Below are 115343 nucleotides of genomic sequence, written 5' to 3'. Positions count from 1 at the left end.
GCTTAACGACGCAGCCTAAAGCCGAGCGCTGCCTAAAGCACGCCCTGCTCGCGCGCCGAAGCGACAGCGGACGTACGGGAGCGCACCCCCAACTTGTCATAGATGTGCACTAGGTGAGACTTCACCGTCGCCTCAGACAACATCAGCTCCTGACCGATCTCGCGGTTCGACGCGCCACCTGCAACTAATTGCAGAACCTCTAACTCGCGCGGAGTAAGAGAAGAGCGCGGCGCCTTGTCACGCATCTCCAACCGCTCCTGAACTATCGGGCTCATCGCTTGATCGCCTCGTGCAGCTGAACGCACCGCCGCCTGTAGCTGCTCCGGCGGGGCATCCTTCAACAAGTACCCCACCGCGCCAGCCTCGATCGCGCCGAGAATATCTGCGTCGGTGTCGTAGTTGGTGACCACCAACACCTTCGGCGGATTATCCATCGTGGCGCGGATTTCTGCTGTCGCCTCAGCACCGGTGGTCACACGGGTACCCTCCACACCGGCACCGAAGCGCAGGTCCATCAGAATCACATCGATACCGCCAGCCTGGGCGGTAGCAATGGCACCTTCAGCGGTGGCTACTTCACCAACGACCATGATGTCGTCAGCTTCTTCGAGCACGGCACGAAGACCAAGCCGCACGATTTCATGGTCGTCGGCAAGCAAAACACGGATCATTTATCTTCCTCCATCTTTCGGTTGATCCTACCTGGTTCCGTGTTAATAGTTGTTATCGGGAGGGCTACCGAGAGCGCAGTGGGACCACCCGGGGCCGATTCCACCACCAATTCCCCACCAAGTTCCTCAGCTCTGCGGTGCATCGCCGCAAGACCAACGTGCCCCAACCCGGCCGGCTGGCTTTGTACCTTGTCCGCATCAAAACCTTTGCCGTTATCCACCACATCAAGGCGGACCTCATTGGTACCGAATGTGAGCGTGATGCGCGCTCGGGAGGCACCGGAATGTTTCACCACATTCCCGGTAGCGCCCTGCGCGATCCGCAGTAAACCCGCCTCCACCCGCATCGGTAGCTCCACTTCCTCACCGTGGGACTCCACCGTGATATCAACATCGCCAGTTGTGCTGAAACTGTCCGCAACACGCTGCAACGCCTCGATCAAGGAGTGATCATTCAAACTCGCCGGGGCTAAAGCAGCGATCATCGCGCGTGTCTCCGCTAGGTTGTCGGCAGCGGACTTTCGGGCGGTTTCCATGCGCATGAGTGGCGCCGCCAACTCCTCGTCGGAAAGCGCCGTATTTTTCAGGTCGCGCTCGGCGGCATGCAGCAGCATCTGGATGCTGGATAAGCCTTGGGCCACTGTGTCATGAATCTCGTGTGCTAAGCGCTGCCGTTCCTGCGCCACGCCAGCGGCTCGCTCGGTGTCAGCTAATTGCTGCCGGGTGCTCACCAGCTCCTCAATCAGGGCTTCGCGTTCCGCGCTAATGCGTGAAATCGTGCGGAACGAGTAATGGATGGCAAAGACAACACCCGCTGAGACCGCTGGGCCCATCACACCCCCCAGCGTCAGCCCGTGCGGGACCTGCACGAGGATAGACACCGCTAAAGCGAATATCACCGAGGTGACGCCACGCCAATCATCCATCACCCGCAGGTACATGAAAAACAGGATGAACACCCAGTACATTGCCACCGGTGAGACAAATAGTTCGACGATCCATACGCCTGTCATGCCAAAGAGCCACAGAATCTGTGCCCATTCCGGCCATCGGCGCCGGTAGTGCGCGCCGTAGAAATACATGAAGCCGAAGACGAATGTCATCACCAGGTGGATCGCGGCCCGGTCCAGGGGATATCCCACCGCGGCGAGCACAGCCACCAAAAGCAGCGTGACGGTGAGTGCATGGATCCCCGTGTCGAAAGCCCTGCGGTTGGACGAGTCGATAGCTGACCGTTCAATAGTTACTAAGGTGGAGCTCATGACTGTGAGCCTACCTAGCCTGAACCGTACCCTTTTGATTGCCTGCGTTAGTTTCGCCACGTTAACTGGCTGTTCTTCGCTTAACGACGAGACCCCTCCCGCAGCCACGCCCGCAACGTCGACAAGCGCGTCCCAGACCCCACCAGAAATGGCACGTAACGACGCCGCACTTCCTGCTGACACCGCAATTGAGCCTGCCGGTGACCGCACCTCATGGGAGAACTGCCCTTACCTTGATGATGAATGGGTGGCGCAGACTAATGGGCAGAAGGTGACTGGTGTCGCGCTCGATCCGCGGTTCGAGATTCCGGCGTGCGTGTACTGGTCGTACCCAGAGGAGCCACAACTGACTGTGCTGGTGCGCCACATGCCCACTGAGCAGGATGCTATCGCGGTAGTTGATCACTACGCGCCGGTGGATGTGACTAATCCCGCCGAACTGCCCGGCGGATGGATGGGTGGCCGGGCAGGCCAAGGAGTGGTTCCTGAACAGCCTGGTGCCGTGTTCGCCGTGTCCAAGGATGACTATGCCGTGGTAGTGACCACGAACCAGGACCAATCCGTCAAAGCGGAGACGGTGGCCCAGGAAGTGATCAGCAACCTAGGCCTCTAAGGCCACTAGACCTTACGCACTGTTTTTATACTGCCACGTCCGTATATGGCATGAGTGTGGAGACCCACGGGAAGACGACATCCATCAGCAGCCAAAAAACTCCTGCCAGGATGATAAGCGTGATCAGTAGCTTCACCGGCCACGGTCCGGGCAGCGCACGCCAGAATGCCTGATACATGGTGGTTATCCCCTCTCTACCGTTCTATACCGTTCTATACCGTCTCGTCGAAAGCAGCAGGCCGGCCCGCTGATTTATCCATCGCGTCGGTCTGCATTGCGTGCACGATCATGCGCTCCGCGTTTGAAAACTGGGGGTGACAGGTAGTGAACGTGATCACGGACTCTAGGGACTGCCCCACCTCACCATCAGAATGAACACCGGGCACGGGCTCCAGCACGGAAACGTTCCCAGGCAGGGTGATGTGGCGGCCCTCAACGTGCGCGTAATCGCCGTGGGCCACCCGCTGCACCTGCTCCGGCACCAGACAGCCCGATGCCTCAGCCTCGCGTGAGGCAGGGTCATCGCTAAGTGGCAGTACCCGGTAGGTCAACCACTGGGTAGCGGTTTCTACCACGATCGCGTCGCAGACCTCTAACTGGCCTAAATCATTAAACGGCGCGCCTTTTCCCACACGGTGGCCAGCAACTGCGAAGTTACCGGCCTCGCCCGGCATCTGCGTGTCCTCATAGTGACCCGGGCCAGCATAGAGGGCCTCGTCGCTAGTTCCTTCAATGATGGCAAAAGCGTAATCTGACCCGAACGCAGGGATATACATCTGGGCAAATGCTTCACCCAGCTCCGGGGTGTGGTGTACCCGCGGGTTGGTGCGCTGTTGCTGCCAACGCTGATCCAGGTTGGCGGCGGCGTCGTCTTGCAACTTGCCGGCCTCGACATTGGTCCAGAATGCCTCGTAAAAAGCGAAGAGCAACAGTACCACACCCAAGGTCACCAGCAACTCGCCTGTCACCTGGGTTGGAGTCGTGCGGTGGGGGCGTGCGTCGGTACGAGTAGAACTCATGGCTTAACATTAACTCACGGGCCAGACACGTCCCCCCGTCCCCCGCCATTATCCCTGCCACCAAGGAGGCGCACACTAATCATGCTTGAGGCTTTTGTCTTCCCTGTCTCCGCGATCATGAGCCTGTGGCATTGGTTGATGGCGGACGTGTTCTCCCTCGACAACTCCACGGCATGGGTGATTTCCATCATCTTGCTGGTGGTCACAGTGCGCAGCTTGATCGCGCCTTTTACCTGGTCCCTCTATAAATCTGGCCGAATGAGCATGCTGATGCGCCCCGAAAAGGCAGAGATCAATGCGAAGTATGCGGAACAAACCTCCGCAGAGGCGATCGAGGCCGAAAAGAAAGAGACCGCGGCCCTGCATAAGAAATACGGCTTCCACCCGTTGGCAGGCTGCGTGCCACCCTTGATTCAGATCCCCGCAATTCTTGGTCTGTACCGGCTGCTGCTGTGGCTTTCGCGCCCGAACTTGGAGCACTCCAACACCATCGGTTTGCTCGACGCCGAAGATATCGCCTCGTTCCGCAGCGCCGAATTCTTCGGAGCCCCGCTACCCGCATTCTTCACCATGCCGGACGAGGCTCTCGCAGCACTTGGTACGACATCTGACGAGGTGCGCAGCGTGATCATTCCGCTGCTCATCTTGGCGATCATCTTCACCACATCCAACCTGTGGATCAGCGTGGCACGTGGCTACACCGTTCTCGTGTGGAGTTCCAGAGTCTCGCGTGGGATGATGAAGATGTCCGTTGTCCTGGCCAGTATCATGCCGTTTTTCATCCTCCTGCTTGGTCTTTCCGGTGCCCTGCCCGTGGCGCTGCTGATGTACTGGGTGGGCAACAACCTGTGGACAGCCACCCAAACGGTTCTCTTCTGGGTTCTGCTAGTGCGCCGTTACCCGCTCGATGACGTACACCGTGAGTTCAACGACAACCAACGCGCCACCGTCAAACAAGAGCTCGCCGACAAGAAATCAGTCAAGCGCGATCGGCGTGCCCGCAAACGTCGGGCGTTGCGTCATCCGTCCACCATCGGGCAGGTACGCCGGGAGCTTGCCGACGAAAAACAGGCGGCTCGCCAAGCGAAGAAGGACGACAAGGAGCGTCGAAAAGCGTTAAGGCAGCAACGCTCGCGCGCGCAACTGGAGGCGCGGAAGCGACAAAAGCTTGCAGAGCGAGAGAAGCGGCAGGAGCAAAAAGTGGAAGAGACCTAGATGGAGTAGTCCGCCGGCGGGGCGCTCAACATCTGTTTTGCCAGGTCGCGTCCAGTCTCAATCGGTGCGGTAGAGCGCACAAACCGCGCACCGGAAAGACCGCCGTCGAGGAAGATCAACAGTTGGTCAGCTTGAGTGCCAGACGGGTATCCGTTCTTCTTTGTCAGCAGGTCTGTCATCGTTTGGTGCATCCACCGGCGGTTATCCAGACAGGCCTGCACGATACCTTCTTCCGAATCCGTTTCCGGTCGCGGGTATTCGGTGGCCGCGTTGAGAAAGTGAGAGCCGCGGAAATCCTTGCCAGGTTCTTCCTCAATAGCGATGTCGAAGAACGCGAGGATTTTATCGTCTGTCTCTTTCATGTTCGCTGTCCGCTCGTTCCACTTCTCGCGGTACTTGCGATCGAGGTTCTGGATATACGCGATGACCAGGTTGTCCTTGGAACCGAACAGGGAGTACAGCGATGCTTTGGCCACGTCAGCTTCGCGCAGGATGCGGTCGATGCCGATGACTCGAATGCCTTCTGTGGAGAAAAGGTGGGTGGCGGATTCGAGGAGTCGCTGCCTCGGGCTGGGGCGGTTACGGCGCTTCGCTGCAGACTTGCTCATGGGTGTCCTTTCTCCGACTAGACCTCACCCATCAATATAGACAAACCGGTTGGTTCATTCCAATGGGTGAACCAGATCAAGTGACTATGCTGCACATTTTTCGGGCTTCAATAGTTTAGAGCGGCAAGGAAAAGTGGCCCCGAGAAATTCGCATTCTTCGGGGCCACTGTCTACTTGTGTTTAGTTATTACTTTTTTGCACCGTTCTTGGTGAACAGGTTGATGATCCACAGCAAGATCACCGCACCCAAAGTTGCCACAATCAGGCTCCAGACCCAGTTCGCGTTCGGATCAGAACCAAATTGGCGAACGATAAAGCCACCGATAACAGCACCGACGATACCAACAACGATGTTAGCTACCATGCCCATTTGTGCGTTACGGCCCATAATCATAGAAGCGATCCACCCTGCAAGGCCACCGATGATGAGCCAAAAGATAATAGTCCACATAATAATTTTTCCTTTTCGTAATTGAACCACGCCGTCCAGCCTGGGGCTGATCTGCACGCGGTGTTGTCATAACCTATTCCATTATGCCGATGAATTCTCCGTCGTTTGATAACAAATCTACAACTTTTCATAAATCTTAATTTATGCGCAGTTCATCTGGGTGTTTTGAAGCAAAAAATCTCGCCTCCTCACAGAGGGGGCGAGACTCAGGCTGAAGGAATTAATTCTCTGGGCGGACAACCATCATCGGGCATGGCGCCGATTGCAGCAGCGCGCGTGAGGTCGAACCAAGGAGCATCCCCTTGAAACCGCCACGACCGTGAGAACCGGTCACCAACTGCTGCGCACCCTCAGCCTGCTCAACCAGCGTGCGAACCGGACGGTCACGAGAAATAATCTTTTTCACTTGCACGTCTGGGTACTTTTCGGTTAGCGGGGCAAGGCGCTCGGTGAGCATCTCGGTCTGCTCACGCTCCACCAGCTCCCACTGCTCTTGCGCAGCAGCAAGCCCCGCCATGGATGCCTGGACCTGCATATCCATCCAGGTATGCACAGCCAGCAATTCCGCAGCACGGGCATCCGCCTCAGCGAACGCAACTTCGGTTGCACGCTGGGAGACATCAGAGCCATCCACGCCAACGACAACTGGGCCATACTTGGTGGTCTCGTCAACAAGGTTATCCTCGCGCACCACAACAACCGGGCATTCTGCGTGGGAGACAACAGCTGCGGACACGGAACCAAGAACCATGCCGGACAGTCCACCGAGACCACGGGAACCCATCACGATCATGGTGACGTCCTTGGACATCTCGAGGAGCATGTCAATCGGGGACCCCTCGGCGATCGTGTGGCCGATCTTAATGTCCGGCGCTACCTCGTGTGCGATATCGCGAGCTGCCTCAATTTTTTCGAGAGTCTCACGCTGTAGGTCGTCGAAAAGCTCCTGTGGTGGGACCATGCCCTCCGCGTACAGGAACTGGGGCATGGTGTAGCTCGACGCGAGACGAAGCGGGATTCCGCGTTTCATCGCAGTGTTCGCCGCCCAGCGAACGGCGTTTTTGGAGGCGTCGGAGCCATCAACAGCTACAACGACAATATCTTCCTGGGTCATCACGATCGCCCTTTCATGTGGCTGGTTTGTTGTACATCTCCAGTGTACAACGTCATGACCCCCAAGTCAGCTGGTTAGTACCAGTTATGCCGGGATCTCAACTGGGGTCGCGGCCTCCGCGTTTGACGGGTAAAAAACGTCGTAAAGCGCCGTGAAAACCTTGAGGAGGATCGCGCCGATACCGTCGGAGGAGAATGCAACTGCGGACTCAATGATTGCGTCAAGATTCATGCCGAATAAGTTAGTACACACGATGAGTAGAAAAAAGACTCGGGCGTTAGGTCCGCTACCCCCACGCGACGGCCTAGGCGCCTCCCGCGTCCGCGTGCCGACGAACACATCCGTCACTGCTGTGACATTTGTGACTGAAGTGATAAATTCTCAGCGTTATCGGCATCCAGAGGACGATGAAGAAGCGATTCTTAAGCGCTTCGCGGAAGGCGAAGTAGTGTTAAGAAACGGCACAGCGCTTACCCCCGAAAGTATATTGACAGAGGGAACAGACGTTTTCTTCTACCGCCGCCCGGCACCTGAGCGCCCCGTCCCTTATGAGATTGAAACCGTCTTTGAAGACGATGACATCCTCGTTGTAAACAAACCACCGTTTCTGGCCACGATGCCGCGTGCAGCTCACATCACTGAGACCGCGACAGTACGTCTGCGACGCGCGACGGGAAACGAGGAGCTCACACCCGCTCACCGTCTTGACCGTATGACCAGTGGGTTATTGCTGTTTACCAAACGCCGGGAGCTCCGCGGACCGTATCAGGAGCTGTTTGCGCGTCGTGAAGTCCATAAACTCTACGAAGCCATCGCTGAGTTCCGACAGTTTGACACACCCGCCCTTTGGGAGCACCACATCCACAAGGAGCATGGGATAAATGAGGCTCAGATCATAAGCGGAACACCCAATTCAGTGACTCATCTTCTCAGCGTTGAGAAAGTAGATACTGCTCGGTTTTCCGACTACAATGTGGAGACTCCGCTGGCTCGTTATACCCTCGAACCCGTCACAGGGAAGACACATCAGCTTCGCATCCAGATGAAGGTTGCTGGCGTGCCAATTCTAGGCGATCCCATTTACCATACTCGCGCCCCTTACCGGGCCATAAGCTTTCTGAAACCGATGCTTCTCCGGTCAATTGAGTTGTCATTTACAGATCCACTTTCTGGCATGGCCAGGAGGTTTAAAACAACAAGATTCTAGCTCTTCTAAGTCTAAGATTGTGCGTTAAGGGCGTTAAGGGGCGACCAGAACTCAACGAAATTGGCTACCTTTCCTCACAGTTGAATTCAGAATCTTTCTCTCTACTCTCCCGATCGTTGTTTATGTAGTTATATTTAGAGCCAAAACAACGGGGGTGAGAATTTATTGGACGTGGAAACTTTTCCACCTTCGCGGTATCGTATGACGTGGAAAGCGCCCGTGAGGAACCTCAAAGGCCATGAGCGGTCACATTAGCTGCCCGCCGATTCGACTGGACATGGCAAAATCATAGGCGCCTCCTTTCTCTACTCACCTTTCGAAAGGATTTGGTTATGCACATGAAGAGCATCGCCCGTCGCCGCGGTACAACTATCGCAGCGGCCGCTCTCTCAGTGGCACTTGTCGCGCCCATGGTCCAGCCGGTCGTCACACCGCAAACTCTGGCGAAAGCGCAAGCGATCACTAACAACAAACCCGCTGATGCGAATTGGACCGCTCCAGCAGGAACCATTGATGCTGATGGCATCAAGAACGGCTACGTCCAAAATGCAAGTGCCCTAGACACTTCAAAGCATATTATTTCCGGCGCAGTCGGAATTATGGAGACCACTGCACCCGGGTCTCTTTACGGGAAAGGGGGGCTCAACGGAGTCACAGTGCTCATGCAGTGGCGAGACAAGGACGGTTCAATCTCACCGGTGTACGCAGCCCAGTCGCAAGGACACGGTACGCAACGTTTCGGTACCGGTTCCTTTGTGTTTGACCTGCGCGAACCATGGGTCGATGTCAATGGCAAAGAGCACCTATTCGACTCCACCGGCACGGGCTCAGACCAACAGGCCTACCGCCTGTGGGTGGCAGACTCGGATATGGTTAACCCTGAAACCGGCAACCGTCTCCACTGCACCCGTCAGGTCAGCGGCCTGGTTCCTGGTTCATGGACCGGTGTTGCACCGGGATCTGGCCACTACCCTGCGGATGCCTCAGGGGCTACCCAGGTAGCGGGCCGTAATATCGCCTACACTGGTGTTTTTCTAACTGAGCAGGCCCCACCTGCGGCTAAGAAGTCATACATGGCGGCTCCCGAAATTACTCTTGATGAACAGGGGCCGATCTCTAACCCTGCGGTAACGTTGCGTGAGAAAAATACAGTGTCTGGCCGTGTATGGCTTGAATCCACTCAAGGTGACCGCGTCGTTGGTCCAGTGGGAGAGAATCGCTACGATAAGCATCTGAAAGATTACAACGTTTATCTCTCCATCCTGACTGAAGACGCTCGGATCAAGGCACAGGAAATTGAGGAGCAGTATCCTGAAAACGAGCGTGCCGGTAAAACCAAGGAGATGCTCGAAAACGAGCGTGCCAATGGCAGGGAGCCGATCGAGAAGACTTTCGCAGCAAAGACTGACGAAGATGGTCGTTATTCCATCCGTACCGATGGCTTGTTCAACAATGACTCTTACTTCTACATGTGGGTAGAAAACGAAGAGGGCGAAGTTGTCAGCGGCTATTCCGCTAATCCCACCCCTGTATTCCAGCGTTGGACGGAAAACAGAGGCGAAAACCCTGGCATTATAACCGGCTACAACCCATCTCCAGCCAATCTGTACAACAGGAACTTTGCGGTAATTCCTTACACGGTTATCCAGTTGGACATTACCAACTATGATTCGTATGAGAACCCTGCACCGCTGGACGCTGTTGCAGAACTCGAGGTCACGGGTGCCCTTCCGCCATTTGAAGGAAATAAGATCATCTGGCGTAATGAGACCACCGATAAAATCGTCAAGGAGTGCGATGTTACCACGCTTGCCGACGCCAATGCGTGCACCTTCGACACCACCACCGATGACAAGCGGGAACCGGGAACGGTATACTCCGCGACGCTTCATTCTGGTCTCGGCGACTTCCTAGCTTCGGACACTTTCACCATTGTTGACGCGATGAACCTCAACAATGAGCCATCCTACGATCCAGCTACCACCAGCCCTGGTGCGGAAGTTGAAGTCCCGCAAAAGGTTTCTGACCTTCCGGATGGAACCAAGTTTGAGCCCCAAGCACCAAAGAATGATGCTGGCGAGCCTCAGAACGGTTGGACCGTAGCGGAAACTCCGTCTACCGAAGATAACCCTGGCTCTCTTACTGTCACTCCACCAGCGGACACTCAACCAGGCGATTACACCATCCCTGTGCTGGTTACCTACCCGGATGGTTCAAAGGAAACCATCGATGCAAAGGTCACTGTTACTCCTAAGCAGGCTGACCAATTTGCGCCATCCTACGAGAACAAGCTCATCGTACCGGGCACACCTGCAGAATCCGCCCCGAAGTTTAAGAACGACAAAGGCGAGGATGTCACTGTTCCTGAAGGCGCGAAATTTGAAATCCCTGGTGATTATCAAGCGCCGCAAGGCTATGACGTTAAGATTGATCCAGACACCGGCGTTGTCACTGTAACCGCACCGGAGAAACTGGACAAGGACACCGCCGAAGAGCTTAAAGTCCCAGTCAAGGTCACCTATAAGGATGGCTCGGTAGATGATGCTATCGCCCCATTCCAGCTTGACACCGACGGTGATGGAACACCGGACGTGACCGATGAGGATGACGATAACGACGGCTACACAGATATCGTTGAGAACGAGGCCGGAACTAACCCGAAGGATCCAAGCGATAAACCTTCACTAGCTGGCCAGCACGACCCAGTCGGCCAGGACATCAACACCAACGTTGGCGTAGTCCCGAACTCCGACAAGGGCATCCAAAACCTTGGAGAGCTACCAAAGGGAACCACGACCAAATGGGAAACTGAACCAAAGGTCGACGAACCAGGCACCGTCCCGGCAACCATCGTGGTGACCTACCCAGACGGCTCCAAGGACACCGTCAACATCAAAGTCAAAGTCACCGACCCATCAACCGATGCGGACAAGCACGACCCAGTCGGCCAGGACATCAACACCAACGTTGGCGTAGTCCCGAACTCCGACAAGGGCATCCAAAACCTTGGAGAGCTACCAGAAGGCACTACCACTGAGTGGGAGACTGAGCCGAAGGTTGAGGAGCCGGGTACTGTGCCAGCCACCATCGTGGTGACCTACCCAGACGGCTCCAAGGACACCGTCAACATCAAAGTCAAAGTCACCGACCCATCAACCGATGCGGACAAGCACGACCCAGTCGGCCAGGACATCAACACCAACGTTGGCGTAGTCCCGAACTCCGACAAGGGCATTCAAAACCTTGGAGAGCTACCAAAGGGAACCACGACCAAATGGGAAACTGAACCAAAGGTCGACGAACCAGGCACCGTCCCGGCAACCATCGTGGTGACCTACCCAGACGGCTCCAAGGACACCGTCAACATCAAAGTCAAAGTCACCGACCCATCAACCGATGCGGACAAGCACGACCCAGTCGGCCAGGACATCAACACCAACGTTGGCGTAGTCCCGAACTCCGACAAGGGCATTCAAAACCTTGGAGAGCTACCAGAAGGCACTACCACTGAGTGGGAGACTGAGCCGAAGGTCGACGAACCAGGCACCGTCCCGGCAACCATCGTCGTGACCTACCCAGACGGCTCCAAGGACACCGTCAAGGTCAAGGTCAACGTCACCGACCCATCAACCGATGCGTCCAAGTTCGAACCGGAGTACCGCCCTACGGATGTTCCTGTTGGAGAATCTCGTCCTTCCAACAATCCATTCGAAGGGACCGACGCTCCTGTAGCGAATGTAACCTTGGGCGATACCTCCAAGGCGACTAACTGGACCTTCACGCCTGATACCACCTCTGGGGTCATCACGGCGCAGGCTCCTACACTTGAACAGCTGGCAGCCCAATACAATGGTCTGTTCCCGTCAGGTTCCCCACAGACAATCGTTGGGGTTGGTTCGGCGCTAACCAACGTTATCAAGCCTGCTGTACCAGTTGTGATTACATACCAAGATGGGTCGCAAGATGCGGCAACTGCGGTGTTTAACCTCCTAGGCAAAGACGGCAAGTCTATCCTTGATCCGAACGGCGACTTCGATGGTGATGGCTCCACGAACGGTGAAGAAATCACTGGTGGTTCTAATCCGTTCGATCCAAATTCTACGCCTTCCAAGGATGCTCCGGATTGGAATAATGGCACCGTAAAGCCAGGCGGAACAGTGAACCTGCCAAATGTTGGCGGGAAAGTCCAAGAAGGCACCACCGTTACTGTCGAAGGGCCAGGTAAGGGCAAGCTAAACCCGAATGGTTCAATCACCGTGGAAGCAAACAAGGATGCTAAGCCTGGTGACAAGATTAAGGTGACTGTCAAGGACAAGGATGGCAAGGCGATCGACGAGGTCGCAGTCACTGTTGAGGCACCATCAGATCACGGGTCTTCCGATATCGATACGGGCAGGTGTGTTGCTACCGCTCTTGGGTTCGGTTTGCCGCTGTTGGCGCTGGTCCCGATCGGACTAGCATCCCAGTTGAGCATTCCTGGCCTGTCCCCACTGGTTGGACAGGTGAATGCAAGGATTCAGGAAATTAACACCCAGCTGCAGGCGCAGGTTGGTGTTTTGGATCCCAAGCTGGCTGCTTTTGTCGCTGACATTAACGCTGCACTCGGAAGCGTTGCTCCTCAAGCAGGTAAGATCGCTTCCGGTATAGCAATCGTTGCCGCAGGTCTCCTGGTTGGCTCCGTGATTTACGATGCTTGTTCTCCAGAGGATTCCTCCACATCTTCTTCAGTGCTAGGTTCCTCAGGTAATAAAGCAACATCGTCACAGGACGACAAGTAGTAGAGCTAAGGCAATGCTTTCGGAGCTTCTCTGAGCTAGGCTAGCCTCACTGCAGTATCAAAAGACCCTGTCACATTGAACGTTATCAGTGTTCAATGCGACAGGGTTTCTGCTTGAAAAAATACTTCTTGATCGTTTAGCAGCTCTTGCGTTTTTAGAGTGCATGGACATTTGCGACGATACCGCCAGAGTGGATGAGACGGAGCACAAATGCAGTGAACCCAAGGTTTTTAAAACCAGGGAGATCCCGCGAAAGTGATCTAGCCCGAGTTTTTGATGGTGGTTGAAAGTATCGGAGTGTGAACATAGGAAGGGTGCTTCTACCTGCCAGAATCTTGTTAATAACGACCAAAACAAGAGTAAGGAAAGATGGACCTACACGATGAAGACTACCGCAGTTACTGTTGAGCAACTCACCAAGAAGAATGTGTGCTCCCATACCGGTACCATGATGCCAGCGTTGGTAGCCATCAAAGCTGGTATCGCCAACGATATCGATCAGGCGTTTCCCGGTTTAACACAGCGACGGACACATACCCCGGTTCGAGTCGTGGCAGCACTCGCGACCACCCTGGCGTTCGGGGGAGACGACTTAAGCGATATTGTATCGGTCTGGGTTTGTGAGAGGGCATGATAAAGCCTAAGGAGGATTTATCATAGCTACCAGTGCCTACGACCAAGAAACCCGGGACCGGGCTGTAAGAAGGTACTTCACCGCGTTGGAGAAAGGTGCCTGATCCAAGGCCGCAGCCCTGCGTGATGTTGCAGGTAAAACAGGGATCAAGGAAACCACTCTGCGTAACTGGGCACGCAAAGCCGAGAGTGCCAATCAAGCGGCAGTAGAGCTTAGTGATGCTGAGAAAGATGCGGAATTAGAGAAGCTACGGCGCGAAAATAAGCAGCTGAAAGACGCCAACGAGATCTTGAAGTTAGCGTTGTTTGCGGCTTAGGTTGGAAAGTGTATTTCTGGGGGTTGGAAAGGGGCAGGGCGTGTGGCGTGGGGCGGGGGTGTTTTTCTAGTAGTTGACGGGTGCCTCGGTGTGTAAGGGGTACCCGCGTTACTAGAAAGGAGTCCGTTGCAATGGTGACGGATTATCGGGCGATTATGCTCGCAGTGTTGCGTGGGCATAGTTATGCCACGATTCAGCAGAGTTATCAGTGCTCATCGAAAACTGTGCGGTTGGCTAAGGCGGTTGTGCATGACCATGGCTTGACTGAGGTAGATATCTACGGTCTAGATCGTCAGCAGTTGGCGGAATTGTTTCCTGACCGGCGCTACGATCGCGACGAGTCGTATGCCGATATTGATATCGAGGCGTTGATTCGACGCAAGCGGATTTTCGGGGCGAAGAATCCTGGCAGGAAGTTCAAGGTCAAGGTTGAACACGAACGTTACCAGCGGGAGTGTGTGGCACAGGGGCTCAAGCCTTACTCGTATAAGCAATTTGCCGCGCGGGTTGCAGATTTCATTGATGACAAGAAATTGTCGTGGCCGATGACTCATGATCCGGGTCATAAGATGTTTGTAGACTGGTCAGGCGATAAAATGTGGGTTGGACAGCCAGGCGATAGTGATGCATTTCAGGTGTCGGTGTTTGTTGCGACGTTGCCGCACTCTGGGATGGTGTTCGCCAAGTGCTACGCCGATGAACGCACCGCTAACTGGATTGCAGCTCATGTTGGCCTGTGATGGTGTCAGATGGTTTGTGTGTGGGATACCGATCCTGCATGAGGAGATGAACCACAATGACGACTATGACGCGACGTGATCCAGAGGATAAAGCTCGGATTGATGCTATTGAGGAGAAACTGCTTGCCAATCCTGAGGTAGCTAAAATCATCAAGGAGCTTGCAACCTCTACTACGGATGCCAATGAACTGGTCAGGGGCATGCTGCAAGCCTCGCTATCGGCAGCATTGCAGGCGGAAATGGATGTCCACCTCGGCTATCAGTCTGGTGACAGGGCAGCCAAAAACGCTGCTCGGGCTGATAACCACCGCAATGGCAGCTATCCAAAGACCGTGGATTCTAACTATGGGCCTGTCACCATTGATGTGCCCCGTGATCGGCAGGGGACGTTTGTTCCGACGATGGTGCCTAAAGGAGTACGTCGCCTGACCGATGTCGATGACATGATCGTTAGTTTGTATGCCGGTGGGATGACCATCCGTGATATCCAACACCACCTAGCCACAGCCTTGAAGATCGATGTGTCGCATGAGACGATCTCTGCGGTTACTGATGCAGTGCTCGACGAAGTACTGCAGTGGCAAAGCCGCCAGCTAGATGAGTTCTACCCCGTGGTGTTCCTCGATGCACTGCGTATCAAAGTCCGTGATGGTGGGCGAGTGGTCAACAAGTCTGCTTATCTGGCTATCGGGGTGGATATGGACGGTATTAAGCACATCCTGGGTATTTGGATTGCCAAAGAAGAAGGAGCCTCGTTCTGGGCACAGGTCTGTTCCCACCTGGCTAACCGGGGTGTTAAAGACGTTTTCATCGTGTGCTGTGATGGGTTGAAAGGCCTGCCAGAAGCAGTCGAAGCGACCTGGCCGAACTCGATGGTTCAAACCTGTATCGTCCACCTGATCAGGGCAGCCAACCGGTGGGTTGCGTACGGGGACCGTAAAGCAGTATCAGCGGCTTTAAAGCAGATCTACACCGCTGCTGATGAGGACCAGGCAGCGCAAGCGTTAGAACACTTTGCTGCAACTGAGCTGGGGCAGAAATATCCGCAATCAGTGAAAGTGTGGCGCGATGCGTGGGATCGGTTTATACCGTTTCTACAGTTCCCGCCAGCAGCGAGGAAGGTGATCTACACGACGAATTCGATTGAATCGTTTAACAATCAACTACGTAAAGCCACCCGTAATAGGGTGCAGTTCACTAACGATGAATCCGCAGTCAAGACGCTGTGGTTGATGATCTGCAATATCGAAGATCGCCGTGCCGCCAAACGAGCCAAAGAAGGCAAAAAGGTTGCTGCCACAGCCGGACGCCTCATAGAAGGTGCACGCGTGGCAGGGTGGAAACAAGCCATCAACCAAATGTCCGTAGCCTACCCCGACCGCTTCCAAAACTACCTATAAAATCAACCCCACACACAAACAACTTGACACCCTCATGCCTGTGACTACTTCGGTGGGGTACCTGCGTTGTTTATCCCGGATAATGCATCAACAGCATCGTTTCGTCCGCGTAAAGACGATCCTGCTCGGGATATCTGTACCCCTTATCGACAGTTCGGTGATTACTATGGTGCTGGTATTTTGCCGACCAAGCCAGGTAAGCCCACCCATAAAGGGCATGTGGAAAAACATGTGGACATCATCCAGGATTGGTTGGGGCAGTACTTGGCGCCCTATGTCTTTGACACTCTTGATGACCTCAACGCCGCTGTGGCTGAGCAGGTCGACTGGATTAATCATCACAAGACGCCCTATCGCGGGGTTGATGGGCTGACTCGTTACCAGGAGTTTTGTGACTATGAGCAGCAGGCGTTGAAACCGCTGCCTGCTTTTGCTTATGAGTCGGTTCAGTGGCGGTGGGCAACACCACGGCCAAATTGTCATTTCCAAGTCGACAAACGTTTCTATTCCATCCCGTCAGTCTGGGTTGGCAGTCGGCTGCGTATTGGGCTGGGGCAAGACAGCGTTAAAGTCTATGACCCTGATGGTGTGGAGTTGATCTATGTGCATCAACGTAGCTACAAACGCCCTGGTAGTTACACCAGCATCGAGGAGCATCAGCCTGATAGCGCCATGACAGACGGAAAACTGTGGACACGCAGTCGCTACGAAACATGGTCACGCAATATTGGTCCCGCAACCTACAAAGCGATCACTGTGATGATTGAACGGGAACAATTCCCTACCCAAGCGTTTTTAAGCTGTGAAAACACCCTTCATTTGGCATCACGATATTCACGACAACAGCTCGAAGATGCCTGCGCCTTTGTCATAGGCAGCAAACAATTCATCAGCTACTCCAGCATCAAACGCGCGATCAGCGCTACGAGCAGACAGTCGAATCGCCCATCCACATCATCATCACCCAACGCCCCTCGCTCTGAAGTAATACCGACGGTGACCTCATTCGATCAGGCCGCACTCAGAGGATTTGATTCCTTCAACATCCCCACCCCAACCCGAAAGGACAGCAAATAAATGAACCAACCCACCTATAGTCCACAGATCATGGACGATGACGAAATGATGCGCTTGTTCAAGAAGTTTCACATCGTCACCGCTGGTACCCGAGCACTGGAGCTGATTAACGACCCAGTCTACGACGACATGACCTTCCGCGACATCCTCGTTGAAATGCTGCGTGCCCAAGAAGCAGGCTATATCCAGCGAACCAGCCAAAAACGGCTCAAAGCCGCCCGCCTCGTCAACCCAATGGCCACCATGGCTAACTTGACTGCAACCCCACCGAAAGACATCAGCCCACAACGGCTAGCACGACTGAAAGCAACAGAATGGATCACCGGGCCTGAACCGAAAAACCTGGTCATCATCGGACCGACAGGCAGCGGTAAAAGCTTTCTCGTCCAAGCCATCGCCCATAACGCGTGTATGCGCCTACTGACCGTACGCTATTGGCGCTTGGCCGAGCTTGCTGGAGAAATCGATCAACTCAACCAGGATGTATCAGCCACGAACGAACTGGTCAAGGAGATAACCAAGTACCACCTTGTCATCTTTGATGATTTCTTCACCACGGAAATCTCACCACACGCAACCCGCGTGCTCTTTGAAATCATGGAAGCACGCGACCTTCCAAGCAACCGCTATTGTCTCACAGCTCGGTGCCGCAGACTGGGGCAAAATGATGCCCAACAAAGTCACCGCAGAATCCCTCATCAACCGGATTCTGCACCCATCAATGACCGTGGTACTCAACAGCGAAGAAAATCTACGCCAAACCCACCAACCACGAAAAGACCTATAGTCTTCCACACGTCCCCGCGCAACTCAACGTGCGGGGACTACCCCCAGACCCACACTTTCCAAACCCCAGAATCACGCTTTCCAATCAACAGAAAAACACTTTCCAACAACCGCTGCGCACAAGCGTCAGCTTTTTTCGCCGAGGCTTCAGTGTGAGCGCAAGTTGAAGTGATCGTGGAATTCCTCCACCATCACTCGGCACTTGTAGTCCACCCGGGCGGATGAGACAGGTGCTTCAAGAGCATGAATACAGCATTTCTCCTGCCACGTATTACCGCTACCAGCAGCGTGGATTCGGCCCCACACAGGCAGAACTAGAGGATGCGTATGCTGCCCATCGCCTGTACAAGCTGTGGGTAGACAACAAGCGTGTCTACGGCAAGCTCAAACTCTGGGAAGAAGCCAAACGTCAAGGCTGGATCATCGGCCGTGACCAGGTCCGTCGTCTGATGAACATTCTTGGCATCACAGGAGTCTCAAGGCGTAAGACAATACGCACCACCATCAGTAATCCTGCTGCCGAAAGGATTGCTGACCGCATCAAACGCGCGTGGAAAGAAGCGACACATCCAGATCAGTGGTGGGTCGCTGACTTTACCTATATGCCCACCGCGTGTAGTTTCTCGTATGTCGCCTTTGTTGAGGACGTCTACACCCGCGAATTGTTGGCGTTTGTGGTCGATGATCGCCCCGACCGCTGGCTTGTAATCCGGGCACTCAAGCAGGCTGTAGCTCACCGTCGGCGCCAGGATCCGACCTTTGATACCGCTGGGGTGATCCACCACTGAAGATGCTGGTTCCCAGTACACCAGCAACGACCTAAAAGACCTGCTCGAAGACTACGAGATGAAAGGATCTATCGGAACTGTGGGAGAAGACTGAAGACAACGGGCTGATGGAATCAGCCACCGGACTGTACAAAACTGAAGTTATCGATTTTGGCAACACCCGGTGGCTTAATAGCCGCCACGTCGAGGACGTGACCGCCGAGTGGTTCCATTGGTACAATCACCGGCGGTTGCATTCCTCGATCGGCTATCTACCGCCCGTCGAGTACTACGACAACTACAACAACCTACACGCAGCCCCCATGGCCGTCTAACCCGCCACTCTCAAAAACCCAGGCCGATTCAACTGCTTGTTAGAAGATCGCAGCCACACCGAAAGCGTCCTAACGAAAGTATGAATTCGTTTGCAAAAGGTATCGCCACCCGCAAAATGAATGACCTGGTAGCAATCCTAAGATGAATAAAACACCCGGTGTGCGCCTGCCCTCTTTTGGTGAGGGTTGGCACACTCCGGGTGCTTTGTAATTTATTGCTATATCTAGTTTTTAGGTCGGCGGTGTCTTACTCTCCCACATCCTCCCGGATGCAGTACCATCAGCGCGGGCGGGCTTAGCTTCCGGGTTCGGAATGGGACCGGGCGTTTCCCCACCGCTATCTACCACCGACACACCATAAAGGGCATCCCACACCAGTACTCCCCACCCAAACAGTAAAGGAGGATAGTGTATATGTGTCGATCAGGATCACCTCAACACAGTGACCAGTAGACCAATATTGACTTATAAATGACTCACACACATGTATGTGTGCTGTGTCAGACACTGCATAGTAGACGCAAGCACCACAATGATGCTTTTTGTGTTTCGCTTCAACCACCCAACAACACTCTATGTCATATCCCTGGGTGTTTGAGTGTTTTTCTTATCGGTATATTAGTACCAGTCACCTCCAGTAGTTACCTACCTTCCAGGTCTGGCCTATCAACCCCATCATCTCTAGGGAACCTCAACAGAAACCTCATCTTAAAACAGGCTTCCCGCTTAGATGCTTTCAGCGGTTATCCCTCCCGTACGTAGCCAACCAGCCATGCTCCTGGCGGAACAACTGGCACACCAGAGGTACGTCCGTCCCGGTCCTCTCGTACTAGGGACAGCCTTCTTCAAGTTTCAACGCGCGCGGCGGATAGAGACCGAACTGTCTCACGACGTTCTGAACCCAGCTCGCGTGCCGCTTTAATGGGCGAACAGCCCAACCCTTGGGACCTACTCCAGCCCCAGGATGCGACGAGCCGACATCGAGGTGCCAAACCATCCCGTCGATATGAACTCTTGGGGAAGATCAGCCTGTTATCCCCGGGGTACCTTTTATCCGTTGAGCGACACCACATCCACAAGTAGGTGCCGGATCACTAGTCCCGACTTTCGTCCCTGCTCGAGAAGTCCCTCTCACAGTCAAGCTCCCTTGTGCACTTACACTCACCACCTGATTACCAACCAAGCTGAGGAAACCTTTGGGCGCCTCCGTTACTCTTTAGGAGGCAACCGCCCCAGTTAAACTACCCACCAGGCACTGTCCCCAACCCAGATCATGGGCCAAGGTTAGACATCCAATACGACCAGAGTGGTATTTCAACAACGACTCCACAACCACTAGCGTGACTGCATCAACGTCTCCCACCTATCCTACACAAACCGCATCGAACACCAATACCAAGCTATAGTGAAGGTCCCGGGGTCTTTTCGTCCTGCCGCGCGAAACGAGCATCTTTACTCGTACTGCAATTTCACCGGGCCTGTGGTTGAGACAGCAGGGAAGTCGTTACGCCATTCGTGCAGGTCGGAACTTACCCGACAAGGAATTTCGCTACCTTAGGATGGTTATAGTTACCACCGCCGTTTACTGGGGCTTAAATTCTCCGCTTCGGCAAACAAATGCCTAACGGGTCCTCTTAACCTTCCAGCACCGGGCAGGCGTCAGTCCGTATACATCAACTTAACCGTCTTCGCACAGACCTATGTTTTTGATAAACAGTCGCTTCCCTCTATTCTCTGCGACCACAACCAGCAACCACCACGCACAGCAGCAGCACCAGCCATGGTCCCCCTTCTCCCGAAGTTACGGGGGCAATTTGCCGAATTCCTTAACCACAGTTCACCCGACCGCCTCAGTATTCTCTACCTGACCACCTGTGTCGGTTTCGGGTACGGGCCGTACACACACATCGCTAGAGGCTTTTCTCGACAGCACAGGATCACCACCATCACCCCACAACAGGGCTACGCATCACGCCTCACACAAAAAAGGGACCGCATTTCACAAATCCCCGTGCCACACGCTTACACCACCATCCAACAGATGGCGCGGCTACCTCACTGTGTTACCCCATCACTGAACTACTACAGATCAGGCCCCACGCACGCACACACAACCATCATCAAAAAACAACAGCCACATGATTATGGGTGGTTAGTATCACTGCCTCGCCCTTGGTCGCACATATACGGGTACGGGAATATCAACCCGTTCACCATCGACTACGCCTGTCGGCCTCGCCTTAGGACCCGACTCACCCTGGGAAGACGAACTTAACCCAGGAACCCTTAGTCATCCAGCGGTAAGGATTCTCACCTCACACTCGTTACTCATGCCTGCATTCTCACTCGCACACAGTCCACAACCCCTCACGGAACCGCTTCACACCATGCACGACGCTCCCCTACCCAAACACACACAAAAAATGCGTGCCTGCCGCGGCTTCGGCGGTGTACTTAAGCCCCACTACATTATCGGCGCAGAACCACTCGACCAGTGAGCTATTACGCACTCTTTCAAGGATGGCTGCTTCTAAGCCAACCTCCTGGCTGTCATCGCGACCCCACATCCTTTTCCACTTAGCACACCCTTAGGGGCCTTAACCGGCGATCTGGGCTGTTTCCCTCTCGACTATGAAGCTTATCCCCCACAGTCTCACTGCCATGCAACACTTCACCAGCATTCGGAGTTTGGCTGACATTGCTAAGATAATAGTCCCGCTCAACCAACCAGTAGCTCTACCTCCGGCAAGCTCACACAACGCTGCACCTAAATGCATTTCGGGGAGAACCAGCTATCACGGAGTTTGATTAGCCTTTCACCCCTACCCACAACTCATCCCCTCAGTTTTCAACCTAAGTGGGTTCGCGCCTCCACAACCTCTTACAGCTGCTTCACACTGGCCATGGGTAGATCACCCCGCTTCGGGTCCAAGACATGCCACTACACACACAATTAGTATTCGCTTTCGCTACGACTACCCCACACGGGTTAACCTCGCGACATGCCGCTGACTCGCAGGCTCATTCTTCAAAAGGCACGCCATCACACACAACATGCTCTGACGGATTGACAACACACAGTTTCAGGAACTCTTTCACTCCCCTCCCGGGGTACTTTTCACCATTCCCTCACGGTACTATCCACTATCGGTCACACTAAGTATTCAGGCTTACCGGGTGGTCCCGGCAGATTCACAACAGATTCCACGAGCCCGCTGCTACTCGGGACAACAACACACGCACGCAACCACAGCTTCACGTACAGGACTCTCACCTTCTCCGGTCGACCATCCCAGGCCAGTTCCACTACCACAATCACACACGCGCCGAAATGGCAGTTCCGACAAGTCGCATCCCACAACCCCGCACACGCAACCCCTGCCAGGTATCACACGCATACAGTTTAGCCATCATCCACGTTCGCTCGCCACTACTAGCAGAATCATTATTATTTTCTCTTCCTACGGGTACTAAGATGTTTCACTTCCCCGCGTCACCCCCACACAGACTATCAATTCATCTGCGGGTAGCACCACACAACTGGCACCAGGTTACCCCATTCGGACATCCTCGGATCAACGCTTAGTTGGCAACTCCCCGAGGCATAACGCAGCCTCACACGTCCTTCATCGGCTTAGCATGCCAAGGCATCCACTATGTGCCTACAACAAAAAACACAACACACAAAACACAAAAAGAATAAAGATACTCGCGTCCACTATACAGTTCTCACACAACACACCCACCACAACAACCAACCCCAACACAAAGGATCAGCCACCACAGCAAGCCACGAAACAACACACGTTGCCCCAGACACCCAACAGCATGCCAACACACCCCACAACAACAGTCATGGCAAATCGTTCATATGCACAGCATCCACCCCAGGCACCAAGCAGAACACACAATCCCGCCGGCATGCATCCACCCGGATTCACACAGTGGCAGCACCACACACGGGCACTCAACCACCAACAGTCACCAACCAGTGACCAAAAAACACAAAACTCCATAGAAAGGAGGTGATCCAGCCGCACCTTCCGGTACGGCTACCTTGTTACGACTTCGTCCCAATCGCCGATCCCACCTTCGACAGCTCCCTCACAAAGATAGGCCACTGGCTTCGGGTGTTACCAACTTTCATGACGTGACGGGCGGTGTGTACAAGGCCCGGGAACGTATTCACCGCAGCAATGCTGATCTGCGATTACTAGCGACTCCGACTTCATGGGGTCGAGTTGCAGACCCCAATCCGAACTACGACCGGCTTTACACGATTAGCTCCACCTCACGATATCGCCACGCGCTGTACCGACCATTGTAGCATGTGTGAAGCCCTGGACATAAGGGGCATGATGATTTGACGTCATCCCCACCTTCCTCCGAGTTAACCCCGGCAGTCTCTCATGAGTCCCCAACCAAATGCTGGCAACATAAGACAAGGGTTGCGCTCGTTGCGGGACTTAACCCAACATCTCACGACACGAGCTGACGACAACCATGCACCACCTGTACACCAGCCACAAAAGGGAAACCATGTCTCCATGGCAATCCAGTGTATGTCAAGCCCAGGTAAGGTTCTTCGCGTTGCATCGAATTAATCCACATGCTCCGCCGCTTGTGCGGGCCCCCGTCAATTCCTTTGAGTTTTAGCCTTGCGGCCGTACTCCCCAGGCGGGGCGCTTAATGCGTTAGCTACGGCACAAAACCCGTGGAAGGATCTCACACCTAGCGCCCACCGTTTACAGCATGGACTACCAGGGTATCTAATCCTGTTCGCTACCCATGCTTTCGCTCCTCAGCGTCAGTCACTGCCCAGTAACCTGCCTTCGCCATCGGTGTTCCTCCTGATATCTGCGCATTTCACCGCTACACCAGGAATTCCAGTTACCCCTACAGCACTCAAGTTATGCCCGTATCGCCTGCACTCCCGAAGTTAAGCCCCGGACTTCCACAGACGACGCGACAAACCACCTACGAGCCCTTTACGCCCAGTAATTCCGGACAACGCTCGCACCCTACGTATTACCGCGGCTGCTGGCACGTAGTTAGCCGGTGCTTCTTCTCTAGGTACCGTCACACACGCTTCGTCCCTAGCGAAAGGAGTTTACAACCCGAAGGCCTTCATCCCCCACGCGGCGTCGCTGCATCAGGCTTCCGCCCATTGTGCAAAATTCCCCACTGCTGCCTCCCGTAGGAGTCTGGGCCGTATCTCAGTCCCAATGTGGCCGTACACCCTCTCAGGCCGGCTACCCATCACCGCCTTGGTAGGCCATTACCCCACCAACAAACTAATAGGCCGCAAGCTCATCCCATACCAGCACAAAACCTTTCCACACACCCACAAAAGATACGTGAATATCCGGTATTAGACCCAGTTTCCCAAGCTTATCCCGAAGTACAGGGCAGATCACCCACGTGTTACTCACCCGTTCGCCACTCGAGCACCCTAGCAAGCTAGAGCCTTTCCGTTCGACTTGCATGTGTTAAGCACGCCGCCAGCGTTCATCCTGAGCCAGGATCAAACTCTCCACAAAAACAATTCCAAAAGAAATCATCGAAATCATTCAGGCCGTGAAAAGCCCAACCCAACCAAAAACAAACAACCAGCAAAAAACCACTCGTTGTCCACAAAAAAAGAATTACAAAAAACACACCAACCCCCAACCCAACAAAGGGCACAAAAAAGGGGGTCAGCACAAAAAATAAACAAACCACAAAACGGTTCATCTACCAATCGAATGCACATCAACATGCACACTTGCTTCCTGCACCGAAAAAACAAACCACCACAAACCTACGGACAATCCATGGCGACCGGCACACACCCACGCAATTCGCTACGCTCATCACGACACACAAGAACAAACCCACACGCCACAACAAACAACAAACCACGCAAGCACCACAAGGCACACACCAACACACAAACAAAAAGTACATTGGCACACTATCGAGTTCTCACACAACACACGCACACCCAACAACCACGTTAACCACACGTTAACCCAGCATCAGGCAGCCCGTCCCACACTAGTAACCAACCCAACACAAGTCAAATCAGCCACACAACATGAAACAAAAAATTAACATCAACGATAATTTCCCTCACCACCAACACACTTCACACGAAGCAGGGCGCTGTCGGTCACGCTGACACCAACAAACCTACACACACCCCACCACAAACACCAAACCACCAGGCCACACCACAAAACCACAACCAACAATCTCACAACCAATCGTCGTCAAGCGATGCTCCCCTACGCTTAGGCCGAAGGCTGTCGCTAACGATAGCTACGTGCAAACCACACACGATGATCAACCCCAACGCTGCAAGCACGAAGTATGAAGGCCACGACAGCCCAACGGTCTGTTCGATTGGGTGCGGGGTGATTTCAAGTGCAAAAGGAATCACCATCACGTAGCTCAGAAAGTTTGCGGCGGTGGCCCAGCCCACACTGTGGATTGTCACGGGGATCATCGTTCCAGTCCCGGCGAGCAGCAGGAACACCAGCAAAAACTCCCAAGATGCGGGGCTGATCAAACCGGCCAGCACCACTACGAGCACAAAGGTTGACAACGTGGCAGTAAGAATATGCGTCGACCAACGCTTGCGCGGCAAACCCAATGCCAACCAATTGTGCAGCGCCGGTGAGCCAGTGCCACCCAGCGCCGCACACCCAATGATGCACGCGCCAAGCACACCAATTAGAAGTGGTTCGGCCCACACAGCCTCTGTGTGTAGGGGCAGGAATCGCAGGGAGGCCCCAAGCACAAGTCCCATGGGGATGGCGGCACTGAGCATCGGAACCCAGATCATGCGCGAGGCTGGCGGGCCGAACGGAACAGTCCACCGAATCCGCCAGGACGTAGACACGCGTTCACGGGTCGGGTTGGCCCGGCGCACATCGTTGACAAAGAGGGCCAGGATCAGAGCAAATGTTGCCGCGCCGAGCCAGTTCCGATGCCCCAACAGGATGATGATCGCCGGCAGGATCAGGGCCCAGGAGTGCGATCGCAGCGCGTTACGACGAGCACGTGCGCTATTCACACCAAACGCGCGATGAGCGTGGGACTTATTATCAAAACTCCTGGCCATGGACAGATACAACACCACTGCACTGACCAGCGTTACCGTCGAACTATCGGCCCGGTTGGCTATCCACTGGATCACTAGAAGCAGTCCAATGACCACGACGGCCACTGTTGGCAGGAACGAATTCGATGGCGTCCACCAATGATCGTCCTGATACGTGGGCTTATTCATCACGAGCTTATTCATCATGACTCCTCCAGGAGGGCAACGATCACGTCGTCGAGCTCCGCAATCTGTGTGCGAACCGATGGTGCCAAGCCGAAAGCGATTTCGCGGGGCACAAGGGCACGAGTAGTACCCGATTCTTTGCGCCGGGCTAACATTCCCGGCAGTTCAGGGAGGTTGGGGGCGGTGGCGATCACGTACCCGTCTGCAAGGTTATCTACCTGGTAGTGCTGGTCGATCGCGCCAGTACGGCCCAGGATGGCGAAACTATCCAGCACCTTCGATGATTCCTCAATGTGGTGGGTGGCTAGCAAGAATGTGCGGTCTCCAGTAGCTGCGGCCTCCAGCAGGTGGTGGTAGAACACCTGACGGTTATGCACATCAAGGCCCACGTAGGGTTCGTCGAGAAGCGTCAGTTCTGACCCCGCGGCCAGGCCGATCACGATGCCGATCATGGAGCGCTCGCCGCGCGAGAGATCTTTATACTGGGTGCTCAGGCGGTTGCTAAAGCCGAACTCTGTCAGCAGAGTGTTGGCGTAGGCGCGGCCCCACCGCGGGTAGCGCGACCCGGCGGCAGAAAGCAGATCGCTGATGGTCCAAAAGCCGGGGTAGGGCACGTCAATACCAGCGTAGACAACACGGTCCATCACGCTGGCGCGGTCAAACGGTGTCTCACCAAAGACGGTGAGCTCGCCACTTGAGGGTTTGATCTGGCCAGCAATCAGCCCAAGGAGTGTGGACTTGCCCACACCGTTGCGTCCGAGCAGACCGTGGATCCCACCGTGGGGGATTTTCAGGTCCAGCCCACGCAGCACGCTGTTGTCGCCAAAGTGTTTTGCCAGGTTATGCGCGTGAATGATCATGGTGCGTTAACTCCTAGTTTGTTTGGTTTGTTTGGTTTATTCCTCGATAGTCACCTGCGGACGTTTGCAAAGAGGTACGTTCCGTCAGCGTGCGCCAGAACTGGAACGCGGCTACCACAAACAACACTGCGGCGAAGATCAGGGCAAACCAGAAGAAGGTGCGCGGTGAGTTCCCATCGGCGATCATTCCGCGCAGCAAAGTCCACGCCACAATGGACGTGAAGAAGACAATAGCGCTTGACGACGCCCCACTCGCCACGCTGGCCAGCGCGATAGCGACTGTCACGGGAATGGTCGCCCAGGTAAACCCGCTGATCCGCGCGAAATCAACACCCGCTGGGACGGCTCCCGCCAAGGAGAGTATGCCCAGCACCACCACCGCTGTGGCGGCGAAGAGCATCGCGCCCACCAGGGATGCCACAACAATGTTGCACACCCAATCTCTGCGACTGCGCCCAAAGGCTTTCCAAGCCCCCGCCGCCTGAGCCAGCATGTATGCAAACCAAAACCAGAAAACAAACACGACGACGGAGTTCAACGTTGTGCTCAGCCACTCCCATGGAGCAATCCCGGAAACCAGTTGGGCGGCCACGTTGAACAGGCCGAAAACCACTGAACCGGTAAGCACCCTGCGCCACAGCGTGACCCACCCGAAACCACCGGATCTTGCAAGCGTCACGCCAGCTGCATCAGCTCCGGGAAAACTCCGCTCAGCCTGCGGATCCACCACCAACACTGCGAAGACACCGGTAACCACCGCGGACGCCACACCGATCAGTGCCGAGTTGGGCGGAAACCACCACAGGACGAGCACACTGACCAGCGCTACTACAGGAACAACGCTTAACGCCGCATGGGCGTACGCACGCTTGCGGCCCATTCCGAAGGCTCGATACATCCCAGTGTCCGGCAGCAAGGAATTCGAAACAGAAAACACCACTAGAAATGGCGCGAATATCGCCAACAGCAACGATTGGACAAAAGAGGCGCTGAGCAAGAAAAAGATCGAAAAACACTGGAGAAAACGCAGGCTCAAGGATCCGACACTTCCTTGCCTGAACTGCAGCTTCCACAGCTGCCACGACGATGCTAAGTACGTCATTTAACTCGCCTCCAGCATGGCATCAATGATCTGGTCAAGGTCGGCGTTTTCCAGGCGGGCACCAGGGAGGTTGGCGGCTTCCGCCCGGGGAATCAGGGCGCGGTCTAGCTCAGGGGATCGTCGTAAAGCAAGCGCCCCAGGGACCTCGTCCAAGTCGGGCGCGGACGCCAAGACGTATTCATCGGCGATGTCAGCTACGTGCACATGCCGGGCGACCTTCCCGTCACGGCCCAGGATGATGAAAGAATCGAGTACCTTCGCCGACTCGTGGATGTGATGCGTGGCCATCATGAAGGTGCGGCCAGAGTTGCTCATCTCGAGTAAGTGCTGGTAGAACACGCGCCTATTGTGAGTGTCCAGGCCCACATAGGGTTCGTCGAGAAGCGTCAAAGGTGCGCCCGAGGCCAAGCCGACGATGATTCCCATCATGGCTTTCTGCCCGCGCGACAGCGCCGAATACTTAGTATCCAGCATGCCTTCTAGCGCGAAATCGCCCACGAGGCGGTTGGCGCCCTGCTCATCCCACCGCGGGTAGCGTAGGGCGGCTGCCTGCAGAATTGCTTGGCCGCTCCAGGCTGCCGGATAAGGCGTATCGACGCCTGCCAGCACCACCTCATCCATCAGGTCGGCATTATCGAAAGGGGCGTACCCCATAACCTCGGCTGTGCCACCGTCGGCCTTGATCTGGCCGGCCAGGATGCCCAACAGTGTGGATTTGCCCACACCGTTGCGCCCCAGCAGACCGTGGATCCCACCTTGTTCCAGGTGGAACGTCACACCGGTCAAAACATCTTTGTTCTTATAGCTTTTCGTCAGGTCGGTCGTGGTGATCATCGGTACATTCCTCGACTTTCTGCAACTCGATCGATCAGGTCATAGAGGGTCTCGCGGGTGTATCCCAGCCGGACGGCTTCGTCGACAAGCGGTGCTAAATATTGGGCTGCAAAGTCCAGTTTTCGCTTATCGACGATCACCTCTCGGGCATGCTCTGTGACAAACATTCCAAGGCCACGCCGTTTTTCCAGCACGCCTTCGTCGACAAGCAAATTCAGTCCCTTGCGCGCGGTGGCCGGATTAATGTCATGAAAAGCGGCCAACGCATTGGTCGATGGGGCTTGCTGGCCGGGATGCAGGTTTCCATCGACAATCGAATCCTCGATCAGCGTGGCAATCTGCCGGAACAGCGGCTCGGCGGTGTTGTCCACTTTCAACACCTCCACTCAGTTAGTTGGTTAGTTAGTGGTGTAACTAACTATATAAGCCGTGGAACTAAAGATCAAGGTTAACCGTTGAGTAGAGTAAAGATTTCTTCCAATCTGGCTGCATTTGGCCTCACTTTGTCGACGCAGACACCCTGTGTCAGGCAGACTGGAGGGCGTAAACGAATATTTAGAACGAAAAGATACGGAATTTAGGAGCCATGCTTGAACGCACAATTGTCTTTGTGGACACGTCTTACCTGCTCGCAAGCTTTTACAACTCATGGGAAACAGGAGCGCGATCACAACTAGAACTTGATTTACCCGAGGTGGTCAACAACCTGGACCAAATGATCACCCACCAACTACACCAACCCATCCACCGCCAATACTGGTACGACGGCATCCCCGAATCCGGTCCCCACCGCTACCAGCGCGCCCTGCGCACCTGCGACGGTGTACAACTGCGCACCGGCCAGCTGATTGAATGGGGCGAGCGACGCACCCAGAAGGGTGTGGATACCCGTCTAGTCACCGATATCGTGGTCAACGCGATGCGCAGGCAGTTCACCGACTTCGTCTTAGTCTCCGGTGATGCCGACATGATCCCAGGCGTAGAAGAAGCCACCAACAATGGGGTCCGCGTCCATCTGTACGGATTTGGGTGGGATTCCATGAGCTCGGCACTACGTCACGTGTGCGACTCGGTGACCATTCTGGATCCGCGCGAGGACTTCGCCGACGCTATGCAGCTGCAGGTCCTCGAGGGACCTCTGCCACCAACCATCCGTGAACGCCCCATCGACGATGCCGAGCCTATCGGCCAAGTCCAGGGCATGACCGAGATCCCGGCACCAGCAGACAACTCGGTTGCCCCAGCGCCTGCTTCTTCAGAATCTACTCCTTCTGAATCTGTTTCTTCTGAGACCAGGAGCAGCCCAACTGAAGGGACAACAGCTGCAGGGATTGAAGCGAAGCCACCTGTTGAAGCCGGCGACATACCCGCGACGGAACCAGCGGTGACCAGCGAGGACGATGAACCGTCTGAGGTTGAAGCTGAGCTGGCGAAGCAGCCAACGCCCGGCCCAACTCCGGGCGACCTATCGGAAGGAAGGAAACCTACACCGAAGCCGTCGATGATGGCGCCGCGCCGCAAACTCCGATCCCGCTACGTGCCACTACCCGAAGAGGTGTGGACGTCCGCCGGGTTCCAAACCCCATTTGACGTGGGGCAACAGTATGCGACGTGGTGGTATGACAACGCAGCCTCCGGCGAACAACGCGACAAAGCCCACACCCTTTCCGGTGGTGGCCTTCCGCCAGAGATCGACAGGCCACTCTTGCAATTCGCCTGCGAAACATTGCACGAATATACCCTCAGTGAATCCCAGCGCGTGAACCTGCGCGACGGTTTCCACTCCGGTATTCGTGGCGTGCTGATCAACATGCGACGCGGGGAATAAGTTTTTCTCGACAGCACACAACGGCCTCCCTGCCCTGGGCAAGGAGGCTGTTTTATCGTGGGGTGACGGAAAACCAGATTACTTGGTGCCGTCAGTATCCGTTGCAGGATCCGTTGTGGTACCAGAAGTCAGCTCTCCAGCGCTTTTCATTGACGCACGAATCTCATCAAGCTTCGCGGCTGCCTTCATGTCGGTTCCGGTCGCAGTGATCTCCGCTATCCGGTCATTCACCGTATTACCCATCAGCTCTTGCTGCCCCAACGCATCCGCGTAACGACGCTCAATCTTGTCGCGCACACCATCAAGGGTAGGAACTGAATCATCAGAGTTGAACTGGCCAATCGTATCCATCGCCTCAACAGTTTTCTCCTGCATTTCGGCCTGATCAGCCTGCGCCATCAGCTTATCCACCTCGGCCAACTGCCCCTGCAGCCGTGCCTCAGACTCCTTCTGCTGCTGCTCCGCCTGCGCCGCTGCCTGTTCTGCCGCCGCATATAGCTGCTTAGTGTTTTCCAGCTCCTGCTCTATAGACACTAGCTGTGAAGCAAAAACTTCAGCGGAGTTATTGAACTGCGCAGCCTTTTCAGTGTCGCCTGCGGCTGCAGCCTCATCCGCAGCCTGCAAAGCAGTGCGAGTCTTTTGTTGGTGGTCCGCCTGAGACTTCTGGAGGCGATCCAGCTGCATTTCCAGCTGCTTTTTATTTCCGATGACACTCGCTGCCTGCTGGGCAATCTGTTGATGCTGCTCTTTCGCGGCGTTGACAGCCTGCTGAATCTGCACCTTTGGATCAGCGTTCTCGTCGATCTTCTGATCGAAAGATGCCATCAAGTACTTCCAGCCCTTGCTCAACGGGTTCTTAGCCATGAGCGTTCATCACTCCTACTAATTTAAGGTTCACAGTTAATGGCATTCAGTTTACGGTTTTCCACCCATTCTCGCCGTAAACCGCAGCCCCCACATGATCGTCGCTAAGCAACCACACCCGATGAAGACACCGGACATGCCAAAATCCACCCCCTAAGCGGGGGTGGATTATGCAGAAAGATGCGGGCATTACTGCTGCCGATTCTGCTCCTCCACTTGGCGGCGGACGTCATCCATGTCAAGGGCCTTAACCTGGCCGATGAGATCATCGAACGCCTTTGGCGGCAGCGCGCCGGCCTCGCGATAAACGAGGATGCCGTCGCGAAACGCCATCAAAGTTGGGATGGCCTGAACCTGAAGAGCTGCGGCAAGCTGCTGGTTTTCCTCTGTATCCACTTTCGCGAAGGTGACGTCGGGATGCGCCTCCGAGGCCTTCTCAAAAGTTGGCGCGAACTGCTTGCATGGCCCGCACCAGTCAGCCCACGGGTCGACGAAGACTATGCCGTCCTGAGTCACGGTCTGCTCGAAGTTTTCTTCGTTTAAATCAATCGTTGCCATTTTGTCTCCCTAATTTTGTAGTCTTTACTTATAGGCCCCAACGATACCTGGAGCCAAGATATTCCCGCACCGTTAATTTTCAAGGAGTGATCGCAGTGACCAAAAATTACAGTGTGGAAGGGCTTGAAACATCCGCAGATGCAGAAAAGCTTGAGGCCGAGATCGCCCAGATCCCCGGATTTCAAGGAGTGGACATCGAGGTGGAAACCGGCCATATAACAGTGGACGGGCATGCGATCTCCGACGAACACGTCCGCGACGCCGTTGAAGCCGCAGGGTTTTCACTTCTCGAGGAATAACGCCGTGAACCTCACGTACACTATGTGACATGTCCACTACCGTAGCGGGAGTAGAAATCATCACCGCCCGTGAGGTTCCTCTCGGCGGGCCACGCGCCATGACCGTGTACCGCACCCGCACACCGGGCTTCAGACCGTGTCCTGGCTTTTCGCGGGCAACATCACACACCACGATTCCGGTGACAATCACGCAGTTGTTCTGCCCGGCGAGGTCAATCTCATGACAGCCGGTGCCGGCATTTGCCACTCTGAGGTGTCCACTCAGTCCACCACCGTGCTGCATGGCGTGCAGCTGTGGACCGTTCTGCCGGACTCGGCCCGCCACGGCCAGCGCCACTTCGACCACTACGCCCCCGAGTTTGTCGAACTCGACGGCGCCCGCGCGCTAGTTTTCATGGGTTCACTATTTGGGCAGACCTCGCCGATCCCTACCTTTACTCCGCTGGTCGGCGCAGAAATCAGGCTTCAGCCCGGCGCGACGGTACACATCGATGTGGATCCAACCTTTGAACACGGGTTGCTTGTCGACGAGGGCCCCGTAGAGCTGGAAGGTGTGACAGTCAATCGTCGTGAGCTTGCTTACACAGGTGTTGGTGAAACACAGCTGACGCTGCACAATCCAGGTGACGCGTCGGCACGCGTAATTTTCATCGGCGGCGAACCGTTTGCCGAAGATATTGTGATGTGGTGGAACTTCATCGGCCGCACCCATGACGAGGTGGCCCAGTACCGTCGTGAGTGGGAGGAGCACAGTGAGCGCTTCGGCGAAACACATGGCTATATCTCCCACGATCCCGACGGATTGGCCCGCCTACCTGCGCCAACTTTCCCGAACTCGCGGCTTAGGCCACGTGTGAATCCTGAACCCGTCGCCCGCCCAGAAATGAGGATTGAATCATGAATGAGTCAAAAAATGTCCCCGATCTAGTCGAGGTCTTCCCTGAAATCTTCAAAGCCCAGGGCAAGGTGATCGGACAATTGCTCCGCACTTTTGAAGAGGTGGAACTGCCAGGAGGACTCGTCGAATTAGTGAACGTCCGCGTTAGCCAGTTAAACGGCTGTGCCCTCTGCTTGGTCACACACGCCTCCGGCGCGCGTGACGCTGGTGTTGAGCAGGCCAAACTTGACGTTTTGGCGGCGTGGCGTGAGCAACCCGGATACTTTGCTAAGGAGGAATGCGCAGCCCTTGAGCTGGCAGAAGAAATTACTCTTTTACCTCACGGTAACCGCCATTTGGACGCCGCGCGCAAGGCTAGGGAGGTCTTCACTGAAGAGCAACTTGCTGCGCTGGAGTGGGCGATCATCCTGATAAATACCTACAACCGCATCTCGATCATGTCAGGACATCAGCAAGGGTAGCGCCTCGGCGTGGCCGTCGCCCCGGTCCGGCCATTTGTGTCGGTCCGGCCGTTTTCGTCGTCATCCCGCCATTGACGCTTACCCCCTAGGGGTATAAAGTCAGGTTCATCTACTCTGACGAAAGGATTTATCATGGCTGTGAAGAACTACACCGTCGAAGGCATGACCTGCGGACACTGCGAAGCTAGCGTGAAGGAAGAGGTCGGCGAAATCAGCGGAGTTACTGCTGTTACTGCTGATCACACCACCGGCGCTGTTTCCGTCACCGGCGAGAACTTCACCGACGATCAGGTCGCAGCTGCCGTTGAGGAAGCAGGCTACGCCCTGAAGTAGCGCGCGGAAACGGGAAGGAAGAAACCCGATGAACAACCCCGAAACCACCGACGCGCCGATAACAGCACCAGTCACCCTGGCGCAGATCGATCTCGGCGTTACTGGCATGACGTGCACCTCGTGCTCGAACCGTGTGCAACGCAAGTTGAACAAGGTTGACGGAGTGGATGCCTCGGTGAACTTCTCCACCGAAACGGCTACCATTAAGTACGATCCCGCTAAGGTTGACAAAACCCACCTCATTGATGTGGTGAAAGGTGCTGGTTACGACGCATTTACGCTTGCCGACGATAACTCCGACGCAGCAGTGGCCGGGAACGACGAGGGCGGAAGTACTGGTGCCGGAAGCACAGTGAGCGGCAGCCCATCGTCGTTAAGTGCACAGGACCGGATTGACAGCGCACGTAACGACGAAGCCGACCGCCTAAAATCGAAGCTGATCTCCTCGGCGATTCTTACTGTGCCGATCATGCTGATCTCCATGATTCCGGCACTGCAGTTCACCTACTGGCAGTGGGCGGTGCTTGTGATGACCACGCTGGTGTATGTCAACGGCGGCGAGCCGTTTCACCGCGCAACCTGGGCAAACCTGAAGCACGGTGCAACAACCATGGATACTTTGATCACGCTGGGTACTTCGGCGGCGTATTGGTGGAGTATTTACGCGTTGTTCTTCGGTAACGCGGGTGTAACGGGCATGACCATGGAGATGAGCTTGCTGCCGTCGGATACCAGCATGGATGAGATCTACTTGGAAACCACCGCAGTGGTGATTACTTTCCTGTTGCTGGGACGTTGGTTTGAGACGAAAGCGAAGGGGCATTCGTCGGAAGCCCTGCGTGACTTGTTGAACATGGGTGCCAAGGACGCTGCAGTGATCCGCGATGGCGCTGAGGTACGCGTCCCGATTGCGCAGCTGCAGGTAGGCGATCGGTTTATCGTGCGCCCGGGTGAGAAGATCGCCACCGATGGGCACGTGGTCGACGGCAGCTCTGCTGTCGACGAGTCCATGCTCACCGGCGAGTCCGTACCCGTGGAGGTCACGGCCGATGACACCGTCACCGGTGCCACCTTGAATACCTCGGGCCGGCTCATCGTGGAGGCTACGCGTGTTGGCGCCGAGACTACGTTGAGCCAGATGGCCAAGCTGGTGTCAGACGCGCAGGCCGGTAAGGCCCCGGTGGAGCGACTCGTAGACCGCATCTCAGCGATCTTCGTCCCAGTCGTGATTATCATCGCGATCCTCACGCTGATCGGCCACTTGCTGGTGGGCCACGAACTGGCCCACGCGTTCACCGCCGCTGTCGCAGTGCTGATCATCGCCTGCCCATGTGCTCTCGGCTTGGCAACGCCGACCGCTATTCTGGTGGGCACCGGCCGCGGCGCCCAAATGGGCCTATTGATTAAAGGACCCGAAATCCTTGAATCTACCCGTCAGGCAGACACCATCGTGCTGGACAAGACCGGCACCGTCACCTCCGGTGAGATGAACGTAACCCACATCGCCGCCGCAGAAGGCTGCACAAACGAAGAAGTATTGGCTCTTGCTGCCACCATCGAGGCAGGCTCCGAACACCCGATAGCACAGGCGATCGTGCGTGCGTCTCAGTCAACTCGTTCCTCGATGGAACCGGCGGAGGAACTGACGGCGACCAGTTTCCAGAACGAGCCAGGTGTTGGAGTATCCGGCATGGTCGGCGAGGACCGCATCGTGGTTGGCCGCCCCGCTGCGCCACTCGGTAAACTGCAGCAGGCCTTTGATCAGGCACAACAGGCGGGTGGCACGCCAGTCGTCGTGACGCGTAACGACGAGGCGATCGGCACCATCACCGTACGTGACACCATCAAAGACACCTCCGCAGAGGCAGTCCACCACTTTCAGGAGCTAGGGCTGACCCCCTACCTTCTGACCGGCGATAACCGGGGCGCTGCCGAAGCCGTCGCGGCGGAGGTCGGTGTGGCGGCCCAGAATGTGATCGCTGAGGTCATACCGGAAGATAAGGTCAACGTTGTGCGCCGTCTCCAGGGCGAAGGCAAACACGTGGCCATGGTCGGTGATGGGGTCAATGATGCAGCTGCCTTGGCCACCGCCGATCTTGGCCTTGCGATGGGTGCCGGAACCGACGTAGCCATCGAAGCTTCAGACATCACCCTGATGAACAATGACCTGCGCAGCGCCGTTGATGCCATCCGCCTTTCCCGGAAAACCCTCGGCACAATCAAAGGCAACTTGTTCTGGGCATTCGCCTACAATGTGGTGCTTATCCCGGTAGCAGCGTTGGGCTTGCTCAACCCGATGCTCGCCGGTATCGCGATGGCGTTTAGCTCCGTATTTGTGGTGAGCAATTCGCTGCGCCTGCGCAGATTCAGGTCCTCATACTGAACGCCTGTCTTAGACACGTCCTGGACCTCACGGCCTTGGGTTCGGCCAGGATGCCGTCGATCAGGGAACTGTGTGGATGTGGAAACTTGTTGCTTTGAAGCACGTTTTATGAGTGCCGGGCCCTATAGTGTGAGGCGTGACTACCACAAAAGAACAGGGCCTGGCCAACGAACAGGGCCTGACGCGCGCTGAACGGCTTGACCGCCTGCCCGTCACCCCTAAGCACCGGAAGCTGCTGGTCGGCTCCGGAATTGGCTGGGCACTCGACGCGATGGACGTGGGGCTGGTCTCTTTCGTGATCGCAGCCCTTGCCATCCATTGGGACCTTGATAAAACCACCACGAGCTGGATTGCCTCAGTTGGTTTTATTGGCATGGCGATTGGTGCAAGTCTGGGCGGATTACTTGCAGACAAGATCGGGCGCCGCCAAGTTTTTGCCCTAACACTGCTGGTCTACGGCCTGGCCACTGGCGCCTCGGCCTTGGCCGTCTCTGTGGCGGTGCTGCTGGTGTTCCGCTTTCTTACCGGCTTAGGTTTGGGAGCTGAACTTCCCGTGGCCTCTACGTTGGTTAGCGAGTTTGCCCCGCGCAAAGTGCGCGGCCGCATGGTGGTGTGGCTTGAAGCATTCTGGGCGGTTGGCTGGATTCTGGCGGCGGTGATCGGCACTTTCGTAGTCGCAGAAGGCGAAAATGGGTGGCGCTGGGGCCTTGCCCTGGGCGCCGTCCCCGCCCTGTATGCGCTTTATGTGCGCATGAAGATGCCAGAATCCGTGCGCTTTTTGGAGCAGAAGGGGCGTTACGACGAGGCCGAGGAAGTGGTGCGCTCCTTTGAAAAGGACGTGGATCCGGCCTACTATGACCCGCTCACCACTGCCCAAACAGAAGAACACCTCACCGGCGGCATGTGGGGCCGCGACATGAGGAAACGCACGCTGGCTTTGTGGATCGTGTGGTTCGGGGTATCGCTCGCCTACTACGGAGCCTTCACCTGGATTCCCTCCTTGCTGGTAGACCAGGGTTTCACCCTGGTGCGCTCCTTTACATTCACCTTGATAATTACCCTGGCGCAGCTCCCGGGATATGCGATGGCAGGTTGGTTGATTGAGGTGTGGGGCCGGCGCGTGACACTGTCCGTGTTCCTCGTAGGTTCCGCTGTCAGCGCAGGGCTGTACGGGTTGGCCACCGCGGAATGGCAGATCATCGCGGCCGGTTGTCTGCTCTCCTTTTTCAATTTGGGTGCGTGGGGAGCGCTTTACGCGATTGGCCCGGAGCTCTACCCCACCGCCATCCGCGCCACCGGTACAGGGGCAGCAGCAGCTTTTGGCCGCATCGGCTCGATCTTGGCACCGTTGATCGTTCCGCCGCTTTTGGCTTTTGGTAATCAAGCGGCTGTGTTTGCGGTGTTCGCCTCCGCTTTTATGATCGCAGCGGTAGCCGCCTTTACCCTGCCAGAACAGCGCGGCAAGATGCTAGATTAGTCGCGGGGCGGATGATTGTTCCCGCCCCGCGACTAATTGTGTGTAAGTTTTCAGCGCATAAATTGCGTGAAAAGACTCTTCAACTTCGAGAAAAATCCCTGGTCCTGCGTGGCTTGGGAAAGCTCGTCGATCGAACGTGGCATGTTGAGCAACATGGTGGACGCGTCGGTGCGGGCAACCATGATGGAGTTATCAAGACGTGCCACAGTCGCCGCGCAGGCTGGGTATGCATTGTCAATGGATCGGCTGGTCACGACTGGCTCCTTTCTGTTTGCCCTCACTTTAGGGTGATTTCCGCAGCTTGTCACCGTTGGTAAGCCAAACCTAACTCAATCGCGAAATTGATAGGTCCCTCTGGTCTGGTCTTTTCAGGGCTTTCATACGTGCACCGATCACACAAGGGGGTACGCTTGTGATGTGCGACACTACCCCCGTGACGGCGCAGCCGGTTTCTCCTCCGCCGTGACGGCGCAGCCGTCACCCGTGCGCCATATTCACAAAGCGGGAGTAGTGCAGCTGGTGGGCGACTGAGATCGTGTCGATCGGGCCCCCACGGTGCTTAGCGACGATAATGTCTGCTTCGCCGGCACGCTCATCGTCACGGTCTTGGGAGTCTGGGCGGTAGAGAAGGAACACCATATCGGCGTCTTGCTCGAGTGAGCCAGACTCTCGTAAGTCAGCCAACTGCGGTTTCTTATCGGTGCGAGCTTCGGGGCCACGGTTCAGCTGGGAGATCGCGATCACGGGAACCTCAAGTTCTTTGGCCAGAAGTTTCATCTGGCGGGAGAACTCGGAGACCTCTTGCTGGCGCGACTCCACCTTCCTACCGGAACTCATCAGCTGCAGGTAGTCCAGCACCACTAGGTCAAGGCCATGTTGCTGCTTCAAGCGACGCGCCTTGGAGCGGATTTCCATCATGGTCAAGTTCGGGGAATCGTCGATGAAGATCGGGGCCTCCTGGATTTCTTCCAGGCGGTTGGTCAACTTTACCCAGTCGCTTTCCTCCATGGTGCCGGCGCGCATACTTGACAGCTTGATCTCTGTCTCAGCACTCAGCAAGCGCATGACAATCTCGGTGGCAGACATTTCCAGCGAGAAAATCGCCGAGGTTTTCCCGCTGTGGATCGAACACGAGCGCATGAAATCCAACGCGAGTGTGGACTTGCCTACACCTGGACGCGCCGCGATAATCACCATCTGCCCGGCATGCAGCCCGTTGGTGAGGCGGTCAAGGTCCACGAAACCCGTCGGCACGCCCTGCTCCAAACCACCGCCACGCTCAATCTTTGCCAACTCATCAACAGTGGGCTTAAGCAGCTCCGATAAGGATTGGTAGTCCTCCGTGGTCCGATTCTGAGCCACTTTAAACACTTCCTGTTGGGCCATGTCCACCACGGCCTCAACCTCCATCCCCTCAGTGCCGTCATAGCCCATTTGCACCACGCGTGTACCAGCATTAACAAGCTGGCGCAGCACTGACTTCTCCGCCACAATCTCCGCGTAGTAGCGTGCGTTCGCCGCTGTAGGCACCTCCGAAATCAGAGTGTGCAGGTAGGGGGCTCCACCAACACGCTCCAGCTCATTTAACCGATCTAACCGCCCCGCCACAATCACCGGATCGATCTCGCTGCCCGAAGCGTACAGGTCCATGATTGCCTGGTAGATCAGCTGGTGCGCCGGAAAGTAGAAGTCCTCAGCACTCAGTTCCTCGATGACATCCAACACAGTGTTGGGGCTGAGCAGCATTGAGCCCAGCACGCCCATCTCCGCCTGCCGGTCATGCGGCGGTTGACGGTATTCGTGCATGCCTTCGTCTTGGCGGTTGAAGTTCGCTTTTCGACGATAACTGCGACTCTCACCGCGGTTGTCCTGGGTGTCCGGCTGTGGCACAAAGCCTTCGTCGTCGAAGCTTGCTACGCCCTCACTGGAAGCCATGGTGTCCCCTTCCTCCTGTCGCCCAATTCTCGCCGATGTCTCGCACTGCATCTTACCCGGCGGCCACGACACGTCGCCGCTGTATCCGCACCCCTGAAACGTACCGCATCCTCACTTATCCACAGGCCTCTGTGGATAACTTGTGGATAACTCCGCTACCAGATGGTGTGATGGCCCAATTACCGCCTCCAGCAATTTGGGCAGCGCTACACTCAGCCACATGTTCATCACCAGAGTGCGCCTCGACTCCCTCGACGGGCTGCCCGCGTGGGTACAGGCGCTACCCGCAGTGCGCTCGCTTTACCACGAACCCTTGCCACTGAGCGCGGTTACCATCGTGACCGGCGACAACGGTGCAGGAAAATCCACTCTCATGGAGGCACTTGCCGTCGCCATGCGCGTCAACGTAGAAGGTGGATCACGCCACGCCCGCTTCTCCCTTGCCCACGAGAAACACGAGTTGGGGCGGGCGCTCGTCGTCACGCGAGAACGGAACCCCAAAGACGTCTTCTTCGTCCGCGGCGAAACCTTCCTTCACCTGGGCCTTTACTACGCTTCGCTGGGTGGGCCGTTCGCGGAACTGCCCGATCTCAGCCACGGCCAAGGCCTAATGGAGGTGTACCGCGAGCGTCTCGACGACGGCCTCGTACTTCTCGACGAACCCGAAGACGGGCTGTCCGTCTTCCGACAACTGGAACTACTGGGACTGCTGTGGCATGTGGTACGGCGCGGCGGGCAAGTTGTGATGGCAACGCACTCCCCCGTGCTGATGTCCATACCAGGGGCAACACTGCTGGAGGTAGGTGCGCACGGCGTAGTACCTGTGGACTTCGATGAGGTAGAAGCCGTACGCGCGTGGCAAGAATTTATCGCCGACCCGCGCGGCACCACCAGATACCTGCTGGCGGACTAGTGTTTATCCGCGAATTATTGTCTGTTGGCCGCGCAGAGGGCTGGCTTTCGGATGTGCCCGGGGTGCAGGCATTACAGGCCACCGGCTCCTTAGGACTATCCGCACCGCTGACCGTGCTGACCGGCGACAACGGCGTGGGAAAATCAACGTTGTTAGAGGCGATCGCCGCAGGCTACGGCTTTCCGCGCGCAGGTGGGCCGGTAGGGGTAAGTGCTGGTGGCCTAGGCGGTGGCAGTCACTCCTTACTTCCTTATATCTCACTGGTGCTGGGGGAGCGCCGCAAAGTGGGTTACTTCCTGCGCGCCGAAACTCACTTCGCACTAGGCAAGAAGTTCGGTGCGGACGGACCCGGATTCGAACACATGCACCGGAAATCACACGGCGAATCCGTCATTGACCTGCTATCAACATTCCCCGCCGACGGTTTGTACCTGCTCGACGAACCGGAGTCCGGCCTCTCCCCCGTCCGCCAGATGGCCGCCGTGGGGATGCTAGGCCGTCTACTGCTCGGGGGCTCCAGCGCTGGCGCCGGTCTTGACGCTGGCACTGGCGCTGGTGCCCAGATTGTCATGGTCACCCACTCAGCAATCATGTTATCGCTGGCCACAGCGGTTCCAGGGGCTCGGATCGTAGAAATCACCGCCGACGGACAGTTTAATACTGGGCTCGAACTCGAGGACACTATCGCATTCCGGGCCATGGATGACTTCCTCGCCGATCCCACCGAGATCGCCCGCTATATGTGCGAGGTCACCAGCCACGAGTAGAGGCAACCTGTCACCGAACCACACCCGAAACCACACCCGAACCAGCTCACAATCGCTGAGAAAGTTTTACAAGAGAACAATTAGCAGCAGCGGTCGTCGATACGCTAACCTTCCGCCTCGCCGAACTAGACAAACGCAAAGCCCACGCAGCACGAGCGTACCCACACCCCACACAAAATCACATGAAGAATCAGGGCTAGGCCCCAAGATGATGACGGGATTGGCATTCACTCCGTCTGGGCGTAGGTATTCATGCTCGGTTGGTCTATTGGCAAACGCTGGAAGCTGCAGAGCATTCCAGTGTTTGGCACTCGGCTTTTTCGATCACTCCATGACGCAAGGAGTTTCACCCGCAAGCACATGGGCTGCTGTGTCACAGCACCACAGCTACCGGTTGATGCTGTCAAGTATCCAAGACGCCTTAAACGCTACCGACTAGGGCGAGAATTACGGTGCCACTAACAAGAAAGTTCAAGGTGGCGTGAGCGATAAATGGGGCCCAGAGGTTGTCGTGGAAGGCCCGTAACAACCCCAGGCCTATTCCTAAGGCGAGATAGTAAGGCAAAAGTGGTGGCGCGAGGTGCATGATAGCGAACACTAGAGAGCTCACAAGGATTACCAGGGACAGGTGCCACCCGCGATTGCGCAAGGATTGATAAAGCACGCCTCGCAGCAGAACTTCCTCCCACAAAGGGACCAAGAGTGTGATCAGCAGTAAAACCATCGCCCACATGGCGGGGTGAAAGAAGTCGGGGCCAATATTGGCTAGCCACCCATCAGAATTTGGGGCATCGTCGGGTGATTCCGCCCTGCCGGTTAGCACAAAGAAACCCATGTTGATTAGTGCTATAGACACTAGCAATACTGGTATTTGCCACAGCAGGTGCAGTAGCCGTGGGGTGGGTCGGCGCAGTCCAAGCTGCTGCCAACTTATCCTGCGTCGTCTCAACCACCAAGCCTGCACCCCCAATACCATCAGGCCGTGGACAGTAAGCAGAAGTATCACCAAGGAAAGCGCGGTGTGTTTATCTGCACCCGCCCGTACTGCGCCGAGGGCAATAATAAAAACGAGGAGACCACCGAGGATGGCTACACTAAAGATGAAGAGGGCGTCGCTAAGCGTGAGTGGTCTTAAATTACCAGCCACTGTGTGCCGACCGGGAGTAGAGGTTTCGTGGGTTTCCTTAGTCATGATTTACTACGTCCTCTGTTGCTGAACTACGAAGTTATGATCGTCTGATTTACATACCCGCAGGTATCGTTCCCATCGTGGTTCCGATAGCCACAATGCTATCCAGTCACTATCAGACACTGAGTATGGTCGCCTTAAAATAGCCTGCAATGTCAGGACCCCAGCGAGAATATCTGGCCGGACTTTTCCGCCAGGCAGCACTCCACCGGGGCTTCGCAGACTAACTTAACATAACAACGTCATACCTGCCTACGGCCCGAATTTATCGTCGTGCTTTTGGTGGTGGTTGGTGTGGGGTGGGATGTTAGGAGCTTTCGCAGAGGTGAGACGTAAAGAGATGGACCGCGAAAAATATATCCGCAACCTAGGGTACTGGGCGCTTCGGTTCACTCCGCATGAGATTCGGACGCAACGGCACATGGTGATCGAAAGGATCCGGGAAGTATTGCGGAATACCAGAAAGTAGGCAGCCCCCGGCCGCGCTCAGCATAGTGACTGGATAGAACACGAGAAAGTCGATAGATTTTTCGGTGACCCCTGGCAGTTTCACTGAGGGTGGAAGGGCAACAGCCCAGCCTAAAACCCACACGACGAAAAGGCGTGGCCCCGCACTCCTCACAAGTGCGGGGCCACGCCTAATAATGCTGTTGTCATGTGATCCGTTCAAGCCCGGAGGCTGCACGCCGGCCTCACCCGGTGGCAGCTGGGACCTGTGGATCGTCGATAAGCGAAAAGCCGAAACTTATGCGCTTTCGACCGCGAAGTTCACCTTGGCCTCCACGTCGTCGTGGAGTTTGACAATGACCTGGTGATTACCGGTCTTGCGCACGTGACCCTTTGGCAGGTCGATGATGCGCTTGTCAAGAGCTGGGCCGCCAGCCGCCTTAATCGCGTCTGCGATGTCGCCAGCTTTGACGGAGCCGAACAGCTTGCCAGACTCCGAGGTACGCACCTTGACGGTCACACCAGTGAGCTCGTCGAGCTGAGTGCGCAGCTCCTTAGCGTGGTCCAGGTCGCGCACTGCGCGCTCTTCCTGGGCACGTTTGATGCCTTCGATCTGCTTCTCTGCACCGCGGGTGGCAACGATAGCCAGGCCGCGTGGAAGCAGGTAGTTACGTCCGTAGCCGTCCTTGACCTCGACAATGTCGCCGGGTGCGCCAAGGTTTTCAACGGCAGCGGTGAGGATCAGCTTCATGATCCGTTACCTTCCTTCAGTTGAATATTGTGATCGTTTAGAACGGAGGCTCATCATCCATACCACCGCCGAATCCACCGGCTGGAGGTGCGGAATTCCACGGATCATTTGCGGGCTGCTGCACCTGCTGGCCACCAGACTGCTGTCCACCAGACTGCTGGGACTGCTGAGAGCCATGCTGCGGTGCCTGCTGGCCGAAGCCACCCTGGTTGTTCTGGCCGGGCTGCTGCCCACCAAAACCACCCTGCGACTGCTGCTGGCCACCTCCACGGTTGCCTCCGCCCCAGTTCCCGCCAGAGCCACCCTCACGTGGGTTGCGGTTTACGGTTGCGGAAGCCCAACGAAGGGATGGGCCAACTTCATCGACATCGACTTCAAAGACGGTGCGCTTTTCGCCATCGCGGTTGGTAAAAGAACGCTGGCGGAGACGCCCGGTGACAATCACGCGCATGCCCTTGGACATGGATTCAGCGACATTTTCCGCGGCTTGGCGCCACACGCTGCAGTCCAGGAACATGGCTTCGCCGTCTTCCCACTGGCCCGAGTCGCGATTGTACTGACGCGGGGTGGATGCGACGGTGAAGTTTGCTACGGCTGCACCCGATGGGGTGAAGCGCAGCTCCGGGTCGGCGGTTAGGTTGCCGACAAGTGTGATGGGGGTATCTCCCTGTGCCATGTTCTTTGCCTTCCTTACAAGTGTTCCGTGTTCAGATGAGCTTTCTTACTGGCTTGTGTACCAGATTTCGCTCTTACTTGTCGGTTCGCAGAACCTTGGTACGCATGACGTTGTCGCTTAGGTTAACAACGCGGTCAAACTCGGAAACGGTGTCGGCCTCGCACTCGAGGTTAACAACAACGTAGATTCCTTCTTCCTTCTTGTTGATCGGGTAGGCAAGACGACGCTTACCCCACACATCAACGTTTTCCACTGTGCCATTATCCTTGCGGACGCGCTCTAGATACTTATCTAGGGACGGGGCGACAGTGCGCTCATCTTGTTGCGGATCAAGAATGATCATGACTTCATAGTGACGCACGGACCTCATCACCTCCTATGGTCTTGTATTGGTTTCGGCCATCACCTCTTGTGGCGATAGCAGGAGGGTTCGTTGCGTCAAGCAACCTCCCCAGCGTACCCCATGGGTCAAGCACGAAAAAATTGCCCCGAGCTTGGTTTTGGCTTCGGTGTGCTCACACTATCCGGTGGCCCCTTCTGGAACGGCAACGAGTACGGCCAGACCGACCGGAATCACTGTCATGAAGAGGAAAGCTAAGATGCCAAGGATCACCGGGACTTGCCACGGCTTTTTCTTCATTACTGAGTAGAAGGTGGCACCGAAGAGTGCGAAGGAGATGAAGATTGAGATGATTCCGAGGATTGTGGTGAGGTTGAGCATTCCAGTTCCTCTTTTCCCCACACATTAGGTGTGGTTAGCAGCGGGTCGTGGCCACCATGCGCGACTGCGACTTTATCAGTACAACGGTTAAACATTTGGAGGATGACAACAACGATCATCGCCACGATAAAACCGTCGCGCACCACCACCACGATATTGAGAACCTCTCCTGGCAAGCCCTTATTATCCACGCCTAACATGTGCCACATCAAGATCGGCCAGACGAGCATATCGACAGTCATCCAGCTCAGCAGCAAACGCCAGTGCGGGATTGCTAGCACTGCAGGAACGACGAGCCACAGCGAGTACTGGGGGCTCCACACCTTATTCACCAGAAGAAAGCACGCCACAATGAGGAAAAGCAGTTCAGCAATTCTGGGAGTCCGTGACGCCTTCAGCCCCAACACCAAAATTGCTACACAGGCGACAACGAAGAGCATCAGCGTCACAGCATTAAGTATTTCTGGGGTGCCGTCACCGTTGTCGAATCCGCTCCACCCCGTTGCGCGGGAAACCACGGCGTAGATGGTGGTCCACTCCCACGAGCGCTCAGAATTTAAGCGGGTAAATTCCGCCCACGCCTGCGGGTAGGCCAGCATCACAGGGATGTTGATCACCATCCACGTAGCCACCGCAGACAACAGCATCGTGCCAAATTGGAGAAAGGACCGCTTCCGGATCGCCACCACCAAGTAGGCCCCCAAGAGGAACAGCGGCCACAGTTTGAAAGCGGTTCCAGCGCCGATCATGACACCCGCCCAGATGAAGCGCTTGTTGCGAGCCAACAGCAACGCTGCTGCAACAAACATGATCGAGGGAATATCCCAGTTTGTAAACGCGTGCACTATCACCAGCGGGGATGCAGCCACCAAGATGGTGTCCCAGATCCGGTTACCCGCCAGCTCCACAACGATGCGGATAGTACACACCCACATAATCGACAGCACGAACGCGGTGAGGTAAAAATACCAGCCAGCATCCGGCAAGAACCCGTCGACAAGCCCATAGGTAGACCGGGCAATCCAGCCCATTAAACCTTGGAAGAGCCCAGCGAGAACCGGGTACTCCATGTAGCGGGTGGTCTCGCCCTCCACCCAGGAATAGTCGTAGACGAACCCGGGCTGGTTAAGGCCACGGCCCACGTACAGCGGTGTGATGTCGTTATAACAAAACGAGGTGTATTGGCGATTGCCTGCCCAGTTGAGAACCACGGTGCCGTCGTCGGAACGCGCGCCTCCGGCACAATTCGCCTTTGACAACAGGCCGAACGACAGGAACACCCACGCGACTGCGATCAACACGCGCAGGGGAGTCCACCAGCGGGCGCGCCCAATTGTGGCGAACCTGCCCATCGGCCCGCCGAGCCTTTCCACTACCCCTGCGGCCAGAGGCTCGGTGTGAGCGGGCTGGACGCGCTGGCTTGGGTGGGGCTTCGTCTGTGTGGAGGCACCGGACTGCGCAGTTGTGGTGGTCACGACGATCACAATCCGATGTCAATGCCATCTAGAATCTCCGCGATGTCCGGAACCGGTATGGGAGCGGGATCTGGAGCCGGAGCAGGCGCGGATTCTGGGGCCGGTGCAGGTTCTGGAGCCGGTGCCTGTGCGGGATCAGGGGCAGGCTCGGGTGCTGGAGCCAGCTCTACGCTGGAGCCAGCCCCACCGTCAGCGGTTCCGGTGCCCGAGGAGGTGCCTGAACCGGAGCCATAGCCGGAACTATAACCCGAGGCATATCCGCCACCGGTGTAACCAGCACCATTAACTCCCCAGAAAATCGGGTCAGCCCGCGGGAATTGGACGACTTCCTGGCCTTGTAGGGAGGTATCGAGCACCTGCTTCCAAATATCGGTGGCGGCGCCGGAGCCGTACATATTGCCACCCCACTGGTTGAAGATGGCCGAGGTGTTGTCGGCGGTACCCACCCACACCGCAGCGGTCAGCTGCGGCGTTGTGCCGACCATCCAGGTGTCTTTGTTGGTGCCGGTATCGCCCAGCTGGGAGGTACCTGTCTTCGACGCGGACGGGCGGCCGCCTGCCAGAGAACCGTAGGAATACGCAGCCACAGGTTCCATCGCGTTAATGGTGGCGTCTGCCACCTGGGCGGACACGCGACGCTCAGAGTATTCGGAATCGAACTGGTAGAGCACTTCGCCATCGATGGTTTCCACACGCTCCACGAAGTGGGTCGGGTGCCACACGCCATGGTTAGCCAAAGTGGCAACAGCGGTGGCCATATCGAGGGCGCGCGACTGGTACTGGCCCAAAATGATTCCCTCATACGGCTGTTTGCCGTTCTCAGTCAACGTCTTCGGGATACCCGGAAGAGAACGCGCCATGCCCAGCGCGTGGGCCATGTCGGCGGTGTCTTGCGTGGTATTCGCAAGGTCATTCTGAAGGCGGATAAATGAGGTGTTGTGCGAGTGCTTCAAGGCTTCCGCGATCGTCGTATAGCCCGCAGAACCACCGTCCCAATTCTCCACAACGATATTGCTGCCGGGAAGCTTCACCGCCGAAGAATCGTAGGTGGCAGACAGCGGGATACCTTGCTGCAACGCAGCGGCCAGACCGAAAATCTTAAAGGTAGAACCCGTCTGCAGCGCCGCATCTGCATAGTCCCAGCCTGCCGCGTCGTCGCCACCGTAGTAGCCCCGTACCGCACCGGTTCCCGGCTCAACGACAACCACAGCAGCGCGCGCATCGTCTTGCAGGGGCGCAAGGTTTTGGTGCGCCGCGTCCAGTGCTGCCTGCTGCACCTTCGTGTCAATGGTGGTGGTGATCTGTAGGCCACGGTTGGTCACGTCCTGCTCAGAGATTCCGATCAGTTCGAGTTCCTTGATCACCTGGTTTTTGATCATGCCATTAGCGCCAGTCGCCTCTGTGTAGGCGGAGTACTCGGCGGGGTTGCGGGTTTCTGGGAATTGGGCTGCCTGGCGTGCTGCTGGATCCACCACCTCCATCTCTACTAGGCCATCCATGACATAGTTCCAGCGAGCCTCAGCCCCTTCGCGGTTGGTCCACGGGTCAAGTTGGCTGGGCAGCTGGATCACCCCGGCCAGCAGCGCTCCTTCTTCCACAGTCAGCTCAGAGGCTGGCTTGGCAAAGTACGCGTGAGCTGCGGCCTCGACACCGTAGGCGTTGCGTCCGAAGTACACGGTGTTCAAATATGCGGCAAGGATGTCTTCCTTTTCCCACTGGTTGGTCATCTTCACCGAATAGACCAACTCACGGGCCTTACGCACATACGAGTGCTCATTGCCTACCAGCGCATTCTTCACGTACTGCTGCGTGATGGTGGAGCCGCCGCCGGCAGAATCATCACCGGTTAGCTGGCCCATGACAGCGCGGGCGAAACCTGTAATGGAAAAACCCTGGTTAGTCCAGAATTCGCGGTCTTCGGCGGCCAGCACAGCATTTTGGACGTGCTCTGGAATTTCTTCCAGGGGAATCTGTTCCCGGTTTCCCTCAGGAGGCACGATACGCGCCAACTCGGTTGTTGAGTCGGAGGCGTAGATCGAAGAGATCTGGGCAGCCTGGAGTTCCTGTGGCTCAGGCACATCAACTTTGACGTAGGCAACGGCGAACGCGCCGAGGGGGAGAGCGATCATCAGGGCCATAATCACAGCCAGGATCGCTAGCACCGCGTTGCGTGTGTTGTTCTTGCGGCCCTTCTTGCCCTTCGATTTTGAGCGTACGGAACTGCCCTTTGCAGGCGACGATCCTGCGCGGGTTGAGTTCTTCGCGCGTGAGGGCTGTTGGCCCCCAGAGTTGCTGGTGTAACCACCGTTTTCAGCGTTATTAGCCACGTCGCTTGTCCTACCGGTACTTATCAATTTGCCATTACTGCTCTTAGTGCAGGTTACTTCGTTTCAGACAGTTTCGTGAATTAATCATCCATGACTTCACGATCACCAGTTTTCTGGCCAGGAACCTGGACACGTGCCTGCTCTTCCACGAGCAGGTGGTTCCAGCGACACGACGGACATACCTCCACGGTATGTACGGTGAGTTCACCGACTTCAGCAGTGATGTCGGCGATCTCGTCGTCGTTACGCGCGGTGCCGGAGCGCCTGCCTAACTTCTCGCTATAGATCCATTTCACATTCCGCATCTCCGCCTCGCATAAGGGGCAGGGGCGTGCCGACGCCCACCCGTGGAACTTCGCGGCTGTAACCAGGAGGAAGTCAGCGTCGCACACGTTGGCGCGAGGCACTCGTCCGGCATGAACGTGACGCAGTAGGTTTCTGCGCTCCCATTCGTGCGAGATCTGCTGACTGTAAACGATCACGTCAGCCATCCTACTTGATCGATCAACCTGCAATTTCGGCACTTTCGATGAGGCATTTTCGGCTCGACCTTTCTAGTCTGTTGGAGATATACCTGAAATTTCAACAATTGGTATTTCTGTCACGAGTGAAGGGACCAAGACGTCACATGAGCACAATCCGAGTAGCAATCGCAGGTGTGGGCAACTGCGCAACCTCACTGATCGAGGGCGTCGAGTTTTACCGCAATGCGGACCCAGCAGACAAGGTGCCGGGCCTGATGCATGTGCAGTTCGGCGACTACCACGTTGGCGACATCGAGTTCGTCGCCGCCTTCGACGTGGATGCTGACAAGGTGGGCAAGGACTTGGCAGAGGCCACCCGGTCTAGCCAGAACAACACCATCAAGATCACTGACATTCCCGCAACGGGCGTGACCGTGCAGCGTGGCCCCACTCTTGATGGCTTGGGAATCCACTATCTAGAGACCATCAAGGAGTCGACCGAACAGCCCGTGGATGTTGCCGCTGTACTGCGCGAACGCGAGGTAGATGTACTGGTGTCCTACCTGCCCGTGGGTGCTGAAGAGGCGGATAAGTTTTACGCTCAATCCGCCATCGATGCGGGTGTGGCCTTTGTCAACGCTTTGCCAGTGTTTATCGCATCAGATCCAGCGTGGGCGAAAAAGTTCGAAGATGCGGGCGTTCCCATCGTCGGCGATGACATCAAAAGCCAGGTCGGCGCCACCATCACTCACCGTGTGATGGCCAAGTTGTTCGAGGACCGGGGTGTGCGCCTGGAGCGAACTATGCAGCTGAACGTGGGCGGCAACATGGACTTTATGAACATGTTGGACCGCAACCGGTTAGAGTCCAAGAAGATCTCCAAGACCCAGGCTGTCACCTCCAATCTGAAGGAGTCTCCGATTGCGGGCAAGAAGGAGGACCGCAACGTCCATATCGGCCCGTCCGACTATGTGGCGTGGCTGGATGACCGCAAGTGGGCGTATGTCCGACTCGAGGGCACCGCGTTCGGTGAAGTTCCGCTGAATCTGGAATACAAGCTGGAGGTGTGGGATTCGCCTAACTCTGCGGGCATCATTATTGATGCGGTGCGCGCCGCGAAGATCGCACTTGACCGTGGGGACACCGGCCCAATCCTGCCGGCCAGCGCCTACCTCATGAAGTCGCCACCAGTACAAAAGGGTGATGAAGAAGCGCGTGCAGAACTAGAAACCTACATTTCCGGCGCAAGTTAAGAGGTGTGTGGGCGAGAAGTCGATGGTTTCGCGTCCGCAACTATGTCTACAATGGGGTTATGGCTTCATCTGATTCCCTTGACCCAATGGACATCGCCGCGCGTATCCGGCCGTCGATGACTAAGCTTTATGTGACCTACTTTCGCATTGCAGACCAGTCGGACCTCACTGGCCCGCAGCTGTCAATCATGACGCGACTCAAGGACAACGGTGCGTCACGCATCAGCCAGGTCGCACACGATGAGGGCATTCGTATGCCAACGGCGTCGAATGCTCTTCACCAACTTGAGCAACGCGGTCTGGTGCGGCGAATCCGGGAGGAGACTGACCGCCGTGGCGTTCGCGTTGAGCTGACTGCGGTCGGTGAGCGCGAATTGGAGCGCGTTGGTGAGGAGCGTACCCGTTATCTTGCGGACATGCTTGCCACGCTTGACGACGAGCACTTGGCTAAGGCGGCGGACCTCGTCGATGTGATTAATGCGCTGGCAAACAGCTATAGCACAGAGCAGATTTCCAATAAGTCTGAGTAACCTGCGATAATAGTATCGAAACCGTTACTACTATCTAATCGTTGTTCGTGATTTTTCTATGCCCACTGATCAGTCATCTTCAGCTGCCATCGCAGATCGCTTGAGCGACGGCACGCTTCGCATCCTCGTGGCTTGGGACCCCGGCAACGACGAGTCTGGCGGGACCGAAGCCCTCGAATTCGCCGCCTGGCTGGGCCGTAGCACGCCGGTGTCCGTCCGGGTAGCATCCACCCTTTTGAGGCCGTGGCCTGCATCGTTGAACATGATGGGCAAAAAATACAAGAAGTGGCGCAAACATGAGGCAGAAGCGTGCGCTGAGGCTGTCGAAAAGGCTCTTAAGAGCGTGGACCTGCCACGTTCTCAGTGGGATAAGCAGTTTTCCACTTTTTCTGATGGGCAAAACGAGGCCCAACTTCTCACCGATGAAGCCCAGCGATTTGATGCCGATCTCATCCTGGTGGGCTCCAACGCTGCCGCCTCCAAGGGGCGTTTCCTCGCCGGATCTACCGCCGATGCGTTGATGCACTCCTCCCCCACCGCCTTGGGTTTAGCGCCGCGCGCTGTGAAGTTGTCAAAGAAGGGCATCACGCGGGTCAATTTTGCGTATATCGATAAGCGTGCCGACGAAAACAGCTCCGGGCTCCTATTCGCCGCAGAGCTCGCCGCCACCCTTGAAGTGACACTGCGCATTATTACGTTTTCCCCTACTGGGTTGACCGACGCGGCTTTGAATAAACCGAAGGGCATCGGCAGTGAGCTTATCGACGAGTGGAACGAGCAATCCTTAGCCATGCTGGATCTTGCCCGCGACCGCGTCATTGAACACCGCGACTTCTTAGAGGTAGAAACTGAGGTTGGTTCCGGCAAGGGCTGGGGCAACGCCGTGGACTCGTTGAAGTGGAAGAAGGGCGACATTCTGTGCATGGATTCGCATCCCATGGGAACGCTGGAGCGCGTGTTTGTAGGTTCCACCGCGAATGAGTTCTTAAGACACGTTCCCGTCCCCGTCGTGATCCACCCGTATATGAGCACCTAAGCTGGGGGTATGACTCACCCCGAAAATGATCTGACCTCCGCGTATGACTACTCGAACCGGGCACGGCCAGAGGCAGAGTCTTTCGATGATCTTGCCGACCAGCCTGACCCAGTTGAGGTTGCTGCCCGAAATAAGGCGTCGACGAGGCAGGCGATCCTGTACATGGTGGGGTCGATCGTCGGCACGCTCGTGTTTGCTGGGCTGCTGGCGCTGATCTTCCGCCTCGTCGGCGGGCCACTGTGCGAGGCCGGCGAGGCCACGTGGCTGTGCTCCCAATCGCAGCGCACTTGGTGGGCGATTCTTTCGTCGCTCCCGCCGGTAGCGGCGCTGATTGGTTGCGCTGTGATCATGGTGCGCAAACTCAACCGGTATGAACGCTGGATGCCCTGGATGGGCGTTCTCTGGCTGCCGATTCTGCCATTTACAATGTGGTGGCTCACCATCACTATTAGCATGCTTGCCACCGACTACTTATAGATCGAGTGGCGCAGCTCCGCGCCCCTTTTTCTCTCCGGTGAACTCCCTACGCCCCCACCTGATGGGGGTGCTTGTGTGCGTTGACAGTAAAACCGCAATAATCTGTCGCCTACATCACAGCCTACGATTGGACACCCATGACTGAAAAGCCGGGCGCCCGCAACTCGGGTAGTACGACTGTTGAACACGCATCTTCTGAACACACGCCGTCGTCGACAAGCAATGAGAAAGGAAAGTCCAAAGGCTTCCTGGGCTTTGTCGAACGAGTGGGCAATAAACTCCCCCACCCTTTCTGGCTGTTCGTGATCCTTGGCGGAATCACGCTGGTGGCCTCCTGGATCGGTTCGCGCATTGGGATGAGCGCCACCCAACCAGATACCGGCGACACCGTCGAGGTGGTCAATCTGCTCACCCGCGACGGCCTGCAGCAGATGGTCTCCGATGCGGTCAATAATTTTGTGACCTTCCCGCCGCTGGGCGTGATCCTGGTAGCGATGCTCGGTGTCGCCGTCGCGGAACACTCGGGCCTGCTGTCGGCAGCGGTGCGCGGAATGGTCTCCAAAACAGGCCCGCGGACATTGACGTTTGTGGTGGCGCTGGCCGGCGTAACCGGTTCCGTCGCCTCCGACGCCGTGTATGTGATCGTGATCCCGCTAGGTGCCATGGCTTTTTACGCGCTCGGCCGCTCCCCGATTGTGGGTGCCATGGTGGCGTTCGCAGCCTCGTCGGCAGGCTTCAACGCCTCGCTGGTTCTGAATATTACTGACCTGCTGCTGGCCGGTATTTCCACTTCAGCGGCACAGCTTGTCGACGAAAACTACGAGGTCTCCGGCCTAGCCAATATTTTCTTCGTGATTCCCTCGGCGATCGTGCTGGCTTTAATCATCACAGCAGTAACAGAGTTCTTCGTCGAAAAGAAAGCCCGACAGTTGATCAACCACGATGAGATCAACGAAAAGGAAGTCTCCTTCGGCGACGAAGTGCCCACAAACGAAGAGGAACGCCTCGAGCAGCTGAAGTTGGATGACCACGAGAAGAAGGCCCTGAAAGTAACGGGCCTAGTGCTGCTGGGGCTGCTGGCAGTGTACTTCGCGCTGCTGTTCGTGCCGGGTTCCCCGTTTGTGAATGACGGCCAGGTAATGGAATCGCCCCTGATCCGTTCCATTGCAGTTCCGATCACAGCGTTCTTCCTGCTCAGCGGCATCACCTACGGCCTGGTTTCCCGTTCCATCACCAAGGCCGCGGACGTGCCAGAGATGATGGCTGAAGGCCTAAAGACCATGCTGCCAATGATCGTGCTGTTCTTCGCAGTTTCCCAGTTCCTGGCCTGGTTCCAGTGGTCCAACCTAGGCCAATGGACTTCCATCAGGGGCGCCGAGCTGCTGCAGGTTCTTGACCTGCCAAACTGGGCGCTGTTCGCCGTGTTTGTGCTGCTGGTTGGCTTGCTCAACTTGTTTATCACATCCGGTTCCGCCCAGTGGGCGCTGATGGCGCCGGTGGTGGTGCCGATCATGATGTATCTGGGAGTATCGCCGGAGGTCAGCCAGATGCTGTTCCGTATCGGTGACTCCCCAACAAATATCATTACGCCGATGTCGCCCTACTTCGCCTTGGCCCTGACCTTCCTGCAGCGCTACTACTCCAAGGCAGGCGTGGGCACCCTGATGTCGCTGGCACTGCCCTACTCCATGGCGATGATGGGTGGCTGGTTCATCTTCTTCCTCGCGTGGTACTACCTGGGCATTCCGCTTGGCCCTGGCTCACCGATGGAGTACCCGGCGGTGTAAGTACCTACGCCTGCGAGCTGCGTTAGCTGCCTACGCCTGCTCGCTGGCTAGCTCGCTGGCTCAGTGATCTTGTTCTCGGTGCACTGCGCGCAGTAAGGGTTCTTTTCCCAGCAATCTGCGCAGGTCAAGTACTGCTGGCGGTGGTGCGGCTCATTGGAGCAGTTTTCAAACTGGTTTGTGGCCGCACCACAGTGCACACAGTGGCCTAACTGAATGTAGTTCGGATCATCCGGGTCACCGAACTGGGTGTGCTGGCGCGCATCGAACACGAACAGCGACCCTTCCCACAGTCCCGAGTTTCCATATTTCTCGCCGTAGCGGACAATGCCGCCGTCGATTTGGTACACATCCTCGAAGCCGCGGTTCTTCATCAGCGACGACAGGACCTCGCAGCGAATCCCGCCCGTGCAGTAGCTGATCACCTTCTTGTCCTTCATCCAGTCATACTTGCCGGATTCCAGCTCTTCGATAAAGTCGTGGGTGGTCTCCACATCGGGAACAACGGCGCCTTTAAACTTGCCGATCTCCGCTTCCCGAGCGTTACGGCCGTCAAAGAAGACCACATCATCGCCGTGCTTTTCGACGAGTTCATTCACCTCGTGCGGTTTCAGGTGCTTGCCCCCACCGATCACACCGTGTTCGTCAACCTTGAGCTCGCCCGGAGCACCAAAAGCAACGATCTCATCGCGGACCTTCACCGACAACTTCGGGAAGTCATCCTTGCCGCCTTCAGACCATTTAAACTCCATACCCCTGAAGTACTCTTTGGTTTTCTTCACGTATCTCTTGCAGTTGTCCATATCACCGCCGACGGTGCCGTTGATGCCATGCTCCGAGATGAGGATCCGTCCGTGCAGGTCGAGGGATTCGCACAGGTCACGCTGCCACAGCCGGATCGCCTCAGGGTCGGCGATAGGGCGGAACTGGTAATAAAGAAGGATTTTGCTCTGCGACATAATCTCAGGATAATCGCCGCCCTGCCAGCGTCCTAACACCGGTTCTTGTCTCGCAACCCCCGTGCCACCCTTTGTTTGGATGACGGCAACAATATTTGCGGAAGCCACAAAACAACACATACCCATATAGCCATACGGATATGCGACTACTTTCATCAGTAGATGATTCTAGGGTTTGTCCTTGATGACATTCGGAATGAGCGCGAGCCCCGCAATAACCTGGCCGAAATCTTCATCCATGCTTCGTAGTAATCGAATGGAATATCTGTGAAATCTACGAAGCCGATCTGTATTAAGCATCGGACGCAAATGACTCGCACGATTCCTCATGTATCGGATTTCGTGCGCCCAACGATAGATTGCTTCTTTTGATTCACCCCCAAAACCGTATTTTAACGCATTATTCCACATCGTCAGTCTGGCGTTATTGGGACTCGTGACAAATGGTTTTGGGAGAATGCTTGTCCACGTACCAAACGACAATCCAGCCACCAGGTCGTCATGATTGGGAGAAGAGGTTGAACACTCTGCACGGGCTTCCCACCACGAACTAGGAAGCGGTTCCCTCCGCGTGGCACGCCAATTTTGGGACGGTGTTTTACGGACTATGTGTTGGAGAGGGCCAGCTGGTTGCGTAATCCACTCCGAGCTATGACCTTGCGCAAGATTCCATTGTTGTAGGCACTGATCAATTGAGTCACGAAAGAGAACTTCTACAAGGCCTGACATCTGGGTGACCGCCGATGCGGCATTCATATTCCACAAGTAGAGAGACACAGCATGATCAAGTCTCTCCAGCATCAACGTACGTCTGGAAACGGGCCTGAGGAATTGCCATTCGAAATGTGCTAAGCGTCTTATGTGTAAATTGGGTCATACTAAGTCACGCTACAGGAGCCCCGTAGGGACCAGCCTTTGACAACTTCCAGATAACCTGTAGGATAGAGTTCATTAAGCGGGAAAGCGCCCGCAAAAATACAGGTAACAGGCCCTCACTGACGTGAGGGCCTGTCCTTTTCCTTGGCTGCCATAAGGCGCGGTTAAGTGGGTTAAACAGAATGTGTGTCTGGCCCGGCCGTGTCGCATCACCGTCCGCGTCACAGGCGACTACTCCTAGAGGTCGCCGCCGAACCGGTGTATCGCAGGAGTCACTATCTGCGATCGAGCTTAGAAGTCTAAAGTTGGCTGAGCCTAAGGTAATCTCGACGCCACGACCTTTTTGTGGGCTGCAATTTTCAAGGACCCGCGAAGTAGAAGAGCCCTCAACCGAAACAGAAAACGACTGTCCCCTAGAACTCGAGCTCGAAATCGTCGGCAAGGGCGTCGTCGATAAGCGAAGAAACCTTAGCAGGCTGGGAGGTCAACTCCTCCAGGTGGGACTTCAGCTGGGCGATGGCGTGCTCGCTTGCCGACGAGGCGGAGAAAAAGTCAGCCGAGCAATCGAAGGAAAATGGGCCCTCTAGCTCATCCTTCTCCCAGAGATAGACCACAACGCGTTCCCAAAAGTAGCCCATGGGTGAGAAACCGCGATCGGCAATTGTCTCGTCGACAGCGGTGGTGAATGCTTCGAAAATCAGTGAGTATCCACCGATGTACTCTACGTGTTTGAAGTCAACAGCCATGGCGACCAGCCTAGACGCTTCTTCTTTCTGGCGTTGCGATGCTCGTGCTCTTTTCGGTCGACAAATCCGCTGTTGCCCCCGGCGAAATCCGGATTTGTCGACCGAAAAGTGCAGGCTAGATTCCCTAACGCTTATAGTAAAGGCGCTTCTTCCAGTACTGCGGGTCACAGGTGACCAGCACCCCTAAGTTACGGAAGATACCCTCGTCAACGCTACCCAGGATGGTGGTGGTGTGGGCATCGCAGCCGGCGAGGTTTTTCAGCTCCGCGAGTGCCCGGCGCGATTCCCCATTGTCAGCTGCGGAAACACTCAAAGCGATGAGTACTTCGTCGGTATGCAGGCGCGGATTCGACGAGCCGAGGTGCTCCGTTTTCAGCGTTTGGATTGGTTCGATGGACTCGGGCGACAACAGTAATGCCTCATCAGGGATGCCGGCTAAATGTTTCAGGGCGTTGAGTAGCACGGCTGCGGATGGGCCGAGCAGGGCGGAAGTCTTGCCGGTTACGATAGTGCCGTCGGGAAGCTCGAGGGCGGCCCCCGGATTACCCGTTTCTGCGGCAACCTGCTGTGCTGCGGCAACCACCGTGCGCTCGTCGATAGTAATTTCCGCCTTGCGCATGATCATGGAGATGCGGGTGGATTCCTCGTTGTCGCGATCGTCGCGGCGTTCGTCCACCAGCGCCTTGAAGTAGCGGCGGATGATTTCTTGCCGGGAGGCGGTACGGCAGACCTCGTCGTCGGAGATGCAGTAGCCGGCCATGTTCACACCCATGTCGGTGGGTGATTGGTACGGCGACTTTCCCAGTACTTGCTTTAATAATGCTTGGAGCAGTGGAAATACCTCGACATCGCGGTTGTAGCTGGTGACCTGCTGCCCGTAGGCGCTCATGTGATACGGGTCGATCAGGTTAATGTCGTCGAGGTCCGCGGTGGCGGCCTCATAGGCCAGGTTTACGGGGTGTTCGAGCGACAAATTCCAGATGGGAAACGTTTCAAACTTGGCGTAACCTGCGTTGATGCCGCGTTTGTGCTCGTGGTAAACCTGCGAGAGGCAGGTGGCCAACTTGCCGGAACCGGGCCCCGGGGCGGTCATGACGATGACGTCCCGGCTGGTTTCCACGTAGTCGTTGAGGCCGAAGCCGTCTTCGGACACGATCAGTTCAGTGTTGTTGGGGTATCCGGGGATCACCCGGTGGCGCGCTGTTTTTAGGCCTAGGCGGTCTAGGCGGGCTATGAAGGCCTCGGCTTGAGGGTGGTTGCCGTCTAGTTGGGTCATCACCACGTTGTCGACGAGGAACCCGGCGCCGCGGAACTCGTCGATCAGGCGCAGCACGTCATCTTCGTAGGTGATGTCTAGGTCGGCGCGCTTCTTCTGGCGGGTGAGGTCCTTGGCGTTGAGGCACACCATGATCTCCACGTCATCCTTGATGCGTTCGAGCATCGCGATTTTGTTATCGGGTGTGAAGCCGGGGAGAACGCGTGAGGCGTGCATGTCGTCGAAAAGCTTGCCACCCATTTCGAGGTAGAGTTTTCCGCCGATTTCTGCACGCCGTTTGTTGATGTGCTCTGACTGCAGTTGAATGTATTTTTCGCGGTCAAAACCAAGTGTGTGGGGCACAGTGAGTCCTCCGAATCGTCTCAGCGATGTACGAAATTATGCTACAGCATGGCGCGCCTTATACTGTGACGCATGCCTGAAGGTCACGTCATCCATCGTCTTGCGCGAAGGCTGAACGACGATTTCCGCGGTCAGCCCCTGTCTGTTACCAGCCCCCAGGGCCGTTTTTCGCGGGAGGCGGCGGTGCTCGATGGGTCCCAGATCGCCCAGGCGGAGGCTTTTGGCAAGCACTTGTTCATCGACTTTGATGTTGATGCACCCGCCCACATCGTGTACATCCACTTGGGCCTGATTGGGCAGGTGCGTTTCGAGCCTATCGACGACCGCTGGGGCCAAATGCGACTGCGGATCGAGGCAGGCAAGCAGGCCGCTAACCTGCGTGGCCCCCAGTTTTGTCGCCTGATTACTGAGGTAGAGCGTGACACTATTGTGGCGCGTGTGGGTGAGGACCCGATCCGTGATGATGCGAACCCGGATGCACTGTGGCAGCGGGTGCACAGGTCCCGTCGCACGATCGGTGCGATGTTGATGGACCAGTCCATGTTTGCCGGGGTGGGCAATATTTACCGCGCTGAGGTGCTCTTCCGCCAGAAAATCTCCCCGTTTATGCTGGGTACCCAGCTGGACCGCGCCGAGTTCGACGCGATCTGGGCTGATTTGGTGTTCTTGATGCGCCTGGGCGTTATGCAGGGTGAGATTAATACCGTGCGTGGTGAGCACATGCCGGAAACGATGGGTAGAGCCGCGCGTGACGACGACCACGGCGGCGAAGTGTATGTCTATCGCCGTGCGGGTGAACCGTGTTATGTGTGCGCCACCCCAGTGTCTTTTCAGGTGATGCAGGGACGCAACCTGTTTTGGTGCCCCACCTGCCAAAAATAACTACCCTGGGCGCTATGAGTTACGCCTACACCGCAGCCCAGATCCGCGCGGCCGAAAAGCCGCTGCTTGAGGCCCAGGATTTCCCGGATCAGTTGATGCAGCAGGCCGCCTCCGCCGTGTGCGACGTGACCCAGGCGATGGTGCGTGCCGACGACCACCCCTTGGCCGCCGCGGTCCAAGAAGCAACGGGGAATGCGCGTGATGTAGTGCTCATTCTTGCAGGAAAGGGTGGCAATGGGGGAGATGGGCTGTATGCCGGCGCGCAGCTTGCGATGCAGGGGCTAAAGGTTGAGGCGTTCCTGACCGGCGGCCAGGCGCACGAGCCGGCGCTCACCGCTTTCCGCCAGGCTGGCGGAGTTGTGCTCGAGCAGCCGCCCACCCACCAGGAGTGTGCGCGCTACCGCATCGCCATTGACGCCATCACCGGCATCGGCGGGCGTGGCGGGCTTGATGACGATACCTTCGGCATCGTCACCAGCATCCGTGGTTGGTACGTACCGGTGCTCGCGGTGGATGTGCCTAGTGGGGTGGAAGCAGACACGGGGGTGGCCCACCCGCAGCACGTCACTGCTGATGTGACCGTGACCTTCGGCGAGTTCCGCCTGGCCCACGGGTTGGCACCCCAGTGTGGGCAGCAGCTTCTGGCGGAAATCGGCAACCCTGCCTTATCCAATCTTTTACGCGAGCAGGGCTCCCACTACCTGGTATGGCGCGCCACCCAACCGGTGCATATCTGGCCCGACGGTACGTGGCCTGAGCACCTGCGCACCATGCGTCCCCCTGGGGTGTCCAGGCTGGAGCCTGGTGCTGACGACGACAAATACACCGGGGGAGTAGTGGGAATCCGCGCAGGTAGCGGCACCTATCCTGGCGCGGCACTACTGACTGTGCGCGGCGCGGTGAATGCCACCCCGGCCATGGTGCGCTACGCCGGCCCCCAAGCCCTAGAGGTGGTACGAGCCCACCCAGAGGTGGTGGTGACAAAGTCCATCGACAAGCCTGCGCGTGTCCAGGCGTGGGTGTTCGGCCCCGGCGCAGGTACCGACAATAACGCCGCCGCAGAGCTCGAACAGCTCTTGAACACAGAGCTACCGGTACTGATCGACGCCGATGGGCTCACCCTGCTCACGGAGCATGAGGAGCTTCGGGCGCTCGTCGTGAAGCGCGAAGCGACAACTGTGCTCACGCCACACGATGGCGAGTTCGCGCGACTGCGCCAGGCGTGTGGGCTAGACCAGACTCATCGGCTGGCCGAGACTGAGGCGCTGGCCGCGCACCTGCAGGCAACAGTGGTGCGCAAGGGCCGCGCCACAATCATCGCAGGTGGCCCCCACACCCACATCATCGATGCAGGCCATTCGTGGTCCGCAACCCCAGGCTCCGGCGACGTACTGGCAGGCATCGCTGGAGCACACTTGGCGCGGGTGGCAGCGCAGTCACCGCAGTTGGCACAGTATGCCCTCGACCAAGTGGTAGCCATCCACGCCGTGGCCGCGAAGCTTAGCGCCACCACTAAGTTCGGACAAGGCCCGACGAGTGCCACCAAGATCGCCGACGCCGTTCCGGCCGCATCCGCCCAGCTTGCAGCCCCTAGCTAACGATGGGTGCTTTGCGCGGGTGCTTTGCGCGGGTGCTTTAGGCTGAGGTTATGCAGCATTTTCCCGCCATCATTATTGGTGCCGGCCAAGCTGGGCTGGCCACCGCTTACTACCTGCGCCGGCAAGGGATAGAGCCGGTGCTTATCGACGCCCAAACCGGCCCCGGCGGGGCATGGCAGCAGTATTGGGATTCGCTCACCCTGTTCTCCAACGCGGGGTTTTCTAATCTACCCGGCATGCCGATGCCCGCCTACGACGGCTACCCGCCACGCGACCACGTGGTGGAGTACTTCGCGGCGTGGGAGGACCGCTACGAGTTTGATATCCGCAGACCCTACGTGGTCGACGTGGTCGACTTCGTCGACCACGGAGAAGTAGCTGGTTTTTCCTCCGTGGTCGACTTCGGCGACCACGTCGACCACGGGGGAGGGGCCAGCCACTTCACGGTGCATGCCGCACCTGCCGACGACTTCTCCGAGCTGACACCACTAGAGCTGACCACCAACAACGTGGTAGTTGCTACTGGGACGTGGACCTCACCATTTGTGCCGTCGGTGCCAGGTACTTTAGAAGGCCAGTTCTGGCACTCGGCGAACTACCCAGGCAAAGACACATTCCGCGGCACGAAAGTCGCCGTGGTGGGTGGCGGTAACTCGGGCGCGCAGATCGCCGCCGAACTGTCCGAGGTCGCCGAGGTAGTGTGGCTCACCCGGCATAAGCCGCGCTGGATGCCCGACAACATCGACGGCGCGGACCTGTTCAAACGCAACCGCCAACGCTACCTGGCCATCGCCAAAGGGGAACAAGACCCTGGTGGGGTGGAGAACCTCGGCGATATCGTCATGGTGCCCGAAGTAAAGCGCGCGCGTGATAGCGGCCGCCTTAACGCCCGGCCCATGGTGGATTCACTCGACGAGCTTGACGGGGTGAACCACCTCATTTGGTGTACCGGCTTTCGCCCATCGTGGGGTCCAGTGCGCCACCTGCTTGACGGTGCCGCACCCACCGTAGAAGGCCTGTTCCTGGTGGGGTACTCGGAGGCGAATGGGCCCGGCGCGGACACCATCATGGGCGTTGGCCCCTTTGCAAAGCAGACGGCGGCGGCGATTGCGCAGCGCTGCTGAAGTCCGGCTGACCTACGCCTGACCTACGCCTGACCTACGCCGTAGCCTCGGCAAGATTATTCAACGTTTATTCAACGTTTATTCAACGCTTATTCAACAAGGTAGCCGTAGAGCTTGTCGAAACGCTCGCGCAGGCGGGTGAAGTACTCGAGGTGCTCGGCCACGGGTTTCAGTGGCTCGCCGAAAGGTGGCACGGCGCGCTCACCACCAGGGTTAATCACATCCAGGGCAATAATCGCAGTACCGCGCAAGGTCGCACGCTTCATCGCAAGGGGGATCACGTCGCACTCTAAGGCGTCGGCAAGCACCGCCAACCAGCCCTGGTGCTCGGTGGTCACGCGCCCTGAAGCAATGATGCGCTCCGGCTGGGCGCCGGCGATATCAAGCTGCTCGTAGACGCGTTCATAGGAGATAGCCAAGCCCTCAATCAGGCCACGCCACAGGTCCATCGCCGAAGTGTCGTCGGAAATGCCCACGAAACTTGCCGAGGCATCCGCAGCCCACCCGGTTGCGCGCTCCCCGGAGAAAAACGGCAGCACCACGGGGGCATACTCGCTGGTATCGCCACGTAACACATCGTCGAGGTCCTCCGCATCAATAGGGGTGAGCACCTTCTCCATCCAGGTCACCGCACGGCCCACATCATTCAACGCACCACCAAGAATTGCCTGGTCACGGGTGACGCGGTAGCACCACAAACCACTTGGAATCACATCCGGTACCTCGGGCAACAGCACGCGCATCGCACCAGAGGTAGCAGCCGCCACAGCAATCGTGTGCTCATCCACCGCACCAGGGCCCACATTCGACGGCCAGCCGTCCGGGATCCCATGGAACCATGGCACGCCGTCCAGCGCCGACCAGTCGGTGCCGGTGGGGTAGGCGGGCTCATCAGGAAAATGCAGGGGTGCGATCATCTCTGGGTCCACGTTGCACGCCTCAAGGATCTCGGTGTCAAGCTCTCCGGTGCGCGCGTTCACAATGCCACACCACGCACCAGTAGACACCGCCAGGCCCATCACGCCGGCCAGTTTCAGGTAGACGTACTCGCCGATGGTCATCACCCACCGGGCCTTCTCCCAGCGGTCCGGCCATTCTTCCTGCGCCCACAGGAGCTTCGCCGGGTGATAGGAGCCGTGGATGCGCACGCCGGTGCGCTGGTGGTACGCCTGCTCGTCGACAAGCTCGCGTAGCTTCGACACATACTTCGCACTGCGTGAGTCGGCGTAGGTGGCGCACTGCGTCAAGGCGTTGCCGTCGTCGTCGACAAGCAAAAAGGAAGAGGCGAAGGAGTCGAACGCCACGCCTTTGATTTGCAGGCCATTGTCCTGGGCGAAAGCGACCAACCCGTCAACAATCTCGCGGCACTCCGCGGCGATCTGGTCCGCATCAATGGTGGAGTTGCCGTCATTGCCTGATTCAAATTCGTGCGATATGCGCTGCTTAGAGCGTTTCACGGGGCGGCCGGAAGCGTCGTAAAGCCCGCCGCGGGAGGCCGTAGAGCCGACGTCCATAGCGAGGACGTACGGGCCACGAGATTCGTCCAAAGGGACGGACATGGTGGGGATCTTGCGTGTCTTAGGTGCCTTCATGGTAATAACGCTCCCGGGGCAAAAGGAAACTTTCGGTTAACCTACACCTTAAACGGTTCCAAGCATGTATGGGGCCAGTTCGTTGCCGTTCGGCGCGCGCGGAACGACAATCCGTCGTACGCTATGGGGCATGATCGTCTCACTGCTTATTACCGTGGAAGGCTCAAAGCCCGAAATGTCACGGCTGATTAACGTGGATGACTCGATTCACCTGGGGGAATTAGCCAACGTGATAGAAGCTGCCTTCGGTTTTTCGGGCATGGCCACGCACATGTACATGGACTCAACCGGGCCAACGCGCAATGTTTATGTCACCGCGCCAACCGAAGGCGAGGTGGCAGAACACACAGTGACCGTCGCTGACCTGGGCCCTACTACCTACGTGTATGACTCGGGCGCGAACTGGAATATGGCCATCGAACCGCTGGGGGATTCGGAGATCGATGGGCCCACCCCGCTACTTGTCGACGCCATGGGCCCCGATGTTGTAGAGGCCTGCGGCGGTCCTGCCATGATGACGCGCTTCCACCACGAAGCACGTCGGCTGACTGCCGGGCTGGTGCCGGATATGGAGATCGCCCCTTTGCTGCTAAGTTTCCTGCCGGTGATGAGCCCCGAGCGGATTTTGCAGCGGCTGACCAACGCTGATCATGTGACCATCTCGGAGCGGATTGCCTATGTGGCAGAGGAGCTACAGATTGATTCGGTATCGCGGGCACCGGAGGATCCGCGCGCCCCGATGCTTGCCGACGAGTTCGACCACTTCCTGGCGGGCCGGCCGGATTTGCAGCAAATCATGGCACTGGACCCGCACCCGGAGCATAACCCGACCTTGGTGCAGGCCATCGCCGAGTTCTTCTCCGAGGCGCTGATTGAAGACGAGGGCGAGGACCCCATGGAGCACAATCTCTCCGTGATCCTTGAGTATGTGGCCGACGGGGTGCGCCTGGATGACAATGGTCAGCTGAGCATGGACGATGTGTGCGCGATTGCCAGCAGCATCGGCTTTGGTGGCACCCGGTGCGAGGAGCACGCCGGGCCGGTGCGTGCCCTACGCCAGGTGCTCACTATTGCCGGGGTGATCCAAGAAAAAGCCCATGAGGTGCGCTTATCTCCGCTGGGGCAGGCGCTTATCGACGACACACCCGCCCTGGTGGATCACTTGGCCGAGGAGCTGCCGCAGGCTTTTGCCCGCTCCGAGTGGCCGCAGGTGTTGATGTGGCTCACCGCTAGTTCTGGGGCGCAGTCATTGCTGGGGCGTACGACCCCGGTGCCAGCTGATATGGAGCGCGCCGCCAATGTTTTTGTGGGCCTTGGTGTGCTGGAACCGTCCAACGGTTTAACCATGACAGGTGCCGGCCAGCGGTTTTTAGCCCAACTGTTAGAACGTCACGCCGATGAGATATAGCCCGATGGCACCAAGGAACACCATGGCTATAGTCATGGTGAATACTGCGAAAACATTGGGTTCGGTGAACTCGCGCTGGATGCCTTGGGCCTCCACGGAGTAGCGGCGGCGCTGGGTGAGCACAATCAGCAATGCCAGCGCCATCAGCAGGCCAATGGCCAGGTACACAACGGCGGTATAGTGCCAGGCCCAGCGCAGCAGTGTCGCCGAACACACCAACATGGCTAAGGATGTGCGCGACCATGACAGGCTGGTGCGTTCTGGCTGGAGGCCCAGATCGGTGATAGGGATCTGGGAATCTTTCACCCGGGTGGGAAACTCTTTGGCAAACCTCATAACAAGGCCACCAGAACAATCAATGCTGCCACGAAAATGCCCACACCAAGTACTGGGGCGATCGCTGGTGCCGGGAGCGGTTTCGCGTGGCGCATTGCGCGTTCTACACGCACCCAGCGGATCGCAGCACCTAAGGCTATGAGCATGCCGATCACGATGATCACCAGCGCTGCGATACGCCGCACATCATCATTGATGGTGGGCATCTCGAAGGCCTCAAGTGCAATACCGCCTGCTAGAAACGCTAGGGAGGTACGCGTCCACGCCAAAAAAGTACGCTCATTTGCCAGGGTGAACCGCGGGTCTGGCTCCTCACCGTCAGGGAAAACGGCGCGTGAAAAAGCGCCACGCTGCTCCGTGCGCTGTCCCGTGCGCTGTTCTTGCTCGTCAGGCTCTGTCATGGCACCCATTGTAGGACCGCCTTCTACTGCGCTGCCTTCTACTGCGCTGCGTTCTACTGCATCGCGTCGCGCAGCCAGCGCGCCCCATCAAGTGCAAACGGGATAATGGCAACAAGCCCCACCGCCACAATCAGGCCGATGCTCGTGGTGACAGCCTTCGTCGGCACGCGCGTGGCAATCCATGCCCCAAGCGCTGCACCTAGGGTATTAAAGATGAGGTCATCTACGTCGCTATAGCCGCGCGCGAAAACAAACTGGGAAACCTCAATAGTCAGGCTGATCACACACCCTGTAATCGTTGCCACACGCACTGGCCGACGCGGCGCGAACACGATGACCAGAAGAAACCCAACCGGAACGAACAAACCAATATTTCCCACCATGTTTTGCAGCGGTCCCCACCACACTTGCGATTCAAAAAATCCTTGGAGGGGAATCAGGCGCAGCTCGCGGCGTTGGTGCACCTCCGAATCCCACACCCCGGGCAGCGCCACGTTCGTTTTGAGCATGGTGTAGCTGAACACCACAACCACCCACAACACCCCAGCTAGAATGGCTAAGGTTCGATGAAAACGAGACATGGTCCTCCAGCTTACGTGTTTTACGCCTAGGTTCACTAGGCTCGGAACAATGACCGACACCACATTGTTCCTCGATCTTGCAGGCGCCGAGCCTCCCGTCCAACACACAATGACAGTTCCCACTGACCTCAGCGCAAACCAGCTGCAGCGCGTACTTAGCCCACTGTTTGAGCTCGTCGAGGCCACGTGGCAATTCACCGTCGAGCCCGGCGGCACCACCGTCGAGGATATCGGCGAGGCCTTAAGTAGCCCCGGCGCGACATTTTACCTAGAGCAGGGTGAGGTCCGGATTTCGGTAGCTGTGCAGGGCGAGATGGGGTTTTTCGATGTGCTTGCGCAGGGCTATCCCCGCCTGGCACCGATCATCCAGGCCGCTGACCTGGGGCGCTATACAGAGCTTTCCGACGAGATGCGCGCGCTTATCGACGAAGAACTCGCCGCCACCTGCGATCCTGTACTAACCGAGCTTGCGGCCGGGCCACTGGACTACCCCAAGGTTCCCATTGGTTCTGCGCTGCAGACAGTGCCGTTGGAGCGGGGCTTTGTAGCAGACGGTGAGCCGGAACGGGCGGCGTCCTCGTTGGTGAAGCTGATTACAGATATGCGGCTGGCCCGTTTTGATACTGATGCGCTGTATTTAACTGAGCGCGGTGAGGATTGTCTTGAAAACTCCTCCGAGTATTTGCGCTGGGTGGACCGTAATTTTCCTTATGCTTTTAACTCCACCCACCAGATTGAGGCGGTGGTGAGTGCACTTTTTGCGCTGGTTGGGCAGTCCCAGGTGGCTGGGTATCTGGGTGTGGCCGCTGCGGATTTTGATAATGCTTATTCCCAGGTGATCCACGATATGACTGGTGGGCATGTCACCCCAACCAGCTCTTTGAATAAGGATCTCCGCGGGTTGTTGGGGTTAGAGAAGCAAAACGCGCTTTCTGGTGCGCTGCAGCCCACAGAGGTGGGCAAACACCTGATTGGTTGGTTGCTCAACCAACTTTAGGGTGTGGTTGTCGGGGTGCGTGCCACTGCTCTTTTTGGTCGACAAACACGGCCATCGCCCAGGAAATCGTCGGATTTGTCGACCATAAAGTGACATGCCTGCCTATCGTGGAGGTATGACTCGCACACTGCTGATAACTAACAATGGCCCACAACTTGTTGACACCGCCGCAGAGCACGCCGGTGAGGGCGACACCCTGATCAATATCACCCATTCCTCCGTCAACTACAAAGACGGCATGGCCCTGGCCGGCAGCAAAGGCGTGGTACGCACCCTACCTCTTGTGCCAGGCATTGATGCCGTAGGCCGTGTGGTTACATCTCCAAAGTTTGAACCCGGAACCCTCGTCACAGTCAACGGCCACGGGATCGGGGAGCGCCGCAATGGTGGATATACGCCGCAGATGAAGATCGACGCCGAGTACGTCACCTGCGTGCCAGAGCGCTTTGATGAATGGACAGCCGCAGCGATAGGAACAGCTGGTTATACCGCAGCGCTGTGCATACTAGCGCTTCATGATGTTGGCAAAGCTGGCCCGGTGCTTGTCACTGGTGCCACCGGCGGGGTTGGTTCGATCGCGGTGCAGCTTCTGGCAGCCCAAGGCATTGAGGTGGTCGCTGCTAGCGGGCGTATCGACGACCACAAAGACTGGCTCAAAGAGTTAGGGGCGAGCGATGTGATTGACCGTGCTGATTTCGAAGAAGCTGGCAAGCCCTTACAGAAAGCACGCTTTGCCGGTGCTGTGGACACCCTTGGTTCTACACCGCTGGCCAATGTGTTATCGCAGATCACCTGGGGTGGCACGGTGGCAGCGTGTGGTTTGGCGGCGGGTGCAGACCTGCCAGCTAGCGTGCTGCCATTTATCTTGCGAGGTGTGAATTTGGCTGGGGTGAACTCCGTTGATGCCCCGGTTGAGCTGCGTGATCAGGCGTGGAACTTACTGGCTGCACATCTGGACGTCGATAAGCTCACAAGCTCTACCGCAACCGTTGATGTAGCTGGTGCCATTGAGGTGGGGGCCAACTTGCTGGCCGGTACCGGGCGGGGCCGCGTGGTAGTGCAGGTGGAATGACAGGATGGTGCTTCCAGTGGTCAGGCATTGCGTGCGCTATTGAATAATAAACTTGGCGGCAACTGGGACTTTGTAGTTAGCTACCCAATAGACTGAAATGTCTATTTTTCAAGTTACCCTATAGACCAATCGGTCTATAGCGAGAAAACTCATGTTCGGAAAGGTTATCCATGTCTACCGCCTACCCAACCGAGACACCACCATCTTCTCCGGCGCAAACGCAACCGGATTCCCACGGCAAGTTCTCCCTCAGTGAAGATTGGATAGCAACAGTTGCCGGGATAGTACTTTTGTTGCTCTGCCTTTCAGGGATTTTTCCAAATATTGGACAGTGGTTCTAAATGTCTCAATACTCAACGTCTCGCGCGGCAACAACTAATTGTCAAGCTGCCCCCGAACCTACAGAACCCACAGAACCCACAAGCCACACCTCTACGACAACACCTACTCACCACAAGGCATGGACAGGAGGCGGAGTAATTGTTGTTTTTGGCTTAGCAATCTGTGTTTCCATTCTGGTCTCCCGCGTACCAGATTGGGCAGAAGGAACATGGTTTGGGCCATTATCCAAAAGCATCGAATTTCCCATCTACGCCATCATTTTAGGTTTCGCAGCCAACGCCATCCTGAGTCTGTTGGGCTGGTCAGAAAAAATGTCGGCAGCTTTTCGCACTGAGCTATTCATTAAGACTGGTTTGGTCCTGCTCGGCTCTACCGTCAACCTCGGTGTGATTGTCACCGCAGCAGCACCCGCAGTACTCCAGGCCATCGCACTCATCGCTACAGTATTCCTGCTTACCTGGTGGTTTGCCGGATTACTCGGTGTGGATAATCACCTGCGTGCACTTTTAGCATCCGCGCTTTCCATTTGTGGTGTCTCTGCTGCCGTAGCCGCAGCCGGGGCTGTTCATGCGAAAAAGGAACAGTTGGCCTATACCGCAGGGTTAGTGATTGTTTTCGCAGTGCCGTCCATATTCTTGCTGCCGTGGCTGGCTGAGCTGATGGGCTTATCAGCCCCGGTGGCAGGCGCTTGGATCGGCGGCAATATCGATACCACCGCCGCTGTCACCGCAGCAGGTGCCGTTGCCGGTGATGATGTACTCGAGTACGCAGCAATTGTGAAGATGACCCAAAACGCCCTGATCGGATTTGTAGCCGTTGCCTTATCGCTCTACTTCACTATGAAGGTGGATCGCAGCGCAGCAACTGTTAAGCCACACTGGGGTGAGGTATGGACTCGTTTCCCTAAATTCGTCCTCGGGTTTATCGCTGCCTCAATTCTGGTCACTGTCCTAGCCGCGATCTACCCGGCAGCAGCTTCCGGTGGATGGCTCGACGCAGGTTTAGACGCCGCGAAATCACTGCAAACTTTCCTGTTTACCTTGGCGTTTGTGTCCATCGGTTTAGAATTTCGTTTCGAATCCCTGCGTCAGGCGGGATGGAAGCCCATCGTGGTATTTGCCTTTGGCACAACCGTGAACCTGATTGTGGGACTCTTTTTAGCCTGGTTATTCTTTGGCGTGATTTTCGCGGGGATGCTCGCTTAAACACACACGCTCGTAACACGCTTCAAGCGGTGATCGCTTCGGTCGCCAGTTATCATTTTTGTCGGAGAAAAACCGGAAACCGGCGACCGAACGTACCAATCCAGCTATTTCACCACGAGGTTCACCATGCGGCCCGGCACCACAATCACCTTCACAATGGTGCCGTCACCTACCAGCTCAACCACTTTCTCGTCGGCACGCGCGGTAGCCTCAATCTCGTCTTTCGACGCATCGGTAGCCACCTCTATGCGGGAGCGAACCTTGCCGTTGATCTGCACGGGAAGCTCCACGGAGTCGTCGACAAGCCACGACTCTTCTGCGACAGGGAAAGGCTCAAACGTGATGGTGTCCGTGTGGCCGAGGCGCTGCCACAACTCCTCCGCGATATGCGGCGCCAGCGGAGACACCATCTGCACCAGCGGAACCACAGCCTCCAGCGGCACGGGACCCGGGTAGGTCTTAGTCAGATAATTGACGTACTCAATGAGCTTGGCCACCACAGTATTATCGCGCAGGTTCTCATAATCATCGGTGACACCGGCGATGGTGCGATGCAGGTGCTTATTGTCCTCATCGGTGAGGGGTTCCTCGGAGGCAAGCAGTTCGCCGGTTTCTTCGTCGATAAGCAAACGCCACAAACGCTGCAGGAAGCGGTGCGCGCCGACGACATCCTTCGTGGCCCACGGGCGCGACGTATCCAACGGGCCCATCGACATCTCATAGACGCGCAGGGTGTCCGCACCAAACTCTTCGCCGATCTCATCCGGGGCAACGGCATTCTTCAGGGACTTGCCCATCTTGCCGTACTCCTGGGCAACTTCGTTGCCGGCGTAATAGTACTTGCCGTCTTTTTCCTCCACTTCGGCGGCTGGCACGTACACGCCTCGGGCATCCGTGTAGGCGTAGGCCTGGATGTAGCCCTGGTTGTACAGGCGACGGTACGGCTCCTTCGAGGTCACATGGCCCAGGTCAAAGAGCACTTTGTGCCAAAAACGCGAATAGAGCAGGTGCAGCACAGCATGCTCAACACCACCAACATAGAGGTCAACGCCGCCGGGGTCATTCTCGCCGTGGACCTCAGGCTGCGGGCCTGTCCAGTAACGCTCGTTCTCTAGGTCGACAAATGCATCGTCATTGGTCGGATCAATGTAGCGCAGCTGGTACCAGGAAGAACCCGCCCACTGAGGCATCACATTGGTATCACGCCGGTACTGCTTCGGACCATCACCCAAGTCAAGCTCAACATTGACCCACTCAGTGGCCTTGGCCAACGGGGGAGAGGGCTCAGAATCAATATCGTCTGGGTCGAAGGAAACAGGCTTGTAATCTTCCACCTCCGGCAGCTCCACAGGCAACATCGATTCAGGCAGAGCGTGGGCATTACCGGCTTCGTCGTACACAATGGGGAATGGCTCACCCCAATAACGCTGGCGGGCAAACAGCCAGTCACGCAGCTTGTACTGAATCTTCTCCTCACCCGCACCTTCGGCGACCAACCAATCAATTGTGGTAGAAATCGCCTCGTCGAGGCCCATGCCGTTTAAGTCCAGGCCGCGGTCATTAGCGGAGTTAATGTGTGGGGCATCGCCAACAAACGCCTGCTCAGAGATGTCTCCGTCGAGCACAGGGATGATCGGCAACTCAAACTCAGTGGCGAACTCATAGTCACGCTCATCATGGGCGGGCACAGCCATAATCGCACCCGTACCGTAGCCGGTAAGCACATAATCCGCGATGAAAATCGGCACCTGCTCGCCGCTGACTGGGTTGGTGGCAAAAGTGCCCAGGAACACACCAGTCTTGTCCTTGTTTTCCTGGCGCTCCAGATCCGACTTAGCCGCGATATCGCGCAAATACTTCTGCACCGCCTCGGCAGGAGTGGCGCAGCCGTAGGTCCACTTCGGGTTCGTGCCAGCAGGGAAGGAATCCGCAGTAAGCTTATCGACGAGCTCATGTTCCGGCGCCAAAGAAACATAGGTAGCGCCAAAGAGAGTATCGGCGCGGGTGGTGAACACGGTGATCGCTCGTTCCTCGCGATCACCGGCAGAAAGTGAATCCTCGCGATCACCGGCAGAAAGTGAATCCTCGCGATCACCGGCAGAAAGTGAATCTTCGCGATCACCGGCAGCCGTGCCTTGCCCCCCGTGACCTCCGGCTCCGTGGTCTTCCGCCAGGAAGACCACCTCCGCACCACGGGAACGGCCAATCCAATTGCGCTGCATAGCCTTGACCTTCTCCGGCCAATCCAACAGCTCAAGATCATCCAACAACCGGTCCGAGTAGGCAGTAATCCGCATCATCCACTGGCGCAGACGCTTCCGGAACACCGGGAAGTTGCCACGCTCCGACCTGCCATCGGCCGTAACCTCCTCGTTGGCCAGCACAGTACCCAAGCCGGGGCACCAATTCACCATAGACTCGCTCAAGTACACCAGGCGGAACTCATCAACAGCAGCGCGCTGCTCCTCCGGAGAAAGCGAAGCAAATTCCCGGCCATCCTTAGTGGTACGAGCACCGGAGGATAATTCGTCGATAAGCTCAGCGACAGGGCGGGCCTTCTGCTGCTCCTCATCAAACCACGCGTTGTAAATCTGCAGGAAAATCCACTGCGTCCACTTATAAAACTCCGGGTCAGTGGTGGCCACCGCGCGACGCTTATCGTGGCCCAGACCCAGCGCACCGAGCTGGCGCTCCATGTTCTCAATATTGGTCATGGTTGTCGTGCGCGGGTGGGTGCCCGTCTGGATTGCGTACTGCTCCGCAGGCAGACCGAACGCATCATAACCCAACGTATGCAGCACATTCTTGCCCTGCATGCGGTGGTAACGCGCAAACACGTCGGTGGCGATATAGCCCAGCGGGTGGCCCACATGCAGGCCCGCGCCCGACGGGTACGGGAACATGTCCTGCACGTTGAGCTTCTCCTTCGGCAACTCGCCGCCGGTAGCTAAATCACCCACCGGGTTCGGAGCGTGGAAAGTGCCCTGTTCAGCCCAGTACTTCTGCCACTTCTTCTCAATCGTGTTAGCAAGCCCCGCCGAATAGCGGAAATCAGGTCCTTCTTGCGCGTTCGTCATGGAAAACAAGTGTAGTAGACCCACCCGACACGCGCGGTTGAGGGGCTTAAGCCGCAGGTTAACGTAGCGCTTATTATTCGTCAGACTACAGGCTAAAGCTACAGGCTACGGCTGGGGTGATAGGGCGTTAAGTCTGCGCCTCCGGGAAGATTTGCTCATGGCTCTACAATGTGGCTCATGAACGCCACCGCCAATAACTTATCAACCTCTCACGCCCAACCGAACCCGCGGCGCTGGCGTATCCTTGCCGTCCTGCTGTTGGGAATTTTCGTCGCGTTAATCGCGGTCTCCATCATCAACGTGGCGTTGCCCTCAATTCAACACTCATTGGGGGCCACGCCTGGGCAGTCTCAGTGGATCCTGGCTGGTTACGCCCTTACCTTTGGGGTGGTCTTGGTTGCCGCCGGGCGCGCCGGGGACATGCTGGGCCGCGGCGGGCTTTATCTCTTGGGCATGACCGTCTATACGCTTGGCGCGGTTGCGGCTGGCCTCGCACCGAGCACTACTGTGCTTAACATTGCGCGCCTAGTGATGGGCATCGGTGCTGGGCTTTTCAATCCGCAGACTATTGGCATGATTCAGCACTATTTCACTGGTGCTGAACGGGGTCGCGCCTACGGGATTTTCGGCTCCACGGTGGGTATTGCCGTGGCAATCGGGCCAGTTGTTGGTGGTTTTCTAATTTCAGCGGGCGGGCCGGACCTCGGCTGGAGGCTGACCATGTTGATCAACGTCCCCTTCGGCATTGCCTGCATTCTGCTGGGCCTGCTGTGGTTTCCCCGCCCCTTAATCTCCCGACTGACCAACGCCACCACGGGCCGCTCGACGTCTTTTTTCGACACGGTGCGTCAGCTCGATCCACTCGGCGCCTTATTGCTGGGTAGCGCTGTTCTTGCTGTGATGCTGCCCTTTGTGGGCACGCAGCGCACTGCGTGGGTGCGGTTCCTGATTCCACTCGCCGCTCTCCTGGTGGCTGTGTGGATCTGGTGGGAGAAACGCTGCGCCAAGCCCTCGAACAACATCAAACCCATGGTCGATCTAAGGGTTTTCGGCCAAGTGGCCTTCCGCAATGGCGCGCTGATCGCCTTTATCTGGTTTATGGGTATCACCTCAGTGTGGGTACTGGTTGCGCTCTACTTTCAGTTGGGCTTGGGGTACACGGCACTGGTCACTGGGCTGATCGGGGTTCCCTCGGCAATTCTTAGCGCGCTGTCGTCTTTCTGGTCGGGCGGGGCGGTCTCGCGCATGGGGCGCTCGGTAGTCATCCTGGGCATCTCGCTTGCTATAACCGGTATCGTGTCCAGCGCGATTGTGGTGTACGGGGTGGATCGTTTTGGTTGGAGTGAACTCATCCTCATCGGAACACTCGCCATTTTTGGCACCGGCCAAGGCATGGTGATCACGCCTAATCAAACCCTGACGCTGGCGCGCATTCCGCAAGAATATGCGGGTTCCGTCGGTGGGGTCTTACAAACCGGTCAACGCATTGGTACCACTGTGGGTATTGCGGTGATTACTGGTGTTGCGTTTTCGGTTCAGCTCCACGCTGGATGGACTCCTGCGATTCTCACTGGTTGGGGAATAGTCGTGGTGTTTATGCTTATCGCTCTTGCTGTGTCGATTGCTGACCTTCGCTTAACGACGACCACTCGCGCCTAAGACTGATTGGGTACCAAAAAATCGATTTTCTATTCGCCATACATTGCTTTGATTTCTCGTAGTCCGAAAAATACCCGAACACTATTGGAAACGATTTTCCCTTGTGTTAGGGTCCGAGCTCATGACATCCATTTCATGAACCGCACAATCGTTGTGGCACTCGTCGTTAGCGCACTATCCATATCAGCATGCTCGTCGAATGGTACAGAGGAGCGGAGGCAAGCCGAGACTGAGGCCGTTGAGGTTTCAAGCTTAAGTCCTCGTGTCATCCTCACCCACGACAAAGGCCTCACCACGCTTGACCCAGAAACGGGGGAGGTCCTCGAGGAAATTGAGAAAAACGCTTTCCTCCGCCTCAACCAAGCAGGTGACGGGCGCCACGCGCTCGTAACTGAAGGTAATACGCTGCACGCCTACGATTCCGGATTGATTGAAAAGCCGCACGGCGACCATTCCCACTTCTACGAGACAGACCCACAGCTAACCAATGTCACCTATGACGTTCCTCAGGCTGGCCACGTTGTCCCCCACGAAGGGCTAACCGCACTGTTTTTCTGATGCAACTGGAGAAGTCACCGTGGTGAAGTCTCGTGACATCGCCAACCCGGACGCAGAAACTACTGAATGCCCGAAGGTACACGGCGAGGCTGTCAGCGAGAATGGTTTCGCCTTTGGCTGCGCCGACGGCCCAGTACTGTTTAAAGACGGTGAATTCACAAAACTCCACGCAGACGGTTACCAAAGAAGTGGCATTCTAGCCGGTGTGGACTTTTCACCGATTGTTCTTGCAGACTTGAAAAAGGATGAGGATGCCGAAAAAGAGCATCCCACCTCCGTTGCGCTGATCGACACAGCTGAGGAAAGCATCCGCGAGGTTGAGCAGCGCCATCAGCTTGACTTCGCCGCTGTAGAAATGGTGGTAATCACAGACTAAGTAGCCACACCAGCTGCCTACCCGCTCTGCTGTATGCGGCTTTTCGACGAGCGCCCTCGTCCGTTGTGCGGTGTGGCGCCCGTCCTCGTCGAAAAGAAAATGGCTAATTGAAGTTCTTTGTTCAGATTATTGAACTATGCTGGGTTACTGAGTGAGGATTACCAAGTCAGACAACTGGAAGTAATCCACTACAGAGCTTGTTCTTTAGGAGGACACAATGGACAGCCCCTACGCTGTAGATATCCCCAACCCAGCAATCGCCCAATTTGTCGAGGAATGGGCAGCAATTACCCAACCCGCCAATATCGAACTCGTGTCAGCCGCAGACAACCAGCGCCTCATTGACGAGTCGCTGGAAGACGGCAGCCTTCAGCCAGCAGGACGCGGGCGGTACTTCTCCCGTTCACACGCCAAAGACACTGCCCGCTCCGAAGAGCGCACAGTCGTGGCAACCTCAAGGCCTGAAGACAAGGGTGTTTACAACAACTGGCGTGACGGTGAGGAAACTGTAGAAACACTACGTCAACGCATGAAGGGCGCGTCGGCAGGCAAAACTATGTATGTGGTGCCCTACCTGATGGCAGTGCCCGGGAACCCGCTGGCCTCGTATGCAGCGGGTGTGGAACTGACCGATGATCGCAACGTGGTGCTGCAGATGATGCGCATGGCCCGTGTTGGTATCGAATACCTCAACGGCCTGGAGGATCCGAACTTCTTTGTCCGGGGCGTGCACGTGACCGGCGACCTTGACAATCTCGGCCAAGGCACCGATGATGACCAGCGGCTTTTTGCCACCGTCGCGGATCAACGCATGATTTTGCACTACGGCTCCGCCTATGGTGGCAATGCCCTGCTAGGCAAGATTGCCCACGCGCTACGCCAAGCTGCTTACGACGGGTGGCGCTCCGAAAAGTTCCTTGCAGAACAGTTCATGCTGCTGGGCATCCACGATAAAGAAACAGGGCGTACCTACCGCATCTGTGGCGGATTCCCCTCTGCCTCCGGCAAAACCAACCTGGCAATGACGCTGCCACCAGACGCCCTGGGCGACCGCTACCGTGTGGACTTCTACGGCGACGATATTGCCTGGCTGTGGGTTGGCGAGGATGGCCGCCTGTACGGGATGAACCCTGAAGATGGGGTCTTCGGCGTGGCAAAGGACACGAACGAAGAAACCAACCCCGCCGCACTGCACGCGATCGCGGAGGGCTCTGGCGCCATTTTCACTAACGTGGCCTACAATCCCTCCACCCACGAGGTGTGGTGGGAAGGTAAAACACCTGAGCCACCCACAGACGAAGGCTGGATCGCCTGGAACGGCGAAGAAATCACCGCAGACTTCGACGGCACCTGGACCCACCCCAATGGTCGCTTCACCGTGGACTTGGAGCAGGTGACCACCGTGGCCCCGGACGCTTTCGAACCAGCGGGCGTGCCTATCGACGCCGTGATCTTCGGCGGCCGAGCTTCTGACCGTGAACCATTAATCCGGGCTATCACCGACGTTGCCGAAGGCGTTTACGACGGCCTTACCTTGGGCGCCGAGGCCACCTTCGCCGCTGAGGGCATGGACGGTAAACTGCGCTACGACCCAATGTCTATGCGCCCGTTTATGTCCTATCCGGAAGGGGACTACGCACAACACTGGCTCAACGTCTTCGAAAAGGTCGAAGATAAACCCATCTTCGCCCACGTGAACTGGTTCCAACGCGACCCAGAAGATGGCCACTACCTGTGGCCCGGCTACCGCGATAATCTGCGCGCCCTGCTCTGGCTGATCGACTACCGCGAAGGTCGCGCCGAAGGAGTAAACACCCCAGTTGGCGTGCTGCCGAAGAAGAGCGAGTTGAACTTGGAAGGTTTGGACATCAGCGATGAGGACCTCGACGCTGTACTGCGTATCGACGAAGACCGCTGGCGCCAGGAAATGGAGCACCGAGGCGAGCACCTTGCACAGTTTGACAACCTGCCACAGGAGATCTGGGACGCTCACGAAAGGATGAAAAAGGCGCTAGCGGAGGATTAAATCGCCTGGTGGATGGCTAAAGCGCAGCAGTTTCAGGCACTGAGTGTGGGGCGGGAGCTTTCTACCGCCCTAGGAACAGCCTGAGTGGAAGGAGTCCGGCCCTGGCCCGGAGAGCCGGGCTTCGCGCAGGTGTCCTTGCTTGTCTCCGATTGACCGGGCACCACATGTGTGACACACTGAGAAGTAGTCGCGGTTTATTGCACGGTGTTTGAAAGTTTTAAAGATTTTTAGCGCTCGCAGGAAATTCGTACGCGGGCCCTACTGATGATTCGCTTGAGTCATTTTTAGTGGAGTGCTCTCGACTCGCTCATCAGTGAAGCATGCTGGTGGGTGTACACCACCTCAAGAAATAGGTATTTGTATGGCACAGGGAACTGTGAAATGGTTCAACGGCGACAAGGGCTACGGCTTCATCGCTCCAGATGATGGCTCGGACGACCTGTTCGTGCACTTCTCCGAAATCCAGGGCGGCGGCTACCGCAACCTTGAAGACGGCCAGGCTGTCGAGTTCGAAGTCGGCGAAGGCGCAAAGGGCCCACAGGCTCAGCAGGTACGCGCACTGTAGTTCGCCCCTAGGTGGGGCTATAGCGCTGTGAGCTGCACTGACTTTTCAGAATCAGCCCGCATGGACACGTTTTAGTGTTCGTGCGGGCTTTTTCATGCTCAGTTTTTGGTTGGTGCCTTTGTCATGCCTGGTAACGAGTTGTTGTGGGATTGGTGCATGAGGGAGTGCGAGCAGGACTCGCTTATCGACGAGGGAACCACCGCTTTTCTGGAGAGCTGCATCCGGCGGTTCACTCGGTTCATGTCGTGGCGAACCAGATGAATATCCCAAAAGATACCAAGTTTGAGCCGGGCACCAAGGTGCTGAGCACCAACGGCGAAGCCATCCCGGGCCTGTTTGCCGCTAGTGAGGTCGCCGTTACCAGGGTTTACCGGGTTCCCCGGGGCGCTGCTCAAGTTCTCGGGGCGCTGCGCGCTTTCCCTCCGGTTCCGCATCCTCTCGAACCCCTCAGTGCATACACAAAACAGCCATGTCCGGTTTTCACGACATAAGGAGGTGTCTTTGATTCGGATTGCTAGTCACAGCGTGCATATGATGGGAACCTTCAACGATCTACAGGTCGAGGCAGCTAAACCCGAGACATTTATCAACGATGCCGTCGCCCAGCTACGCCTCTTCAACCAACGACTCAGCGAAAATACCATCACAACGATCAAGACCCAACGGTATTTTCCTTGAATGATGAGGAAACACACGAAAAAGAGACAGGTCAGAATACAATCAGCCAGGTTGATCTGGCGCTTATTCTTCGCCGTGTTCTTCTTTTCTTCTTCCATGTCCCTGATAGAACAGCATTTGCTTTGCTGGTCGATTGTTACGCGATACCGATTTAGCGCAGAAGTAGACAGACTAGCGCCGGTCATCATAGTCACAATACTGCCGATAGTGTTGATTACAAGTCCCCGGAACCCCAGTCGCCACTATAATCGCCATGAGGGCTTGATATGACCCATATACTCTGGTGGCACAAGAAAAAACGTATCCGACCCTTCGTGGTTGGTAAGGATTTGCAGAAGCGGTTGGCGCGGCGACAAAACTAGCTGAGGACTGGCAGCTAAGGCCTAACTTTTCACAATCCGCAGTTGAGGCCGAGAATGCTCCTCGGGGTCTACAGTGTAGGAAGATTCTTGCTTCGCCGCAGGAACCGCTCCTAGCACGGTGTTGAGGGTAAGCGACTGGAGATCCTCAACCGGTATACACAAGTCTTTAGCCACTGTGGCAGGTGTCCAGCGTTGTGTGCGAGCGGGAGAGAAAAGGAACTGGAACACTCGCGACTGCTCATAGCTACTCAAGCCACCAGGTTCGCCTTTATCGAATCCGCCGCTTATCAAACGTCGCCTCACCGACCGGTAGGACCACTGCGTCAACTTGCCCGTGGTCTTCGCTTTCACCGCCATCGCCATGGCGGAGACCCCGTAGAAGCGTTTCAGCTCGAAAAGACGTTCTTCGGTTGGGTCTTGTGGCATGTAGTTGCTTATCGACGCGGTGGGCATAAGAAACTCAGCCGCAAACCTGTCAGCCTCGCGCTCCTCTTCTTTTCCGGCGGCGTAGTCGGCTCCACGTGAATGCATCACTAGGTGACCTAGTTCGTGTGCAATGTCGAACCGGACGCCTTCGGGTGTCCTGCGCCGGGTCAGGAAAATGTATGGCTGGCCCTCGTAGTACATGGAGAATGCGTCTACTGAATCCGCGAGGGCTGGAATTCCGAAGACTCGAACGCCATGGGATTCCGCCAATTGAACGAGGTTTGGAAGCGGGTCCGTGCCTAACCCCCATTCATGGCGGAGTTGTCCTGCCGCTTCTTCCGGGCTCATGTTTCCCAAGAATGTAACCGATGGCGGGGGCGACTTAATGTGTTTGTTGAGCCACTGGTGGAAGTCCACACCGTGGCTTGCCGACGCTACCGCAGCCTCTTTCACAGCTGCAGAGGTGCGCGCAGCCGATCGAAAGGCCAAATCATCTCGCTCAATCAGGGCTGGTGGATCAAGAAAAAAGTAGTCTTCTGGAAAATTAAGAACTGACGAGAGCCGTTGCGCTGCATCGCACGGGGCTCCATCGTTTTCGTACCTTGTAACCGTCCTGGTGGTGACATCGAGTTCTTTTGCCAACGATGTTTTCGTCATTCCGCGGCGCCGTCGTGCCACCGTGATCCTGGTCGGTTCAACGAGCCAGTCTCTATGCCTCTTCGAGGTAGAAATCGACATCGTTTTCTCCATCTCGCCCGGGTAGCTCCTCTAACTCTTCATCGAACAGGAGGGATGGCAACATGATACGCGTGTGCCATCCACTGACCAGGCCATTTTCGATCCCTTTGGGAAGCGAAAGCTCAACCCTTAGTTCGTCTTTACTACGGTAGTACAGCAACATCCAGTGCCCATCGACGGGCACCGAATCTTCGGCAATCCGGATTCTCAGCACTTGCGATAAGGAAATAAGTTCCAACTGGTCATATGCGCGTTCGGTTGCTCGCCCTTTTCTATTCGCAACGTTGGGCTTTCCTTCGGGGTCGCCCACATCAGCAGTCCCGCCGCATGCCGTCACGGTAAGCTCACCCGCAGGTGATTTAAGTAGTGGCCGATTGTGATCGTTATGCAGCTCCCATTCGCCGTCTTTCACATGTGCGCGTCGCAGCGAGGCAACCGTATGGGCCCACCGAAAGTAACCGGGGGCCGTCGGAGGAAACGAGCGGTCGCTGTATGCTTCACGTGATCCTACTTCTCCATCCCGCAATGCCTGAACAATAAGGTCAAGATCCAAGCCTAGGGACGCTACAGACTCAGCGGCATGATCCTCGCTGATGACGGTTACTTCGTTGGCAGCTATTGGACGGCCCATGCCCCCTCATTCCATGTTGCAAAACCAGACATTTCCCACTTTACATGGCTGAGCTTCCCACCGCTAACCATCCGCTTGTCATCGGGGGAGATTCTTCTGCTTGTAGCGGGCAGCTCGGCACCTTGTGAAGGTTGGGCGGCTCAGCGGTCAATCGTTAAATGCGTAGTACCGATTGCGTAAATTCACTTCATCCGTATCCCCGGGACGTCTAGTGGAACCTTATTGACAATCTGGTTAATGGGCCAAGTGAATCTACGTAATTTTTGGGAGCTTTGTAGATCATGTTCTCACACCCGGCAGGGGCTCCGCCTCACATCAAAAGCCTGGATTAAAATATGGACCTAAATGCTTGCACACCCAAACGCCTACATACCTTAATATCTGTAATATCTGTCTTCGTAGCAGGCATCAAACCAACGTTGATGGAAGAAGGCCTCGATGGAAAAGCCAATTCGTGCCTATGACCTTGGGTTTGGTCCCAGACCCGACCGGCTTCTGCGTAACCCCACCTTGCGGCCCAGCGTGAACCTGAACAATCCCATGCAGGCTGGCTTTGTTGGGGATTTCGGCCCCAATATTAGGCCTGAGCAGTGGCCACGGGGCAAGAACTCTGGGCTTCCCATGATGCATGCCATCACCGTGTGGGTACCAGATGAGTATCGCAAACAAGGAAACCAATACGTGGCCGTGTCCTTCTTTCAAGGCGAAGGCCAGTTTTCTGAGCCCAAAAAAGGCATTAGAGAGATATTCGCTGGGCAACCGTTAACTTCTGAGCAGGTGACCGACCCATTTTTAAAACAACTCACCGTCTCTGCAGCGCACGAACACCCTATGCTGTGGCGCCTGCAAGATATCATTGATGGCGAATTTGGGCTGATCTGGCTTACCGACGAAGAATTTAGGGGCCCGCGCACAGCCCCTCCACCTGATCCACGCCGAGCTGGCGAACACGAACCCGTCGACGGAGATATTAGTGCCTGGGACAACACTGGGCAGCCGGATACTTTTGTGTGGATGAGCCCTCGCGAAGGCGACCTGAACGTAGGGGTTGCACCCCAGGAATTTGCCGCGTACGACCCCGCTGGTCAACGTGGTCGGTTTGCTTCGAATGGTTACCGCGTAGTCCAATGGGATGAGGATGCGCCTGGCGAAGACGGAGCGTGGGCCCGTTGGCTGAATGAACACCAAGGCCGCAGTCACTTTGGTGGCACCAGTTTTCATCAGCAAGGTGTTCCCGAAGGGTTAGGCCCCTACTATCTTGAATTATATGAATTTGGTGGATTGAAGTTCGGTGGCGGTGGTGTTGCACAAATCGACCTAGAAACCGCCGTTTTTGACTGGGCATAGACGGCCCTACCCAGCCACTTCGTTGATTTCCTTGATCCGCGAGGTAATGTTTACGATCTGGCGGATCTCGACCAAACCGGCGAAATCACCGTCACCATGCCCGAACGCACCACCCTCGGCTGTGCTACCGCCCGATCGTCGACAAGGGCTGCAAGAACGTGTGTTTGCCCATCGACCCGGGTTTTCCGGGCGGGTAGAGCCGAGAGTAGATCCGAAGGATAGAAGACCGAACGCTAGCGGCCCGAACCTTACATTTCCATTTCTTCCAAGGTACGGCCCCTGGTTTCCTTGACCATGGTGATCACGAAGATGAGCGACAATCCGGAAAAGAATGCGTAGATTCCGTACGCGAAGGCCAAGTTGCTTTCCGCCAGGATTGGGAATGTTGTCGAGACAATGAAATTGGCAATCCATTGGACTGCGACTGCCACCCCCATGGCCACCGCGCGAATCTTGTTGGGGAAGATCTCCCCCAGCAGCACCCACACCACTGGACCCCAGCTGATATTGAATCCAATAACAAAGAAGTTGGCTGCGGCGAGAGCAACGACCCCCCAGTTCCCTGGAAGCGAAACTGCACCGTCAGCGGTAGTTACTGCCTGTGAAAAGGCCAGGCTCATGACACTGAGCCCGATAGTCATGATGGCAGAACCGGTAATTAGAAGCTTCTTGCGACCAACCTTATCCACGAGAAGGAAGGCAATTACGGTGAATATCACGTTGATAATGGAGGTGACTACGGAGATGAGCAGGGAGTCCGATTCTTCGAATCCCACGGAGTTCCACAAAGTGGTGGAGTAGTAGAAGATTACGTTGATGCCGCAGAATTGCTGGAAAATGGACAGTAGGATACCCACCCAGACCACGGGGCGGAAGAAAAAGCGCCCGCCGAGCAGGTCGCTGAAGGATTGTCGTTTTTCGCTCTCAACAGTTGCCCGGATATCGGCGATGGAGCCATCAACCCTCTCAGCAGAAACACCGACATACTGCTGCAGAATGGCGCTAGCTTCCTCCAAGTCCCCCTTGATTACCAAGTAACGAGGAGACTCTGGGAGCCTAAGTGCCAGCAGGCCGTAAATCACCGAGAAGACAATCTCGGATAGGAACATCCACCGCCATGCTTTCATCCCAGCTATCTCAAATGACGCGCTGCCTGCAGCCCAGGCGATAGACGCGCCGGTAAGCAGCGCCACGAACATGCCGAACATGATGGCAAGTTGCTGAGTACTGCCCAGCCGCCCTCGATGCTCGGCCGGGGAGACCTCGGCGATATATGCCGGGGCGATCACTGACGCAAGGCCGACGCCCATACCTCCAACGAAACGCCAGACGATCAGGTCGATTACGCCGATGGCGAAGGCGCTCCCGATTGCGGAGATAGACAGCAACGCCGAGGCAACCAGCATGGCTCTTACTCGCCCGTAACGGTCAGTCAACGGTCCAGCGATCCACGCGCCGGCGGCAGCGCCGAGTAGCGCACAAGATACCGTGAATCCCGTAAGCCCTGGTGACAGCACAAAGTCACCAGCGATGGCATCCACAGCGGAGTTGATAATTGCGGAATCGAAACCGAAGAGCAGGCCTCCTAGCGCTGCAACAAGGACGATCCCGATGAGATTTTTTGAAAGGCGACCGTCGTGTCGATGCGAAGATTCCTTCGCAGACGGCGCGTAGTCAGATTCAATCACGTTTCTGCTCCTTCCTGGAGAGTCGGTTGACCAGTACCGGACTGGTTGTTTCCGCCTGTACTATTGGTAAGTAAAGATTACTTACTAATTGAGGTTAGCTACAGTACCCCTTCAAAGTAAAGATAAATAGGTCACATTCCCGCTTTTAGGGTGATCAAGTTATCAAAAAAGGTGGGACACGCCGCGCGACCTTAGCTGCCGCAGATTTCTCCATAATTGCAGCTCAACGACAGCGAGATAGATAGCTCTTCCCCCGGCTCAAGTTCAGCGACCCCCTCCCCCGAATTGAACCCATTCGGGGGACATGTCACTGGCTCTACTGCTAGTCCGGTGCGAAAATGGCTCGTTCCGTCAAAATCCGATGTACACACCTGCACCCAGGGGCACAGTGTCGCATCCCAGGTCATGGTCACGGCCTCACCAGTGACGATATTGGTCAACTTTGCCACACCCGGCTGACCGTCGATAAGGCTAAAGCAGTGATCTACTACCATGCCGTCGAGCCCCTTCCCAGAGACAAAGCCAAACGGAGCGGACGGAGGGAAGCTATCTGCGGAATGCCATTGTCGCGGAAGCAGGCGGTGGGGGTCCACGTCGAGCACCTGCGCTGCAGGCAGCGCGAGACACCAATCGTCCACTGCCCCTGCGTGGGGCCTTAAGTAAGCATGAGTACCCAAGCCCACAGGGGCAACGGAACCGCCCAGGTTCTGAGCGGTAACCGTCCACACCAGGCCGGAACCGCTTAGCAGGTATTCGGTAGTGACCTTCACTCGGTGCGGGTACCCCGCCTGAGGGGCAATGACGGTGCTAAGCCGAACACGGTCCGCGCCGCCCTGTTCAAGTGACCATTCATCCCAACACACCAGTCCATGGAGAGCATTTCCGCGTTCCGGTTCTGTAAGCGCCACTTGGTAGGTTTGCCCGCGAAAGGTGTACCGTCCATCGGCAATGCGGTTGGGCCAAGGTGCCAACGGTGCCCCATGAAAGGCGGGCCGGATCTCGTCGATAAGAAAACTATCTATCATGGGCTTGCCGTTAAAGGTGAGTGAGCGCAACGACGCACCCACGCTGGTAATCACCGCCTGAAAGCCTGAGGAAGAGATGGTGAATTGTTCGCCACTGGGGTGTGCCATGCTCATGTGAGTCCGTCCTTTGGGGATAAGCCTAATGCCCCGTTGATCCACAGGTTAGGCTGTTCGAATACCGGCTTGAGTGCTTCGATGCAGCCGCCGAGCAGGAGGGCATCCTCATTTACTTTAAGGGGATGCATCTCAATGCTGCGATGCGGAAAATCGAGGGTGCGCTGCGCAATCGTTTCCTTGATCGACTCTTTAACGTAGCTATAAAAAGTAGAAAGATAACCTGCGAACACAACCGTGTGAATATCAAGAAAGGTCAATACGTTGGAGACGGCAACTCCGATCCAGTACCCGACCTCTTCCAAAACCTCCGGCGGGAGATGCTCGGGCAGTGCGCTAATAGGAATGTCGCTGGGGAGGGAAGCCCTCTTGCACAGCGCCCAGTAAGAAGCGTAGGCCTCCAAACACCCGTGGTTTCCGCAGCGGCACTGCGGACCGTTCGGATCGACGATGGTGTGGCCAATCTCGCCCGCCCACCCTTCACAGCCACCCAGGATCTTCCCGTCCAGGACGATCGTCCCGCCGATGCCCGTTTCCCCGTAGAGAACCACAAATGACTGGCCAGGACGCGCAGCAAGCTCCGTGGCTGTAACCACACGTGCATCGTTTACCAGGCGCACCGGTGGCAACGGTAGGGCAATCTCCCGTGCGACGGCGCTATCAATCAACTCGCCCAGGGGGATGTCGTCCCAGTCAAGGTTTGGGGCGGAAATGATGTACTTTTCCTGGCTATCTATCCGCCCAGGGATGCTGGCGATGAAACCCACAACGGTGGCACCTTTCGGGAGGTAGGCCAACGCACCCTGAAGAAGACTGATTACCCGAGGCAGTGTGCTGTCAACGTCGCGGAGGGGAAAGTAGTCATAGGCTTCGTGGGCCACGTTTCCCGCGAGATCCTGGAGACGAATCCCTAGGTGGTCTGCCGAAAATGATGTGGCGATGCCGAAATGGGAACCCTGCGAGATGGTCAACGGGGTAAAGGGGCGTCCGGAGCGCCCATCGTGTTCGGGTGCGCCTTCGGTTACTAAGCCGCCGGCTACGAGTTCATCGACCAGTTTGGAGACGGTCGGCTTGGTCAGCTGGGCGCTTTTAGCCAAGCTCGCACGCGATAGGGGCTCAAGCCCCTCATCGATTAAGCGGATAAGTTTAGCCAAGTTGTGGGTTCTTAAGTCAGTAGGGCGCATTGTCACTCCTTTTAGATCAGATTAGCGCTAGTGACCAAGATCAAGTTTTTACGGGTAGGCGTGCCCTTGACACAAGTTAGTTAGTAACCCATACTAACTATTGTTCACTTCATAATGACGGAAGGATGTGTCATGACCAACCTCACCCCCTCGAAGAAAGATAAGTTCACATTCGGTCTTTGGACCACCGGCTGGCGCGCGCAGGACCAATTTGGCAAGGCCACCCGCCCTGCCCTGGACCCAGTCGAACAAATCCACCGCCTGGCCGAACTCGGAGCATGGGGCTTTACGTTCCACGACAATGATGTTTTCGACTTCGACGCGAGCGACTCCGAGCGCCAAGGCGCCATCGACTCCATCAAGAAGGCCTCGGAAGATACCGGGATGGTGGTGGAGATGATCACCACCGACACATTCAATCACCCAATCTTCAAAGACGGTGCCTTCACCTCCAACGACCGGGCAGTGCGTCGCTTCGGGCTGCGCAAGGTGCTAAAAAACGTAGACCTAGCCGCAGAGCTGGGCGCCAAGACTTTCGTGATGTGGGGAGGTCGCGAAGGCTCCGAATACGATTCTTCCAAGGATCTCCTTGCCGCTCACCAGCGCTACGCCGAAGGCATTGATACCGTCGCGGGTTATATCAAGTCCCGTGGCTACGACATGCGCATTGGCCTCGAACCCAAGCCCAACGAGCCGCGCGGCAATATCTTCTTGCCCACCGTGGGCCACGCCCTTGCTTTCATTGAACAGCTCGACAACGGCGATGTCGTGGGAATCAACCCAGAGACCGGCCACGAACAGATGGCGGGGCTCAACTACAACCACGGTTTGGCGCAAGCGCTGTGGGCAAACAAGCTTTTCCACATCGACCTCAACGGCCAGAATGGCCCGATGTTCGACCAGGACCTAGTCTTCGGCCACGGCGATCTGATCAACGCCTTCTTCACGGTGGACTTGCTGGTCAACGGGTTCCCGTCGCGCCCCACCCCCTACGAGGGTGCGATCCACTTTGACTACAAGCCTTCGCGTACCGAGTACACCAAGGGCCAGTACGATGCGGCCGCCGCAAACATGGAGATGTACCTTATGCTCAAGGAGCGCGCCGTGGCCTTCCGCAAGGATCCCGAGGTGCAAGAGGCGATGAAGTACTCCGGCGTGTTCGAGTTGGCCGAGCCTACCTTGGCAGAGGGTGAAAGCATCGAAGATTTGCTTAACGACGCTACCGCCTACGAGCAATTCGATGCCGAGGAAGCCGGCAAGCGTAACTACGGATTCGTGCAGCTGCACCAGCTGGCCATGCGCCACTTGTTGGGTTTTGGTAAGTAAGCAGAATCTACAAGGTCTATTAGCAAGGAGGGACCTTTCATGGCTCGGGTGATCGGAATCGATTCTTCCACGCAGTCCACCAAGGCGTTGCTTGTCGATGCCGACTCAGGCGAGATCCTGGAAAGCCGCAAGGTAGCACACCCGGACGGCACCGAGGTTGACCCAAAGGTTTGGCTAGCTGCCGTCGACGAAGCAACAGCACCCTTCCTGAACAAAGCCCACGCACTTGCAGTCGGTGGCCAACAGCATGGGATGGTTGCGCTCGACGAGGCAAATGAACCGGTCCGCGATGCCCTGCTGTGGAACGATACGCGCAGCGCCGGGGCAGCGGAGGCTCTTATCGCCGAAATGGGTGGCCCTGAACAGGCGGTTTACAAGACCGGCTCGGTACACGTGGCATCCATCACGTCGACGAAGTTGCGGTGGATGCGCGACCACGAGCCGGAAAACGCGAAGCGAACCCACCGTGTGGTGTTACCGCACGACTATGTCAGCTACCACCTCAGCAACGGCGACGTGTGGTTTACCGACCGTGGCGATGCCTCCGGCACGGGTTACTTCGACCCGCACACAAATGCGTGGAGTACCCAGCTCAAGGTGCAAGCACTGGGTAAGGACTTCGCCGTGCCCACGATAGCGCCCCGCCCTAATGCCATTATGGGGCGCACCCCTTCTGGCGCTGCCATTGCGCCCGGCACCGGCGACAATATGGCAGCTGCCCTCGGCTTGGGCCTAGAGGGGGCGGATGCCTCCATTTCCATCGGTACCTCCGGTGTTGTCGCCATGACCACCCCCACCATGGCCGTCGACCCCACCGGTTCCATCAATGGCTTTGCCGACGCCACCGGGGCCTGGCTCCCGCTGGCCTGTACCCTCAACGCCTCCAGGATCCTCGACTTCGGTTGCGAGCTGCTAGGCGTGGACTACGAGGGACTCTCCGACTTGGCACTGGCTTCCGAACCGGGTGCTCGCAGCGCCGTGTTTGTCCCATATCTTGACGGCGAGCGCACACCCAACCGCCCGCACGAAACCGGCCGCATGGTTAACTTGACCCGTAAAGTACGGCGCGAGGACTTCGCCCGCGCCATCGTAGAAGGTTTGCTCTGCTCGCTTGCCGACGCCCTCCATCTCCTCGAAAAGGTCACTTCACAAGACTCCGAAAATTTGCTATTGATCGGTGGAGGGGCCAAATCTCGTGCGGTGCGCGAGCTGGCACCCACCATCTTTGGCAGGCCCATCTTTGTCCCTGAAGAAGCCGAATATGTAGCACTCGGCGCAGCCCGGCAGGCTGCCTGGGCCCTGTCAGGGAAGGACACGATACCGCAGTGGGCTGAGCCGAAGAAGACGATCTTTGAAGGTGACCACCACCCCGAAGTGCTTGCCACCTACCGGGATGCCCGGGGAGAGTAAGCTTGCGGGCGTGCGGGTAAGCGCAGCAATCGCACCAGCCAATGGTGCGGGACGACTGAATTAACTGAATGAAAAGGCCACCACGACATCTTTCCGGCAGTGACATTACCCAGCCACCTCGTTGATTTTCTTGATCCGCGTAGTGATGTCCACGATCTGGCTTGTCTCGAACAAGTCCGTCAGTGGGTAAGCGTCGAAAGGCGGTTCCCAAATACTGCTGATCTCAATCCCACCCTGGCTGCAGATGACGTCGACAAGCGTCTTAGTAAAACCGATCTGATTCGCGGTCAGGGTCGAGCCATCGAGGAAGTCCGCAAACTCAGCACGCACAGCGTCCGGTTCAAGGCCCACTAACCTGCGGATAAACGCGGGCACACTGTCGCCACCACCAATGCTTTCGCGCACCCGCTGCACATCCTCGGCAGACACTTGCGCAACCATCTCCTCCAACGCTTGCCGGTCCGCCAAAAACAGAATCTTCTTGGCCCACTTCGCGCCGCGCATCAGCTTCGTCAGCGCAATGGCAAAGCGCGTTTTGCCTGTACCGGTAGCCATCACCAGCAAGGCTCGGCGATGGCCTTCATTATCGAACCGTTCGGTGACAGCGCGGATCATCGACATTTGGTAATCCCGCCCGGCGATCTTTGCATCGATCTCCTGCTCGGCCAGCTGAATGTGGTAGCCGTCGAACCCTGTATCCGGCCTAACAATTACGGCAGTAGGGTGCTACCAACCCCTCACAGTAGTAGGCCTTGAACTGTGGGTTAGGCAAGCGCTTAACGACGATTGGTTGGCAAGTCTTCAGGCTCCTCGGGGTGTCCAAATTGAATGTTCTTGCCACCCGTCTGGAAATCCCATATCTGTCACCGACAAGCCCGTAAAAGGTAAAAAGAGATCTTCTACTAATGTCCGTACCTTCCACAACCATGTACTGCCTGGAGACACTAACGATAGGATGTGCCCGATTACTACTAAGCTGCCGTACACCCTGTAACTCGTAGATTCGGGCAACGAGCCGAAGTTACTAAACGATGCTTTTAAAGCCGTTGTGCCAGCAGGCACGTAAGTACTGTTCCACACTCTTCCGTAATGGGCGGTTGTATTACGTAAAATTGTCAACTGTTCAAGCCATCGCACCAGTGGCTGCTGCTTTTTCACTTTCCTTGCTTGAGTTTTACTGAGGACTTGGACATCTGGAGCCATGTTAAGTGTCTGCGCAACGCTAAATTGGTCCGCCGCGCGTAGCCCCTCGAACAACTGTGAACTATCTGAAAAGTCGAGGAAATCGACCAAAACCCACAGTGGGAGCTGGCCGTCGTAATGCTTATCATGATGCTGCACTACGGCGCTATGCCTGCGGGCACGCTCAACCCGCTTTCTTGCTCGAGCCATCCATTTATGGTGGTTAAAGTCCGGGCGAAAAACTGTTGGATCCTGGTATACCATTGGCCCTTGAACACCTAGAGTTTCGACCAGACTAGCCCGAAGCGCTACTTCAATACGTTCCAAACCGTCATGGATGAGAGTACCCAATTTTCGATCGAACTCATAGAGGTGTGCAACTTGCGAGAATTCGGTGCCTGGCTGAAAGCTTTCTAAAGTCTCCCCGTTTTTTCGAGATCGGTAAGGGTACCAATAACCACTTAGCCTGTAGTAATTCACCACACTCAACCAATGACGCGCCTCATCAACATCTAAGGACATTCCCCGCGCCGTCAAAAAAGCGATACGCTCATCGATAGTCGTATAAGGTTTCGGATCGCTCATCTCGTTCCCCCTGAAATACGATCAGCCCACTCCGAATTGATCGGGCAGGCTGAACTCTTATGAGTAAACTATCTTACTTCACTCAATCTGTCAATGCTACCGACCCCCGCCACCTTTTACTCCTTCCCCATGAAAAATCCGGGCTAGTGAGCACCTCCAGAAGTTACAGAGAGCAACCTTACCCAGCCACCTCGTTAATCTTCTTGATCCGCGAGGTGATGTCCACGATCTGGCTTGTCTCGAACAGATCAGTTAGTGGATAGGCATCAAACGGGGGTTCCCAGATGCTGCTGATTTCAATCCCACCCTGGCTGCAGATCACGTCCACCAGCGTCTTAGTAAAACCGATCTGATTCGCGGTCAGGGTCGAGCCATCGAGGAAGTCCGCAAACTCAGCACGCACAGCGTCCGGTTCAAGGCCCACTAACCTGCGGATAAACGCTGGTACGCTGTCGCCACCGCCTAAACTCTTGCGCACCCGCTCTACGTCTTCCGACGACACCTGCGCAACCATCTCTTCCAGGGCAGCAATGTCTTGCTCGGTTAGTGGGCGCGCGCTGCGCAATTTCTGCATGGCCACAGAATCCTTCTGTTCGTTGAAGAACTCACGCAAGCGTGCCTCGATACGGCTTTCGTGCACCCCAACAGCAGCACTCGCAGGGTTGAGCTCCACTTCTTCCAGATCAGAGACGGTGTCCTCAAAGTCAAAGACCACAATTTTGCGCTGGCTGCGCGGGATCAGCTCCGCAAGCCCTCGGATCACCACGCGGGCTTCTTCGAGATCGGTAAGGGTGACACCTTCCCACCACTCTGGGTCAAGCACGCGCTCCAAGATCCCAGCGTGCTTTCGTACTTGGGCCAGCTCAATCCCCAACAGATCACCTGCAAGTTGCTCCAGCTTCTGCTTGTTTTTAGCAAAGCTTGCCGACGGCTCCAGCAGCCCCATTTGCAGCTGTAGCACCAGCAGGTCCACCTGCTTCGCGGACTCTTTGTCCTTCACAATCTCACCGAACGGCAAGTGTGCCAGGTGATCAATGAGCACGTCGACGTCGTGAAGCTCACTCCACGCCGCAGGGTCCTGGTAACGGTGGAGGATGGGGCGATCGTCGGGACGCACGAGGATGTTGCCCTCGGGCACGGTCAGGACAAGCTCGTGCAGGTGGGTAGCTAGCCGCCCGCGCAGGGGGTTAGCCGGATCGTGTTTATCCAGCAGTGCGATCAGATTCGCGCGGGAGGCAAACAGCTTCTCCGACAGGGTGACAGGCCGGGTGCCGGTGTCGTCGGTTTCCGCCCGATCAGTAAACATCTCTACGTTGCCGCAGTAGTCGAGAATGCTGAAGTATTCTTTGTGCTCACCAGGGCCGAACAGGTCCGGGCGCAGGCGCGTTCCGCGGCCCACCATCTGCCAGAATTTGGTGGGGGAGTACACCGGTTTGAAGAACACCAGGTTCAACACTTCGGGCACGTCAATGCCGGTGTCGAGCATATCGACGGAGATTGCCACCCGCGGGTTGTCATGGGCGCGCTTGAAGTTCTTGATCGCCGTCGACGCGTAACTGGTCGAGTGCGTAATCACCGTGGCACCGTCACCTGCATAAGCGGGGAAGTGAGTATCAAACTCTTCCTTGATCAGATCCGCGTGCTGTTGGGTGCGCGCGAAAATGATGGTTTTGCCCAGCTGGTCGCCTTCGACTTTCTGGCCGCGCTCAACTAGTTGGCCCAGCACTTTGCGGATGGTGTCGCGGTTGTACAGCACCCGGTTGATCTGGCTAGCCTCCACGCCATCGGGCGGTGGCAGGGGATTGCCCTCTTCGTCATTGCCCCAGTCTTGTGCATCCCATGCAGCCTTTTCTTCGGGCGAGAGCGCACTGTAACGCATACCGCTGCGCAGGAATAGCGAGTCGGCAGCGTAAGTCTTGTAGGGCACCAAGTTGCCGTCGTCGATGGCCTGGTCCAACGAGTACGCGCCGGTCGGTTCCTTGCCGTCAATGTGGAACAGCGAGTACGTGTCGTGGTGCACATCAGATTTCGGTGTTGCCGTCAGCCCCAGCACATAGGCATCAAAATAGTCGAGGATGCGTTTAAAGCGGTGGTAGATGGAGCGGTGCGCCTCGTCGATAATAATCAGGTCAAAGTCATACGGGTTGAACTTGGCTGGTGTATCACCGTCGTCGCTGATCATGCCCATCATAGTGTGGTAGGTGGACACGTACACGTCGCCGATCTCGTCGGGAGTTTGCAGAAGGTTCACCGGATTGGAGCTGCCGTAGAGCTCGGAGAAGTTTTCATGCGCCTGCTCCACCAACGCTTGCCGATCCGCCAAGAACAGCACCTTCTTCACCCACTTCGCGCCTCGCATCAGCTTTGACAGCGCAATGGCCACGCGTGTCTTTCCGGTGCCGGTGGCCATCACTAGCAATGCCCGGCGGTGGCCTTCATTCTCGAACCTTTCGGTTACCGCGCGGATCATCGACATTTGGTAGTCGCGCCCAGCAATCTCCGCATCAATTTCTTGGTCCGCCAGCCACCTGCGTTGCGCGCGGTGGTAGATCATGGAATACAGCTGGTCAGGCGTAGGGTAGCCTTCGACCACGCGGGTTGAACCATCCAGGTCCACCAGCTGAATGTGGTAGCCGTTGGTAAGAAAAACGATGGGGCGTTGCCCGAACTCCGCTTCAAGTGCGTCGGCGTAGAGCCCTGCTTGGACTGCGCCATCGTTCATGCTTTTCGACGATCGCTTGGCTTCCACTAACCCTAAAGGCTTGCCGTCTTTGCCCAGCAGCACATAATCGACGAATCCTTCGCCGGTGGTGGTGGGCAGGCCGACGACCGGGTACTCGTAGAGCAGGTTGGAGCCGTGTGTGAACCCGGCGCGTGCCAGCATTGGGTCGATGAGGTCCCGGCGCGTCTCCGCCTCGCTGATGGTGGGTGGCAGGAGCTCTGCGTTCGGGTTGGATTGCTTACGCTGGGCCTCGAGAAGCTGCGCACGTAGTTCCGCGATTTCGTCGGCGAGGGCTTTGCGTGCTGTGGCGTGTTCTTCTTCGGTGCTGGCTTGCTTCTGGGCGAACAGGGCCTTTTCGCGGGCGTGTGCTTCTTGCTGGTCCAGTAGCTTTTGTTCGGTCTCATTGAGCAGCAGTTCTTGTTCGTTGAGCTGCTTGTCTTTGGCGTCGAGCTCGTCGGCAAGCTCCTTGAGCTCTTGCGGGGAGGTCCGCTGTGGGGGTATTCCTTCTGGTGGTTTCAGGTATTCCTCGTGGAATGCCTGCGTGGGCTGGGATTCTGGGTGTGGGGAGTAGCGCAGGATGGCCCAGGAGAGCACGTCGAATAGGTGCTTGACCACTTTGACGGCACGATCGGGGCTGATGCCACCGTCGTGTACTGAATCGTTGCCCGCCTTGCGGATTAGCGTGAGCGCGTTGATTTTGCTGCTGCCTGCTAGGCGTTGGAAGCGAGGGTCACCGATGAGCGTGTTGAGGTCTTTCATGGCTGGGTCACCAATACCGGCGAAGCGCCAGATGTGCTTGACCACTTTCTCTATGATGCGGCGGGCAAGCATCCCGGTGACATCTGGTTGGCGCAGTGCCATGCGCTCGGCCCTGATGGCGTCTTGGCCCAGCGCTGGCCACACCGGCATCACAAACGTGAAGTTGCTGGGCGGCGGGGCTTGGACCATCGGGATCTCTCCAGAATTACAGGCGAACGGCACTAATAGCTACAGGTTACATTGTGGCCACAAAGCAACAGGCGTAAAACCCACATGATGACACCGAAGAGAATAGAAAAACGTAGCCCCAGGTGCATTCCTAGAATCTAGAAAGAGGCAACACTGGGGCGTTCGCCCAACAGCGTAGCATCTTTCCTTATGGAGACACAAGACCAACACGAGCAGGCGGTTCTGGAAGGTTTTTCGGAACCACGCGTAAAGCCTTACATGGATGCAGCCCAAGGAGACAAGACCGTAGCTCTCCAGCTGTATTCGTGGAATGCCCAAATGGCCGGTGCTGCCTTGGAGCAATTGGCCCACCTCGAGGTTTTATTACGCCACGCGGTGGACACTCAGCTATCTGACAAAGTGAACGAAGCAGCGAGGGGAATTCCCTGGTTTCTTTTGCCCCCTTACTACACATCTCAAGCCGAGAATATTGAAACCGTCCGGTCACGACTGCGCCCATTAGGACGAGAAACCCGTGACCAAATAGTAGCTGGTCTCTCTTTCGGCTTCTGGTCAGGTTGGTTCGGATCGAAACATGATGAATTGTGGCGCCAAACTTTACATCGAGCTTTTCCTCATAGTTCAGGCAACCGCAAGGAAATTTCTGCGCTTGTAGAGCAAATACGGAAGTTTCGTAATCGGGTAGCCCATCATGACTCTCTTCTCAAGGTTGACATCGGCTTCGAAATGGAGGCTGTTTTTAGGCTCGCTAGTCTGATAAATAAAGATACTTCAGAGTGGATGAAGAAGACAGATCGTACTCGTGCGGTTGTTGCTAAAAGACCTTCCTCCACTATCGCCTTGGACACGGTTATCGTACCAGCGAGTGACGCTTGGGGTTTCTATCAGCAGTCACATGCTTACATATGTCAGGCAGGGCGCTTTTTCCAGAATGTCACTCACATGGCGTTTTATGCTGACCGAGAAGTGAAGCGCGAAATCCCGAGAATTAAAAAGCGTTATGACAATATTCTCTGGAACAGCGCTGAGGCAGCTCGGCTACAGGCGAGTACTAACCGAGACGAGCGCCAACTAGGAAAGATCATGCGTGACGGAATTAACAGCGGACTATGGCCTGGAGGACGGTATCAAGTATTCATGCTCTCAAAGGACGGCCGGTCTCACGTCTCTATCGATAAGCCACTGCTGAATAAGCGCAAAGGGAAGAGCTCCGCGTTTGTTCGGAAACAGCGATACACCAGCATTCAAAAATTACGTTATGCAAACGATGTCTGGGACCTAGTTTAAATTGTGGTGTCTAGTTCTGGGCCTAGCCCCGACGATGGAAAGAAGCGAACCCGCTCGGCGATTGCCTTCGCTAAGCGGGTTCTGGCCGGAGTAGCATCCAAGTTGCTTGTGGATTTGATCCACAAGATCAGCGACTGGATGACCTCCTAGGTCAATCAGAGGGGATTACGTGTAGTAGCACGTGATTCCCTCGTTTTGTTGCTTACGTGCCCGTCGACACACCACGTACTGTAGCAGATCAGCACACAAACAGCAGTGACAAAAACCACGAACTGCCCAGCGCTGGCCACACCGGCATCACAAACGCGAAGTTGCTGGGCGGTGGGGCTTGGTCCATCGGGACCAGAGTGACAGGCTGACGGCACTAATGAATACAGGTAACATTCCTGGGGTCTTAGGTGGCCGGACGCGCTAGTAGATAGGCCCTGTTTCTGCTTGTGGGAGGGGCAGTCGCGATGACCAATCCGGAATCCACGAGTTCGCGAAGGTGGGTCCGGATTGTTGCAGGAGACCGATCAGTTAACTGGGCTATCTCTTTAGTCTTTAGTGGCTTATCGTGATCAAGCACCTCAAGAATTGCAACTGGTGTCCCCTCCGGTACATCAGCTTTTGGAAGGACGAAGTGATCCGGGGAAACTTCGTGGAGCAACTGCTGCCTGGCTAGATCACGGAGTTCTGCCCTGGCATCATCACTGTCTATCCCTAGTTGCTTACGGAGATTCTGTGGTGAGACAGCTCCTAAATCACTCGCCAGGATAAGAGCAATATCTTGCAGATCGTTCCTGCCGTGCCCGTAAGTCTCTAAGAACTGCTGAGCTTCATGCGTGAATATTCCGAACCGTGGAAGTGTCACCGTGAATTGCGAAATCTCGTCCTTAAAGCCTGGGCGCGGTAGCCCGCTTTCCCGCATTGCCTTCAACATGCGGGGAATTCCACTGCCCTGGTTCTCTGCGACTTGTTTACTGTCACTATCAATGACATAGCTGAGCAGGTTTACAAGCCCAGTATTCCGCGACACAGACCGGCCATCAACGATGTTGCTTTCGGTGCGGTCAGACCATAGACCGCCGGGGCTAGTTACTTCGATGCGGTCGGGGTAGATGTCCACCGCGATTTGTTGGCCCCTCTGGTATTCACCGTAGTCCCGGTGCATTACGGCATTGGCGATTGCCTCTCGAATAGCAATCGGGGGCACTTCTTTCTGTTCGCGGATAGTTCCGTCCTGTTCTACGTATTGTGTTCGTAGTTCTTTGAGGACCGCTTGGAGTGCATCGTCGATAGCCAGCGGCATGCAGCCGTCGCACCGTCTTCTCGACAGAAAACGCTGACCCCCGTCCCCAATGCCTTTTTCTTGTCCAGGATGTGTAGTGACATCGATGAAGTATTGCGGGAAGAACTGCTGCGGATAACGGCCAAAGACTAGTACGCCGGAAAGAGTGGGTTTCCCCTGGTTGATCACTTTTAGCCTGGTCAGTATCTCTTCAGTGGACGATGTATCGTCCGCCACGCGGGAACCGAGTAAGGTGAGCCGTCGAATAAGGGCTTCGATGCGTTCCGACGAAAGATCCTCAATCGTAGCGTCGGCAACTGGTTGCAGGTCGGTGAGGTCTTCCTCGAACCGGTGGCTCAAACTGTAGATCTCGTACGAATTGAGCAGCTGATCCTCGTCGAGGACCCGTTTGTAGCTCCCTTTGGCTATCTGCTTGGCGCTGACAAAACATGGCATCTGTTTGCGAAGTCGCGGGGAATCAGACATTGGCTCTACTCGGAGCGCGAGAACTTCAGTCCCGTCAACGGTGATTGAAGCGATCCGATGCTCTGGTACCGGAGTTACTTTCGGTTCGGTCTGGCCAGCGTCTCGTAGTCCTCCTGTTACCTGACTTTGGACTCGTTCGAAATCAAATCCCTCAGTGGGGGTAAATGATGGTTCGTCGAGTCCGAGAAGAATGAGGCCACCGTCTGTGTTTGCAAATACGCTGACTGTCTCCCAAAAGCTCTTATCTACCTTCGTGGCGCAACGTTTTACCTCGACACGCTCATTGTCTTTCCCAGTTCGCCGAAGTCTTTCAAGTTCCGCACTTAAGTCGTAGAGTCCAAAAAGGGGTTCGTGACTCTCCTCATTAGCAACAGTGTCTGCGCGCATAACTGACATGATAGCAGTGAAACCTGACATGACGGCACTGAGAGCAGGAAAAAACTATAATGAGAACTGAAAAACCTGACATGATGACACTTATACCTGATATGAGAGCAGTGACACCTGACATGACAGATATGAGATTGTGTAGTGATTGATGTGTCTAGTCAGTGTCTTACCTTTCACCCCGGCCTTACCCAACCCCACAAACACCACACCCTAACCCCATGAAAAATCCGGGTTAGAATGCGTCTACGAATCCTTGGATGTCCGATGCCCGATCGTTACGTCGGGCGCGGACCGCTTGGCCTGCATGTAGATCCTTGACAGCCCAGCGCATCTTGGTCGATCACGCCACACCTGACCGATCAGCACATCAAAGTCGCCTTCGCGAAGATGCTGAGCATCTCACCACCCATCAACGCCGCCCCTGGACGTTGGTGAGCTTCTGTGTGAGCGATTCAACGCACTAGCCGAACAGCACTCACGCTAAATTACCGTCCACAAGATTGTCGCCGACCAAATCAACGACTGGCAGACCCGGCATCGTGCCTACGAGCACTACCAGCAACAACTCACCAAACCCGGCCGAGAACCAGAGATCGAATACAGCCCGTTCCGCTGGCACCCCCTCCTCGACCACGCCGAAGTAGAGGCCGATGGCACCATCACCTACATCTTCGGGGATGGGACCATAAGTATTCATTACCGCATAAACAGAATTCGGAACCGCTACGTGGTTTCCGATTCTGTTGGTGATTCGTCCCCTAAGTATACGTCCAGATCTTCTCCCACATCAGTTTGGGATCGTTCCCAGTTTTCGGGCGGGGCACCTAGCATTCCCTTCGTCGATCGAATGACGAAGTATCCGAATGCGGCGTTCCCACCTGCACCAACTACCGCCCCCAAAGCGAGCGGTAGTTGTTTACCCAGAACAAGGGTTCCTTGCCTTGCACCGTATTTCGTAATGAAGCGAGGCCCGAGGACCTTGTTCACTTTATCAATCGCTTGCATTGGGATTGCATTGATGATCTGTTTACTCCAATAGGGAACTGTTTTCTCTCCCAGAGCTTGAGTAACTGCCGTAGTACCTGAGTTTCCAAGCAGTGCCGTCATCACAAGGAACCGACGTCGTTCGAAATCTTCCACATTGACCCCGTAGATTTCAGCCAGAGTAAGCACATACAGCACGGAGGCCTCCAAGAAGGCTGCTAAATCCGTGAATGCTACAGGGATTTGAACAACACCATTAGGAACAGCCGAGGCTATTCCAGCTCCTGCACCAAAACTTGTCACCAGGCTCAAATACGTCTTGTTTAAAAACTGATGAGTTGTTCGGGGGTCTTGTCTGGATGCACCCGTCTTAGCCGGGAGACGGTGTTGGTAGCAAGGGGGAGCTGCGCCTCAAGGACCTTTTCGAAGCTGTTTGTAACCCACTGTTGGATCGCCTCGGCATCAAGGCGTTTTGCGATTTCTTTGTCTTTTTCACCCGTCATTCTTGTAGCACCTCCATTGATTCAAAGCTACCCCCTACGCCGCGAACGCGTAGGTTCTGCCAATTTGTATCCAGTCCAAGATCGAAGCGTCAATGATCTTGTCGTGCGGGGTGGGCTGCATCAGCGCCACCATCAAATCAATAATGTGGCTAGGCGTACGGAACTGCCCATTAGTACCCGAGGTGGCCAACTTGGACAGCATGTACTCATACAGGTCGCCGGCTATGTCGCGGTTAGTGAAGTTCAAATCATTAATCTGCTGCATCACACTAGCCAGGGTGCCCTCGTTGTCGATGCCGAAGGACGCTTTGGCCATATGGCGGGCGAAACCCTCCGAGCCCAGGCCCGTGCGGATAAAAGGAAACACCTCATCATTAATGGTCTGCTTGAGCTCCTCATCCTTGAGCTGCATGAGGTTACACCAACGCAGATGCTGCTGATCCTCGGCGAAAATATCGTCGGGCGCGTTCGGGTCACCGATCTGCTTGCGCAACGTGATCTCATTTTGCTGTTCATCAAGCTGCCTGATGAACAACAGATAGGTGAACTGCTCAATTACCGTAGTGGGATTAGAGATGCCACCCGACCAAAAAGTGTCCCAGATTTTGTCCACCTGGGACTTCAACGCGCCTGTAATCATAGGATTCAGCGTAATAGAGTACTACTGGGGAATGGTTGAGGCGGGGCATGCTCATAGATGCCGGCATGCCAAACGGCTGCCACAAAGGCGATCCGCGCCACAGCTTCAGAACACAGTAAGAAGACAGCTGTGGCGCGGATCGATGCTAAGGAAGCGGAAGGTCCGGGACCCGTATGGCGGGCGGGGCCATGGACGCCGCTGCATTAACTATCGCTGAAATCAGCGCCGCAGACATCCCCGTGATCCCCACCACTGCGATAACGAGCGATAGTGCAGTGATGAAGCGGTCCGCAGGTGAACCATCCTCGGTTGAGGATGCTTCTTCTGCTGTCGAAGAAGTCTCGGCGGTGTGTTCAGCGTTTTTCACGGTCGCCGCCCCAGCCGGTTCCGCAGCACCTAGTGGCTGGATGGTAAAGGAAGTTACCACTGTAGCGGCGACGACCATTGCCACCCGCCCGCGTCGGGGAGCGATAACCTTCACGGGTGATGGCAAGTCTACAGAAAGCAGGCTCATTAAGTTCGCCTACTTAAGCTTTTGGCAGAATGCCCGACAGCAAGTTCTGGATTTGCTGCACCAGCGCAGGCTGGGTAGCAGCGATGATTCCCACAACGGCCAGCAGGGCAGCGATCACACCGCCAGCGATGACACCAGGGCTTGCCGACGAACCCTCCTTCGGCTTGTCACCAGGCTTATCGCCAGGCTTGTCACCAGGCTTATCGCCAGGCTTGTCACCAGGCTTATCGCCAGGCTTGTCACCAGGCTTGTCGCCCTTCTCAGGCGCCTTGCCAAACTTCACAGAGACGTCAATGGCACCATCGTCAAGCTTGTCGCCCTTGTCGTAGCCCATCAGCGAATCCTGCCCACCCTGTTCCACGGTGGGGATCAAACCTGTCAGTTCAAAGGCCTTGTCAGCGGTGGGCTTTAGAGGCTCGGTCAGGGTGAAGGACATGATTGGGGCATCATCGGCAGCCTGTGGGCCCTTGTCTTTTTGGCCGGGTAATGCACCCTTGACGGTGTAATCGGCGGTCAGCACGGCATTGGTTCCGTCTGTGATGGTGATCTTCACATCCTCGTAGTTTAAGTCCAGACCCCAACCACCGTTTTCGCCAAGGCCCTTATGGCCGTAGAACTGCAGCTCACCATCAAGTTCGATCACACCATTGCCGTTGGCATCCAGCCTGGAATCATCAGTGTCGACGGGGAAGGCGAAATTGTTGACCTTGCCATCCGCGTTCTTCAGTGCCGTCGCACCGTCAGTGGCGTAGATCTCACCCTTGGCAAATCCCTGTAGGTACTTGGTGAAGGACTCCTTGATTGGCCAGTTGACGGTGCCCTCCACGATGGGGGGAAGGTTCGTTGCTTCCTGGGCAGTGGCAACCGGAACCGTGATGCCTGTGAGAATCAGTGCAGAGGTGACGGTGCCTGCTAGAAGTGCGGTACGAGCCATGAACAGTCCTTTCAGTTAATCTGTGTAAGGCAAGGCTAACCTAACACCAATCGTGGTGGGGGTCAAGGCTTTTAAAGTCATAATTCTTGGCATCGACGGTTCCCCGCTGCGCACTAATCACCAGAGAACCGCCCGCACTTGGCGCGACCCCAATGGGCCAGTCATACGCCTGTGACAAAATATCTTGGGTGAGCACCTCATCAACGGCACCAGTTGCCACAACGTTGCCCTGTTTTAAACAGACCACATAGTCGCAATAAGCAGCAGCCGCTTGCAGGTCATGCACCACCATCACCACAGTCGTACCAGTTCTGGCCATGGCTTTTGCAACGGCCATAGTGTGTTCCTGGTGGGCGATGTCCATTGCGGCTGTCGGCTCGTCGAGAAGCACAATGGGGGTACGCTGCGCCACCACGCGGGCGAAAGCAGTGCGGGCACGTTCACCACCAGAAAGTGTCATGACGTCCCGATCCTGCAAGTGCTCCACCTGCGCGATGCGAAGGGCTGCGTCGATGGTGGCTTCGTCGTCAAGCGAATGTGGTGTCCCAGACCACGGCGTGCGACCCATCGCCACCACATCGCGAACCAAAAAAGAAAAAGCGATATTCACATCCTGCAACATCACCGCACGCCGACGAGCAAGTTCAAGCGGACCCAGGCTTAGCACAGGAGTATCACCAAACCATGCAGCGCCGGATTGCGGCCGGACATCACCAGACAAAACTGCCAATAGAGTGGACTTACCAGCACCATTCGGCCCAATCACTCCGGTGATCGCGCCAGCCGGAATAGTGAAGGAAGCACCGTGGACGAGGTCGCGGCCCCCACGGCGCACCGTGACATTGTCTGCTCTAATCGTCATAGCTGCTGCCTCTTTCGCAGCATCTTGCGCAACAGGAAGAAGAATGTGGGGCCGCCAATCAAGGCGGTGAAAATGCCGATCGGCATATCCGCAAACGGGATCAGCGTCCGTGCAAAGATATCCGCTACCCCAATCAATAAAGCCCCGCCGAGCGCGGACGCCGGCACCAAAACCTTATTGGAAGGCCCCAGCGCCGTACGCACTATATGCGGCACAACTAATCCAATAAACCCGATTAGCCCCGCAAAAGACACCGCGGCGGCGGTTAGCAGGGTGGACAGGGCTATGGCAACCATGCGCAACCGGCCCACATTAACTCCCACATGCTGGGCAGCGGCATCACCTAAAGCCAAAATGTCCAGCTTGGATGCTACGGTCAGCGCACCCACAATGCCGAGAAGTGTCAACGTTGCCACAATCCCTGTTTGTTCCCACGTAGCCCCAGCAAGGGTGCCCATTTGCCAGAACACGATTTGCTCGCGCGCCGTAGTGGGCGCCAGGAAAATCAACAGCGAAATCGCCGCACCACACACCGCGTTCAGGGCAATACCCACCAAGATCAAGGTGACCACGGTGGCACGTCCGCCTATCCGCGAAAGTTGATACACCACTGCTGTTGCTACAAGACCCGCGATGAACGCGGCCGCCGGGACCGACACAGTGCTCAAGGCGGCTGCACCGGCCGATCCGGCTGCGCCTGTTACACTGCCTGCGACGATGACCAGTGCTGCACCAACCCCGGCGCCACTGGTCACACCGATCACAGAGGGCTCTGCCAGCGGGTTGGCAAACACAGCTTGCATCAGTGCTCCACCCACTCCCAGGGCCGCACCAACTAGCAGGCCTAACACCACGCGAGGCAGCCGGATCTGCCACAACACCGACGCATCCAGGTTGCCGGGCTGCTGCGCGTGAATCGGGCCTTGGCGCAACAGTGGCCAAATTTCACCTGGCGCAAGCTGATACTGCCCAATACATACTGAGACCACGCTTGCGGCCACAATCAGTACAGCAACCACCGCGAGAAAAATGATGCGGTTGGTGCGCCTCCGCTTGAACACGCCACTTTCAGGCACACCGCCTTCAGCCGTGTCATGTTCAGCCATGCGCTACCTGCCTGCGTCTTCAGTATCCGCAGCGCCCGGTTGGTACAACTCTTGTGCTGCACGCAGGAGCAGTTCGCCGGTTTGAGGGCCGTAGGCTAAAGAGTCACCGTCGGGAAGCGCAAGCACGCGCTGGTTGCTCCCGGCAATGGTTTGGCTCACCCCTGGCCGGGCCAGCAGCCCTTCTAGGTCGCCTGTGGATTCGAGTCCGCCGCTCATCATCACAAACACTTCGGGGTTTACTTCCGCGAGTGCCTCGGGTGTCGCCGGACGTGGTGCGCCCACACCATTTTCGGTGGCTACGTCGATCCCGCCGAGGGCTTCGATTAAGTCTTGTGTGCCTGTTTCTTGCCCCAGCAGGTAGAACACACCACCGGTTCCGCGAGCGTACAGAAACGCCATCTTGAGTGGGGTTTCGGGGCGGATTTCGGCGATGGTTTCTTGCGCAGTGATCACGTCATCGCGGCTGCGTTGCGCCAGCTTTTCGCCCACCTCGGGCACGCCCATCACACCTGCTACGTCAAGAATGTCTTGTTCCATCGTGTCAAGCGATCGAGTAGGTTCCATCACCACGGTAGTCACCCCGGCTTCCCGGATTTGGTCGATCGCTTCCGGTGGGCCGATCGAGTGGTCCACTATCACCAGTGTTGGCTGCAGGTTGAGCACGGCTTCCGCGTTCAAGGTATGGCCTTGGGTGACCACGGGTACGTCGCTTAACGACGCCTCCGTGGAGCTCACCGTCCTTCCCACAATATTGTCAGTGAAACCTAGCCCACGCAGTGTTTTCGTGTAGGTTCCGTAGAGGTCGAGCGCCAGAATACGTGAGGTATCTGTGATGGAGACGTTGTAGCCATCGGCGTCGACAAGCTCAACCGGCAACTGCTGTTTCGGTTGATTCTCGATCGGTTCCACCTCTGCCAGCTCCTCAACCAGCGCAAGGCCTTGTTGGGGTGCCGTGCTTGTGCCTTGCTCCCGCAGATCAGAGGCGAGTTGGTCGGTGGTGGACTGCGGTGTTGAATCCCAGCTCGCACATCCCGTCACATGCAGGCACGTGACGACGACCGCTGCCACCATCAACCGACGGAATCGTTGCAGGAGAATCATTCTGTTTCTTTCTTCGTGTTTCTGGGCGAGGTGATCTTAGAAAACGCGGAGTGAACGCATGGTGCTGAACGCCCCGACACCGAGTGATGCAATGATCATGAGCAGCCGAGCAATGTTAGCGTCGCTCCACAAACCTTCGTCTCCTTCGCCGCTGGCACTGTTCTTAATCCGGAAGAGACCACCTTTGTCTTCGCCGTCGCCTTCTTCGGACGATTCTGAGTGCGCCAGGTGAGCATTGTCAGGGTTCGCCGGATCGTTTTTTGCTCCGGGCTTATCTCCTGGCGCGCCAGCGCTACCGTTTGCTCCGACTCCGCCGGCACGCAGCTTTGCTGCAGCTTCCTTATCGGCGGAGCTTCCAGATCCTGCTTGGCTTGCTGCGGTGCCTTGGCCTTCGACGCAGGAAGGAGGTCCGCCGAGTTGTGCGTCAAAACTTATGGGATCGAGTGCGTCGCCGACGGGGTAGAACTGACCAAATGCGTCAGCCCCTGCTTCAGTAAGGTAGGCCTGCGCTTGACCTGAGGCAGAAGAATCATTCACGTCGAGTGAGCTGAAACTGAGATCTGCTAGCGCCACACGCCCGTAGTCTTTGGGTATACCTTCTACGCTGTTCGATTGCGCATCGACGATTAACTGTCCGGAATTGCCGGAGAATTGAATCTCCATGTTACTAAACGTGGTGTCTAGAATTCCCCCATGACCGTAGAAGTTGATTGTTCCGGGATACATAATGGTGCCGGTTTTAGTCGCTGGATCAACAGCGCCTGAGGTACCAGTGAAGTTGAAGGTGTCATTATTGAAGCTCACCCCGGTAAGGTTCCAGCCGCCATTGGCGATCGTTCCTCGGATATAACTCCGGAAGGACGTCCGCACTCCCCACTGGGCTTGCGAGCTAACGATGCCACGTGAAGATTCAGCGCTACAAAGATCGTCTGTGACAGCCGGCGCCAAGCCCGCAGCTCCCCGTGCTGCCTGTGCAAGGGTGCCGCCTCCGCCAGTGTTGCCACCCCCGCCAGAGTTGCCGGAGGTCCCAGCGCTTGTCGGCGCCTTTGTCGAAGCATTTCCGCTTGTGTTATTTCCGGAGGTTCGTGATCCTGCGTAGTTGTTGCTGTTATCTCCGCTGTTCTGCGAGCCACCCGAGGTCTTAGATGTTGAGGCTGTCTGAGAGGCTTGGGACGCTGTGGATTTTGCCGTGCCCCTGGTGCCTTTAGTGCTGGCCGAACCAGGAGCGCTGCGGTTATAAAGTATTTCACCGTTAGTGATCACGTTGTCCGTATTCACGAACAATCCGTTGACCTCCACAAGGGTGTCGTTGAGACCCCCTAACAAACCGGCCACCCCGGTGGTGGCGCCGGAATCGGTCTGGCCGCGATCGCCCCCTTTGTTTCCACCGGAGCCTCCTTTTCCTACCGAAGAAGCATCGCAGCCCGTTACCGTGAGCGCACCGCCGGTGTTGTCTAGGCGTTCGTTTGCGTCATAAAAATCGCCGAATAGTACTCTGCCACCATCACCCAGGGTGGTGATGCCATTCAGTGAGATTTCAGATCCATAGAAATCGGCAGGGCTGTCCAACTGCACGGTAACGATCACGGCATCATCGCCCGTTTGTTCTTCGCCGATTACTCCGGGGTTAAAGCCTGTAAATTTACGTGTGGTGAAGTCCGCAGTGAGCTCCGCGGTGGATCCGTTGATGTTGAGGCCGAAGTCCGTCAGAGTGATGTCTAGCGAACCTTTGTGCCCATAGAAAGTCAAGGTGCCATCGAAATCAACCTCGCCTTGAGCTTGGCTGATCACACGCGATCCGGAAACCGGGAATACGAAGTGGCTGCCAGCGTCAACGGCCCCGTCACGAGCTGTGTATTCACCTTTGGCAATGCGCCCTGAAATGTAGTTGCGGAAGGATTCCTTTACGCCCCAGTGCAACTCCCCGCCTACTTCACATGTGGCGGCGTGTGCCTGGGGAATCCCCGGCGAAATTGGAGAGAAAAACGCTGCTAATGTGGCCACACACGCAGCGACGATAGCGCCGCGAAATGATCTGCGGGCAAAATGAAGTCGTCGCATTCGTACCATCCTCTATATCAACATCATCCTATGTGTTAGGGTAGCCTAACCTACAATTGAGTTTTTGTCACGCATCTCAATCCGCCTCAGGAGCACCCATGTCAGAGCCCAGCGACACAAGATCTTTCACCGTGCTACGCCTTCTCACCAGTGTTACTGTCGGAATCCTCGCAGCAGGCGCCTTCCTTGGCAACGTCATCATCGCCTTGATCGCCGCCCTCGCCTTAGCCGTGCTCAGCATGCTCACGCCACCTGTTAAGTCACCCTCAAATAAGCGGCCGATCATCGTGTGGGTAGTTATTATCGCGCTTGTCGGGCTTGGCTTCTTCCTGATACCCGATGATTTTCAGCTCACCGGTGCAACCCTGATCGGACTAATCAGCGCCGGAGCGTGGTGGGTTGCGTCAGCCACGACAAGCGTAACGACGACCAGCCCACCACCTAGGCCTGAGAGTGAGATACCCGCTGCAAGTCCGCAAACATTTCCTGATTCAGCCGAAACGCATACTGCGCTTCTTCCACGAGACGAGCACGCGCCTCGTCGTTAAGCGCAAGCTCATCCAACTTCTGCCGGTACTGGTTGCGGTACGTAGGGATCTTTCCCACTGCACTGAAATCGTAGAACGTCAAGCTCGATTCTGGGATACCGTAGTCGCGCCCTAAGCAGCGGCGAATCACCTGCCCACCAGACAGATCACCTAAGTAGCGCACGTAATGCTGCGCGATGACCAACGGGGATATCTGCAAACGCAACTGCTCAAGACGCTCAACGTAGCGTTTCGTCGCCGGAGTAATCACAATCTCGTCCCGCCACGCATCCCCGCACATAGCGTGCAAATCATGCTCGAGAGCGGCAGTACGTTCCAGGCGAGGATCATAGATGGCGGCTGCACACGTAGCTACAGCAGCCTCGGCCATTGCGGCATCAAGCGCGGGATAGATCGCCCAGTACTGGCCGTGAAGCTGCACCACACTATCCTTATCAAGCTGCCCATTGAGCAGCATCTGCATGAAGGCTGAACCCTCTGCGGCCTCGTGCGCCTTAGCTGTCTGGTTTCGCAGGGCAACAGATAGAAGCTCAGTGGAAGGTGTAGGGGAGAGGCTAGTGGCGGTGGTTGATGTCATGGAAACCCCTTTCTGCATCAATCTCTCTTAAGCTTTAGGTTAGGCTTACCTAATGCTTGGAGTATAAGGGGCGTAGGGAATTTCAGGTATCACCCAAAAGTTTAGTAACGCAATCGAGGCGCAAGATTGCAGGTAACGGCCATAGTCGGTCGATCCTCAGCCGATTTTCCACCCGCGCTTCGGCGCAGGACGTCACGTTTGAGCTGGCCCTGTGCACGGTAAGCATGGCACTTAGCCGACGCCGCACGTTGGTCTCCAAGAGGTTTTCTTGGCGTGAAGGACGTGTCATCACTTGTCAGTGAGATACGTGGCGGTGTAAGTGGCAGCCAACATGGCAAGGGTTTGACGCACGAAAAGCGAGTCGCGGAAACCCGAGATCTGCTGCACAGCACCCACTTTTTCTTGCCTGATCGCCTAGTTTGGGACCTGGCCGAGAAAGTGGTTTTACCCGAGCCGTTCGGGCCCAGAATCGCGACAACCTCACCAGGGAAAATATCCAACGAAACATTGTCGAGTGCTCTGACCGGGTTTTTCGAGCGCGGCTGATACACCACACTAAAACCTCGGGCGCTAATCACTGGGGCAGGGCTCATGCTGTTCATTATGCCCGGATAGAGGCTAGGCGTTTTGGTTTTGCGTGGCCTGTTATGTCCAAGAACCTAATGGAATGCATGGCCAAAAGGCCACTAGAATCCGTGTCCAAAATGTTCCTAGACATAACACACTCGGCCTTGGGTACCTCGTCGTCAAGCTTGCCCTTTCTACCAGCCAAGCCTTCGGGCTTTAGGCACCTCCCCGTGCTCCGGCAGCTCGACTAGGTAGCCCAAACGTTCCAACTCTTGACGAGCAACCGCAGGATTATCCCTCACCGCAGCTGATAGTTGAGTGTCGAGCCATTCCTCACGGCTTTCTAGCACAACATTCTGCCACCCAGCCCTTGCGCGAAAACCGCATTCTTGAATCAAGAAATACAGGAATTCTTCTAGCGACGGCCGGAAACGGCGACCCCCGACAGGTAAGTGCAGTTTCTGTATATCTCCCTTCTTCCGGTGATCTTTAGTTCCGCTAAAATTGCGCATCAAAACAGGACTCAAAAGCCCTCCCGTACCGGAATAGTGGATGTGTGCAGCAGGTGCAGACGTATTACCACGTTCATATTCGAATCGAATACCAGGTGATGTGTGTACTCGAAGTTCAAACTTGGACTGACTCACCGACAGATACTCACCAGTTGTATCAAGGCACATTACGTACCGGATAACAGCTCGAAACAAGTCGCTAAAACTTTCAGGCAAATTGTCGTCCTCGAGAGCGTCACCTTTGTAAGCAAGTGGCAACGTCAGCTCAAAAACGACTGTGCCATTATCTCGATTGCTATCTGCGTGAGCAGTCACCAATTGTTCATCAAGCGGAAGTACGCTGACAAGGAGATTCCATGTCTTATCAAAGAATTCCGCAGCGAGCTCCTCTAGAACGTTCATGCTCTATTCCCCAAGCAGGAGCTCTACCCGACGCAATTCGTCGTATGCCTTCCGCTCATTCACAGACAGGAGACCAAGCGAAGCCAGATCATGAATATCCTGCATCGACAAGGGTGCTCCCCCTGTTGCAGCATATTCAGCGCTGACGAGCTCTTCTATCAGATCATGGCGTCGACGCTGAAGCTCATCCGACGAGAAGCTATTGATAGTGAACTGCATCTTGCTCTCCTTTCTTTCCCAAACGTCCTAATGAAGATGATAATGAGACAGCAGACATCGAGTGAGAAGTTACCCCTGTTTATAGTAATTGTGTTCGAAATAGTGAACGGTGCGGACACCTAAGCCAGACGTTCGTCCACTACCCCTAAAGAGAGACCCAAGACAGAAAGGACACCCAGCACATAACTCAGACTCACCGTTACAGCGCGGTGAGGCGGCCGCTGTAACGCCTCAGCGCCCACTGCACGAGCAGCTTTCCCGTCGTCGTGAGCTGAACACGATCGAATACAAAAGGTGGTGCTACCTGGATACCCAGAACCTGCCGGGCGACATAACTCAGGGAATAATGATGCAAACCAACCGTGTTGCCGACACGGGGGACTTCCGCCATGCGGAGCTTAAACCATCCTTCTAATTGGTTAACCGGCATCTTCAACGCATTCGCAGCGGCCAGAGGGCCAGCACACGCAATCGCCGCATCAATCAAGCCCAAGTGCCTGCCCTCCGCAGAGAAAAGTAACGGCACCACTTTGAAGGCAAGCCGGACAGATGCGAATTCTCTATCAAGGCTTACGCGGGGATCTGGGTTTACCTCAAGCCGATCAGTGTCAATGTCGATGACGAGCAGATTCATCGCCAGCAACACCATCGCCACATTGTATTGCGCATTAACCGCAAGCCCCTCGGTGTACTGCACATTCTTATCAATCCAGGCCTGCAGCTCAGGGCTGCGCCGGGACGACCTCTCACTAGCCAGGTACACCTCGTTATCCCTGAACACCTCAAGGAGGGAGACAAGACGAGGTTTCAGTTTCTTCTCAACCGCCAGCAGTTCAGTCAGATCGACCTCATCTGTCGAAGGGAGGCTGCATGCAGTAAGCAGATCCTGAACAGTTTGGCGGTGTGCCACCGCGAGTGGTGGGGCAGGGTGTGCGGAAGCCTCGTCGTAGTCATCGGCATCTTCGTCCCAGTCATCGTCCTCTGGGTTCGTATAGGTAGTGGACACGGCGACCGGAGTGATCAGCCCGTCGTCGACAAGCGACTGCATCGGCGCACTGTCCCACGCAACCCCCAACACCCAGCGGCGATGCTTAGGCGAAAGGTCCACAACATCAAGTTCTTGGTCAAACCAATCGAGATAAGTGGACAGCTCCTCCAAAGCATTCGAGATGGCATCGTGCAGCTCCTGCTCCGTGAACGCGCGGCCAAATACCTGCTCCACGGGTTCACGGATGCATTCCGCGATCTCCCCGTCCACGGTGGCCGCCGCAGCCAACCACAACGCGAGCTCTTGATCGTCTGCGGGAGCCTTGACCGCATCGGCGCAGCCAGTATCCACCAACTCGGTGAAAATGCCTGCTAACTGCACCAAATGAAACAGCGGTTTGTTAAGTGTCGTAGTCGAATTTGTAGTTGTCATTGTTCCCCCTAAAAAATGTGGTGATTTCCGTTGCCTACATAACCGTTATCCCAGTACGGGCGCGTTGCATTGGCAAGACTCTTCCGCAGGATCATGCGGCCCATGGGGGAGAGGGGCTCGTCGTCAAGCTCCCACATGTCGGTGCGCTGTACGCCCAGGATCACCCGGGCCGCCCAATTGTCGCGGGGCAAGGTCGCAGCCGACGCGGTCTCCGGCACGTGGCACAACTCGTGCAGCTCCTGCATCACAGTGTCCCTGGGCACACCCATGGCACGCACGGCCTCCGACTGGCCCAGATACGCGATGAGATTGTCCATGTACGCGATCGACGCCTCATCCTCATGCATGGTCACCGGCAGCATATCCAGGATTCCGGGCGCGTAATGCAGCGAATCCGCAAGACACGCCCGGGCGTAATCCGTGAGCTCGACACCGCCACACCGAGGGTCCACGCTGGCAAGGTAAGCCCGCCGAAACGCTCGGAAGCATACGCGCCGATCTCCCACATCTCGTTCTGGCAAAGGTGCAAGTCATGCTCAGTAAAAGCGCACAACCAAAACCACGATAAAAATCCGGGCTAGCGCAGCACTGTGTAAGTTTCAGGTAGTGGCCTACGTTAAGTTATCGCGGACTAGTTCTGGTTAGGCTAGCGGATTCGAGTTGAAAGATTAAGCATGAGCCTTTACGCCTTGTCGGAAGCTGAGAAACGCCCCGGTCGTTGGGTGTGTTAACCGTTCAGATTTGCCTTTCTCCGCAGTCGAATTGGGTTGAGCTTTGAGCTGTGGAATCATGCGTTTGAACAGGGTGAATGTAATGCTGTGGGAACGTTGATGTCATTGTTGTTTCATTAGGGCTTCATGATCACCTTAAACCCGTCGCTTGCGGAATGTTTGCTCCGGATGCCTTGTTTTAGGTTGCTTCGTTGCTATATTTTAATTTTAGCGTTAGTAATGTAGACATGAAGTGTTGAGTATTTTCTTATGGGCCCCGGAGTGTGGTGGTGAGTAATGGCACGTTTTTACAGCTTTACTACTTCAATTGGTGATTCGAGTGTTCAAGCTATCCTGAACGTCCAATCTGACATTCGCAGCACGTTGGATACTCTAGAGCGCCAGGTACATTCGTTGGCTGCCCAATGGCTCGGTTCTGAGTCAGAGGAATACCAAGACCTCATCCACAAATGGAACTCGGGGGCAGAAGGAATCAGATCTCAACTGACCATTGTCGTCTCCGGCCTTAATCAATTCAGCGACGGAAATACCGAGTTACGCACTTCTATTGGCAGCCGGATAGGAAGCATGCGATAGATGACACATCATCCTCAGTCTGAGGTTTCCTCTGCTGCCGACGTACCACCTGCAGAACCGGACTTCTCTTGGAGTATTGTGCTTCCTTCGCACTGGCAGTATCTATCACCTTGGGAAAACACCGACGAGCTTTTTGGTTATGCTGAAGATTTTCTTCAACAGTGTGGTTATAAAAACGCGGAGGACAACAAGACCTTCCTGCGTGCCCTGCTAGAGCGGGCGATTCACACCCAAGCACACCATTCGCTCTTTCTACCTATCACTAAAGACGGCGTGACCGCAGCAATCGCAGCAATTTATGTCAGTTGGCGTAACGATGCCAACCTTGGGGCCAGCGTGATGGCTGCGCGACGTGCCCCCGGATTAGAGGAGAGATCGTTGGACAACACGATCCAAGGATTTCCTGTTGATCTGCGTGACACCACTGTTCAGGCTTGGATTCCCGAAGGAAAACCTGACACTAAAGATGAGACCGACAGCCAACCATTAACCCGCGCTGTCGTTGCGATCCCACAGACAACGTGGTCGCTCGATGTCACGGGGATAGGCACCGCTGAGGACATCGCGGACGTCGTCGCGTCGACGGTGCGGCAGATTGCTTTTAGCATGAGAAAAGGAGAAGTTAGATAAACATGTTTGGGTTCGGTAGTAGCGACGACATCAAGGTGGACACAGGAGAGCTCGATAGTGCATCGATCACCATCTACTCTGTGTACGAAATACTTGCGGTAAGCGAAGGTAGCGTAATGGATTTGACCAGCGATGAAGTTGATGATGTCCCCGGAGCCGGCGACGTTGTCATGGACGCTGTGAATTCTTTTAATAGTGCATGGGTTGCTAGTCGTGGAGCTCTCCTAGACAACTTATTTTCTCTTCAGGAGATGACTGTAGATATAGCGGCGGACATCGAAAATTTCGATGACATTATGTCTAGTGGACTCAATGGGCTTTCAGACACTATTGATGCAGCTCAAGCAGAGTAATCGGGGGAGATACTAATGACACCGGTGAAACTTCCACCTTTTATCAACTTTCTTGATAACGAATTCCATGTTGGCGGTGATCCATCCGCAATTACCCAGACAGCCGTGAAGTGGCGGCGCTTTGCTTACGATGCCTCTGACGGTGCGGAATCGCTTAGAGATATCAATGTGGGTTCTTTCGAAGGCAGCGAAGGAGAGGACTACCGTGAGCTAGTTAAGGTTGAGTACGCTCATTATCTTCAGAACATGGCTGCCATTCACGAGCAAGTTGGCCTCGAAATGGAGGGATACGGCGGCGTTTTAGAATCCACATTGCAGGAGATGGATGTCATTGTGGAGGCCGCCAGGACTACCCACACCAATGTAAACTTGGCGGTTGACGAATGGGCAGCCGCGCGAACCGCATACATGGCGGCAACGGATCCTGTGGTTAAGTCTGGCTTCTTTACGGCCATGAACGACGCAGCAAACCGGTGGTCAGGTCTGATGGAGACGTGGAATGGTCATCTGCGGGATGCGACAGGTCTCAAAAACCAGCTGAAGAAGAGGGCGAACGATGCCCGACTTCTGATCAACAGGCTCGAGAAAGAACAACACTGGCCGAAAGTTGGATGGTGGCGACGTCATGTCTTAGCGGGGATCGATAATTTCTTTGACAGACACGCGGATTTCCTTAACGATGCAGCAGATGCAGCGGGGATGGCCCCGCACCCGCTTGCCCAGGTTGGGGCAGCCGCGCTGTACCTAGCCTTGTGGGCAACCGGCAATGCTGACGGCAGCATCATGAAGCGTTTGGTTACCGGTAAAACAAACAGAATACGCCAGGTACTTGCCCCACTTTACGCAGCAAACAATGCCCAGAATGCCACTGTTGGCAACCGTGGTACCGCAGCAGGTGAGCCGATTGACATGGCCAGTGGAGCCCTGGTGGACCGAGAAGAAGATATCAGGCTCGCGGGCACGTTGCCACTTACTATCACCCGTACTCTTAACACGAGTTTGCTGCTTGACGTAGGAGGCAGCTATGCATTCGGCACAGGGTGGTTTTCTGAGCTCGATGTCTGCCTGGAAGTTCACGACGATACAGTATTCATGCTCACCGCAGATGGTGCGGTCCTTACTTTCCCTGCACCTCCCTCAGATGGTAGTGAAGTCAGCGCCGATGGCCGTGCGATGCGGTTATCATACGGTGACGGTACCTACCGCGTTCGCGATCTGGAAAACGCTGTTACCTGGAGCTTTTCCGTCGGCGCTAACCAGCAAACACCGCTCGGCCCAATAGAAGATGGGGTTGCATCTTCCGGAAGCGATCCCCTCGGTGCCGGAGTGCGTCCTGGATCTGTCGGCGCGGTCATCGCCGGCTACATGACGTATCGTGTTACCGGGCTGGTTGATCGTACA

Annotated in this window: 104 protein-coding genes, 3 rRNA genes and 3 pseudogenes (1 of these 110 only partly in view); 49 read left to right on the top strand and 61 right to left on the bottom strand. The window is 56.3% G+C overall.

Annotated features, from left to right (window positions below):
- Nucleotides 1–32: 32 nt before the first annotated feature.
- Together CKV99_RS13535 and CKV99_RS13530 are read right to left on the bottom strand one after the other, a co-directional pair.
- Nucleotides 33–671 carry a LuxR C-terminal-related transcriptional regulator gene (locus CKV99_RS13535; RefSeq protein ID WP_092258332.1) on the bottom strand — a complete coding sequence of 213 codons (639 nt, stop codon included), beginning with the start codon at nt 669–671 and terminating at the stop codon, nt 33–35.
- Nucleotides 668–1933, bottom strand: coding sequence for a sensor histidine kinase (locus CKV99_RS13530; protein WP_092258335.1), 1266 nt, complete (start codon nt 1931–1933; stop codon nt 668–670). Before CKV99_RS13530 ends, CKV99_RS13535 begins: the two co-directional genes overlap by 4 nt.
- Before the next feature lie 19 nt (nt 1934–1952).
- Between CKV99_RS13530 and CKV99_RS13525 the strand changes: the two genes are divergently transcribed.
- A complete protein-coding gene (locus CKV99_RS13525; RefSeq protein WP_408607565.1) occupies nt 1953–2546 on the top strand; it encodes a DUF2020 domain-containing protein in 594 nt (197 codons plus the stop codon).
- 25 nt (nt 2547–2571) lie between these two features.
- On the opposite strand, the gene CKV99_RS14515 is transcribed toward CKV99_RS13525, so the two are convergent.
- Nucleotides 2572–2724 carry a hypothetical protein gene (locus tag CKV99_RS14515; protein WP_092258340.1) on the bottom strand — a complete coding sequence of 51 codons (153 nt, stop codon included), beginning with the start codon at nt 2722–2724 and terminating at the stop codon, nt 2572–2574.
- 34 nt (nt 2725–2758) lie between these two features.
- Nucleotides 2759–3565 (bottom strand): class E sortase, encoded by an 807-nt coding sequence (locus CKV99_RS13515; protein WP_092258343.1) that lies wholly within the window; start codon nt 3563–3565, stop codon nt 2759–2761.
- A gap of 81 nt (nt 3566–3646) precedes the next feature.
- On the opposite strand from CKV99_RS13515, the gene yidC reads away from it, so the two are divergent.
- The gene (gene yidC / locus CKV99_RS13510; RefSeq protein ID WP_092258346.1) at nt 3647–4780 is read left to right on the top strand and encodes a membrane protein insertase YidC; all 1134 of its coding nucleotides are present in this window, start codon (nt 3647–3649) and stop codon (nt 4778–4780) included.
- Here yidC and CKV99_RS13505 read toward each other — a convergent pair.
- The 4 genes from CKV99_RS13505 to CKV99_RS14510 all read right to left on the bottom strand — a co-directional run bounded on the left by CKV99_RS13505 (nt 4777) and on the right by CKV99_RS14510 (nt 7184).
- Nucleotides 4777–5388, bottom strand: coding sequence for a TetR/AcrR family transcriptional regulator (locus CKV99_RS13505; RefSeq protein WP_092258348.1), 612 nt, complete (start codon nt 5386–5388; stop codon nt 4777–4779). The genes yidC and CKV99_RS13505 overlap by 4 nt on opposite strands.
- Nucleotides 5389–5575: 187 nt before the next feature.
- The gene (locus tag CKV99_RS13500) at nt 5576–5839 is read right to left on the bottom strand and encodes a GlsB/YeaQ/YmgE family stress response membrane protein (protein ID WP_092258351.1); all 264 of its coding nucleotides are present in this window, start codon (nt 5837–5839) and stop codon (nt 5576–5578) included.
- 220 nt (nt 5840–6059) lie between these two features.
- Nucleotides 6060–6953, bottom strand: a complete 894-nt coding sequence (locus CKV99_RS13495; RefSeq protein ID WP_092258354.1) for a universal stress protein — start codon at nt 6951–6953, stop codon at nt 6060–6062.
- Nucleotides 6954–7037: 84 nt separating this feature from the next.
- Nucleotides 7038–7184: a hypothetical protein gene (locus CKV99_RS14510; RefSeq protein WP_169872655.1), complete on the bottom strand. Its 147-nt coding sequence runs from the start codon at nt 7182–7184 to the stop codon at nt 7038–7040.
- On the opposite strand from CKV99_RS14510, the gene CKV99_RS13490 reads away from it, so the two are divergent.
- From CKV99_RS13490 to CKV99_RS13450, 10 genes are all read left to right on the top strand, one after another.
- Entirely contained in the window at nt 7183–8160 is a 978-nt protein-coding gene (locus tag CKV99_RS13490; RefSeq protein WP_092258357.1) for a pseudouridine synthase, read from the top strand. The two genes, CKV99_RS14510 and CKV99_RS13490, sit on opposite strands and share 2 nt — an antisense overlap.
- 332 nt (nt 8161–8492) lie before the next feature.
- Entirely contained in the window at nt 8493–12938 is a 4446-nt protein-coding gene (locus CKV99_RS13485; RefSeq protein ID WP_095114784.1) for a Rib/alpha-like domain-containing protein, read from the top strand.
- 382 nt (nt 12939–13320) lie between these two features.
- The gene (locus tag CKV99_RS13480; protein ID WP_092261179.1) at nt 13321–13572 is read left to right on the top strand and encodes a hypothetical protein; all 252 of its coding nucleotides are present in this window, start codon (nt 13321–13323) and stop codon (nt 13570–13572) included.
- Between the two features lie 118 nt (nt 13573–13690).
- On the top strand, nt 13691–13888 hold the full coding sequence (locus CKV99_RS15145) for a transposase (RefSeq protein ID WP_143063512.1): 198 nt from the start codon (nt 13691–13693) through the stop codon (nt 13886–13888).
- 131 nt (nt 13889–14019) lie between these two features.
- Entirely contained in the window at nt 14020–14628 is a 609-nt protein-coding gene (locus CKV99_RS13475; RefSeq protein ID WP_095114782.1) for a hypothetical protein, read from the top strand.
- 65 nt (nt 14629–14693) lie between these two features.
- On the top strand, nt 14694–16028 hold the full coding sequence (locus CKV99_RS13470) for an IS256 family transposase (RefSeq protein ID WP_197697175.1): 1335 nt from the start codon (nt 14694–14696) through the stop codon (nt 16026–16028).
- A gap of 66 nt (nt 16029–16094) precedes the next feature.
- Nucleotides 16095–17105, top strand: a complete 1011-nt coding sequence (locus tag CKV99_RS13465) for a Mu transposase domain-containing protein (RefSeq protein WP_143063513.1) — start codon at nt 16095–16097, stop codon at nt 17103–17105.
- Complete coding sequence (locus CKV99_RS13460; protein WP_095114780.1) at nt 17106–18047, top strand: ATP-binding protein; 942 nt, start codon at nt 17106–17108, stop codon at nt 18045–18047.
- A gap of 65 nt (nt 18048–18112) precedes the next feature.
- Entirely contained in the window at nt 18113–18679 is a 567-nt protein-coding gene (locus CKV99_RS13455) for a DDE-type integrase/transposase/recombinase (protein ID WP_092261192.1), read from the top strand.
- A 107-nt stretch (nt 18680–18786) separates the two neighbouring features.
- Nucleotides 18787–18993, top strand: coding sequence for an integrase core domain-containing protein (locus CKV99_RS13450; RefSeq protein ID WP_092261193.1), 207 nt, complete (start codon nt 18787–18789; stop codon nt 18991–18993).
- A 234-nt stretch (nt 18994–19227) separates the two neighbouring features.
- On the opposite strand, the gene rrf is transcribed toward CKV99_RS13450, so the two are convergent.
- From rrf to CKV99_RS13410, 8 genes are all read right to left on the bottom strand, one after another.
- Nucleotides 19228–19345, bottom strand: a 5S ribosomal RNA gene (rrf, locus tag CKV99_RS13445).
- 245 nt (nt 19346–19590) lie between these two features.
- A 23S ribosomal RNA gene (locus CKV99_RS13440) occupies nt 19591–22670 on the bottom strand.
- A 341-nt stretch (nt 22671–23011) separates the two neighbouring features.
- Nucleotides 23012–24533: ribosomal RNA gene (locus CKV99_RS13435) — 16S ribosomal RNA — on the bottom strand.
- Together the 16S, 23S and 5S rRNA genes form the textbook arrangement of a ribosomal RNA operon.
- A 695-nt stretch (nt 24534–25228) precedes the next feature.
- A complete protein-coding gene (locus tag CKV99_RS13430; protein ID WP_143063454.1) occupies nt 25229–26284 on the bottom strand; it encodes a hypothetical protein in 1056 nt (351 codons plus the stop codon).
- A complete protein-coding gene (locus CKV99_RS13425) occupies nt 26281–27123 on the bottom strand; it encodes an ATP-binding cassette domain-containing protein (RefSeq protein ID WP_092259781.1) in 843 nt (280 codons plus the stop codon). Before CKV99_RS13425 ends, CKV99_RS13430 begins: the two co-directional genes overlap by 4 nt.
- A 13-nt stretch (nt 27124–27136) precedes the next feature.
- Nucleotides 27137–28225, bottom strand: coding sequence for a hypothetical protein (locus CKV99_RS13420; protein ID WP_092259779.1), 1089 nt, complete (start codon nt 28223–28225; stop codon nt 27137–27139).
- Complete coding sequence (locus CKV99_RS13415) at nt 28226–29059, bottom strand: ATP-binding cassette domain-containing protein (RefSeq protein WP_092259777.1); 834 nt, start codon at nt 29057–29059, stop codon at nt 28226–28228.
- Nucleotides 29056–29430, bottom strand: a complete 375-nt coding sequence (locus tag CKV99_RS13410) for a GntR family transcriptional regulator (RefSeq protein WP_092259775.1) — start codon at nt 29428–29430, stop codon at nt 29056–29058. The genes CKV99_RS13415 and CKV99_RS13410 overlap by 4 nt, the downstream gene beginning before the upstream one ends.
- A gap of 215 nt (nt 29431–29645) precedes the next feature.
- Between CKV99_RS13410 and CKV99_RS13405 the strand changes: the two genes are divergently transcribed.
- On the top strand, nt 29646–30887 hold the full coding sequence (locus CKV99_RS13405; protein WP_092259773.1) for an NYN domain-containing protein: 1242 nt from the start codon (nt 29646–29648) through the stop codon (nt 30885–30887).
- Between the two features lie 78 nt (nt 30888–30965).
- Here CKV99_RS13405 and CKV99_RS13400 read toward each other — a convergent pair whose 3' ends face one another.
- Together CKV99_RS13400 and trxA are read right to left on the bottom strand one after the other, a co-directional pair.
- Complete coding sequence (locus CKV99_RS13400; RefSeq protein ID WP_092259771.1) at nt 30966–31751, bottom strand: PspA/IM30 family protein; 786 nt, start codon at nt 31749–31751, stop codon at nt 30966–30968.
- Between the two features lie 189 nt (nt 31752–31940).
- Nucleotides 31941–32309: a thioredoxin gene (trxA, locus tag CKV99_RS13395; RefSeq protein WP_092259769.1), complete on the bottom strand. Its 369-nt coding sequence runs from the start codon at nt 32307–32309 to the stop codon at nt 31941–31943.
- A 95-nt stretch (nt 32310–32404) separates the two neighbouring features.
- Between trxA and CKV99_RS13390 the strand changes: the two genes are divergently transcribed.
- The 6 genes and pseudogenes from CKV99_RS13390 to CKV99_RS13365 all read left to right on the top strand — a co-directional run bounded on the left by CKV99_RS13390 (nt 32405) and on the right by CKV99_RS13365 (nt 38160).
- Nucleotides 32405–32608: a heavy-metal-associated domain-containing protein gene (locus tag CKV99_RS13390; protein WP_092259767.1), complete on the top strand. Its 204-nt coding sequence runs from the start codon at nt 32405–32407 to the stop codon at nt 32606–32608.
- A 29-nt stretch (nt 32609–32637) separates the two neighbouring features.
- Nucleotides 32638–33509, top strand: a pseudogene (locus CKV99_RS13385) (pirin family protein).
- Nucleotides 33506–33967 (top strand): carboxymuconolactone decarboxylase family protein, encoded by a 462-nt coding sequence (locus CKV99_RS13380; protein WP_092259765.1) that lies wholly within the window; start codon nt 33506–33508, stop codon nt 33965–33967. The pseudogene CKV99_RS13385 and the gene CKV99_RS13380 overlap by 4 nt, the downstream one beginning before the upstream one ends.
- Nucleotides 33968–34099: 132 nt before the next feature.
- Nucleotides 34100–34300, top strand: a complete 201-nt coding sequence (locus tag CKV99_RS13375) for a heavy-metal-associated domain-containing protein (protein WP_092259763.1) — start codon at nt 34100–34102, stop codon at nt 34298–34300.
- Nucleotides 34301–34328: 28 nt separating this feature from the next.
- Nucleotides 34329–36683, top strand: coding sequence for a heavy metal translocating P-type ATPase (locus CKV99_RS13370; protein ID WP_092259761.1), 2355 nt, complete (start codon nt 34329–34331; stop codon nt 36681–36683).
- 136 nt (nt 36684–36819) lie between these two features.
- A complete protein-coding gene (locus tag CKV99_RS13365; protein ID WP_269457276.1) occupies nt 36820–38160 on the top strand; it encodes an MFS transporter in 1341 nt (446 codons plus the stop codon).
- A 50-nt stretch (nt 38161–38210) separates the two neighbouring features.
- Here the strand turns inward: CKV99_RS13365 and CKV99_RS13360 are convergent, their stop codons facing one another.
- Together CKV99_RS13360 and dnaB are read right to left on the bottom strand one after the other, a co-directional pair.
- Nucleotides 38211–38414 carry a hypothetical protein gene (locus CKV99_RS13360; protein WP_092259759.1) on the bottom strand — a complete coding sequence of 68 codons (204 nt, stop codon included), beginning with the start codon at nt 38412–38414 and terminating at the stop codon, nt 38211–38213.
- A 223-nt stretch (nt 38415–38637) separates the two neighbouring features.
- Nucleotides 38638–40095, bottom strand: coding sequence for a replicative DNA helicase (dnaB, locus tag CKV99_RS13355; RefSeq protein ID WP_092259757.1), 1458 nt, complete (start codon nt 40093–40095; stop codon nt 38638–38640).
- Between the two features lie 220 nt (nt 40096–40315).
- On the opposite strand from dnaB, the gene CKV99_RS13350 reads away from it, so the two are divergent.
- A complete protein-coding gene (locus tag CKV99_RS13350) occupies nt 40316–41008 on the top strand; it encodes an AAA family ATPase (protein WP_092259807.1) in 693 nt (230 codons plus the stop codon).
- On the top strand, nt 40951–41775 hold the full coding sequence (locus CKV99_RS13345; protein WP_231910096.1) for an AAA family ATPase: 825 nt from the start codon (nt 40951–40953) through the stop codon (nt 41773–41775). Before CKV99_RS13350 ends, CKV99_RS13345 begins: the two co-directional genes overlap by 58 nt.
- Nucleotides 41776–42196: 421 nt before the next feature.
- On the opposite strand, the gene CKV99_RS13340 is transcribed toward CKV99_RS13345, so the two are convergent.
- Complete coding sequence (locus tag CKV99_RS13340; protein ID WP_092259753.1) at nt 42197–42967, bottom strand: CPBP family intramembrane glutamic endopeptidase; 771 nt, start codon at nt 42965–42967, stop codon at nt 42197–42199.
- Between the two features lie 301 nt (nt 42968–43268).
- Between CKV99_RS13340 and CKV99_RS15140 the strand changes: the two genes are divergently transcribed.
- Nucleotides 43269–43433, top strand: a complete 165-nt coding sequence (locus tag CKV99_RS15140) for a DUF559 domain-containing protein (RefSeq protein ID WP_143063452.1) — start codon at nt 43269–43271, stop codon at nt 43431–43433.
- 276 nt (nt 43434–43709) lie between these two features.
- Here CKV99_RS15140 and rplI read toward each other — a convergent pair whose 3' ends face one another.
- From rplI to CKV99_RS13305, 6 genes are all read right to left on the bottom strand, one after another.
- Nucleotides 43710–44162: a 50S ribosomal protein L9 gene (gene rplI, locus CKV99_RS13335; RefSeq protein ID WP_092259751.1), complete on the bottom strand. Its 453-nt coding sequence runs from the start codon at nt 44160–44162 to the stop codon at nt 43710–43712.
- A gap of 37 nt (nt 44163–44199) precedes the next feature.
- Nucleotides 44200–44838, bottom strand: coding sequence for a single-stranded DNA-binding protein (locus tag CKV99_RS13330; protein ID WP_092259749.1), 639 nt, complete (start codon nt 44836–44838; stop codon nt 44200–44202).
- A 73-nt stretch (nt 44839–44911) separates the two neighbouring features.
- Nucleotides 44912–45208, bottom strand: a complete 297-nt coding sequence (rpsF, locus tag CKV99_RS13325) for a 30S ribosomal protein S6 (RefSeq protein WP_092259747.1) — start codon at nt 45206–45208, stop codon at nt 44912–44914.
- Between the two features lie 269 nt (nt 45209–45477).
- Nucleotides 45478–46911: a glycosyltransferase family 87 protein gene (locus tag CKV99_RS13315; RefSeq protein ID WP_408607564.1), complete on the bottom strand. Its 1434-nt coding sequence runs from the start codon at nt 46909–46911 to the stop codon at nt 45478–45480.
- A 128-nt stretch (nt 46912–47039) separates the two neighbouring features.
- The gene (locus CKV99_RS13310; RefSeq protein WP_092259743.1) at nt 47040–49361 is read right to left on the bottom strand and encodes a transglycosylase domain-containing protein; all 2322 of its coding nucleotides are present in this window, start codon (nt 49359–49361) and stop codon (nt 47040–47042) included.
- A gap of 80 nt (nt 49362–49441) precedes the next feature.
- Complete coding sequence (locus CKV99_RS13305) at nt 49442–49852, bottom strand: DUF5318 family protein (protein ID WP_169872653.1); 411 nt, start codon at nt 49850–49852, stop codon at nt 49442–49444.
- A gap of 137 nt (nt 49853–49989) precedes the next feature.
- On the opposite strand from CKV99_RS13305, the gene CKV99_RS13300 reads away from it, so the two are divergent.
- From CKV99_RS13300 to CKV99_RS13280, 5 genes are all read left to right on the top strand, one after another.
- Nucleotides 49990–51078, top strand: coding sequence for an inositol-3-phosphate synthase (locus CKV99_RS13300; protein ID WP_092259741.1), 1089 nt, complete (start codon nt 49990–49992; stop codon nt 51076–51078).
- Between the two features lie 59 nt (nt 51079–51137).
- Entirely contained in the window at nt 51138–51608 is a 471-nt protein-coding gene (locus tag CKV99_RS13295) for a MarR family winged helix-turn-helix transcriptional regulator (RefSeq protein WP_092259739.1), read from the top strand.
- A gap of 58 nt (nt 51609–51666) precedes the next feature.
- On the top strand, nt 51667–52644 hold the full coding sequence (locus CKV99_RS13290; protein ID WP_092259737.1) for a universal stress protein: 978 nt from the start codon (nt 51667–51669) through the stop codon (nt 52642–52644).
- 9 nt (nt 52645–52653) lie between these two features.
- A complete protein-coding gene (locus CKV99_RS13285) occupies nt 52654–53121 on the top strand; it encodes a hypothetical protein (protein ID WP_092259735.1) in 468 nt (155 codons plus the stop codon).
- Between the two features lie 137 nt (nt 53122–53258).
- Nucleotides 53259–54908 (top strand): AbgT family transporter, encoded by a 1650-nt coding sequence (locus tag CKV99_RS13280; RefSeq protein ID WP_092259733.1) that lies wholly within the window; start codon nt 53259–53261, stop codon nt 54906–54908.
- A gap of 47 nt (nt 54909–54955) precedes the next feature.
- Here CKV99_RS13280 and trhO read toward each other — a convergent pair whose 3' ends face one another.
- The 3 genes from trhO to CKV99_RS13265 form a co-directional block, all read right to left on the bottom strand.
- The gene (gene trhO, locus CKV99_RS13275; protein ID WP_092259801.1) at nt 54956–55864 is read right to left on the bottom strand and encodes an oxygen-dependent tRNA uridine(34) hydroxylase TrhO; all 909 of its coding nucleotides are present in this window, start codon (nt 55862–55864) and stop codon (nt 54956–54958) included.
- A gap of 1289 nt (nt 55865–57153) precedes the next feature.
- Complete coding sequence (locus CKV99_RS13270; RefSeq protein ID WP_092259731.1) at nt 57154–57486, bottom strand: Imm51 family immunity protein; 333 nt, start codon at nt 57484–57486, stop codon at nt 57154–57156.
- Nucleotides 57487–57610: 124 nt separating this feature from the next.
- Nucleotides 57611–59104 (bottom strand): DUF1846 domain-containing protein, encoded by a 1494-nt coding sequence (locus CKV99_RS13265; protein WP_092259729.1) that lies wholly within the window; start codon nt 59102–59104, stop codon nt 57611–57613.
- A gap of 72 nt (nt 59105–59176) precedes the next feature.
- Between CKV99_RS13265 and CKV99_RS13260 the strand changes: the two genes are divergently transcribed.
- Genes CKV99_RS13260 through CKV99_RS13250 form a run of 3 tightly spaced genes read left to right on the top strand, consistent with a single transcriptional unit; the run spans nt 59177 to nt 62708 of the window.
- The gene (locus CKV99_RS13260; protein ID WP_092259727.1) at nt 59177–59986 is read left to right on the top strand and encodes an Fpg/Nei family DNA glycosylase; all 810 of its coding nucleotides are present in this window, start codon (nt 59177–59179) and stop codon (nt 59984–59986) included.
- A gap of 14 nt (nt 59987–60000) precedes the next feature.
- Entirely contained in the window at nt 60001–61584 is a 1584-nt protein-coding gene (locus tag CKV99_RS13255) for a bifunctional ADP-dependent NAD(P)H-hydrate dehydratase/NAD(P)H-hydrate epimerase (protein WP_092259725.1), read from the top strand.
- A 50-nt stretch (nt 61585–61634) separates the two neighbouring features.
- Nucleotides 61635–62708: an FAD-dependent oxidoreductase gene (locus CKV99_RS13250; RefSeq protein WP_092259723.1), complete on the top strand. Its 1074-nt coding sequence runs from the start codon at nt 61635–61637 to the stop codon at nt 62706–62708.
- Between the two features lie 89 nt (nt 62709–62797).
- Here the strand turns inward: CKV99_RS13250 and CKV99_RS13245 are convergent, their stop codons facing one another.
- Nucleotides 62798–64300, bottom strand: a complete 1503-nt coding sequence (locus CKV99_RS13245) for a gluconokinase (RefSeq protein WP_092259720.1) — start codon at nt 64298–64300, stop codon at nt 62798–62800.
- A gap of 64 nt (nt 64301–64364) precedes the next feature.
- On the opposite strand from CKV99_RS13245, the gene CKV99_RS13240 reads away from it, so the two are divergent.
- A complete protein-coding gene (locus tag CKV99_RS13240) occupies nt 64365–65708 on the top strand; it encodes a plasmid pRiA4b ORF-3 family protein (protein ID WP_231910094.1) in 1344 nt (447 codons plus the stop codon).
- Here CKV99_RS13240 and CKV99_RS13235 read toward each other — a convergent pair.
- From CKV99_RS13235 to CKV99_RS13225, 3 genes are read right to left on the bottom strand one after another with little or no spacing between them, the layout of a single operon-like run.
- Complete coding sequence (locus tag CKV99_RS13235) at nt 65682–66044, bottom strand: DUF202 domain-containing protein (protein WP_231910093.1); 363 nt, start codon at nt 66042–66044, stop codon at nt 65682–65684. The genes CKV99_RS13240 and CKV99_RS13235 overlap by 27 nt on opposite strands.
- Nucleotides 66041–66445 carry a YidH family protein gene (locus tag CKV99_RS13230; protein WP_092259797.1) on the bottom strand — a complete coding sequence of 135 codons (405 nt, stop codon included), beginning with the start codon at nt 66443–66445 and terminating at the stop codon, nt 66041–66043. The genes CKV99_RS13235 and CKV99_RS13230 overlap by 4 nt, the downstream gene beginning before the upstream one ends.
- 53 nt (nt 66446–66498) lie before the next feature.
- On the bottom strand, nt 66499–67026 hold the full coding sequence (locus CKV99_RS13225; RefSeq protein WP_092259717.1) for a VanZ family protein: 528 nt from the start codon (nt 67024–67026) through the stop codon (nt 66499–66501).
- A gap of 49 nt (nt 67027–67075) precedes the next feature.
- On the opposite strand from CKV99_RS13225, the gene CKV99_RS13220 reads away from it, so the two are divergent.
- From CKV99_RS13220 to CKV99_RS13210, 3 genes are all read left to right on the top strand, one after another.
- The gene (locus CKV99_RS13220) at nt 67076–68023 is read left to right on the top strand and encodes a hypothetical protein (protein WP_092259715.1); all 948 of its coding nucleotides are present in this window, start codon (nt 67076–67078) and stop codon (nt 68021–68023) included.
- Nucleotides 68024–68117: 94 nt separating this feature from the next.
- Nucleotides 68118–69095, top strand: coding sequence for an acrylyl-CoA reductase family protein (locus CKV99_RS13215; RefSeq protein WP_408607542.1), 978 nt, complete (start codon nt 68118–68120; stop codon nt 69093–69095).
- Nucleotides 69096–69436: 341 nt separating this feature from the next.
- Nucleotides 69437–70642 carry a YeiH family protein gene (locus tag CKV99_RS13210; protein WP_092259711.1) on the top strand — a complete coding sequence of 402 codons (1206 nt, stop codon included), beginning with the start codon at nt 69437–69439 and terminating at the stop codon, nt 70640–70642.
- Between the two features lie 104 nt (nt 70643–70746).
- On the opposite strand, the gene leuS is transcribed toward CKV99_RS13210, so the two are convergent.
- Complete coding sequence (leuS, locus tag CKV99_RS14885; protein ID WP_231910092.1) at nt 70747–73719, bottom strand: leucine--tRNA ligase; 2973 nt, start codon at nt 73717–73719, stop codon at nt 70747–70749.
- Nucleotides 73720–73896: 177 nt separating this feature from the next.
- On the opposite strand from leuS, the gene CKV99_RS13195 reads away from it, so the two are divergent.
- From CKV99_RS13195 to CKV99_RS14420, 6 genes are all read left to right on the top strand, one after another.
- Nucleotides 73897–75378 carry an MFS transporter gene (locus CKV99_RS13195; RefSeq protein ID WP_092259795.1) on the top strand — a complete coding sequence of 494 codons (1482 nt, stop codon included), beginning with the start codon at nt 73897–73899 and terminating at the stop codon, nt 75376–75378.
- 135 nt (nt 75379–75513) lie between these two features.
- Complete coding sequence (locus tag CKV99_RS13190) at nt 75514–75936, top strand: hypothetical protein (RefSeq protein WP_092259709.1); 423 nt, start codon at nt 75514–75516, stop codon at nt 75934–75936.
- A gap of 19 nt (nt 75937–75955) precedes the next feature.
- Nucleotides 75956–76312 (top strand): hypothetical protein, encoded by a 357-nt coding sequence (locus CKV99_RS13185; RefSeq protein WP_092259707.1) that lies wholly within the window; start codon nt 75956–75958, stop codon nt 76310–76312.
- 217 nt (nt 76313–76529) lie between these two features.
- Nucleotides 76530–78338, top strand: coding sequence for a phosphoenolpyruvate carboxykinase (GTP) (locus tag CKV99_RS13180; protein ID WP_092259705.1), 1809 nt, complete (start codon nt 76530–76532; stop codon nt 78336–78338).
- A gap of 361 nt (nt 78339–78699) precedes the next feature.
- Nucleotides 78700–78903, top strand: coding sequence for a cold-shock protein (locus CKV99_RS13175; protein ID WP_092259703.1), 204 nt, complete (start codon nt 78700–78702; stop codon nt 78901–78903).
- A gap of 674 nt (nt 78904–79577) precedes the next feature.
- Nucleotides 79578–79736 (top strand): hypothetical protein, encoded by a 159-nt coding sequence (locus tag CKV99_RS14420; RefSeq protein WP_157728488.1) that lies wholly within the window; start codon nt 79578–79580, stop codon nt 79734–79736.
- Between the two features lie 228 nt (nt 79737–79964).
- Here CKV99_RS14420 and CKV99_RS13165 read toward each other — a convergent pair whose 3' ends face one another.
- Both CKV99_RS13165 and CKV99_RS13160 read right to left on the bottom strand, forming a co-directional pair.
- Nucleotides 79965–81107 carry an XRE family transcriptional regulator gene (locus CKV99_RS13165; RefSeq protein WP_169872650.1) on the bottom strand — a complete coding sequence of 381 codons (1143 nt, stop codon included), beginning with the start codon at nt 81105–81107 and terminating at the stop codon, nt 79965–79967.
- Nucleotides 81079–81738, bottom strand: a complete 660-nt coding sequence (locus CKV99_RS13160; protein WP_092259697.1) for a hypothetical protein — start codon at nt 81736–81738, stop codon at nt 81079–81081. The genes CKV99_RS13165 and CKV99_RS13160 overlap by 29 nt, the downstream gene beginning before the upstream one ends.
- Nucleotides 81739–82176: 438 nt before the next feature.
- Here CKV99_RS13160 and CKV99_RS13155 point away from each other — a divergent pair, with 438 nt between their 5' ends.
- The gene (locus tag CKV99_RS13155) at nt 82177–83085 is read left to right on the top strand and encodes a hypothetical protein (protein ID WP_092259695.1); all 909 of its coding nucleotides are present in this window, start codon (nt 82177–82179) and stop codon (nt 83083–83085) included.
- Between the two features lie 248 nt (nt 83086–83333).
- Here the strand turns inward: CKV99_RS13155 and CKV99_RS13150 are convergent, their stop codons facing one another.
- The 3 genes from CKV99_RS13150 to CKV99_RS13140 all read right to left on the bottom strand — a co-directional run bounded on the left by CKV99_RS13150 (nt 83334) and on the right by CKV99_RS13140 (nt 87096).
- Nucleotides 83334–84773 carry a sugar porter family MFS transporter gene (locus CKV99_RS13150; protein WP_231910089.1) on the bottom strand — a complete coding sequence of 480 codons (1440 nt, stop codon included), beginning with the start codon at nt 84771–84773 and terminating at the stop codon, nt 83334–83336.
- 191 nt (nt 84774–84964) lie between these two features.
- A complete protein-coding gene (locus CKV99_RS13145) occupies nt 84965–85912 on the bottom strand; it encodes an aldose 1-epimerase family protein (RefSeq protein ID WP_092259693.1) in 948 nt (315 codons plus the stop codon).
- Nucleotides 85909–87096 (bottom strand): ROK family transcriptional regulator, encoded by a 1188-nt coding sequence (locus tag CKV99_RS13140; protein ID WP_092259691.1) that lies wholly within the window; start codon nt 87094–87096, stop codon nt 85909–85911. Before CKV99_RS13140 ends, CKV99_RS13145 begins: the two co-directional genes overlap by 4 nt.
- A 132-nt stretch (nt 87097–87228) precedes the next feature.
- Here CKV99_RS13140 and xylA point away from each other — a divergent pair, with 132 nt between their 5' ends.
- Nucleotides 87229–88422 (top strand): xylose isomerase, encoded by a 1194-nt coding sequence (xylA, locus tag CKV99_RS13135; RefSeq protein WP_092259689.1) that lies wholly within the window; start codon nt 87229–87231, stop codon nt 88420–88422.
- 39 nt (nt 88423–88461) lie between these two features.
- Complete coding sequence (gene xylB, locus CKV99_RS13130) at nt 88462–89832, top strand: xylulokinase (RefSeq protein ID WP_092259687.1); 1371 nt, start codon at nt 88462–88464, stop codon at nt 89830–89832.
- 105 nt (nt 89833–89937) lie between these two features.
- Here the strand turns inward: xylB and CKV99_RS13125 are convergent, their stop codons facing one another.
- The 3 genes from CKV99_RS13125 to CKV99_RS13115 form a co-directional block, all read right to left on the bottom strand.
- Entirely contained in the window at nt 89938–90447 is a 510-nt protein-coding gene (locus CKV99_RS13125; RefSeq protein ID WP_231910088.1) for a DEAD/DEAH box helicase family protein, read from the bottom strand.
- Nucleotides 90448–90633: 186 nt separating this feature from the next.
- Complete coding sequence (locus tag CKV99_RS13120) at nt 90634–91599, bottom strand: Abi family protein (RefSeq protein ID WP_092259683.1); 966 nt, start codon at nt 91597–91599, stop codon at nt 90634–90636.
- Between the two features lie 178 nt (nt 91600–91777).
- Nucleotides 91778–95269: a DEAD/DEAH box helicase family protein gene (locus CKV99_RS13115; RefSeq protein ID WP_092259681.1), complete on the bottom strand. Its 3492-nt coding sequence runs from the start codon at nt 95267–95269 to the stop codon at nt 91778–91780.
- A 189-nt stretch (nt 95270–95458) separates the two neighbouring features.
- Here CKV99_RS13115 and CKV99_RS13110 point away from each other — a divergent pair, with 189 nt between their 5' ends.
- The gene (locus tag CKV99_RS13110; protein WP_231910086.1) at nt 95459–96556 is read left to right on the top strand and encodes a hypothetical protein; all 1098 of its coding nucleotides are present in this window, start codon (nt 95459–95461) and stop codon (nt 96554–96556) included.
- Between the two features lie 6 nt (nt 96557–96562).
- Nucleotides 96563–96706 (top strand): hypothetical protein, encoded by a 144-nt coding sequence (locus CKV99_RS14415; protein WP_157728486.1) that lies wholly within the window; start codon nt 96563–96565, stop codon nt 96704–96706.
- Between the two features lie 244 nt (nt 96707–96950).
- Here the strand turns inward: CKV99_RS14415 and CKV99_RS13105 are convergent, their stop codons facing one another.
- The 18 genes and pseudogenes from CKV99_RS13105 to CKV99_RS13025 all read right to left on the bottom strand — a co-directional run bounded on the left by CKV99_RS13105 (nt 96951) and on the right by CKV99_RS13025 (nt 112104).
- Entirely contained in the window at nt 96951–98699 is a 1749-nt protein-coding gene (locus CKV99_RS13105) for an ATP-binding protein (RefSeq protein ID WP_169872647.1), read from the bottom strand.
- A 478-nt stretch (nt 98700–99177) separates the two neighbouring features.
- Nucleotides 99178–99399 carry a hypothetical protein gene (locus CKV99_RS13100; RefSeq protein WP_092259677.1) on the bottom strand — a complete coding sequence of 74 codons (222 nt, stop codon included), beginning with the start codon at nt 99397–99399 and terminating at the stop codon, nt 99178–99180.
- A 26-nt stretch (nt 99400–99425) separates the two neighbouring features.
- The gene (locus tag CKV99_RS13095) at nt 99426–99998 is read right to left on the bottom strand and encodes a hypothetical protein (protein WP_197697196.1); all 573 of its coding nucleotides are present in this window, start codon (nt 99996–99998) and stop codon (nt 99426–99428) included.
- Between the two features lie 11 nt (nt 99999–100009).
- A complete protein-coding gene (locus CKV99_RS14595; protein WP_197697195.1) occupies nt 100010–100189 on the bottom strand; it encodes a hypothetical protein in 180 nt (59 codons plus the stop codon).
- A gap of 88 nt (nt 100190–100277) precedes the next feature.
- Nucleotides 100278–100829, bottom strand: a pseudogene (locus tag CKV99_RS13090) (type I restriction-modification system subunit M N-terminal domain-containing protein); the annotation flags it as partial.
- Nucleotides 100830–100974: 145 nt separating this feature from the next.
- Nucleotides 100975–101343, bottom strand: a complete 369-nt coding sequence (locus CKV99_RS13085) for a hypothetical protein (RefSeq protein WP_092259675.1) — start codon at nt 101341–101343, stop codon at nt 100975–100977.
- Between the two features lie 13 nt (nt 101344–101356).
- Complete coding sequence (locus tag CKV99_RS13080; protein ID WP_092259673.1) at nt 101357–102277, bottom strand: HtaA domain-containing protein; 921 nt, start codon at nt 102275–102277, stop codon at nt 101357–101359.
- A gap of 40 nt (nt 102278–102317) precedes the next feature.
- The gene (locus tag CKV99_RS13075; RefSeq protein WP_092259671.1) at nt 102318–103139 is read right to left on the bottom strand and encodes a heme ABC transporter ATP-binding protein; all 822 of its coding nucleotides are present in this window, start codon (nt 103137–103139) and stop codon (nt 102318–102320) included.
- Nucleotides 103136–104245 carry a FecCD family ABC transporter permease gene (locus CKV99_RS13070; protein ID WP_092259669.1) on the bottom strand — a complete coding sequence of 370 codons (1110 nt, stop codon included), beginning with the start codon at nt 104243–104245 and terminating at the stop codon, nt 103136–103138. Before CKV99_RS13070 ends, CKV99_RS13075 begins: the two co-directional genes overlap by 4 nt.
- Before the next feature lie 3 nt (nt 104246–104248).
- Complete coding sequence (locus CKV99_RS13065; protein ID WP_092259667.1) at nt 104249–105346, bottom strand: heme/hemin ABC transporter substrate-binding protein; 1098 nt, start codon at nt 105344–105346, stop codon at nt 104249–104251.
- Between the two features lie 36 nt (nt 105347–105382).
- Entirely contained in the window at nt 105383–107407 is a 2025-nt protein-coding gene (locus CKV99_RS13060) for an HtaA domain-containing protein (RefSeq protein WP_169872645.1), read from the bottom strand.
- A 76-nt stretch (nt 107408–107483) separates the two neighbouring features.
- A complete protein-coding gene (locus CKV99_RS13055; RefSeq protein ID WP_095114776.1) occupies nt 107484–107693 on the bottom strand; it encodes a hypothetical protein in 210 nt (69 codons plus the stop codon).
- Nucleotides 107694–107848: 155 nt separating this feature from the next.
- Complete coding sequence (locus CKV99_RS13050) at nt 107849–108532, bottom strand: biliverdin-producing heme oxygenase (protein WP_092259663.1); 684 nt, start codon at nt 108530–108532, stop codon at nt 107849–107851.
- Nucleotides 108533–109002: 470 nt separating this feature from the next.
- Nucleotides 109003–109125 (bottom strand): annotated as a pseudogene (locus tag CKV99_RS14880) (ABC transporter ATP-binding protein); the annotation flags it as partial.
- Nucleotides 109126–109293: 168 nt separating this feature from the next.
- The gene (locus tag CKV99_RS13040; RefSeq protein ID WP_092259659.1) at nt 109294–110013 is read right to left on the bottom strand and encodes a hypothetical protein; all 720 of its coding nucleotides are present in this window, start codon (nt 110011–110013) and stop codon (nt 109294–109296) included.
- Between the two features lie 3 nt (nt 110014–110016).
- Nucleotides 110017–110232 carry a hypothetical protein gene (locus tag CKV99_RS14410; RefSeq protein ID WP_143063451.1) on the bottom strand — a complete coding sequence of 72 codons (216 nt, stop codon included), beginning with the start codon at nt 110230–110232 and terminating at the stop codon, nt 110017–110019.
- 199 nt (nt 110233–110431) lie between these two features.
- On the bottom strand, nt 110432–111652 hold the full coding sequence (locus CKV99_RS13030) for a hypothetical protein (protein WP_092259655.1): 1221 nt from the start codon (nt 111650–111652) through the stop codon (nt 110432–110434).
- A gap of 8 nt (nt 111653–111660) precedes the next feature.
- Nucleotides 111661–112104, bottom strand: coding sequence for a hypothetical protein (locus tag CKV99_RS13025; RefSeq protein ID WP_143063450.1), 444 nt, complete (start codon nt 112102–112104; stop codon nt 111661–111663).
- A 555-nt stretch (nt 112105–112659) separates the two neighbouring features.
- Between CKV99_RS13025 and CKV99_RS13020 the strand changes: the two genes are divergently transcribed.
- The 4 genes in view from CKV99_RS13020 to CKV99_RS13005 are tightly spaced (at most 24 nt apart) and all read left to right on the top strand, a layout consistent with a single transcriptional unit that may run on beyond the window.
- Nucleotides 112660–112959, top strand: coding sequence for a WXG100 family type VII secretion target (locus tag CKV99_RS13020; protein WP_092259651.1), 300 nt, complete (start codon nt 112660–112662; stop codon nt 112957–112959).
- Nucleotides 112960–113589 (top strand): hypothetical protein, encoded by a 630-nt coding sequence (locus tag CKV99_RS13015; RefSeq protein WP_092259649.1) that lies wholly within the window; start codon nt 112960–112962, stop codon nt 113587–113589.
- 2 nt (nt 113590–113591) lie between these two features.
- Nucleotides 113592–113942: a hypothetical protein gene (locus CKV99_RS13010; protein ID WP_092259647.1), complete on the top strand. Its 351-nt coding sequence runs from the start codon at nt 113592–113594 to the stop codon at nt 113940–113942.
- A gap of 24 nt (nt 113943–113966) precedes the next feature.
- Nucleotides 113967–115343: the 5' portion of a DUF6531 domain-containing protein gene (locus tag CKV99_RS13005; RefSeq protein WP_231910084.1), read on the top strand. Its footprint extends 3741 nt past the window's final position; only the first 1377 of its 5118 coding nucleotides appear in the window; its start codon is at nt 113967–113969; its stop codon lies beyond the right edge, outside the window.

It is taken from the genome of Corynebacterium cystitidis, assembly GCF_900187295.1.
GTDB classification, from domain to species: Bacteria; Actinomycetota; Actinomycetes; order Mycobacteriales; family Mycobacteriaceae; genus Corynebacterium; species Corynebacterium cystitidis.
Note: the sequence above shows the minus strand (reverse complement) of the source record. Positions and strands in the feature narration are given on the sequence as shown.

What these genes read in the sequence shown, in the direction of transcription:
- CKV99_RS13535 (WP_092258332.1), bottom strand. Translation starts at nt 671, where the DNA reads ATGATCCGTGTTTTGCTTGCCGACGACCATGAAATCGTGCGGCTTGGT.
- CKV99_RS13530 (WP_092258335.1), bottom strand. Translation starts at nt 1,933, where the DNA reads ATGAGCTCCACCTTAGTAACTATTGAACGGTCAGCTATCGACTCGTCC.
- CKV99_RS14515 (WP_092258340.1), bottom strand. Translation starts at nt 2,724, where the DNA reads ATGTATCAGGCATTCTGGCGTGCGCTGCCCGGACCGTGGCCGGTGAAG.
- CKV99_RS13515 (WP_092258343.1), bottom strand. Translation starts at nt 3,565, where the DNA reads ATGAGTTCTACTCGTACCGACGCACGCCCCCACCGCACGACTCCAACC.
- yidC (WP_092258346.1), top strand. Translation starts at nt 3,647, where the DNA reads ATGCTTGAGGCTTTTGTCTTCCCTGTCTCCGCGATCATGAGCCTGTGG.
- CKV99_RS13505 (WP_092258348.1), bottom strand. Translation starts at nt 5,388, where the DNA reads ATGAGCAAGTCTGCAGCGAAGCGCCGTAACCGCCCCAGCCCGAGGCAG.
- CKV99_RS13500 (WP_092258351.1), bottom strand. Translation starts at nt 5,839, where the DNA reads ATGTGGACTATTATCTTTTGGCTCATCATCGGTGGCCTTGCAGGGTGG.
- CKV99_RS13495 (WP_092258354.1), bottom strand. Translation starts at nt 6,953, where the DNA reads ATGACCCAGGAAGATATTGTCGTTGTAGCTGTTGATGGCTCCGACGCC.
- CKV99_RS13490 (WP_092258357.1), top strand. Translation starts at nt 7,183, where the DNA reads ATGCCGAATAAGTTAGTACACACGATGAGTAGAAAAAAGACTCGGGCG.
- CKV99_RS14510 (WP_169872655.1), bottom strand. Translation starts at nt 7,184, where the DNA reads ATGAATCTTGACGCAATCATTGAGTCCGCAGTTGCATTCTCCTCCGAC.
- CKV99_RS13485 (WP_095114784.1), top strand. Translation starts at nt 8,493, where the DNA reads ATGCACATGAAGAGCATCGCCCGTCGCCGCGGTACAACTATCGCAGCG.
- CKV99_RS13480 (WP_092261179.1), top strand. Translation starts at nt 13,321, where the DNA reads ATGAAGACTACCGCAGTTACTGTTGAGCAACTCACCAAGAAGAATGTG.
- CKV99_RS13475 (WP_095114782.1), top strand. Translation starts at nt 14,020, where the DNA reads ATGGTGACGGATTATCGGGCGATTATGCTCGCAGTGTTGCGTGGGCAT.
- CKV99_RS13470 (WP_197697175.1), top strand. Translation starts at nt 14,694, where the DNA reads ATGACGCGACGTGATCCAGAGGATAAAGCTCGGATTGATGCTATTGAG.
- CKV99_RS13460 (WP_095114780.1), top strand. Translation starts at nt 17,106, where the DNA reads ATGAACCAACCCACCTATAGTCCACAGATCATGGACGATGACGAAATG.
- CKV99_RS13455 (WP_092261192.1), top strand. Translation starts at nt 18,113, where the DNA reads ATGAGACAGGTGCTTCAAGAGCATGAATACAGCATTTCTCCTGCCACG.
- CKV99_RS13450 (WP_092261193.1), top strand. Translation starts at nt 18,787, where the DNA reads ATGGAATCAGCCACCGGACTGTACAAAACTGAAGTTATCGATTTTGGC.
- CKV99_RS13430 (WP_143063454.1), bottom strand. Translation starts at nt 26,284, where the DNA reads ATGATGAATAAGCTCGTGATGAATAAGCCCACGTATCAGGACGATCAT.
- CKV99_RS13425 (WP_092259781.1), bottom strand. Translation starts at nt 27,123, where the DNA reads ATGATCATTCACGCGCATAACCTGGCAAAACACTTTGGCGACAACAGC.
- CKV99_RS13420 (WP_092259779.1), bottom strand. Translation starts at nt 28,225, where the DNA reads ATGACGTACTTAGCATCGTCGTGGCAGCTGTGGAAGCTGCAGTTCAGG.
- CKV99_RS13415 (WP_092259777.1), bottom strand. Translation starts at nt 29,059, where the DNA reads ATGATCACCACGACCGACCTGACGAAAAGCTATAAGAACAAAGATGTT.
- CKV99_RS13405 (WP_092259773.1), top strand. Translation starts at nt 29,646, where the DNA reads ATGCTTGAACGCACAATTGTCTTTGTGGACACGTCTTACCTGCTCGCA.
- CKV99_RS13400 (WP_092259771.1), bottom strand. Translation starts at nt 31,751, where the DNA reads ATGGCTAAGAACCCGTTGAGCAAGGGCTGGAAGTACTTGATGGCATCT.
- trxA (WP_092259769.1), bottom strand. Translation starts at nt 32,309, where the DNA reads ATGGCAACGATTGATTTAAACGAAGAAAACTTCGAGCAGACCGTGACT.
- CKV99_RS13380 (WP_092259765.1), top strand. Translation starts at nt 33,506, where the DNA reads ATGAATGAGTCAAAAAATGTCCCCGATCTAGTCGAGGTCTTCCCTGAA.
- CKV99_RS13375 (WP_092259763.1), top strand. Translation starts at nt 34,100, where the DNA reads ATGGCTGTGAAGAACTACACCGTCGAAGGCATGACCTGCGGACACTGC.
- CKV99_RS13370 (WP_092259761.1), top strand. Translation starts at nt 34,329, where the DNA reads ATGAACAACCCCGAAACCACCGACGCGCCGATAACAGCACCAGTCACC.
- dnaB (WP_092259757.1), bottom strand. Translation starts at nt 40,095, where the DNA reads ATGGCTTCCAGTGAGGGCGTAGCAAGCTTCGACGACGAAGGCTTTGTG.
- CKV99_RS13350 (WP_092259807.1), top strand. Translation starts at nt 40,316, where the DNA reads ATGTTCATCACCAGAGTGCGCCTCGACTCCCTCGACGGGCTGCCCGCG.
- CKV99_RS13340 (WP_092259753.1), bottom strand. Translation starts at nt 42,967, where the DNA reads ATGACTAAGGAAACCCACGAAACCTCTACTCCCGGTCGGCACACAGTG.
- CKV99_RS15140 (WP_143063452.1), top strand. Translation starts at nt 43,269, where the DNA reads ATGTTAGGAGCTTTCGCAGAGGTGAGACGTAAAGAGATGGACCGCGAA.
- rplI (WP_092259751.1), bottom strand. Translation starts at nt 44,162, where the DNA reads ATGAAGCTGATCCTCACCGCTGCCGTTGAAAACCTTGGCGCACCCGGC.
- CKV99_RS13330 (WP_092259749.1), bottom strand. Translation starts at nt 44,838, where the DNA reads ATGGCACAGGGAGATACCCCCATCACACTTGTCGGCAACCTAACCGCC.
- rpsF (WP_092259747.1), bottom strand. Translation starts at nt 45,208, where the DNA reads ATGAGGTCCGTGCGTCACTATGAAGTCATGATCATTCTTGATCCGCAA.
- CKV99_RS13315 (WP_408607564.1), bottom strand. Translation starts at nt 46,911, where the DNA reads ATGGGCAGGTTCGCCACAATTGGGCGCGCCCGCTGGTGGACTCCCCTG.
- CKV99_RS13305 (WP_169872653.1), bottom strand. Translation starts at nt 49,852, where the DNA reads ATGGCTGACGTGATCGTTTACAGTCAGCAGATCTCGCACGAATGGGAG.
- CKV99_RS13300 (WP_092259741.1), top strand. Translation starts at nt 49,990, where the DNA reads ATGAGCACAATCCGAGTAGCAATCGCAGGTGTGGGCAACTGCGCAACC.
- CKV99_RS13295 (WP_092259739.1), top strand. Translation starts at nt 51,138, where the DNA reads ATGGCTTCATCTGATTCCCTTGACCCAATGGACATCGCCGCGCGTATC.
- CKV99_RS13290 (WP_092259737.1), top strand. Translation starts at nt 51,667, where the DNA reads ATGCCCACTGATCAGTCATCTTCAGCTGCCATCGCAGATCGCTTGAGC.
- CKV99_RS13285 (WP_092259735.1), top strand. Translation starts at nt 52,654, where the DNA reads ATGACTCACCCCGAAAATGATCTGACCTCCGCGTATGACTACTCGAAC.
- CKV99_RS13280 (WP_092259733.1), top strand. Translation starts at nt 53,259, where the DNA reads ATGACTGAAAAGCCGGGCGCCCGCAACTCGGGTAGTACGACTGTTGAA.
- trhO (WP_092259801.1), bottom strand. Translation starts at nt 55,864, where the DNA reads ATGTCGCAGAGCAAAATCCTTCTTTATTACCAGTTCCGCCCTATCGCC.
- CKV99_RS13270 (WP_092259731.1), bottom strand. Translation starts at nt 57,486, where the DNA reads ATGGCTGTTGACTTCAAACACGTAGAGTACATCGGTGGATACTCACTG.
- CKV99_RS13260 (WP_092259727.1), top strand. Translation starts at nt 59,177, where the DNA reads ATGCCTGAAGGTCACGTCATCCATCGTCTTGCGCGAAGGCTGAACGAC.
- CKV99_RS13255 (WP_092259725.1), top strand. Translation starts at nt 60,001, where the DNA reads ATGAGTTACGCCTACACCGCAGCCCAGATCCGCGCGGCCGAAAAGCCG.
- CKV99_RS13250 (WP_092259723.1), top strand. Translation starts at nt 61,635, where the DNA reads ATGCAGCATTTTCCCGCCATCATTATTGGTGCCGGCCAAGCTGGGCTG.
- CKV99_RS13245 (WP_092259720.1), bottom strand. Translation starts at nt 64,300, where the DNA reads ATGAAGGCACCTAAGACACGCAAGATCCCCACCATGTCCGTCCCTTTG.
- CKV99_RS13240 (WP_231910094.1), top strand. Translation starts at nt 64,365, where the DNA reads ATGTATGGGGCCAGTTCGTTGCCGTTCGGCGCGCGCGGAACGACAATC.
- CKV99_RS13235 (WP_231910093.1), bottom strand. Translation starts at nt 66,044, where the DNA reads ATGAGGTTTGCCAAAGAGTTTCCCACCCGGGTGAAAGATTCCCAGATC.
- CKV99_RS13230 (WP_092259797.1), bottom strand. Translation starts at nt 66,445, where the DNA reads ATGACAGAGCCTGACGAGCAAGAACAGCGCACGGGACAGCGCACGGAG.
- CKV99_RS13225 (WP_092259717.1), bottom strand. Translation starts at nt 67,026, where the DNA reads ATGTCTCGTTTTCATCGAACCTTAGCCATTCTAGCTGGGGTGTTGTGG.
- CKV99_RS13220 (WP_092259715.1), top strand. Translation starts at nt 67,076, where the DNA reads ATGACCGACACCACATTGTTCCTCGATCTTGCAGGCGCCGAGCCTCCC.
- CKV99_RS13215 (WP_408607542.1), top strand. Translation starts at nt 68,118, where the DNA reads ATGCCTGCCTATCGTGGAGGTATGACTCGCACACTGCTGATAACTAAC.
- CKV99_RS13210 (WP_092259711.1), top strand. Translation starts at nt 69,437, where the DNA reads ATGTCTCAATACTCAACGTCTCGCGCGGCAACAACTAATTGTCAAGCT.
- leuS (WP_231910092.1), bottom strand. Translation starts at nt 73,719, where the DNA reads ATGACGAACGCGCAAGAAGGACCTGATTTCCGCTATTCGGCGGGGCTT.
- CKV99_RS13195 (WP_092259795.1), top strand. Translation starts at nt 73,897, where the DNA reads ATGAACGCCACCGCCAATAACTTATCAACCTCTCACGCCCAACCGAAC.
- CKV99_RS13190 (WP_092259709.1), top strand. Translation starts at nt 75,514, where the DNA reads ATGAACCGCACAATCGTTGTGGCACTCGTCGTTAGCGCACTATCCATA.
- CKV99_RS13180 (WP_092259705.1), top strand. Translation starts at nt 76,530, where the DNA reads ATGGACAGCCCCTACGCTGTAGATATCCCCAACCCAGCAATCGCCCAA.
- CKV99_RS13175 (WP_092259703.1), top strand. Translation starts at nt 78,700, where the DNA reads ATGGCACAGGGAACTGTGAAATGGTTCAACGGCGACAAGGGCTACGGC.
- CKV99_RS13165 (WP_169872650.1), bottom strand. Translation starts at nt 81,107, where the DNA reads ATGTCGATTTCTACCTCGAAGAGGCATAGAGACTGGCTCGTTGAACCG.
- CKV99_RS13160 (WP_092259697.1), bottom strand. Translation starts at nt 81,738, where the DNA reads ATGGGCCGTCCAATAGCTGCCAACGAAGTAACCGTCATCAGCGAGGAT.
- CKV99_RS13155 (WP_092259695.1), top strand. Translation starts at nt 82,177, where the DNA reads ATGGAAAAGCCAATTCGTGCCTATGACCTTGGGTTTGGTCCCAGACCC.
- CKV99_RS13145 (WP_092259693.1), bottom strand. Translation starts at nt 85,912, where the DNA reads ATGAGCATGGCACACCCCAGTGGCGAACAATTCACCATCTCTTCCTCA.
- CKV99_RS13140 (WP_092259691.1), bottom strand. Translation starts at nt 87,096, where the DNA reads ATGCGCCCTACTGACTTAAGAACCCACAACTTGGCTAAACTTATCCGC.
- xylA (WP_092259689.1), top strand. Translation starts at nt 87,229, where the DNA reads ATGACCAACCTCACCCCCTCGAAGAAAGATAAGTTCACATTCGGTCTT.
- xylB (WP_092259687.1), top strand. Translation starts at nt 88,462, where the DNA reads ATGGCTCGGGTGATCGGAATCGATTCTTCCACGCAGTCCACCAAGGCG.
- CKV99_RS13125 (WP_231910088.1), bottom strand. Translation starts at nt 90,447, where the DNA reads ATGATCCGCGCTGTCACCGAACGGTTCGATAATGAAGGCCATCGCCGA.
- CKV99_RS13120 (WP_092259683.1), bottom strand. Translation starts at nt 91,599, where the DNA reads ATGAGCGATCCGAAACCTTATACGACTATCGATGAGCGTATCGCTTTT.
- CKV99_RS13115 (WP_092259681.1), bottom strand. Translation starts at nt 95,269, where the DNA reads ATGGTCCAAGCCCCGCCGCCCAGCAACTTCACGTTTGTGATGCCGGTG.
- CKV99_RS13110 (WP_231910086.1), top strand. Translation starts at nt 95,459, where the DNA reads ATGGAGACACAAGACCAACACGAGCAGGCGGTTCTGGAAGGTTTTTCG.
- CKV99_RS13105 (WP_169872647.1), bottom strand. Translation starts at nt 98,699, where the DNA reads ATGCGCGCAGACACTGTTGCTAATGAGGAGAGTCACGAACCCCTTTTT.
- CKV99_RS13100 (WP_092259677.1), bottom strand. Translation starts at nt 99,399, where the DNA reads ATGAATACTTATGGTCCCATCCCCGAAGATGTAGGTGATGGTGCCATC.
- CKV99_RS14595 (WP_197697195.1), bottom strand. Translation starts at nt 100,189, where the DNA reads ATGACGGGTGAAAAAGACAAAGAAATCGCAAAACGCCTTGATGCCGAG.
- CKV99_RS13085 (WP_092259675.1), bottom strand. Translation starts at nt 101,343, where the DNA reads ATGAGCCTGCTTTCTGTAGACTTGCCATCACCCGTGAAGGTTATCGCT.
- CKV99_RS13080 (WP_092259673.1), bottom strand. Translation starts at nt 102,277, where the DNA reads ATGGCTCGTACCGCACTTCTAGCAGGCACCGTCACCTCTGCACTGATT.
- CKV99_RS13075 (WP_092259671.1), bottom strand. Translation starts at nt 103,139, where the DNA reads ATGACGATTAGAGCAGACAATGTCACGGTGCGCCGTGGGGGCCGCGAC.
- CKV99_RS13070 (WP_092259669.1), bottom strand. Translation starts at nt 104,245, where the DNA reads ATGGCTGAACATGACACGGCTGAAGGCGGTGTGCCTGAAAGTGGCGTG.
- CKV99_RS13065 (WP_092259667.1), bottom strand. Translation starts at nt 105,346, where the DNA reads ATGATTCTCCTGCAACGATTCCGTCGGTTGATGGTGGCAGCGGTCGTC.
- CKV99_RS13060 (WP_169872645.1), bottom strand. Translation starts at nt 107,407, where the DNA reads ATGCGACGACTTCATTTTGCCCGCAGATCATTTCGCGGCGCTATCGTC.
- CKV99_RS13055 (WP_095114776.1), bottom strand. Translation starts at nt 107,693, where the DNA reads ATGATCGGCCGCTTATTTGAGGGTGACTTAACAGGTGGCGTGAGCATG.
- CKV99_RS13050 (WP_092259663.1), bottom strand. Translation starts at nt 108,532, where the DNA reads ATGACATCAACCACCGCCACTAGCCTCTCCCCTACACCTTCCACTGAG.
- CKV99_RS13040 (WP_092259659.1), bottom strand. Translation starts at nt 110,013, where the DNA reads ATGAACGTTCTAGAGGAGCTCGCTGCGGAATTCTTTGATAAGACATGG.
- CKV99_RS14410 (WP_143063451.1), bottom strand. Translation starts at nt 110,232, where the DNA reads ATGCAGTTCACTATCAATAGCTTCTCGTCGGATGAGCTTCAGCGTCGA.
- CKV99_RS13030 (WP_092259655.1), bottom strand. Translation starts at nt 111,652, where the DNA reads ATGACAACTACAAATTCGACTACGACACTTAACAAACCGCTGTTTCAT.
- CKV99_RS13020 (WP_092259651.1), top strand. Translation starts at nt 112,660, where the DNA reads ATGGCACGTTTTTACAGCTTTACTACTTCAATTGGTGATTCGAGTGTT.
- CKV99_RS13015 (WP_092259649.1), top strand. Translation starts at nt 112,960, where the DNA reads ATGACACATCATCCTCAGTCTGAGGTTTCCTCTGCTGCCGACGTACCA.
- CKV99_RS13010 (WP_092259647.1), top strand. Translation starts at nt 113,592, where the DNA reads ATGTTTGGGTTCGGTAGTAGCGACGACATCAAGGTGGACACAGGAGAG.